The sequence below is a fragment of the Acinetobacter sp. Z1 genome (genome assembly GCF_024296945.1).
Classification (GTDB): domain Bacteria; phylum Pseudomonadota; class Gammaproteobacteria; order Pseudomonadales; family Moraxellaceae; genus Acinetobacter; species Acinetobacter beijerinckii.
This window is the reverse complement of the sequence record NZ_CP101115.1, coordinates 2825429-2940771: the sequence shown is the minus strand read 5'-3', so window position 1 is coordinate 2940771 and position 115343 is coordinate 2825429. Positions and strand designations below refer to the sequence as shown.

At 39.2% G+C, this 115343-nt stretch carries 107 protein-coding genes, 6 tRNA genes, 3 rRNA genes and 1 pseudogene (2 of these 117 running past the window's edge); 85 read left to right on the top strand and 32 right to left on the bottom strand.

The window, feature by feature from the left end:
- Together NGC85_RS13880 and NGC85_RS13875 are read right to left on the bottom strand one after the other, a co-directional pair.
- Window positions 1-247, bottom strand: the 5' end (the start) of a protein-coding gene (locus tag NGC85_RS13880; RefSeq protein WP_254731948.1) for an MFS transporter. 947 nt of this gene lie to the left of the window's left edge; only the first 247 of its 1194 coding nucleotides appear in the window; its start codon is at window positions 245-247; the stop codon falls past the left edge of the window.
- A gap of 19 nt (window positions 248-266) precedes the next feature.
- Window positions 267-686, bottom strand: coding sequence for a RidA family protein (locus NGC85_RS13875; protein ID WP_254731946.1), 420 nt, complete (start codon window positions 684-686; stop codon window positions 267-269).
- Between the two features lie 70 nt (window positions 687-756).
- Here NGC85_RS13875 and soxR point away from each other — a divergent pair, with 70 nt between their 5' ends.
- The 5 genes from soxR (at window position 757) to NGC85_RS13850 (ending at window position 5548) form a co-directional block, all read left to right on the top strand.
- Window positions 757-1242, top strand: coding sequence for a redox-sensitive transcriptional activator SoxR (soxR, locus tag NGC85_RS13870; RefSeq protein ID WP_169109144.1), 486 nt, complete (start codon window positions 757-759; stop codon window positions 1240-1242).
- A gap of 699 nt (window positions 1243-1941) precedes the next feature.
- Window positions 1942-3069, top strand: a complete 1128-nt coding sequence (locus tag NGC85_RS13865) for a Re/Si-specific NAD(P)(+) transhydrogenase subunit alpha (protein ID WP_005059428.1) — start codon at window positions 1942-1944, stop codon at window positions 3067-3069.
- An 11-nt stretch (window positions 3070-3080) separates the two neighbouring features.
- Window positions 3081-3404, top strand: a complete 324-nt coding sequence (locus NGC85_RS13860) for a proton-translocating transhydrogenase family protein (protein WP_005051598.1) — start codon at window positions 3081-3083, stop codon at window positions 3402-3404.
- 3 nt (window positions 3405-3407) lie between these two features.
- Complete coding sequence (locus tag NGC85_RS13855) at window positions 3408-4862, top strand: NAD(P)(+) transhydrogenase (Re/Si-specific) subunit beta (protein WP_254731944.1); 1455 nt, start codon at window positions 3408-3410, stop codon at window positions 4860-4862.
- A 122-nt stretch (window positions 4863-4984) separates the two neighbouring features.
- On the top strand, window positions 4985-5548 hold the full coding sequence (locus NGC85_RS13850) for a hypothetical protein (RefSeq protein ID WP_254731942.1): 564 nt from the start codon (window positions 4985-4987) through the stop codon (window positions 5546-5548).
- Window positions 5549-5665: 117 nt separating this feature from the next.
- Here the strand turns inward: NGC85_RS13850 and NGC85_RS13845 are convergent, their stop codons facing one another.
- Window positions 5666-6490 carry an SDR family NAD(P)-dependent oxidoreductase gene (locus NGC85_RS13845; RefSeq protein ID WP_254731940.1) on the bottom strand — a complete coding sequence of 275 codons (825 nt, stop codon included), beginning with the start codon at window positions 6488-6490 and terminating at the stop codon, window positions 5666-5668.
- Window positions 6491-6783: 293 nt separating this feature from the next.
- Here NGC85_RS13845 and NGC85_RS13840 point away from each other — a divergent pair, with 293 nt between their 5' ends.
- Together NGC85_RS13840 and NGC85_RS13835 are read left to right on the top strand one after the other, a co-directional pair.
- Window positions 6784-8106, top strand: coding sequence for an ammonium transporter (locus NGC85_RS13840; protein WP_254731938.1), 1323 nt, complete (start codon window positions 6784-6786; stop codon window positions 8104-8106).
- A 13-nt stretch (window positions 8107-8119) separates the two neighbouring features.
- The gene (locus NGC85_RS13835; RefSeq protein ID WP_254731936.1) at window positions 8120-8734 is read left to right on the top strand and encodes a hypothetical protein; all 615 of its coding nucleotides are present in this window, start codon (window positions 8120-8122) and stop codon (window positions 8732-8734) included.
- Window positions 8735-8774: 40 nt separating this feature from the next.
- Here NGC85_RS13835 and rsfS read toward each other — a convergent pair whose 3' ends face one another.
- The 5 genes from rsfS to NGC85_RS13810 all read right to left on the bottom strand — a co-directional run bounded on the left by rsfS (window position 8775) and on the right by NGC85_RS13810 (window position 14900).
- Complete coding sequence (gene rsfS, locus NGC85_RS13830; RefSeq protein WP_004664160.1) at window positions 8775-9173, bottom strand: ribosome silencing factor; 399 nt, start codon at window positions 9171-9173, stop codon at window positions 8775-8777.
- Between the two features lie 81 nt (window positions 9174-9254).
- Window positions 9255-10049 carry a hydroxypyruvate isomerase family protein gene (locus tag NGC85_RS13825; RefSeq protein ID WP_254731934.1) on the bottom strand — a complete coding sequence of 265 codons (795 nt, stop codon included), beginning with the start codon at window positions 10047-10049 and terminating at the stop codon, window positions 9255-9257.
- A gap of 30 nt (window positions 10050-10079) precedes the next feature.
- Window positions 10080-10946 carry an NAD(P)-dependent oxidoreductase gene (locus tag NGC85_RS13820; protein WP_254731932.1) on the bottom strand — a complete coding sequence of 289 codons (867 nt, stop codon included), beginning with the start codon at window positions 10944-10946 and terminating at the stop codon, window positions 10080-10082.
- 278 nt (window positions 10947-11224) lie between these two features.
- Window positions 11225-12013, bottom strand: a complete 789-nt coding sequence (locus tag NGC85_RS13815) for a crotonase/enoyl-CoA hydratase family protein (RefSeq protein ID WP_005059413.1) — start codon at window positions 12011-12013, stop codon at window positions 11225-11227.
- A 76-nt stretch (window positions 12014-12089) separates the two neighbouring features.
- Window positions 12090-14900, bottom strand: a complete 2811-nt coding sequence (locus tag NGC85_RS13810) for an ATP-binding protein (RefSeq protein ID WP_254731930.1) — start codon at window positions 14898-14900, stop codon at window positions 12090-12092.
- Window positions 14901-15048: 148 nt separating this feature from the next.
- Here NGC85_RS13810 and cysM point away from each other — a divergent pair, with 148 nt between their 5' ends.
- The 4 genes from cysM to NGC85_RS13790 all read left to right on the top strand — a co-directional run bounded on the left by cysM (window position 15049) and on the right by NGC85_RS13790 (window position 20660).
- Window positions 15049-15972 carry a cysteine synthase CysM gene (gene cysM, locus NGC85_RS13805; protein ID WP_169109155.1) on the top strand — a complete coding sequence of 308 codons (924 nt, stop codon included), beginning with the start codon at window positions 15049-15051 and terminating at the stop codon, window positions 15970-15972.
- 88 nt (window positions 15973-16060) lie between these two features.
- Complete coding sequence (locus NGC85_RS13800) at window positions 16061-16882, top strand: 3'-5' exonuclease (protein WP_254731928.1); 822 nt, start codon at window positions 16061-16063, stop codon at window positions 16880-16882.
- A 9-nt stretch (window positions 16883-16891) separates the two neighbouring features.
- Window positions 16892-18280 (top strand): 23S rRNA (uracil(1939)-C(5))-methyltransferase RlmD, encoded by a 1389-nt coding sequence (gene rlmD / locus NGC85_RS13795; protein ID WP_254731926.1) that lies wholly within the window; start codon window positions 16892-16894, stop codon window positions 18278-18280.
- Between the two features lie 73 nt (window positions 18281-18353).
- Window positions 18354-20660: a bifunctional (p)ppGpp synthetase/guanosine-3',5'-bis(diphosphate) 3'-pyrophosphohydrolase gene (locus NGC85_RS13790; RefSeq protein WP_254731913.1), complete on the top strand. Its 2307-nt coding sequence runs from the start codon at window positions 18354-18356 to the stop codon at window positions 20658-20660.
- A 37-nt stretch (window positions 20661-20697) separates the two neighbouring features.
- On the opposite strand, the gene NGC85_RS13785 is transcribed toward NGC85_RS13790, so the two are convergent.
- Window positions 20698-21471, bottom strand: a complete 774-nt coding sequence (locus tag NGC85_RS13785; protein ID WP_254731911.1) for an SDR family oxidoreductase — start codon at window positions 21469-21471, stop codon at window positions 20698-20700.
- 97 nt (window positions 21472-21568) lie between these two features.
- Here NGC85_RS13785 and mazG point away from each other — a divergent pair, with 97 nt between their 5' ends.
- The 9 genes from mazG (at window position 21569) to yjgA (ending at window position 28234) form a co-directional block, all read left to right on the top strand.
- Window positions 21569-22375, top strand: coding sequence for a nucleoside triphosphate pyrophosphohydrolase (gene mazG / locus NGC85_RS13780; protein ID WP_254731908.1), 807 nt, complete (start codon window positions 21569-21571; stop codon window positions 22373-22375).
- Window positions 22344-22772: a ComEA family DNA-binding protein gene (locus tag NGC85_RS13775; protein WP_254731906.1), complete on the top strand. Its 429-nt coding sequence runs from the start codon at window positions 22344-22346 to the stop codon at window positions 22770-22772. The genes mazG and NGC85_RS13775 overlap by 32 nt, the downstream gene beginning before the upstream one ends.
- 139 nt (window positions 22773-22911) lie before the next feature.
- Window positions 22912-24366, top strand: a complete 1455-nt coding sequence (gene pcnB / locus NGC85_RS13770; protein WP_254731904.1) for a polynucleotide adenylyltransferase PcnB — start codon at window positions 22912-22914, stop codon at window positions 24364-24366.
- The gene (gene folK, locus NGC85_RS13765) at window positions 24363-24851 is read left to right on the top strand and encodes a 2-amino-4-hydroxy-6-hydroxymethyldihydropteridine diphosphokinase (protein WP_254731902.1); all 489 of its coding nucleotides are present in this window, start codon (window positions 24363-24365) and stop codon (window positions 24849-24851) included. The genes pcnB and folK overlap by 4 nt, the downstream gene beginning before the upstream one ends.
- Before the next feature lie 39 nt (window positions 24852-24890).
- Window positions 24891-25700 carry a 3-methyl-2-oxobutanoate hydroxymethyltransferase gene (gene panB, locus NGC85_RS13760; RefSeq protein ID WP_254731900.1) on the top strand — a complete coding sequence of 270 codons (810 nt, stop codon included), beginning with the start codon at window positions 24891-24893 and terminating at the stop codon, window positions 25698-25700.
- A 3-nt stretch (window positions 25701-25703) separates the two neighbouring features.
- Complete coding sequence (gene panC, locus NGC85_RS13755) at window positions 25704-26549, top strand: pantoate--beta-alanine ligase (protein ID WP_254731898.1); 846 nt, start codon at window positions 25704-25706, stop codon at window positions 26547-26549.
- Window positions 26550-26577: 28 nt separating this feature from the next.
- Window positions 26578-27429 carry an RNase adapter RapZ gene (gene rapZ / locus NGC85_RS13750; protein ID WP_005051645.1) on the top strand — a complete coding sequence of 284 codons (852 nt, stop codon included), beginning with the start codon at window positions 26578-26580 and terminating at the stop codon, window positions 27427-27429.
- Window positions 27426-27695: an HPr family phosphocarrier protein gene (locus NGC85_RS13745; protein WP_004774692.1), complete on the top strand. Its 270-nt coding sequence runs from the start codon at window positions 27426-27428 to the stop codon at window positions 27693-27695. Before rapZ ends, NGC85_RS13745 begins: the two co-directional genes overlap by 4 nt.
- Before the next feature lie 2 nt (window positions 27696-27697).
- A complete protein-coding gene (gene yjgA / locus NGC85_RS13740; protein WP_254731896.1) occupies window positions 27698-28234 on the top strand; it encodes a ribosome biogenesis factor YjgA in 537 nt (178 codons plus the stop codon).
- A 47-nt stretch (window positions 28235-28281) separates the two neighbouring features.
- On the opposite strand, the gene NGC85_RS13735 is transcribed toward yjgA, so the two are convergent.
- Window positions 28282-29925, bottom strand: coding sequence for an acyl-CoA synthetase (locus NGC85_RS13735; protein WP_254731894.1), 1644 nt, complete (start codon window positions 29923-29925; stop codon window positions 28282-28284).
- 265 nt (window positions 29926-30190) lie between these two features.
- Here NGC85_RS13735 and thrS point away from each other — a divergent pair, with 265 nt between their 5' ends.
- The 7 genes and pseudogenes from thrS (at window position 30191) to NGC85_RS13700 (ending at window position 35795) form a co-directional block, all read left to right on the top strand.
- Window positions 30191-32113, top strand: coding sequence for a threonine--tRNA ligase (gene thrS, locus NGC85_RS13730; protein WP_169109167.1), 1923 nt, complete (start codon window positions 30191-30193; stop codon window positions 32111-32113).
- 5 nt (window positions 32114-32118) lie between these two features.
- The gene (gene infC, locus NGC85_RS13725; RefSeq protein WP_081400523.1) at window positions 32119-32670 is read left to right on the top strand and encodes a translation initiation factor IF-3; all 552 of its coding nucleotides are present in this window, start codon (window positions 32119-32121) and stop codon (window positions 32668-32670) included.
- A 153-nt stretch (window positions 32671-32823) separates the two neighbouring features.
- Window positions 32824-33153, top strand: a pseudogene (locus NGC85_RS13720) (hypothetical protein).
- 114 nt (window positions 33154-33267) lie between these two features.
- On the top strand, window positions 33268-33888 hold the full coding sequence (locus NGC85_RS13715; protein ID WP_254731892.1) for a glutathione S-transferase N-terminal domain-containing protein: 621 nt from the start codon (window positions 33268-33270) through the stop codon (window positions 33886-33888).
- The gene (locus NGC85_RS13710; RefSeq protein ID WP_254731890.1) at window positions 33885-34334 is read left to right on the top strand and encodes a hypothetical protein; all 450 of its coding nucleotides are present in this window, start codon (window positions 33885-33887) and stop codon (window positions 34332-34334) included. Before NGC85_RS13715 ends, NGC85_RS13710 begins: the two co-directional genes overlap by 4 nt.
- Before the next feature lie 119 nt (window positions 34335-34453).
- Window positions 34454-35305, top strand: a complete 852-nt coding sequence (locus NGC85_RS13705) for an arylamine N-acetyltransferase (RefSeq protein ID WP_254731888.1) — start codon at window positions 34454-34456, stop codon at window positions 35303-35305.
- 64 nt (window positions 35306-35369) lie between these two features.
- Window positions 35370-35795, top strand: coding sequence for a YqaA family protein (locus NGC85_RS13700; RefSeq protein ID WP_254731886.1), 426 nt, complete (start codon window positions 35370-35372; stop codon window positions 35793-35795).
- 37 nt (window positions 35796-35832) lie between these two features.
- On the opposite strand, the gene NGC85_RS13695 is transcribed toward NGC85_RS13700, so the two are convergent.
- A complete protein-coding gene (locus NGC85_RS13695) occupies window positions 35833-37083 on the bottom strand; it encodes an MFS transporter (protein WP_254805611.1) in 1251 nt (416 codons plus the stop codon).
- A 240-nt stretch (window positions 37084-37323) separates the two neighbouring features.
- Between NGC85_RS13695 and rpmI the strand changes: the two genes are divergently transcribed.
- From rpmI to NGC85_RS13670, 5 genes are all read left to right on the top strand, one after another.
- The gene (rpmI, locus tag NGC85_RS13690) at window positions 37324-37518 is read left to right on the top strand and encodes a 50S ribosomal protein L35 (RefSeq protein WP_004804484.1); all 195 of its coding nucleotides are present in this window, start codon (window positions 37324-37326) and stop codon (window positions 37516-37518) included.
- Window positions 37519-37529: 11 nt separating this feature from the next.
- Window positions 37530-37889, top strand: a complete 360-nt coding sequence (gene rplT, locus NGC85_RS13685; RefSeq protein ID WP_004664213.1) for a 50S ribosomal protein L20 — start codon at window positions 37530-37532, stop codon at window positions 37887-37889.
- A gap of 92 nt (window positions 37890-37981) precedes the next feature.
- Window positions 37982-38545: an NADAR family protein gene (locus NGC85_RS13680; protein WP_254805610.1), complete on the top strand. Its 564-nt coding sequence runs from the start codon at window positions 37982-37984 to the stop codon at window positions 38543-38545.
- A gap of 16 nt (window positions 38546-38561) precedes the next feature.
- Entirely contained in the window at window positions 38562-38939 is a 378-nt protein-coding gene (locus tag NGC85_RS13675) for a hypothetical protein (RefSeq protein WP_254731884.1), read from the top strand.
- A gap of 107 nt (window positions 38940-39046) precedes the next feature.
- Entirely contained in the window at window positions 39047-39244 is a 198-nt protein-coding gene (locus NGC85_RS13670; protein ID WP_254731882.1) for a hypothetical protein, read from the top strand.
- A gap of 52 nt (window positions 39245-39296) precedes the next feature.
- Here the strand turns inward: NGC85_RS13670 and NGC85_RS13665 are convergent, their stop codons facing one another.
- Window positions 39297-40298: a hypothetical protein gene (locus tag NGC85_RS13665; protein ID WP_254731880.1), complete on the bottom strand. Its 1002-nt coding sequence runs from the start codon at window positions 40296-40298 to the stop codon at window positions 39297-39299.
- A gap of 232 nt (window positions 40299-40530) precedes the next feature.
- On the opposite strand from NGC85_RS13665, the gene pheS reads away from it, so the two are divergent.
- From pheS to NGC85_RS13650, 3 genes are read left to right on the top strand one after another with little or no spacing between them, the layout of a single operon-like run.
- Window positions 40531-41511 carry a phenylalanine--tRNA ligase subunit alpha gene (pheS, locus tag NGC85_RS13660; protein WP_254731878.1) on the top strand — a complete coding sequence of 327 codons (981 nt, stop codon included), beginning with the start codon at window positions 40531-40533 and terminating at the stop codon, window positions 41509-41511.
- 32 nt (window positions 41512-41543) lie between these two features.
- A complete protein-coding gene (pheT, locus tag NGC85_RS13655; RefSeq protein WP_254731876.1) occupies window positions 41544-43925 on the top strand; it encodes a phenylalanine--tRNA ligase subunit beta in 2382 nt (793 codons plus the stop codon).
- Complete coding sequence (locus tag NGC85_RS13650; RefSeq protein ID WP_004664224.1) at window positions 43922-44218, top strand: integration host factor subunit alpha; 297 nt, start codon at window positions 43922-43924, stop codon at window positions 44216-44218. The genes pheT and NGC85_RS13650 overlap by 4 nt, the downstream gene beginning before the upstream one ends.
- Before the next feature lie 97 nt (window positions 44219-44315).
- Here the strand turns inward: NGC85_RS13650 and NGC85_RS13645 are convergent, their stop codons facing one another.
- From NGC85_RS13645 to trxA, 3 genes are all read right to left on the bottom strand, one after another.
- Entirely contained in the window at window positions 44316-44558 is a 243-nt protein-coding gene (locus tag NGC85_RS13645; protein ID WP_254731874.1) for a hypothetical protein, read from the bottom strand.
- Window positions 44559-44945: 387 nt separating this feature from the next.
- Entirely contained in the window at window positions 44946-46214 is a 1269-nt protein-coding gene (gene rho, locus NGC85_RS13640) for a transcription termination factor Rho (RefSeq protein WP_005051687.1), read from the bottom strand.
- A gap of 328 nt (window positions 46215-46542) precedes the next feature.
- Complete coding sequence (gene trxA, locus NGC85_RS13635) at window positions 46543-46869, bottom strand: thioredoxin (RefSeq protein WP_005051689.1); 327 nt, start codon at window positions 46867-46869, stop codon at window positions 46543-46545.
- Window positions 46870-47142: 273 nt separating this feature from the next.
- Here trxA and ppx point away from each other — a divergent pair, with 273 nt between their 5' ends.
- Genes ppx through NGC85_RS13610 form a run of 5 tightly spaced genes read left to right on the top strand, consistent with a single transcriptional unit; the run spans window position 47143 to window position 52273 of the window.
- Window positions 47143-48663, top strand: coding sequence for an exopolyphosphatase (gene ppx, locus NGC85_RS13630; protein ID WP_254731872.1), 1521 nt, complete (start codon window positions 47143-47145; stop codon window positions 48661-48663).
- Window positions 48664-48691: 28 nt separating this feature from the next.
- Window positions 48692-49516, top strand: a complete 825-nt coding sequence (locus tag NGC85_RS13625) for an acetyl-CoA carboxylase carboxyltransferase subunit alpha (protein WP_169109178.1) — start codon at window positions 48692-48694, stop codon at window positions 49514-49516.
- Entirely contained in the window at window positions 49453-50844 is a 1392-nt protein-coding gene (gene tilS, locus NGC85_RS13620) for a tRNA lysidine(34) synthetase TilS (RefSeq protein WP_302885507.1), read from the top strand. The genes NGC85_RS13625 and tilS overlap by 64 nt, the downstream gene beginning before the upstream one ends.
- A 3-nt stretch (window positions 50845-50847) precedes the next feature.
- Entirely contained in the window at window positions 50848-51687 is an 840-nt protein-coding gene (gene proC / locus NGC85_RS13615) for a pyrroline-5-carboxylate reductase (protein ID WP_254731870.1), read from the top strand.
- Window positions 51688-51703: 16 nt separating this feature from the next.
- Entirely contained in the window at window positions 51704-52273 is a 570-nt protein-coding gene (locus NGC85_RS13610; RefSeq protein WP_005051707.1) for a YggT family protein, read from the top strand.
- Between the two features lie 42 nt (window positions 52274-52315).
- Here the strand turns inward: NGC85_RS13610 and NGC85_RS13605 are convergent, their stop codons facing one another.
- Both NGC85_RS13605 and polA read right to left on the bottom strand, forming a co-directional pair.
- On the bottom strand, window positions 52316-53446 hold the full coding sequence (locus NGC85_RS13605; protein ID WP_254731868.1) for an acyltransferase: 1131 nt from the start codon (window positions 53444-53446) through the stop codon (window positions 52316-52318).
- Between the two features lie 127 nt (window positions 53447-53573).
- Entirely contained in the window at window positions 53574-56339 is a 2766-nt protein-coding gene (polA, locus tag NGC85_RS13600) for a DNA polymerase I (protein WP_254731866.1), read from the bottom strand.
- 186 nt (window positions 56340-56525) lie between these two features.
- Here polA and NGC85_RS13595 point away from each other — a divergent pair, with 186 nt between their 5' ends.
- Window positions 56526-59393, top strand: a complete 2868-nt coding sequence (locus NGC85_RS13595) for a DUF2339 domain-containing protein (RefSeq protein ID WP_254731864.1) — start codon at window positions 56526-56528, stop codon at window positions 59391-59393.
- On the opposite strand, the gene NGC85_RS13590 is transcribed toward NGC85_RS13595, so the two are convergent.
- Together NGC85_RS13590 and NGC85_RS13585 are read right to left on the bottom strand one after the other, a co-directional pair.
- Window positions 59394-60311, bottom strand: coding sequence for a mechanosensitive ion channel family protein (locus NGC85_RS13590; RefSeq protein ID WP_254731862.1), 918 nt, complete (start codon window positions 60309-60311; stop codon window positions 59394-59396).
- Window positions 60312-60320: 9 nt separating this feature from the next.
- A complete protein-coding gene (locus NGC85_RS13585) occupies window positions 60321-61142 on the bottom strand; it encodes a hypothetical protein (RefSeq protein WP_005059347.1) in 822 nt (273 codons plus the stop codon).
- Window positions 61143-61236: 94 nt separating this feature from the next.
- On the opposite strand from NGC85_RS13585, the gene gspE reads away from it, so the two are divergent.
- The gene (gspE, locus tag NGC85_RS13580; RefSeq protein ID WP_169109183.1) at window positions 61237-62727 is read left to right on the top strand and encodes a type II secretion system ATPase GspE; all 1491 of its coding nucleotides are present in this window, start codon (window positions 61237-61239) and stop codon (window positions 62725-62727) included.
- Between the two features lie 62 nt (window positions 62728-62789).
- Here gspE and NGC85_RS13575 read toward each other — a convergent pair whose 3' ends face one another.
- From NGC85_RS13575 to NGC85_RS13545, 7 genes are all read right to left on the bottom strand, one after another.
- A complete protein-coding gene (locus tag NGC85_RS13575; RefSeq protein WP_005051723.1) occupies window positions 62790-63221 on the bottom strand; it encodes an organic hydroperoxide resistance protein in 432 nt (143 codons plus the stop codon).
- Window positions 63222-63309: 88 nt separating this feature from the next.
- On the bottom strand, window positions 63310-63747 hold the full coding sequence (locus tag NGC85_RS13570) for a MarR family winged helix-turn-helix transcriptional regulator (protein ID WP_254731860.1): 438 nt from the start codon (window positions 63745-63747) through the stop codon (window positions 63310-63312).
- Window positions 63748-63880: 133 nt separating this feature from the next.
- Entirely contained in the window at window positions 63881-64243 is a 363-nt protein-coding gene (locus NGC85_RS13565) for a DUF4951 domain-containing protein (protein WP_254731858.1), read from the bottom strand.
- Window positions 64244-64446: 203 nt separating this feature from the next.
- Window positions 64447-65271: a carbon-nitrogen hydrolase family protein gene (locus tag NGC85_RS13560; RefSeq protein WP_254731856.1), complete on the bottom strand. Its 825-nt coding sequence runs from the start codon at window positions 65269-65271 to the stop codon at window positions 64447-64449.
- A gap of 28 nt (window positions 65272-65299) precedes the next feature.
- A complete protein-coding gene (gene gigB / locus NGC85_RS13555) occupies window positions 65300-65821 on the bottom strand; it encodes an anti-anti-sigma factor GigB (protein ID WP_254731854.1) in 522 nt (173 codons plus the stop codon).
- A gap of 102 nt (window positions 65822-65923) precedes the next feature.
- The gene (gene gigA / locus NGC85_RS13550) at window positions 65924-66892 is read right to left on the bottom strand and encodes an RsbU family protein phosphatase GigA (RefSeq protein WP_005051734.1); all 969 of its coding nucleotides are present in this window, start codon (window positions 66890-66892) and stop codon (window positions 65924-65926) included.
- Window positions 66893-67022: 130 nt separating this feature from the next.
- A complete protein-coding gene (locus NGC85_RS13545; RefSeq protein ID WP_254731852.1) occupies window positions 67023-67898 on the bottom strand; it encodes a VacJ family lipoprotein in 876 nt (291 codons plus the stop codon).
- 574 nt (window positions 67899-68472) lie between these two features.
- Between NGC85_RS13545 and NGC85_RS13540 the strand changes: the two genes are divergently transcribed.
- The 13 genes from NGC85_RS13540 (at window position 68473) to hisC (ending at window position 81585) form a co-directional block, all read left to right on the top strand.
- Window positions 68473-70010: ribosomal RNA gene (locus tag NGC85_RS13540) — 16S ribosomal RNA — on the top strand.
- Between the two features lie 59 nt (window positions 70011-70069).
- Window positions 70070-70146 (top strand) — tRNA-Ile (locus NGC85_RS13535).
- 70 nt (window positions 70147-70216) lie between these two features.
- Window positions 70217-70292, top strand: a tRNA-Ala gene (locus NGC85_RS13530).
- 414 nt (window positions 70293-70706) lie between these two features.
- A 23S ribosomal RNA gene (locus NGC85_RS13525) occupies window positions 70707-73600 on the top strand.
- A 173-nt stretch (window positions 73601-73773) separates the two neighbouring features.
- A 5S ribosomal RNA gene (rrf, locus tag NGC85_RS13520) occupies window positions 73774-73888 on the top strand.
- The 16S, 23S and 5S rRNA genes sit together here with 2 tRNA genes alongside, the layout of an rRNA operon.
- A gap of 129 nt (window positions 73889-74017) precedes the next feature.
- Window positions 74018-74353 carry a hypothetical protein gene (locus tag NGC85_RS13515; protein WP_254731850.1) on the top strand — a complete coding sequence of 112 codons (336 nt, stop codon included), beginning with the start codon at window positions 74018-74020 and terminating at the stop codon, window positions 74351-74353.
- Window positions 74354-74598: 245 nt separating this feature from the next.
- Entirely contained in the window at window positions 74599-76047 is a 1449-nt protein-coding gene (locus NGC85_RS13510; RefSeq protein WP_005056858.1) for an RNA polymerase factor sigma-54, read from the top strand.
- 168 nt (window positions 76048-76215) lie between these two features.
- Window positions 76216-76557 carry a ribosome-associated translation inhibitor RaiA gene (gene raiA / locus NGC85_RS13505; RefSeq protein ID WP_005057789.1) on the top strand — a complete coding sequence of 114 codons (342 nt, stop codon included), beginning with the start codon at window positions 76216-76218 and terminating at the stop codon, window positions 76555-76557.
- A gap of 138 nt (window positions 76558-76695) precedes the next feature.
- Window positions 76696-76947, top strand: coding sequence for a BolA family iron metabolism protein IbaG (gene ibaG, locus NGC85_RS13500; RefSeq protein ID WP_005056857.1), 252 nt, complete (start codon window positions 76696-76698; stop codon window positions 76945-76947).
- A gap of 6 nt (window positions 76948-76953) precedes the next feature.
- A complete protein-coding gene (gene murA, locus NGC85_RS13495; protein ID WP_254731848.1) occupies window positions 76954-78213 on the top strand; it encodes a UDP-N-acetylglucosamine 1-carboxyvinyltransferase in 1260 nt (419 codons plus the stop codon).
- Window positions 78210-78899, top strand: coding sequence for an ATP phosphoribosyltransferase (gene hisG, locus NGC85_RS13490; protein WP_254731846.1), 690 nt, complete (start codon window positions 78210-78212; stop codon window positions 78897-78899). Before murA ends, hisG begins: the two co-directional genes overlap by 4 nt.
- A gap of 246 nt (window positions 78900-79145) precedes the next feature.
- Entirely contained in the window at window positions 79146-80435 is a 1290-nt protein-coding gene (gene hisD / locus NGC85_RS13485; protein ID WP_254731844.1) for a histidinol dehydrogenase, read from the top strand.
- Between the two features lie 64 nt (window positions 80436-80499).
- Window positions 80500-81585 (top strand): histidinol-phosphate transaminase, encoded by a 1086-nt coding sequence (gene hisC / locus NGC85_RS13480; RefSeq protein WP_254731842.1) that lies wholly within the window; start codon window positions 80500-80502, stop codon window positions 81583-81585.
- Window positions 81586-81602: 17 nt separating this feature from the next.
- Here hisC and NGC85_RS13475 read toward each other — a convergent pair whose 3' ends face one another.
- Window positions 81603-82955, bottom strand: a complete 1353-nt coding sequence (locus NGC85_RS13475; RefSeq protein WP_254731840.1) for an anthranilate synthase component I family protein — start codon at window positions 82953-82955, stop codon at window positions 81603-81605.
- A gap of 509 nt (window positions 82956-83464) precedes the next feature.
- On the opposite strand from NGC85_RS13475, the gene NGC85_RS13470 reads away from it, so the two are divergent.
- The 6 genes from NGC85_RS13470 (at window position 83465) to NGC85_RS13445 (ending at window position 91618) form a co-directional block, all read left to right on the top strand.
- On the top strand, window positions 83465-84514 hold the full coding sequence (locus NGC85_RS13470; RefSeq protein WP_254731838.1) for a DUF6160 family protein: 1050 nt from the start codon (window positions 83465-83467) through the stop codon (window positions 84512-84514).
- A gap of 260 nt (window positions 84515-84774) precedes the next feature.
- Window positions 84775-85608, top strand: a complete 834-nt coding sequence (locus NGC85_RS13465; protein ID WP_254731836.1) for a C39 family peptidase — start codon at window positions 84775-84777, stop codon at window positions 85606-85608.
- 42 nt (window positions 85609-85650) lie between these two features.
- Window positions 85651-86742, top strand: coding sequence for a hypothetical protein (locus tag NGC85_RS13460; protein WP_254731834.1), 1092 nt, complete (start codon window positions 85651-85653; stop codon window positions 86740-86742).
- 12 nt (window positions 86743-86754) lie between these two features.
- Complete coding sequence (locus tag NGC85_RS13455; RefSeq protein ID WP_254731832.1) at window positions 86755-88419, top strand: OmpP1/FadL family transporter; 1665 nt, start codon at window positions 86755-86757, stop codon at window positions 88417-88419.
- Entirely contained in the window at window positions 88419-89594 is a 1176-nt protein-coding gene (gene filE / locus NGC85_RS13450; RefSeq protein WP_254731830.1) for a putative pilus assembly protein FilE, read from the top strand. Before NGC85_RS13455 ends, filE begins: the two co-directional genes overlap by 1 nt.
- A 23-nt stretch (window positions 89595-89617) precedes the next feature.
- Window positions 89618-91618: a hypothetical protein gene (locus NGC85_RS13445; RefSeq protein ID WP_254731828.1), complete on the top strand. Its 2001-nt coding sequence runs from the start codon at window positions 89618-89620 to the stop codon at window positions 91616-91618.
- A gap of 143 nt (window positions 91619-91761) precedes the next feature.
- On the opposite strand, the gene NGC85_RS13440 is transcribed toward NGC85_RS13445, so the two are convergent.
- On the bottom strand, window positions 91762-92310 hold the full coding sequence (locus NGC85_RS13440; protein WP_254731826.1) for an NUDIX hydrolase: 549 nt from the start codon (window positions 92308-92310) through the stop codon (window positions 91762-91764).
- A gap of 120 nt (window positions 92311-92430) precedes the next feature.
- Here NGC85_RS13440 and NGC85_RS13435 point away from each other — a divergent pair, with 120 nt between their 5' ends.
- The 7 genes from NGC85_RS13435 to fghA all read left to right on the top strand — a co-directional run bounded on the left by NGC85_RS13435 (window position 92431) and on the right by fghA (window position 98533).
- Window positions 92431-93045: a CoA pyrophosphatase gene (locus NGC85_RS13435; protein ID WP_167539050.1), complete on the top strand. Its 615-nt coding sequence runs from the start codon at window positions 92431-92433 to the stop codon at window positions 93043-93045.
- Between the two features lie 31 nt (window positions 93046-93076).
- On the top strand, window positions 93077-93607 hold the full coding sequence (locus tag NGC85_RS13430; protein WP_254805608.1) for a gamma carbonic anhydrase family protein: 531 nt from the start codon (window positions 93077-93079) through the stop codon (window positions 93605-93607).
- Window positions 93608-93747: 140 nt separating this feature from the next.
- Window positions 93748-94431, top strand: a complete 684-nt coding sequence (tsaB, locus tag NGC85_RS13425) for a tRNA (adenosine(37)-N6)-threonylcarbamoyltransferase complex dimerization subunit type 1 TsaB (protein WP_254731824.1) — start codon at window positions 93748-93750, stop codon at window positions 94429-94431.
- Window positions 94432-94439: 8 nt separating this feature from the next.
- Entirely contained in the window at window positions 94440-95261 is an 822-nt protein-coding gene (locus NGC85_RS13420; RefSeq protein WP_254731822.1) for an undecaprenyl-diphosphate phosphatase, read from the top strand.
- Window positions 95261-96070, top strand: coding sequence for a class I SAM-dependent methyltransferase (locus tag NGC85_RS13415; RefSeq protein ID WP_254731820.1), 810 nt, complete (start codon window positions 95261-95263; stop codon window positions 96068-96070). The genes NGC85_RS13420 and NGC85_RS13415 overlap by 1 nt, the downstream gene beginning before the upstream one ends.
- A gap of 203 nt (window positions 96071-96273) precedes the next feature.
- Window positions 96274-97719 carry a C13 family peptidase gene (locus NGC85_RS13410; RefSeq protein WP_005057759.1) on the top strand — a complete coding sequence of 482 codons (1446 nt, stop codon included), beginning with the start codon at window positions 96274-96276 and terminating at the stop codon, window positions 97717-97719.
- Window positions 97688-98533, top strand: a complete 846-nt coding sequence (gene fghA / locus NGC85_RS13405; RefSeq protein WP_254731818.1) for an S-formylglutathione hydrolase — start codon at window positions 97688-97690, stop codon at window positions 98531-98533. Before NGC85_RS13410 ends, fghA begins: the two co-directional genes overlap by 32 nt.
- 26 nt (window positions 98534-98559) lie before the next feature.
- On the opposite strand, the gene NGC85_RS13400 is transcribed toward fghA, so the two are convergent.
- On the bottom strand, window positions 98560-98835 hold the full coding sequence (locus NGC85_RS13400; protein ID WP_254731816.1) for a DUF2218 domain-containing protein: 276 nt from the start codon (window positions 98833-98835) through the stop codon (window positions 98560-98562).
- A gap of 182 nt (window positions 98836-99017) precedes the next feature.
- On the opposite strand from NGC85_RS13400, the gene rpe reads away from it, so the two are divergent.
- The 17 genes from rpe (at window position 99018) to NGC85_RS13315 (ending at window position 112119) form a co-directional block, all read left to right on the top strand.
- On the top strand, window positions 99018-99704 hold the full coding sequence (rpe, locus tag NGC85_RS13395) for a ribulose-phosphate 3-epimerase (RefSeq protein ID WP_254731814.1): 687 nt from the start codon (window positions 99018-99020) through the stop codon (window positions 99702-99704).
- Window positions 99705-100073: 369 nt separating this feature from the next.
- Window positions 100074-100493, top strand: a complete 420-nt coding sequence (locus NGC85_RS13390) for a hypothetical protein (RefSeq protein ID WP_005291945.1) — start codon at window positions 100074-100076, stop codon at window positions 100491-100493.
- Between the two features lie 76 nt (window positions 100494-100569).
- A complete protein-coding gene (locus NGC85_RS13385; protein ID WP_254731812.1) occupies window positions 100570-102468 on the top strand; it encodes a copper resistance system multicopper oxidase in 1899 nt (632 codons plus the stop codon).
- Window positions 102455-103357: a copper resistance protein B gene (locus tag NGC85_RS13380; protein WP_254731810.1), complete on the top strand. Its 903-nt coding sequence runs from the start codon at window positions 102455-102457 to the stop codon at window positions 103355-103357. The genes NGC85_RS13385 and NGC85_RS13380 overlap by 14 nt, the downstream gene beginning before the upstream one ends.
- Before the next feature lie 82 nt (window positions 103358-103439).
- Window positions 103440-103940, top strand: coding sequence for a cobalt transporter (locus tag NGC85_RS13375; protein WP_254731808.1), 501 nt, complete (start codon window positions 103440-103442; stop codon window positions 103938-103940).
- Window positions 103941-104486: a hypothetical protein gene (locus tag NGC85_RS13370; RefSeq protein ID WP_254731806.1), complete on the top strand. Its 546-nt coding sequence runs from the start codon at window positions 103941-103943 to the stop codon at window positions 104484-104486.
- 152 nt (window positions 104487-104638) lie between these two features.
- The gene (locus NGC85_RS13365) at window positions 104639-104956 is read left to right on the top strand and encodes a multidrug efflux SMR transporter (RefSeq protein ID WP_005057742.1); all 318 of its coding nucleotides are present in this window, start codon (window positions 104639-104641) and stop codon (window positions 104954-104956) included.
- A gap of 17 nt (window positions 104957-104973) precedes the next feature.
- The gene (locus NGC85_RS13360; RefSeq protein WP_254731804.1) at window positions 104974-105462 is read left to right on the top strand and encodes a methylated-DNA--[protein]-cysteine S-methyltransferase; all 489 of its coding nucleotides are present in this window, start codon (window positions 104974-104976) and stop codon (window positions 105460-105462) included.
- A 346-nt stretch (window positions 105463-105808) separates the two neighbouring features.
- The gene (gene argJ, locus NGC85_RS13355; RefSeq protein ID WP_254731802.1) at window positions 105809-107029 is read left to right on the top strand and encodes a bifunctional glutamate N-acetyltransferase/amino-acid acetyltransferase ArgJ; all 1221 of its coding nucleotides are present in this window, start codon (window positions 105809-105811) and stop codon (window positions 107027-107029) included.
- 143 nt (window positions 107030-107172) lie between these two features.
- A complete protein-coding gene (gene nadA / locus NGC85_RS13350) occupies window positions 107173-108237 on the top strand; it encodes a quinolinate synthase NadA (protein WP_254731800.1) in 1065 nt (354 codons plus the stop codon).
- A gap of 131 nt (window positions 108238-108368) precedes the next feature.
- Window positions 108369-108445 (top strand) — tRNA-Pro (locus tag NGC85_RS13345).
- Window positions 108446-108515: 70 nt separating this feature from the next.
- Window positions 108516-108592 (top strand) — tRNA-Arg (locus NGC85_RS13340).
- Between the two features lie 38 nt (window positions 108593-108630).
- A tRNA-His gene (locus tag NGC85_RS13335) sits at window positions 108631-108706 on the top strand.
- A gap of 17 nt (window positions 108707-108723) precedes the next feature.
- Window positions 108724-108800 (top strand) — tRNA-Pro (locus tag NGC85_RS13330).
- Between the two features lie 315 nt (window positions 108801-109115).
- Window positions 109116-109583 carry a DMT family transporter gene (locus NGC85_RS13325; protein WP_254731798.1) on the top strand — a complete coding sequence of 156 codons (468 nt, stop codon included), beginning with the start codon at window positions 109116-109118 and terminating at the stop codon, window positions 109581-109583.
- Between the two features lie 113 nt (window positions 109584-109696).
- Window positions 109697-110329: a nuclease-related domain-containing protein gene (locus NGC85_RS13320; RefSeq protein WP_254731796.1), complete on the top strand. Its 633-nt coding sequence runs from the start codon at window positions 109697-109699 to the stop codon at window positions 110327-110329.
- Window positions 110330-110514: 185 nt separating this feature from the next.
- Window positions 110515-112119 carry a GMC family oxidoreductase gene (locus NGC85_RS13315; RefSeq protein WP_254731794.1) on the top strand — a complete coding sequence of 535 codons (1605 nt, stop codon included), beginning with the start codon at window positions 110515-110517 and terminating at the stop codon, window positions 112117-112119.
- A gap of 22 nt (window positions 112120-112141) precedes the next feature.
- Here NGC85_RS13315 and NGC85_RS13310 read toward each other — a convergent pair whose 3' ends face one another.
- The 3 genes from NGC85_RS13310 to prs all read right to left on the bottom strand — a co-directional run.
- Entirely contained in the window at window positions 112142-112909 is a 768-nt protein-coding gene (locus tag NGC85_RS13310) for an NUDIX domain-containing protein (protein ID WP_005057727.1), read from the bottom strand.
- 367 nt (window positions 112910-113276) lie between these two features.
- Window positions 113277-114764, bottom strand: a complete 1488-nt coding sequence (locus tag NGC85_RS13305) for a nicotinate phosphoribosyltransferase (RefSeq protein ID WP_254731792.1) — start codon at window positions 114762-114764, stop codon at window positions 113277-113279.
- Window positions 114765-114789: 25 nt separating this feature from the next.
- Window positions 114790-115343, bottom strand: the 3' portion of a protein-coding gene (prs, locus tag NGC85_RS13300) for a ribose-phosphate diphosphokinase (protein ID WP_254731790.1). It continues 325 nt past the right edge of the window; the window shows 554 of its 879 coding nt (coding positions 326-879); its start codon lies off the right edge, out of view; its stop codon occupies window positions 114790-114792.

Genomic DNA, 115343 nt, shown 5'->3' with positions numbered 1-115343 from the left:
ATAATGGAATAAATTTAGTTTTGTTAACCACATCTCCCATTGGAACAATAAACAGTAAACCAAGTGCATAAGACACTTGTGCAAAAGTGACGGTCAGTGCTGCTTGGCTTTGGCTGACTGAAAAGTATTGCTGGATAGAATGAATCAGCGGTTGACTATAATAGTTTGCACCTGCACACAAACCGCATGCTGCCGCCATAAACCAGAGTAAAGCTTTATTTTGACTAATATCTTGGGAGGTAGACATAATTTTCTCTTGGACAGATTTATGCGGTATAAGCAGTTGCTTCAATCTCAACTTGCATATCTTTCAGTGCTAGGCACGGTACTGGAATAAGTGTGCATACTGGCAAAGGAGATTTTTTCCATATATTAAGGATAGCATCTGTCAATATCTGAAGTTTTTCTGCATTGTGATCGACAATTAATACTCGTAGAACCGCAATATCATTGAACTGTGCTTGGGCTGAGTTAAGTGCTATTTCAATATTATAAAATACTTGTTGTAGCTGTTGGTCGAAATTTGGTGAAAGTTCACCTTTTTTATTTTCACCACCTTGCCCAGCAATATGAATAATTCGCATATTGGGTTGTATCACTACCACATGACTATAACCGTTTGGCGTTGGGTCATATAACGCTTCAGGGTTGATACATCTGAAGGCAGCGGTATCTATTGTAATCATTGCATAACCATCTGTTCGAATTGAGATATGTTAGTATCAAAGCTCAAGTTAACTAGAGGTCAAGCATATTTTGAAACAAGAGCAAGCACATTCTTGGTTGAGTATCGGTGAACTCGCAAAACGCAGTGGCGTAAGTGTGCCGACCATTCGTTTTTATGAAGAAAAAGAGTTGATTTGGGGAACTCGAACGGAGGGTAACCAACGTCGTTATCAGAGAGCAATGTTAAGACGTATTGCGATTATTAAAGCTGCCCAACAAGTAGGAATTAGTTTGCAGCAAATTAAACAAACCTTTATGACTTTACCTAAACAACAAGTAGCGACAAAAAAAGATTGGCAAGTCATGTCACAACAATGGCAAGGACAACTTGATCAGCAAATTATGATGTTACTCCAGTTACGCCAGCAATTAGATCAATGTATTGGTTGTGGTTGTTTGTCTCTGGAACAATGTCCACTCCGAAATCCAGATGATTGCCTTGCAGAAAAGGCAATGGGCGCGCATTTTCAGGAAATTTTATTTTTATTAAATCAGAAAAATATTACGATAGATTAAATAAACGATATTTTGCACTAATTTTGTGCGGTTTTCGTGGTTTGGTTAGACAAAGTTATACAAATATCACTTGAAAAAATGCCAATTCAAATTTTTACATTTATTTTTAATAGTACTCATCTATGATAATACAAAGCGACCTACAAATATTCATAAGTCAATTTATATGCTTATTCACACAAAATTAGGGCTGTATCCGAAACGCAAGAGTCGCACTAAAAACGCTATAAAAGTTTAAATAAGCCAATACTTCTGATGAATTGCATGCTTATGATGCAAATTCAAATCAATAATTAATAGCATGACTGTCAATACAGCATTAGATGTAGGGACAGGCTATTTGCTATTCAATGATGATGAGACTAAACCTAATTTTTATTTATTAAATGTTAGGACTGTTGTCAAAAAATGTTCGATAAAGATAGCAGTAGATCGGTCAATGTTTCTGAATAATCAGACTTTCCGATATTGCTTGTAAAGATGAAGTAATTTTCTTTATAAGCAGACAAACATACTGATTATACAAGTTGTAAACATTAATCTGAATCATCAGTTCAAAATATAGGTATTTATTAAATAAATATTGGGTGGAATTTTAAAAAAGTTCCATTAGAATCCAAAATTCAACAAAGAATACTCCTGGGGGAAACATTGCGACTCGCGATGTTTACTTAAGAAAAACTAGCTTGAGGAACGCTCATGCAGATCGGAATCCCAACCGAAACTGTTGCAGGTGAAAGTCGTGTAGCGGCAACACCAGAAACAGTTAAGAAGTTGATTAACGCAGGTCATAGCATTGTCATTCAACGTGGCGCTGGTGTTAAAGCAGCCTATATTGACAGTGCATATGAACAAGTTGGCGCAACTATTACGGACGATGCTTATACAGGCAGCCAGATTGTTTTGAAGGTACGTGCTCCTAGCGGTGACGAAATTCAAAAACTTGCGGCGAATACGGCTGTTATTGCAATGTTTGACCCTTACCGCAATCCAGAATTAGACCAATTTGCTGCTCAGCAAGTGTCTGCTTTTGCTTTAGAGTTACTTCCACGTACACTTTCACGTGCACAAAACATGGATGTACTTTCTTCTCAAGCAAACTTGGCGGGTTATAAATCTGTATTGTTAGCTGCGGCTGAATATCAACGTATGTTCCCAATGTTAATGACTGCTGCGGGTACCGTAAAACCTGCGCGTGTTGTGATCATGGGTGTTGGTGTTGCTGGTCTTCAAGCAATTGCGACTGCAAAACGTTTAGGTGCGGTTGTTGAAGCAACTGACTTACGTCCAACTGCTAAAGAACAAGTTGAGTCTTTAGGCGGTAAATGGTTAGACGTACCAATGTCAGATGAAGAAAAACAACGTGCTGCTGAAGCTGCGAAAAGTGGTTATGGTTGGCAGCCAGGTGAGCAATACATCAAAGATCAAGCTGCGATTGTAGATAAAGCGGTATCAAATGCTGACATCGTAATCACCACTGCATTGATCCCAGGTCGTAATGCTCCGCGTTTAATTAAAGCTGAAACCGTTGCCAAAATGAAACCGGGTTCTGTCATTTTAGATATGGCAGTTGAAACGGGCGGTAACGTTGAAGGTTCTAAAGAAGGCGAAACTGTTGTTACTGAAAATGGCGTGAAAATTTTGGGTATTCCAAATATTCCAGGCACAGTTGCAACAGAAGCATCTGCATTGTATGCACGTAACGTTTTCAACTTCCTTGAAACATTATTCGACAAAGACAAAAACTTTGCGATTAATCCAGAAGAAGAAATCCAAAAAGCGTTACTCGTGACTCATGGCGGTCAAGTACTGCTCAAGCGCGGTTAAGGAGAGTTCTCATGGTTGAAACGATTACAATTTTCGTCCTTGCTATCTTCGTGGGTTATTACGTGGTTTGGGGTGTAACACCTGCTTTACATACACCACTTATGGCAGTAACCAATGCGTTGTCTTCAATTATTGTTGTTGGAGCAATGATCCAAACTGTGGGTATGCCAGTGATTGGGTTAGACGCAAATGTTGCATTTCAAAGCGTAAACGTTGTCAGTGTCCTTGGTGCGATTGCGGTGTTCTTGGCAAGTATCAATATCTTTGGTGGCTTTGCTGTAACTGCGCGTATGCTTGAAATGTTCAAGCCAAAGCAAAAGAAAAAAGAGGGCTAATCGATGGAATTTATTCGAGACTATGCGGAATGGTTCTACCTGATCGGTGCCGTCCTTTTTATCTTAACCTTACGTGGTTTATCAGGTCCTAAGACTGCGATTGCAGGTAACCGTTACGGCATGATCGCTATGGCGATTGCTGTAGCAACAACCTTCTTTGTTGCAGAACATCCTGTGGTTTGGATGATCGTTGGTGCGATGGTGCTTGGTGGTGTAGTTGGTATCGCTCGTGCGCGAACTGTACCGATGACACAAATGCCTGAAACAGTTGCATTAATGCACTCATTGGTTGGTTTGGCTGCGGTATTAATTGCGATTGCTGCAATTTTGCATAACAACCAATTGACAGCATTGTTTGCTGAAAATGAAGCTGCGTTAACAGCTGCTGGTGTACAGCATGCCCATATGAGCAAAGTTCATTTATTTGAATTGTTTGTAGGTTGCTTCGTTGGTGCGATTACATTTACAGCATCAGTATTTGCTTACGGCAAGTTAGCTGCGAAGAAATGGGCAAAAACCATTTCTGGTGCATGGGTCAAACCTGTTCAAGCGCTTATCTTTGCTGCAATGCTTGCGGCAGGCATTATGTTCTTCTTAACGAATAACATGACTGCTTTCTGGGCAATGACAGCACTTGCACTTGCATTTGGTTGGGTTTGGATTGCGCCAGTGGGCGGTGGTGATATGCCAGTTGTGGTATCACTTCTTAACTCATTCTCAGGCTGGGCGGCAGCAGGTATTGGTTTCACACTTGAAAACAATATGTTGATCGTTGCTGGTTCGCTTGTAGGTTCTTCTGGTGCAATTCTTTCTTACATCATGTGTAAGGCGATGAACCGTTCAATCATCAACGTATTGTTTGGTGGTGCGATGGGTGGTACAGCAGTTACATCAGCAGATAAAGGTGAGCAAGTTCAACGTAATCACCGTTCTGGTTCAGCAGATGACGCAGGCTTCCTGATGTCAAATGCCGATAGCGTTGTGATTGTGCCGGGTTATGGTATGGCACAAGGTCGTGCACAGAATGCGGTGAAAGAATTGTGTGAAATCTTGAAAGAACAGGGTGTAAAAGTTCGCTTCGCGATTCACCCAGTTGCAGGTCGTATGCCTGGTCACATGAACGTATTATTAGCAGAAGCAGATGTTGCTTATGAAGACATCTTGGAAATGGATGAGATTAACTCAGACTTCCCTGCAACAGACGTAGTACTTGTGATTGGTGCGAATGACGTAGTAAACCCTGCGGCGAAAGACGATCCGACATCACCAATTTATGGTATGCCTATTCTTGAAGCGCATAAAGCACGTACCATCATGGTGATCAAGCGTTCTATGGCAACAGGTTATGCTGGCTTAGACAACGATTTGTTCTATAATGAAAAAACCATGATGATCTTCGGTGATGCGAAGAAAGTTGTTGAAGATATGACGAAAGCAATCAATGGTGGTGGTCACTAATCAGACCTCGCTCAAGATTGTAAAAGCCACCCTCGGGTGGCTTTTTTATTACTTGAAAAAATGACTATATCTTATAAGCTAATACATACTGATAATAATGCTCTAATTCATATCTTTACATCATGATTGAAGTCACAGTTCAAGAAGCACATGAAGACTATCCAATAAAAAAGATTATATTTAATGATTTAGATATTGGGATGGAGCGATCTATTTGGGTATCTTCCAAAATTACCTGCTTAGATAAAGATAATAATTTTATCTATGAAGAAATCACTATAATTAATCGTTTAAACAGAGTTGGTACAATTGAAATCTATGCAGGAGAAAATTATAAATTAGTTGCCTATCAAGAACTTCCAAATGATAGAACAAAGAATATTTCTAGAGTAGATAATTATATTTTGATGGATGATAAATTTATATTGATGGGGGTTGATGTAATTGAATTTAATGAAGATTTGTTAGGATCTAGAACTAATCACTTCGATAAAAATGGAAATTTATATTATTATAAAATAAGTAATTATGAACTACACCATTCTCAAGAATATGATAAGGACGGTAAGGAGCTAGGTTTTTGGAATTTGTATTTTATGGAACATGAAGATGTTTATAAAACCACAAGTAGTGTAACTCGTGAGTTAGAAGAGACTGTAATTGAAAAAAATAGAATTATTGATTAAGGTTTGTAGAGAAACTATTGACGATCAAGAATCTGACCTCATTTGAATTGTAAAAAGCTGCCTAATGATCTGATTTCAAAAAGTTGGACAGTCGGTTAGGCGGCTTTTTTATTTGACTTATTTTAGATACTTTTCTACCAGATCCATAGACTGAGTATAAAGATCGCGTGCAAACTGTTGGTTTTTAGCATGTGCTGATTTCCAGTCTGGCATATGTGCACTAACATATTCGCCATTGCGGTTTGCCCAATGATCTCCAATCGCCATTTCAGTGATGAGTTTTGCGGGAACTGAAGTAGGTACTAAACCTATTTTCATAACTTCATAAATAGGTTTTGGCAGTTCTCGATAAATATCAGAAGCAACACCGCCAGGGTGTAATGCGTTATTGGTAATAGTGGTGCCTGCGAATCTTTCAGCAAGGGCATTGCTGAATAAAAGATTCGCTAACTTAGACTGCCCATAATAAAACAGCGGATTGTAAAAACCTTCTGCACGGAACTTATTAGGTTTGATTGAACCAGCCCAGTGTGCAATTGAAGCAAGATGTACAATACGAGCTTGAGCTGATTTTTCTAAGACTGGGAGTAGTTTTTGAGTCAAAAGAAAGTGACCGAGATAATTCACCCCAAATTGTTGTTCAAAGCCATCAGCGGTGAGTTGCTTGGTTTTGGCAAAAAGACCAGCATTGTTAATTAATACATCCAAATTGCCATAGCGATCAGCAATTTCATTGGCAGCTTTATTTGTATTTTCTAGACTGTTTAGATCTAAGGAAATAAGATCAACTTGTCCTTGGTCAAATGCACGTAATTTATCTTGGGCAGCTTGTGCTTTTTGTGGATTACGACAGGCAAGAATGACATGTTGCCCTTGTTTAATCAATCGCTCGGCAGTTGCGAAACCGATTCCTGTATTCGCACCTGTAATCAAAACTTTCATCTATATACTCCTTTGCTACTTTTTATTTCTGAGTTCTCAAAGCAATCCTATAGTGCTTTAAATTTGACAATTTGTCATGTCAAATTTTACAAATGAAAGACTCAACTTTTGATTATGAAAATACGGACTTATAGAAAGTGAATAGATGATTGAAGAATATGTATATTGCATATGAGCTAAAGCAGCTTAATTCTATTGAGAACAAATATAAATCACAGAAAGTATAAAATAATTATATAAACGTTTTGGCATTGTCTTTGCATCGAATTACTTGGTCTTACTTGGGGAATTCAATGAAAAGTATAATTTTTATTTTGCCATTCTTATTATTTCTCTCATCTCAAACTTCGGCGCAAACAGCACCCAATATTCAAGAAATTCGTATTTCGCTTGATAGTATTTGGGTGGTTGTTGGAGGTATTTTGGTTTTTTTTATGCAGGCTGGATTTGCACTTATTGAGAGTGGCTCGGTTCGCAGTAAAAATACCGTTAATGTGTTAATGAAAAACTATATGGATACCTGTATTGGGGGATTGATATTTTGGTTATTTGGTTTCGGTCTCATGTTTGGGTTGAATCAAACAGGCTGGATAGGTCTGAGTCATTTTATGCCAAATCAAATGGATGATTGGCATTGGAATTTGTTGTTCTTTCAGATGATGTTTGCTGCCACTGCGACTACAATTGCAAGTGGTGCGATGGCTGAACGTATCCATTTTGTTGCTTACGTGGTGAGCGCAATTTTTGTAAGTGGTGTGATCTACCCAGTGTTTGGCAGTTGGGCGTGGGGCAGTTTATTTGGTGGTGATGGTTGGCTAAAAGCCTTGGGGTTTATTGATTTTGCTGGTTCAACGGTGGTGCACTCAATCGGTGGTTGGGTTGCACTTGCTGGTATTATTGTATTGGGACCGCGTTTAGGTAGATTTGGTCGTAAAGGACAAAGCCATTTTTTAGCAGGGCATAGTTTACCATTGGTTGCATTAGGTGGATTTATTCTCTGGTTTGCATGGTTTGGTTTTAATGCAGCATCGACTGTTTCTGCAAGTGTAAGTATTGGTCGGATTGCATTAAACACTCATTTGGCTGCATGTGCTGCGGCTGCAACCTACATGGTTCTAGCGTTAGTACAATCAAAAGCAGTATTGATGCGCAGTACCATTAATGCATCATTAGGCGGGTTGGTCGCTATTACGGCTGGTTGTGCCACCATGTCACCCATTTATGCAGTTTTAACTGGTGCTGTGGCTGGTTTTTTAATGAGTTTTGTTCCTTATTTAATTGAAAAAATGCAGTTAGATGATGTTGTAGATGCTGTTGCAGTACATGGTGTATGTGGCGCATGGGGAACACTGGCGGCGGGGATATTCTTTGAAAGCAATATATTCAATTTAGACATTATTTCAATCCAAGCGCTAGGAGTGGGGGCTGCATTCCTTTGGGGATTTGGTGTTGCTTTAATTATGTTTAAGGTTTTGGATAAGATTTTAGGTGGTTTAAGAGTTTCGCAACAACACGAGCAACGTGGTTTGGACTATACCGAACACGCAGAATTGTCTTATCCAGAGTTTCAAAGAGATTTAACTTTTGAAACAGACAATATTACGCATCGTCATTAACAGAGGAGTTGCTATGGCTGAGTTAACGATCGAGCAAAAGCGTTTGGCTGTGGAGAAGGGACTCGCACAATTTTTACCTGAAACTGTTTTACAGCGTGTTTTAAAATATTGGGAGACTGAATATGGTCATCAGCCTTCTTTTGTTTTAAATCGATTCTTAAATGAAATTTGTACCAATGATGAACTTCGTCAACAACGCAAGGAAATGTTGCGCCAAGTTTTGCACGAAATATCGGTAGTAGAAAAGCAACAACGATTAAAGGTTAAGAAAGAAGACGCTGCTGTTATTGAATCAAATTTAAATGAGCTTGGTTTATTTGAAGTGTTTTATGATTTTATTATGGAGGTTTTAAAAGCAGTCAGTCGAGATGATTATCTTGAATTTGTTGAGGAAATCCAAACCAAGATGAAAAAACATCGGCAATTAGCACAGTTTTTTTATGTTGCAGGCTCGGAGCGAAAATGTTTAATGCAAATGCCGCAAGAGATGTACAGTGTAATGATCACGATGTTATATGCGATTTATTGCGACTTTTATGGACCTGTAAAAGCTGATCAATTGTATGCTCTAACTAAAAATCAGATAAAGTTGAAAAATCCAGACATTGATTTTAAACAATTATTGTAGAAATGAAAAAGCGACCAATTGGGTCGCTTTTTTTAGAACTTTAAGCTACTGATTCAGGCGCGCGCCATAAGCTTTCAAGATCATAAAATTTACGAGCTGTAGGTAACATCACATGAACAACGACGAAACCTAAATCAATTAAGATCCATTCAGCATCGCGTTCACCTTCGACACCGATTGGACGAAAACCTGCTTTACGTGCTTCATCAGCAACGTTATCAGCAAGTGCTTTAACGTGACGTGTTGAAGTACCACTTGCAATCACAATTGCATCGGCAACATTACTGATAGAACTTACATCAAGTTCAAGAATATCTTTGGCTTTTACATCAGTGAGGGCTTCATGTACAACTTTTAAACAAGCATGTACATCTTTGTTAGCTGTTTTGATTTTTAGGTCGTGAGAATTAGAAGCGCTGGGCGATGGTTCTAAATTCATAGAGGGTATATTTTCCTGACAATTGCTCATCGTTAAATATACCGTTTTTCTCTAGGAAATTCAAATTTTAGCCGTAACAGTTTATGTATTCACATCATTTGAAAAGTATTTCTTTTTCCATGCAAATGATTGATCTGATTGATATTGTGGTCTGTATTCCGCACCAATAAAACCTTGATAGTCACTTTGAAGTAACCAGTCAAAAATCTGTTTATACGCGATGCTACCTGTATCTGGTTCATGACGATTTGGACAATCAGCAAATTGAATATGTCCAATTTGATGCAAATTTTCTTGTAAGCCTGCCAAAACGTCTTCACCCATCATCGCCATATGATAGCAATCGTATTGCATTTTCAGTGCTGGATGATTAATTGCTTCCAACATTTCTTGTGCTTGTGCAATATTTTGGACAAGAAAACGCGGCATATCTGTGCCATTAATCATTTCAAAAACAGGTTCAATGCCTTGCTCAGATAATAGATGACAAGCTAGCTTTAGATTGCTAGATAGGGTATTTAGGCAGGGTAAAAGGTCTGCATCTAAAGGTTGTTTACCTGCCAGAATGTTTACTCGAGGGACATTCAATGCAGTGGCATAGCGAATAGCTAGCTCAAGTGCATGATGAAATTCAACTTCTTTACCAGGAATACCTGCTAAACCATTCCCGCCTTGCATCAAGTCCCCAGCAGGAACATTAATCAGACATAAGGATAAATTGTATTGTTCCAATTGATTTTGAATATCAATAATTTCTAATTCATAAGGGAATTGAATTTCAACATGCTGAAAGCCATGTGCATGTGCTAAGGCAAAACGCTCAATTAAAGGCACTTCAGTAAAAATCATGGATAAATTGACGGCAAGATTACTCATGTTCAAACTCCCTGACATAATAAGTTTAAATTATTGTTCTATATATTGAATGATAGTTGCTAAATCATTCTCGGCAAAGCCATTTTCTTGGTGAGCTTGTAACTGTGTGAGTGCTTTTTGTGCAACAGGTATCTTTAAATTAAAATTTTGTGCTAGATGTAAAGCATTGTTAAGATCTTTTGATAAGGTTTTCACTTTCCATTGTACTGGTTCAAATGTGTGGGTGGCCATACGAGGCGCTAAAATTTGGAATGGTTTCGAATCAGCGAACCCTCCAGCCAGAGCTGGCGCGAGTAGTGTTGTATCGACGCCTGCATGCTGAGCGAGTGCGACTGCTTCAGCAATCAACGCGCTATTTGCTGCCACAATCAGTTGATTACAAATCTTAGTGGCTTGCCCTGTTCCAGTATCACCCATGCGAGTCACTCGCTGAGAGAGTACCTGATAAATAGGCGCTAATATTTGAATTGTTTGCGCATTACCGCCTGCAAAAATGACCAACGTACCTTGTTCCGCACCCATCGTTCCACCTGATACGGGTGAGTCAATCCAAGTGACATGTTGCTGTTGAGCTGATTGAGCCAGTTCTTGAGTGGCTGATACGGATAGACTGGAAAAATCAACGATGATTTGTTCAGCCACCAAATGGGGCTTGATTTGACTATATACACTTTGAACAGCTTTATCATCCGCTAAACAAGTCAAAATAATCGGATAATTTCCAATATTTTCAAAAGTTAATGCCTGAGCACCTTGCTGAATAAGCGGTTCACATGCTTGTGGGCTGCGATTCCATACAGCTACCTTATAGCCTGCATCAAGCAAGCGGGTAGTCATACGAGTACCCATTAAACCCATACCTAAAAAAGCAATTGGTGTTTGATGATCGATGTGCATAGAGAAACTCAATAACCTCAGTATTTTGATTTAAACTTTTCGTTGAAAATAGGACGTTTGGAAATGTGATTGGTCGTCTATGTAATATAAGTGTTTAAAGTTTACATAGCTTAATTCAGTGATGAAGAATCTTAATATCTTTGGTAGACCTCAACCTGACTTTTAATTGATGAAAAGTAACAAAATCCTTTGTTGAACGGAGGCAGGATTCATATTGCCTCTGTGCAACAAGTGATCTTGATATCATCCACCCACCATAACTAATAAGGTGATGGATATTATTTATATTGTCTTGGTAAAAACTCAATTTCAGGATTTTTATCTTTTTTACGTGCAAGTGCACTGTTCTTACCTAATAGTAATTTGAGTTGCCAAAGTTTCTCTAGGCGAAGCGATTTTTCAGGTTGATGTTCCATCGCATCTAAGACACGTTTCGCAGCCATAATCGCATCAGGAGAACGTTGTAAAATTTCTTGTGCAATCGTATTCGCTTTTGCTAATGGATCGTTATCTAAGTGTGTGACTAAACCAATTTTTTTGGCATATTCAGCATCGAAAATACGCGCGGTAAGCGTCAGCTCTTTTGCTAAATCAACACCAATCAAACCTTTTAATGAGCGTGTTAAACCCATATCAGGAACCAATCCCCAACGACTTTCCATGATGGACATTTGAGTGCTTGGTGTTGCAATACGGATATCAGCAGCCAGCGCGAGTTGCATACCTGCACCAAAACAGTAACCTTCAATGGCTGCAATTACAGGAATAGGTAAGTTCTGCCAAATAAGAAAAGCCTTTTGAAATAGACTTTGTCCTGGCTTGATCAGTTCCCAAGCTGCAAAAGCTGTATTTTTAGGATTGTTGAGGTCTGATAGGTCGATACCTGCACTAAATACCTGAGCTTCGCCTGTTAAAATGACACAACGAATTGAACGATCTTTTTCGATTTTCTTTGCGGTTGCAACCAATTCTTTTAATAATGCAAAACTCATTGCATTACGTTTGTCTGGTCGATTTAAAGAAACTGTTGCAATGCCATTGTTCTTTTCAATACGTAAAAGTGCCATTCGCCATACTCTTATTGTGTTTGATGGTGGCAGCATAGCATGAGTCTTTCATGCGAAACATGACACCACAGTCACATTAACTGTCGTGAGAGTGTAAGACCAAATTGGCAGCTTGTCTCACTTGTTCAATTGCCGTATTTAACTCGTTAAAACGATGATTGGTTTCTCGAATAAAGCTATCGTCGGCTTTACGGCGTTCTTTACGTAACGTAGAAACAAATTGCTCAAATTCACCAGAAACGTGCTGTAGATTGGGCGTGCCGACATAGCGAGTTGCACCATAAAGACGGTGTAATACATGTTCCAACTGTGGGAAATCTTCCATCTCTATCAGTTGCTGCATTTCAGTCAACTCTGTATCAAAACTATCGACTAACATGCCAAGTAGGTCTTGTGCTAAGTCTTCTTTGTTGGCTGCCAGTTGCACACTTTGTTGCCAATTTAAAATTTGTGGATCAATCGATTCAGTCGGTCGTTTTTGTTCAACATTGACAGGCTGAGAGCTAAAATTATTTTTGGTCCAATGCGTAAGGATTTGAATAATCTGTTCCATCTGTATCGGTTTGGTCACATAGTCATTCATACCGACTTTGAGCAATTTTTGTTTTTCATCTGCAAGGGCATGTGCTGTTAGTGCAATGATCGGCAGTTGCATACCCGTGTCTAATGTTGATTCTAATGAGCGAATCGCACGTGTAGTATCAATACCGGACATAACAGGCATTTGAATGTCCATAAAGACTAAATCAAATGGTGGTGATTTCTGTTCAATCCGTTCTTGAATAATATCAATCGCTTTTTGTCCACTGAGTGCTTTAGTTGTGGTTACGTTTAACTCACCCAATAATGCTTCAAGCACAATTAAGTTGGGTAGATGATCATCAACTGCCAAGACATGTAAGCCTTGACCGTTAAAATCTTCTTCTTCCTGTTCAAAAATAGGTTGATTACCCAATAATTGAATCAGTTCACGACGACTCAGTGGTTGGTACAGAGGACGAGCACGATATTCATTGAGCATGTTTGGTTCAAGGCTCATTTGATAACCGTAAACGGCTAAATGTCCTTGATAACGTTGTCTGATTTCTTTGAGTAATGCTTCGGTATCACCACTATGATCAACAATAAGCCATGTGTTTTCTTGCTGATTCAGATGATTTAATCGACTGAATAAATCTAAAATTGATTGCGTCTCAATATGTGAGACACGATAATTTTCTAAGTATGAACGTAGCACACTCGCAGTTGCAGGATGCGCTAGATATGACACCACTTGTAAGTGATCAAAATGAGGATGTTCAACAAATTCATTTTGTTCTTCAACTTTAAACGATGCTGTAAACCAAAAGGTCGAGCCTTTTTCTGTTGGTGCACGTTCTTGATTGTCTTCGAAGCCAATCTGACCGTGCATCAAATGCACCAGTTGCTTCGAAATCGCTAAGCCTAAACCCGTTCCACCAAATTGACGTGTAACCGAAGCATCTCCTTGTGAGAAAGACTCAAACAGTTTTTTACGATCCGTACCACTAAGTCCGATACCACTGTCTTGCACACTAAAATGTAGTAAGCATTGTCCAATTTCATCATCTTCCATGCGAACGCGAACAATAATTTCACCATCAGGTGTGAATTTGATGGCATTAGAAATAAGATTAGTCAGAATCTGCTTAAAGCGTAATGCATCGCCGACGACATGCTGTGGAATATTTTCAGCATAGTAAAATGCCATGTTGATATGTTTTTGTGCCGCCAACGGCGAAAGCATATCCATCACATCAAAGATGGCTTCTTCAAGATCAAAAGGGGCTGTTTCGAGTTCTAATTTTCCTGCATCAATTTTGGAAAAATCTAATACATCGTTAATCAATGCCAACAGATGAGCAGAAGATTTTCGGATGGTTTGCAGATATAAATTTTGTTCATTACTCAAGTTTTGTTGACGTAACAATAAGTGAATAAAACCATCAATACTATTTAGTGGTGTTCTAAGTTCATGACTGATATTTGCTAAAAAGACCGACTTGGATTGGTTTGATGAAATCGCTTGGTCACGTGCCTGACGATAAGTAATGTTTTGAACTTCAAGAGTATCTAATGTACGGCGGAGATCTTCTTCGGTTTGTTCGGTATGTTCTTTTAATTCTAGAAAGCTAAAGTGTAAGCGTTTGACCACATTGGCAATATCACGCTGTAAAAGGCGTAATTCGCCAGTACTATTGACGACAATATGCTGGTCTAAGGTGTCTGCATTTAAACGTTGCATTTGCATCCGAATTTCATAAAGCGGAGCAAGCCAGCGACGCGAGAAAACATTTAAGCAAAAAAGCAAAATTAGTAATGTAATCAATCCTGTTGCAACGAGAGATAATAGAATCTTATAACGCGCAAGTTCCAAAGGTTGATTATCAAGTTCAATCATCAACCAAACTGGGTTTGAATTATTTTTATCTAGTTTTCCACCGTAGATACTATTGTGATTATGTGCGATTGGACCAAAAAAATTGCTGTCGCTAGGAAAAGTCGGCCAAAAACGATTATTTTGGTAACCGACACTTAAATAAGTCTGACCTTGACTATCAATTAATACGGCGCGTTGTAAATTTTTTTCATCAAACATTTTTTGCATGATGTTTTGTGCGCGATCATATTGATCTGGATGTTGTTGTACCAATTGAAGTAAATCAGTTGCAGTTTCATGATAACGCGCCAATATTGCTGAAGCATCTGAACGCTGTTGTTGCTTAGCTGCATTAGTGGTTTCGGATAAAACCCAAATAATTCCTACACCTGTCAAAATTGCAATTGGGACTAAAATAAGTGCAATCAGTTGACCGTAAGCATGATTGAGCCGTAAACGCTTAGTTAAGGTTTTATTAAAATTTGACATAGTGCGGTCAGATTTATCATTCTGCGAAACATCTTAGCACGCTTTAAGATAAGCGAGGCATGTACTAGTTAATAAAAAGCACAGTGAAAAGGTGCAGTATTTCTTATTTTTTCATACAATAGTCGCCACCTTAATGCCGGTGTCGATCATGACGAACACGCAAACTGATTTTTTAGCAGATGAATTTTTACTGGATGCTTATGTCGGTAAAAGCCCTTTAGTACGTTTGCAACGTTTAGCAAGTCATACTCAAGCGACTGTATTGGCGAAATTAGAAGGGAATAATCCAGCTGGCTCAGTTAAAGATCGCCCAGCGTATAACATGATTGTTCAAGCAGAAAAGCGCGGACAAATTCAACCCGGTGATACCTTAATCGAAGCTACTAGTGGCAATACTGGTATTGCTTTGGCAATGGTTGCAGCCATGCGCGGTTATAAAATGAAGCTCATCATGCCCAATAATATGAGCCAAGAGCGTAAAGATGCAATGTTGGCTTATGGCGCAGAGTTAATCGAAGTGACTCAGCAACAAGGTATGGAAGGTGCGCGTGATCTTGCGTTAAAGATGCAAGAACAAGGCAATGGTTTTGTACTGAATCAGTTTGGAAACCCAGATAATGTGGAAGCTCATTATCTCACCACCGGTCCTGAAATCTGGAAACAAACGGGTGGAAAAATTACCCATTTTGTCAGTTCGATGGGAACCACAGGCACGATCATGGGTGTGTCTAAATATTTAAAAGAACAAAATCCTGATATTCAAATTGTCGGTCTGCAACCTTCTGATGGTTCGAGCATTGCGGGAATTCGTCGATGGCCAGAAGCCTATTTACCAACGATTTTTGATCGCAGTCGTGTGGATCGAATCATTGATATTCCACAAATTGAAGCTGAAAAAACCATGCGTAAATTGGCACGTACCGAAGGTATCAGTGCAGGCACCTCTTCAGGTGGTGCTGTTTGGGCATCGATCAAAATTGCTGAAGAAACCCCTGATGCAGTCATTGTATGTATCATTTGTGATCGTGGTGATCGTTATTTATCAACGGGATTATTCTCAGTTCAAGATTAAAATCTACCCCTAACCCCCTCTTTTTAAAAGATGGGGAACGCCTTACTTTATCAAAGGGAGGTGGGGAGGGATTTGAAGAGATTTTAAGATGAATTTACGTTTTCCGATTTTAGTTTTTGATATTGAAACACTGACCGATTTAAAGGCAGGGGCTCATCTATATCATTTAGATTTACCTGAGACAGATGTAGAGCAGGCGCTGACTAAAATTCGCCGTCAAGAGTCGGGAATGGATTTTCAGCGTCTACCTTTACATGAAATCGTGTGTATTTCAGGTTTGTGGATTGATGAAAAGGGTTTTCGACTATTTTCTTTTAGTCAGGAGCAAAATTCTGAAGCAGAAATGTTGACTAAGTTTTTATCAATTTTTGATAAAAAACAGCCAACGTTAATTAGCTGGAATGGCTCGCAATTTGATTTGCCCGTTGTTTTATTTCGAGCGATGTATCATGGATTATCTGCACCAAGCTTGTTTGATCAAGGTGAAATAGATAATCAAAAACGCTTCAATAATTATCAAAATCGTTATCATCACCGTCATGTGGATTTGATGGATGTGATGGCTATGTTTAATGGTCGAAACTTCCAAAAACTTGATGATATTGCGTGCCTATTGGGCTTTCCTGGTAAGCGTGGTGAGTCAGGATATCAAGTGCCTGAATATGTCCGCACTAAGCAGTGGTTAAAATTAACCAGTTATTGCGAAGGGGATGTTCTAAATACATGGTTGGTTTATATTCGTTGGTTATTGTTAAAAGGTCAGTTGAATCAACAAGATCATCAGCAACTGATTGAAGCAACAATTAATTACTTACAAACGCAAACGCAACAAACAGAATTTTTACAGGTATGGCAGCAAACATCGCAATATACTGTATTCACCGCAAATACGTTTGCGCCAAAAAATTAGGTTCATCTTTTGAAACATAGAACAAAGCAGCATCGTCCAGCCCAATACCCAACATATACCTTTCAGATTGAATCTTTTTCACATGAAGGGCGTGGGATTGCGCATTATGGTACACATCCTGATCATCCGAAAGAAAAGCATGGCAAGAAAGTATTTGTTCGTTATGCGATGGTGGGTGAAACTGTTCAAGCGAAGATTACCAACCAAACGACTCGCTTAGAAGAAGCGGAAATGGTCAAGCTGGAAAGTGATGGTTCTCAGGAACGTATTGATCCGATTTGTGCGCACTTTGGCGTATGTGGTGGATGTAGCTTGCAACATATTCATCCCGATCAACAAATTTTGCTGAAACAGAATGTTTTGAAATCGCATTTGGAACATTTTGCTGGACTGGAACCTGAACAATGGTTAGCACCAATTCGTTCGGACAGAACCGATTATCGCCGTCGTGCTCGAATCGGGGTGCGATATATTGCGAAACAAAATCGTTTAGTGATGGGATTTCGTGAGCACCACAGTAATCACTTAATTCCTATTGAGCAATGTAGTGTTCTTGATCAAACCTTGTCCGAATCATTGCCTGAATTGAGAAAATTACTCGAAAGTCTAACAGGCAAAGCTGATATTGGTCATATAGAATTAGCAAAGGGCGATACTGAGGTTGCATTACTAATTCGTCACTTAGATGAATTAAATGTGTCGGATGTCAACCAATTGCGTCAATATACGTTACAGAAAGGATGGCAGCTATATTTTCAACCAAAAGGTATAGAGAGTGTCCACCGTGTTGATGATGCTGAAGCATCTATGCGCTTGCATTACAGTTTGACTGAGTTTCAGGTTAAATTTGCATTTTCGCCTGTCGATTTCACTCAAGTTAACAGTGATGTAAATAGAAAAATGATTGATTTGGCATGTGAATTGCTTCAATTACAGAAAGGTGAACGAGTATTAGACCTGTTCTGTGGATTGGGGAATTTCTCATTGCCTTTAGCACATTGTGTTGGAGAGCTAGGTCAGGTCATCGGTGTTGAAGCAAGTGATGAAATGGTGAAACGAGCAACTGAGAACGCGAAAGCCAATCAATTAACTCAAGCAACTTTCTTTTCACAAGATTTAACAAAAGACTTTTCGCATCATTCTTGGGCAAAACAAGGATTTGATGCATTATTAATTGATCCTCCACGATCTGGTGCTTTTGAGGTTATGCAATATGTACCGAATTTTGGAGCGAAAAGAATCGTTTATGTTTCATGTAATCCTTCAACACTGGCAAGGGATGCGGGTGTACTGGCACAATACGGCTATCAACTTAAAAAAGCCGCAGTGATGGATATGTTTACTCACACTGAACATGTTGAATCAATTGCGTTGTTTGAGAAAACACAACAGTTTTGAAAAGTTGAATCGCTTTAAAAAACGAAAGAGATAAACGATTAGAAAATGAGTTACATATCCAGAGGAGAATGGTATGGTCACAGTACGTGAGCAGTTACCTGAGCAACTTCATGAGTTGTCTGAGGAAACGACTGTAGAACATGCCGCTGAAGCGCAAAGAGGTTTAATCTCTTGGTTAGATCGAGTGCGCGATATCTTGGATGGGGCGGAGCTAAAACAACTACAACAAGTTGCAGAGCTTACCTTAGCAAAAGAGTTAGAAACCACGGTTAATCATCGTAACAATACCTTTAGTACGGGTATTGGTATGGCAGATATTTTGGCGCATTTACATGTAGATGAAGACACGTTGTCAGCGGCAGTGCTTTATCGTAGTGTGCGTGAGGGTCTGGTTACATTAGAGGATATTCAGCAGTTATTTGGTGAGCAAGTTCTAAACCTTGTAAAAGGTACGCTTGCAATGGGTAAGCTTTCTGAACTGATTGAGAAAAATAAACGTTTAGAAGACCATTTTAATAATAATCAGCGTGAACACTTAAACGGTATTTATAAAATGCTGATTTCAGTCACTGAAGATGTACGCGTTGTACTGATCAAGTTGGCTGAGCGAACTTATGCGTTACGAGAACTTGCAACAGCAAGTAAAGAGCGTCAAGAACGCGTTGCTCGTGAAATTCTAACCATTTATTCACCTTTAGCGCATCGTCTTGGGATCGCTCAACTTAAATGGGAATTAGAAGATCTTGCTTTTCGTTATCTTGCGCCTGAGCGTTATAAAGAAATTGCCTCTTTACTTAATGAAAAGCGTTTAGAGCGTGAACAGTACATTCAATTCGTGATTGATAAGCTCAAAACTGAGTTGGGTGCGCATGATATTCAGTCTGAAATCTCTGGGCGAGTGAAGCACATTTATTCGATTTATCGAAAAATGAAAAGCAAAAACCTCAGTTTCGACCAGCTTTATGATATCCGTGCAGTCCGCGTACTCGTACAAAATGTACCTGATTGCTATCATGCATTAGGGATTGTGCACCAGTTATGGCGACATATTCCAAACCAGTTCGATGACTATGTGACCAATCCAAAGGCGAATGGCTATCGCTCATTACATACTGCTGTGATTGCTGAAAATAAGTCTTTGGAAGTGCAAATTCGTACCTTTGAAATGCATAACGAAGCTGAATTGGGTGTGTGTTCGCACTTCAACTATAAAGAAGGTGCGAAAAATACCGATCATTCGTTTAATCATCGATTACATTCTTTACGTGCTGTACTGGAACATTATCAAGAGCGTACTGAAACCACACCGCATGGTGAAGATGATGAGTCGAATGGCATAGATCAAATTCAAGATTTTGAGAATTTTGAGAAGATTTATGTATTTAGTCGTGATGGTGATATCAAAGAGTTACCGCGTGGTTCGACCGTTCTAGATTTTGCTTATCATGTGCATACCGAAGTCGGTAATAAGTGCTATGCAGCACGTGTCAATCAACGTTATGTGCCATTAACCTACACCTTAAAAACAGGTGAGCAGGTTGAGATTTTAACCAAGAAAGATCGTGAGCCAAATCGTGATTGGTTGGTGAACTCTCTAGGTTATATTAAGACTGGACGTGCACGTGACAAGCTGCGTCATTGGTTTAGACAACAAGATCGTAGTAAGAATGTTGATGTTGGGCGAGAGTTGCTTAACAAAGAACTTGCACGCTTAGCAATTCATCCAAAAAGTATTGATTTAAAAGATTATTCATCACATTTTAATTTGAAATCTGGTGATGATATTTTAGTGGCTTTGGTCAGTGGTGATATCAGTCTTCATGCTTTGATGAATCAAGTGAATCGTCAAATGCACTTGGATCAAGATGAACCTGAGCTTGTTTTAAAGCCTGCATTAAATCCAAGAGCAAGTCATACTTTATCCGCACATGGTATTTTGATTGATGGTTTGGACAATGTGGAACTGCATATTGCTCAATGCTGTCAACCTGTACACGGCGAATCGATTGGTGGATATATCACTTTAAATCGTGGTGTGAGTATTCATAAAGTTGCTTGCCCTGATTATCTGCGTATGACCACACATGAACCCGAGCGTGCTGTTGAAGCAGATTGGGAAATGCAGCCTACACGTGGCCAGAGTGTACAAATCGTGGTTGAAGCTTATGATCGCCGCGGCTTACTGAAAGATCTAACCCAAGTCATTTTTTCAGATCAAATCAATATTCGTCAAGTGAATACGATTTCTGAGGCAGATGGTATTGCCAATATGAAATTATTGATTGAGGTGAAAGGTCTAGCACAGTTGTCTCGTTTGTTGGCTCGCTTAGAGCAGCAGCCAGGGATTATCAGCGCACGACGATTGGTTCAAGGAAGTTAAAACAAAAAAGCTGCATTTATATGCAGCTTTTTTATGCTTATCGTTTGGCTAAAAAGATATTGGTTAAGCGATTTAAAAATTGAGGACTAATGCTCGATAACTGATACATCAACTTGGTTTTGATGCCAACGGGTGTATGGGTTGGAATCAATGCATGATCTTTTTGTTGCGCCAAATGCAATACTTGTTTTGCCACATCAGCAGGTGTTAAATCCACACCAATATTTTGGATACTTGCAGCATCCATATTTTTGACCATACTTGTTTGTACAAATAATGGCATAACATCTAACACACGAATATTATATTTTTGCCACTCTACATCTAAAGCCTCTGTTAGACCGCGAACTGCAAACTTACTTGCGGAGTAAGATGCCAGATCGGCTTGACCATAAATCGCAGATGCAGAGGAAAGATTAATCACACGTGCAAAACTAGCATTTTGTAAATGAGCTAAAGCAGAATGACAGCCATTCAAAATTCCTTTGACGTTAATGTCGATGGTACGGTGATGTGATTGGATTGGTGTATTTTCAAATGCACCTGAATATAAAATTCCAGCATTATTGATGAGTATATTCAGTTCGCCCGCCCAGTTTTTGAAATCCTGTAAAGCAATTTGCCATTGGCGATAATTACTTACATCTAAATAGCCTGCTTTAGCATCATTTCCAAGCTCTTTTGCTAAATTTTGAGCTTGCTCTTCATTAATATCGTAGATACCAACTTTATAGCCTTTTTGATGAAATAAACGTGCAATTTCAGCACCAATCCCTTGCGCAGCACCACTAATAAAAACACTATACTGCATGACACTTCCTTACTTTATATTGATACTTCTTGAGTGCGTGTATATTACGCATAAGCCGCTTTAGGCTGCAATACTTTGGCTGAATTTGGAGAAAACCATGGAAAAGTTATTAGAAATCATGCAGGAATTAAGACAAAAATGTCCATGGGATCAACAACAAACGCCAAGTAGTCTGACGCCATATGCGATTGAAGAGGCATATGAGGTGGAAGCTGCCATTCGAGAGGGTAATATTGATGAAATCCGCGATGAGTTGGGTGATTTATTATTACAAGTGGTTTTCCAAGCACAAATGTATAGCGAACAAGATGCATTTAATTTTCAGGATGTTGTGAACGCAATTACAGAAAAATTGATTCGTCGTCATCCACATGTATTTCAGGCAGAAAAATTTGAGAATTTAAACCCTGAACAAGTGAGTGAGTTGTGGAAAGAAATTAAACGACAAGAAAAACAAGGGAAAGCACAATCACGATTAGATACTGTTAAACATGCGCCCGCTCTAATACAAGCACAAAAGATTCAAAAAAAAGCCGCGCAACTTGGTTTTGACTTTGAAACGGTAGACGATGCTTATGCGAAATTAGATGAAGAGTTGGATGAGTTAAAACAAGCGCTTAATGATCAAAAAAGCGATGAAATACAAGAAGAATTTGGAGATTGTCTATTTTCTTTAATCAATGTAGGACGTAAACTTGGGCTGTCGAGTGAGACTGCATTATTGGCAACGATTCATAAGTTTAGAAGTCGATTTGCATATATTGAACAACAAGCACAAAGACAAAATAAAGACTTGCAAGAAATGAGTTTGGCAGAAATGGATGAACTTTGGGAACAAGCAAAACGACAATTAAAACTTCAGGGGAAATCTAATGACTTTGCCGCAATTGCGCAGCAAACTTAACGTTTACTTACTTATTCTTATGTGTATAGGATGTTTTTCAGATCTTCACGCGCAGCAATTTGATCAATCCTATGAAAAATGGAAAGCTCAGCAGCAACAGCGTGATCAGCAATTGGCGAAACAACCGAATAATAACTATTACTTATCTCGACCAACTGTAGCTGCTGATCCAAAACAGGTGTCATCTTCTGTAAATATTCAATCAGATAAAATCAGTTTGAATAAAGCAAATTTACAGCAATTACAGACATTAAATGGGGTCGGTGAGAAAAAGGCGCAGGCAATTGTTGAATATCGTCAAAAAAATGGTGGATTTAAGACGGTGGATGAACTGATGAATGTGAAAGGAATAGGTCCTAAACTACTTGAAAAGAATAAAGCTAAGCTTATGCTTTAACGGAAATATGAAAATGAAATCAGATACGGGGCGTTTTGATCTATTGATTATTCAACAGAATAAATTGCCCTTTGTGTGTGTTAGAGCTATGATTAGCGACAAATTGTTATTTACGTCCTGACGTAGGAGACAGTGTCTTTTGCAAACTTTGCGTGCGTCAAAATGTGGTTTATCCACAACTCAACTCCCTTCCTCAATATTAGATGTGCTTGATAGCCTAACGAAAGCAGGTTATGAAGCGTATATTGTAGGCGGTGGTGTTCGCGACATGATGCTAGGTCTTAATCCTAAGGATTTTGACGCAGTTACTAATGCTACACCAGCTCAGGTGAAAGAAGTCTTTGGTCGACGTTGCCGTATTATTGGTCGACGTTTCGAATTGGCTCATGTGTATTCTGGTCGAGAACTGATTGAAGTTGCGACTTTTCGTGCACCTCCTAAAAAAGCGGTGACCAGTGCCTCTGGTATGATTCTTCGGGATAATAACTGGGGAACAATAGAGCAGGATTTTGCTCGCCGAGATTTTTCTATTAATACTTTATATTATCAGCCCCGCCAAGGGACTGTGCTTGATTTCTGCCATGCAGTTGATGATATTAAGACTCGTACTTTAAGGTTTTTAGGTGAACCTGCGCAGCGTTTTGAAGAAGATCCTGTGCGGATGCTTCGTGCATTACGGTTTGCTGCAAAATTAAATTTTCAAATTGATCAATCAATTATTGATGTTTTTGATGATGAAATGACGCAACTTTTGCGTGATGTTTCCCCACATCGTTTATATGATGAATCACAGAAACTCTTCACCATGGGACACTTAACTCGTGTGTTACCGATGTTGATCGAGTTTGGCGTTTGGAAACAGTTGTTTGCTGAAATTCCGCCAAATTTAACTGCGTTTATTGAGCGTGCAGCTAAAAATACGGATCAACGTATTCAAATTGGTAAGACCATTAATCCTGCATTTTTCTATGCAGTATTGTTATGGAAGCCTTTTTTAGAGCGCTGTGATTTTTATCTAAATAAAGGTGTAGTGCCAGCAGAAGCACGTGCTCAAGCTGGTTTGGATGTATTGAAACGTCAAGCAACCCGCACGATTATTCCACGTTTTGCTGAAACCTTTATTCGTGAAGTTTGGGAAATGCAAACTCGGTTGTTGAATCCAAAACCACAACAAATCGAAGCATTGGCTGGACATGCACGGTTCCGTGCAGGTTTTGACTTTTTGCTGTTGCGTGAGAAATCTGGCGATAATAGTACGGATGGTATGGGCGTTTGGTGGGAAGCCTACCAAGAGATGTCTGCTGACCAAAAAGAAGCGACTATTCGTCAATACAATCGTCAACGTAGCAAAACGCGTCGTAAAGCGAGTGAAATTGATCAGACTAAAGCGAGTGAAATTGAGCCTTTGGTCAATGTACCAGAGCCAAGAAATCGTCGTGCTAAAAAAGAGCGTGTCAGAGCAGATGATTCTGCGAGTCGATTTGTTGAAAAGGCATCAAATCAATCGGGTCAAATCAATTCTGATCATCCAATTTTAAAGCGCAAACGTGTGCAACGTGATTTACAGCAAGTCGTTTTTGGGCCGACTCAATGACGATTCGTACTTATATTGGTTTAGGTAGTAACTTAGGTGATTCGCAACAGATTCTCCGTGAAGCTGTTGCGAAATTATCAATGTTGGGTGAGGTGCAGGTTTCTCGGCTTTATCAAAGTCCACCGATGGGGCCTCAAGACCAACCAAACTATTTAAATTCAGTTATTCAACTAGATACAATACTTGAACCTTTGGCTTTGTTAGATCAATTGCAGCAAATTGAGCAAGAAGCAGGAAGAGTGCGCTTGAGACGTTGGGGGGAAAGAACCCTTGATCTCGATTTATTAATTTATGGACAACAACAGATTGAAAATGAGCGTTTGACCGTGCCACATGTCGGTATTTTGGAACGCGATTTTGTTGTTATTCCCTTATTAGATTTAGATGCTCATTTAAAATTAAATGGTCATTCTTTAAAAGATTTAGAACTGGTACAGCAAGCAGACTTGACTGTAATAGCAGATCAATCTTGGGCACTTGCTTAAGATTGTTTCGTTCTGGAAACGCCTGTAGAGGACATCATCATGATTAGTCTAAGTGACTTAAGAAAATTTAAAGCCGAAGGACGCAAGTTCTCATGTCTTACTTGTTACGATGCAAGTATGGCTAAAGCTATGGAATTGGCTGAAATTGATACGATTTTAATCGGTGATTCTCTAGGAATGGCAATCCAAGGTAGAGATTCTACTTTGCCTGTGACTGTGGAAGATATGGCTTATCACACGGCAGCTGTACGCCGTGGCAACGCACATGCGCTGATTATGAGTGACTTACCATTTATGAGTTATGCCACACTTGAAGATGGTTTGCAAAATGCTAAAACAGTCATGCAAGTTGGCGCTCAAATGGTCAAGATTGAAGGCGGAGCTTGGCTCAGCGAATTGGTCACTGTATTAACCCGAAATGGTATACCTGTATGTGTACATTTGGGTCTAACACCTCAGTCAGTGCATGTTTTTGGTGGTTATAAATTACAAGCAAGAACACGTGAAGCAGCAGATCAATTAATTGCAGATTGCCAAGCTGTTGTTGATGCGGGAGCGTCGGTGTTATTACTTGAATGTGTGCCTGCACAGTTGGGTAAAGAGATTGCAGAATTATTTCCAAATACACCTGTTATTGGTATCGGTGCGGGTAATGAAACTGATGGTCAGGTTTTGGTCGTGCAGGATATGCTTGGATTAACATTTGGGCGTGTGGCACGTTTTGTACGGAACTTTATGAAAGAGCAAGCGGGCGAAATGGCAATTGTGGATGCTTTCAAGTCTTATCATGCTGCTGTACAAGACCAGTCTTTTCCAGCCAAAGAACATACTTTCCAAGTTGAGCTTTAATTCATGAAAACTGAAACAACGATACAAGGCTTAACTGCATCACTTTCACCTGCGCGTAGCTCTAAAAAATTGATTGGCTTTGTACCTACTATGGGTAATTTGCATGAAGGTCATTTGACTTTGGTGCGTGAAGCAAAAAAATTGTGTGATGTGGTGGTGGTGAGTATTTTCGTCAATCCAATTCAATTTGGAGCGGGTGAAGACTTTGATAGTTATCCACGGACATTGGAACAAGATAGCCGGTTATTGGCGGATGTGGGCTGCGATATTATTTTTGCCCCTACTGTTGAGCAAATGTATGGATCACAACTGCGTTTAACCAATATTAGTGTCGGTCAAATTACTGATGACTTGTGTGGAAAATCTCGTCCAGGTCATTTTGATGGTGTTGCTGTTGTGGTAACTAAACTATTCAATATCGTCCAACCTGATTTTGCTTTCTTTGGTCAAAAGGACTATCAGCAATTGGCGGTGATTCGCCAGTTAGTTCAAGACTTGAATATGCCATTGGAAGTGATTGGTGTACCGATTGTTCGTGCTGAAGATGGTTTGGCACTCAGTTCTCGCAACGGTTATTTAACCGCAGAGCAGCGTGCAACCGCACCCATAATTTATCAATTACTCAAACAAGCTGAACAACAATTGCATCAAGGAGAGCTACTTGCACAAGTGTTAGCAAATATCTCTGCGCAATTGACACAAGCAGGTTTGGTTGTGGATTATGTTGAAGCTCGTCAAACTAACTTGCAGCCAATAGAGCAGTTCGATCGAAATGTCGTGATTTTTGTTGCAGCAAAATTAGGCGCCACTCGTTTAATCGATAATTTGCAAGTCGAATTTAAAACTTAGAACTTGAAAATAAAAAGGGCAACACGCCATGAAGCGTATTCTTATCGTTACAGGACAATCAGGCTCAGGTAAATCCTCTGCATTACAAGTGTTAGAAGATTTGGGCTACTATTGTATAGATAACTTACCTTTAGCCTTGTTGCCCGAAATTGTGGCTAAACTTGATCATGAAAATAATCTTGAGCAATTGGCTTTAGGGGTTGATATCCGAAGTACTCGTGCAGATATGCAGGAGTTTGATCATGTTTTTGAACAATTAAAAAGACATGGTTCAGTTGATGTGATTTATTTAACTACGCAAGATCAAGATTTAATTGCTCGATTTAGCGCATCACGTCGACCTCACCCTCTGGCGAGTCGTTTTAATAGTCTGTTGCAGTGTATTCAAGAAGAAAAGCAATTGCTTATTCCGATACAATTTCGCTCTACAGTACATATTGATACCACAGACAAAAGTGTCCATGATTTAAAGCATATTCTACTGTCTAAACTGGGGCAGTCTGATAATTTGATTGTGATTTTACAATCATTTGGCTACAAGCATGGTATTCCATTGGATGCAGATTATGTGTTCGATGTAAGGCATTTGCCAAATCCACATTGGGATCTAGAATTGCGCCGTTTATCAGGTTTAGATGAACCTGTACGACGTTTTTTAGAAGGCAGCCAACAAACCAATGAAATGTTTGCTGATATTTATGCCTTTTTAGATAAATGGTTGCCTGCATTTGCAGAAGGACATCGTCATTATATGACCATCTCTATTGGTTGTACGGGCGGACAACATCGTTCAGTTTATATTGTGGATAGACTCAAACAAGCTCTTGAGGCAAAATGGGCCGTCCAAATCTTACATAGAGAAATGAAGCACTGGTCATGATAGACACAACAATTGATGTAATTAATAAACTCGGCTTACATGCACGTGCATCTGGTAAACTTATTGAAGTCACCACGAAGTTCCGCTCTTCTATTCAAATTGGTAAGGGCGATAAGTTAGTTGATGCAAAAAATATTATGTCATTGCTGATGTTGGGTGCTGGTAAGGGCACGACATTAAGATTAGTGATTGATGGTGCTGATGAAGAAAAGGCATTGGAAGAAATTCAAACGCTGTTCGCAGCAAAATTTTATGAGGCAGAGTAATAGTGGCACGTGGTACCCAGCGTTATACCGATGAAGATTTTGAGTCATTAGATGGACGTGCGAGTAGAACTGAGCAAAAAAAAGCGGTTCAGCGTATGGCTGCTTTGGGTGAGCAATTGGCTCAACTGAATAAAAAGCAGATTCAGAAGCTTCCAGTCGATGAGCGTCTCATTGATGCCCTATTGGAAATCCAAAATATTAGCTCTCATGAAGCTCGTCGCCGTCAATTTTTACGTATCGGTAAACTCTTGCGTAATGAAGATGAAACAACGATTTTATCTTACCTTACACCGCAACAAGGCGCTAAAAAGCAAATGCAATTGATGCGTTGGGTTGATCGTATGATTGATCAAGGTGACCCGATTATTAATGAGTTCAGCAAAGTTTATAATGCTTCTGAACGCCATACTTTACGTCAACATGTATTGCGTATTCATCGTGACATGAAACAGCAAGTCAGTGAAGAGGAGCTTGCAGCCTCTAAACTGAAATTTGTGAATTATGTACAACAAGTGGCTTTGCTATCAGAGCAAGGTTAGTTTAAAAAAGAAGTTTCATTTGAAACTTCTTTTTTATTTAGCAGGATTCAATCTTTAAAATTTCCTACTGCGCGCTCTTTTGCCCATTCTCTTAATATAAATTTCTGTAATTTCCCTGTTGAGGTTTTTGGGATCTCAGTAATGACGATTTCTTTAGGTACTTTAAAGCGAGCCAGCTCTTTTTGGCAATGTGCAATAATCTCTTCTGCTGATGCAGATGCACCTTGCTTTAACTCAATAAAAGCACAGGGTACTTCCTGCCAACGCTCATCGGGTTTGGCGACAACGGCAGCAGTTAGAATAGCAGGATGCCGATACAACACATCCTCTACTTCTAAGGAAGAAATGTTTTCTCCACCTGAAATAATAATATCTTTCGAGCGATCCGTAATCTTGGCATAACCATCAGGATGGCAAACTGCTAAATCTCCAGTGTGAAACCAACCGCCTTTAAAGGCTTCTTCAGTGGCTTGTGGATTTTTAAGATAACCTTTCATCACAATATTGCCACGGAACATGATTTCGCCCATGGTTTCACCATCATTCGGCACAGGTTGCATGGTTTCAGGATCAAGTACTCGCATACTGTCTTGTAATGGATAAGGCACGCCTTGACGTGAATGTAATTGAGCTTGTTCTTGGATGGATAAATCACTCCAACCTGCTTGAGACGCACAAAGTGCAGAAGGACCGTAAGTTTCCGTTAAACCATAGACATGATTAACATTAATGCCGATATTGCGCATGCCTTCAATAATTGCGACGGGTGGTGCTGCACCCGCAACCATGACTTCTACATGATGATCAAATGCCGTTTTTTGCTCTTGAGGTGTATTGATCAACATCGATAATACAATCGGTGCACCACAGAAATAATCAACTTTGTAAGCTGAGATATATTTGAAAATTAATATCGGATCAACACGACGTAAACAGATATTCGTACCGCCACTTGCAGCAATTGACCAAGCAAAACACCAACCATTGCAATGAAACAAGGGGAGTGTCCAAAGATACACAGCACGAGGTTTCATTCCACAAGCCAAGATATTGCTGGCTGCATTCAGATAAGCACCCCGATGGTGATAAACCACGCCCTTCGGATTGCCAGTAGTTCCCGAAGTATAACTCAGACTAATGGCATCCCATTCATATTGTGGGAGCAACCATTCAAATTCAGGATCACCTTTAGCGACTAAAGACTCATATTCATATTGTCCAAGTGCAACTTGCTCAGCATCATATTCCTCATCAAATACATCAATGACGATAATATCTTGAGTGATCAGTTTCAAAGCTTCTTCAGCAAGTGGTCGAAACTCTGGATCAACTAATAAGACTTTTGAATCAGCATGAACCAACATAAAAGCAATTGTTTTTGCATCGAGACGAGTATTTAGGGTATTTAACACTGCACCTGCCATTGGGACTGCAAAATGTGCTTCAATCATTGCAGGGACATTCGGTAAAAGTACCGAAACGGTATCATTTTTTTGAATCCCTAAATTTGTCAGTTGATGGGCAAGTTGACGACAACGTTGATAAGTTTGTTGCCATGTAATTTGACGTTGCCCATGAATGATTGCAGCTTGGTTTGGGTAAATATAAGCAGCCCGTTCTAAATAGCGCAAAGGAGATAAGGCAACAAAATTTGCGGCTGTTCTCGGTAACTCATCATATGCACTAACCATGTGTTTGCTCCATTTCTGTTATTTTCATTTATATCTATATCAACATAGTGCGGGATTGAGTCTAAATCATTTAGGCTTTAGTCTGAGATTAAACTTTATTGATCTTGGCTTTTTCTGATTCAGAGGTTTCATAGTCACCTAAACCTGTGTAAAATCTTGGATACTTTTTTATCCGCCGTTTTTTATTTTTTGAGGTTCGCCTCAATACATAATCTCGCGGTGATATGCTCCATTGTGCGGGGCATCACTCCTTAAGGATTTTATTATGCCAATCATTACTTTACCAAATGGTGATCAGAAACAATTTGATCATCCGATTTCCGTGATGGAACTTGCTCAGAGCATTGGTCCAGGTCTTGCAAAAAACACCGTTGCAGGTCGTATCAATGATCGTTTGGTGGATGCTTGTGATTTAATCACAGAAGATGCGACAGTTCAGATTATTACCCCGAAAGATGAAGAAGGCTTAGAAATCATTCGCCACTCATGTGCGCATTTGGTAGGACATGCAGTTAAGCAATTGTTCCCAGAAGCTAAAATGGTGATCGGTCCTGTGATCGAAGAAGGTTTCTACTACGACATCTGGATGCCACGTCCATTTACTTTAGATGACATGGCAGCGATTGAAGAGCGTATGAAAAAGCTCATCGATCAAGATTATGATGTCATCAAAAAAATGACACCTCGTGAAGATGTAATTGCAGAATTCACAGCACGTGGCGAAGAATACAAGTTACGCTTGATCGCAGACATGCCTAATGAAACACAAATGGGCTTGTACTACCATCAAGATTATTTAGATATGTGCCGTGGTCCGCACGTACCAAATACCAAATTCTTAAAATCATTCAAACTCACTAAAATCTCTGGTGCATACTGGCGTGGTGATGCAAAGAATGAACAGCTACAACGTATCTATGGTACAGCTTGGGCTGATAAAAAACAGTTGGCGGCTTACGTCAAACGTATTGAAGAAGCTGAAAAACGTGACCATCGTAAAATTGGTAAAGCGTTAGACTTATTCCATATGCAAGAAGAAGCGCCAGGTATGGTGTTCTGGCATCCGAATGGCTGGACCATTTACCAAGTGCTTGAACAATATATGCGTAAAGTTCAGCAAGATAATGGTTACCAAGAGATCAAGACACCTCAAATCGTAGACTTTACGCTTTGGGAAAAGTCTGGACATGCGGCAAACTACGCTGACAATATGTTTACAACACATTCTGAAAGTCGTAACTATGCAGTGAAGCCGATGAACTGCCCTTGTCATGTACAAGTGTTTAATCAAGGCTTAAAATCTTATCGTGATTTACCAATTCGTTTGGCTGAGTTTGGTTCTTGTCATCGTAATGAGCCATCGGGTTCTTTACACGGTATTATGCGTGTACGTGGCTTTACTCAAGATGATGCACATATTTTCTGTACCAAAGAACAAATTGGTAAAGAAGTTGCCGACTTTATTAAGCTGACTTTGGATGTTTATAAAGACTTCGGCTTTGAAGAAGTGCAAATGAAACTTTCAACACGTCCCGAAAAACGTGTTGGTGATGATGCGCTTTGGGATTTAGCAGAAAAATCTCTTGCTGACGCTTTAGATGATGCTGGCTTGGCTTGGGACTTGCAACCTGGTGAAGGTGCATTCTATGGTCCGAAGATTGAATTTTCATTGAAAGATTGCTTAGGTCGAGTATGGCAATGCGGTACAATTCAATGTGATTTCAATTTACCAATTCGTTTAGATGCTTCATATGTCACTGAAGACAATGAACGTGATCAACCAGTCATGTTACATCGTGCAATTCTTGGAAGTTTTGAGCGTTTTATTGGTATACTAATTGAACACTATGCTGGTTTCATGCCACCTTGGCTTACACCAATTCAAGCTTGTGTGATGAATATTACTGATTCACAAGCACAAGCAAGTGAACAAGTGGTTGCAAAACTCAAAGAAAATGGTCTTCGTGCTATTTCTGACTTGAGAAATGAAAAAATCGGATTTAAGATTCGTGAGCGTACTTTAGAGCGTATTCCATACCTTTTAGTTCTCGGTGATCGAGAGGTTGAAGAAGGTACAGTGAATGTGCGTACTCGCTCAGGAAAAAATTTAGGTACTATGTCAGTGGATGCATTCATTGATCTAGTGAAATCTGCCGTTGCCGAACGCGGCCGGTACATTGTGGAGTAATAAAGATTAAACAGCCTGACCGTAACCAACAACAAGGTGCTAAAAGTAACCGTCCTGCGATTAACGATGAGATCCGTGCAAAAGAAGTACGCCTTGTTGCAGCAGATGGAGAGCAAAAAGGTGTTGTTTCATTAACTGAAGCATTACGTGCTGCTGAAGAAGCTAATCTTGACCTTGTTGAGATTGTTGCTAATGCAGAACCGCCTGTTTGTAAAATCATGGACTATAACAAGCACTTATTTGATCTGAAGCAAAAGCAAAAAGATGCGAAGAAAAAACAGCATCAAGTGCAAGTGAAAGAAATCAAACTACGTCCAGCAACGGATGTAGGTGATTATCAGATCAAATTGCGTGCAATTTTGCGCTTCCTTGAAGAAGGCAATAAGGTGAAAATCACTTTACGCTTCCGTGGTCGTGAAATGGCGCATCAACAACTTGGTTTAGTTCAATTGCAAAAAATTGAAGCTGACGTTGCTGAGTTTGGCGTGATTGAACAAGCACCTAAGATGGAAGGTCGTCAAATGGGCATGTTGATTGGTCCGAAAAAGAAAAAGTAATTTTTTTCTTAAAAAAAGCACCGCTATATGCGGTGCTTTTTTATGTGTGAAATTTATCTAGTTAAACAAATACGATTCCTCACATTCAATATGTTTAAAAACGTTATTATGAAATGAGTGAAAATTACATAAAATTGAGAATAGGAAAGATCAATGTCTAAAATTATGGGTACCAATGAACTATCTAATATTAATCAGAAAGTTGTACAAGAGGGTGAAGTTTTACCGCAAGTCACATTGAAAGATGGTAGCCGTGTACAAACTGGAACTGTGGCGACCATGTTGCACAATATTAATTTATACAATGCTGGTGTTTGAGGTTCAGTTGAGAATGAATTGAGTGTGGCGGTTCCGACCTTATTTAAAGTGGGATTATTTGATTTGTTTAGCGTTGAGGAATGGATAAGTGGAAATAATGCCGGCCGAAAATTTGTTGGGGAAAAGGCAAAAGAATTTTTAGAAAAACAAGACAGACATCTTTAAGATACTCTTTGAATAGACTTTTATTGTTTCTTTTCGTGCTAGGCTGCTGATCAATAAGTATGAACTGTGCTATAACGCAACAACAGTCAGAATAAAGATGATAGGGCAACATAAATGATTGACTTATATTATTGGGGCACACCCAATGGGCATAAAATAACGATTGCATTAGAAGAAATGGGGCTTGAATACCAAATATTTCCGATTAATATTTTAGAAAATGATCAGTTTCAACCTGACTTTCTTAATATCTCTCCAAACAATAAAATTCCAGCTATTGTCGATCAAAATGGACCGCGTGGAGAACCGATCTCAGTATTTGAGTCAGGTGCAATCTTACAATATTTAGGTCGTAAGACTGGTCTATTCTATCCAACTGATGAACAAGAACGTGTTGAAGTTGAGCAATGGTTGATGTGGCAAATGGGTGGATTTGGTCCAATGCTTGGGCAAAATCACCATTTCAATAAGTTTGCCTCTGAACGGATTCCTTATGCGATTGATCGTTATGTGAATGAAACCAAGCGTTTGTATAGTGTCTTAAACAAACAGTTGATTGGTCAAAAGTTTGTAGCAGGTGAATACTCGATTGCGGATATGGCGATCTTACCTTGGGCATTGCGTTACGAATGGCAGGGCATTCAGCTTGAAGACTACCCGTATGTTCAAGATTATATTGAACGCTTAACGGCTCGTCCTGCGATACAAAAAGCTTTATCGATCAAAGTTGGATGAGTCTGAATCAAAAGGCTGGATGGAATTGCTATTTCAAACATTGGGTGATTGCAATGGGATTCCTCTTCATCACAGCAATTTTATGCAGCCTAATGCAGTATTTTCTTGGAATTGATATTTTCTGGTTTATTGTTTTCACCTTTATCGGAAGTCTCAGTTTAATTTTTTCATCTTTATTTGCTTGGTTACAGCTTGAAACTGGGAACTCATATTTCAGTACAGGGGTGTTTGTTGGATTTTTAAGTGTATATCTATTGTTATATATTTATCTTGACCTTACTGTGTCTATTGACTGGGCAGCAGTCTCTGCGGGTGAAATGCAAATGACGTGGTACCAAAAAATGGTCAAGTCTGATCTTACATTTTGCATCACATTTCTTTTTCCATTCATTTTTTCAGTCGCGCATTTTTCTGTCCGATCCAGAATAGCTAAACGCAAAAACTAATCCTTGGCAAAGTCTTGCTTTCAATCGTGTAAGCTTGATTCTTTTATAATTGTGTAATTTTTCATCTGGTCTGCGTATGTTCAAGCTACGATGATTTAAGTTCATCAAAGATAAGCATCATGCAAGCAAAAATATCAGCCCTTTATTTAAAAAAGCTTGGTTTTGAAGGAGATTTTTCTCCAACCTTGATTAATCTAAAACGCCTATTAAGTCTTCATGTGCAAGCTATTCCATTTGGCAATTTATCCTCTTTCTTAGGAAAAGAGGTTTCATTAGCGTCAGACCAAATTATTCAAAAATTATTGATTGAAAATCGTGAGGGTTATTGTTTAGAACACAGCAGCCTAACCAAAATCGCCTTAACAGAACTGGGCTATGAGACATATAACGTACTCGGTCGAGTGTATTATCAAAGCTCACCTGTGAGTACGCCTGTTCGGACGCATTTGGTCACACTGGTACGTATTGATCAGCAATTGTTTTTGTATGATCCTGGCTTTGGTGGTATGACCCCAACCATGGTTTTATCTCTTGATCAAATTGGTGAAACACAGCAGACACCACTCGAACCTTTTAGATTCGTTGAGCTTGCACAAAGTGGTTTGGATGCGACAGTGCTGACGGAAATGACATATATGCTGCAAGTCTGTATTCATAATCAATGGATCAATGTCTATGCGATTAACCCTCAACAGCAGATTACAGATGCAGATGCCTTGATTGCGAATTGGTATATTTCGACCTCGCCTGAATCCATATTTACTCAGTATTTAATGTTATCTACTGTCAATGCCGAAATGCGAATTACCTTAAAAGATCGTGTTTTACGAACGCATGGCAAAGGAAACTCTGATAAGAAAGAGTTATCTACTTTTGATGAGTTTGAGGATGTGATTAAAACAGTCTTTCGGATTGATATTTCGCAGGAGATGCTTGAAGAGACTTGGGCAAAATTAACCTTGAATCCATAGCCTTCACGTTATATGGTCTGCTCTTGATAATGTGTGGCTCAGAGTTTAAGAGAACCTTGTTTTGATGTCTTATTTGTTATTGTTTCTCTCCGCCTTCGGCGCTGCCACCTTATTGCCGTTACAGTCAGAAGCTGTATTAATGACGTTCTTGGTACAAGGGCTTTCCAATCCCTTTTATCTGATTTTGGTTGCGACCATTGGAAATGTCTTGGGTTCCTGTGTGAATTGGTGGCTTGGACTAAAGATTGAACATTTTAAAGATAAAAAGTGGTTTCCTGTTTCAGAACAACGATTGTTACAAGCACAGCAGATTTATCATAAATATGGCTTTTATTCCTTACTACTCAGTTGGACTCCTGTGATTGGTGATCCAATTACCTTGATTGCTGGACTGATGAAGGAAAACTTTTGGCGATTTTTATTGATTGTTACCATCGCCAAAGGCGGCCGTTATTTAACGTTATATGCTTTATATCTCGGGCTCTTTTAATGAAAAAGGGAAAGGCGGATTCTTTTCCGTTTTTTGTTTAGTGATCAGAACCTTTGGTAATATCGACTTTGAATAATTCATTGGTTTTAAACCAGCAATAACTTACTACGGCAAGTGTCATACAACCACCAAGAATAGTCGCAGTGATTGTGCCGAGGTATTTGGCAGCTAGACCAGATTCAAAAGCACCCAGTTCATTGCTTGAAGAAACGAACATTCCGTTCACTGCTGCGACACGACCGCGCATATTTTCAGGCGGGAAAATTTGCAAGATGGTTTGACGAACCACGACAGAAACACTGTCACAAGCACCGGTCATGGCTAAGGCAAATAATGAGAGCCACATATGATTTGAGAAGGCGAACAGAATGGTAAAAATACCAAAACCTGCTACCGCTAATAACATATTTCGCCATGCATGTTGCATTGGCGGAAATTTGGTCAGTGCAATCATGGTGATGAGAGCGCCAATAGATGGTGCAGCACGTAAATAACCAAGACCTTCAGGGCCGACTTTTAATATTTCTTCGGCAAAAATTGGCAATAAGGCAATCACACCACCAAACAAAACAGAAACAAGATCAAGCGAAATCGCCCATAATACAATTTTAGTTTTCCAGATAAACTTGAAACCATCAGTCAAACTTTGCAGGACATTCTCTGTTTCCATTTTTGGAAAAGTCCGTTTCTGTAAGCAATTAATTAAAATAAAGCAGATGACCAATAATGCAGTCACTGTAAAAAGGCTCTTTTCACGTCCCATAAAGGCCAGCATAAAACCGCCGAGCATAGGACCGATGATCACACCACTTTGCCAGCCAATGGTGGTCCATGTTGCACCATTGGCATACAGTTCACGCGGAATTAGAAAAGGTTTGAGTGAGGTCGCAGAAGGGTTATAGAAGCCACGAATAGTGCCTAAAGCAAAAATGACGGCATAGATTCCCCAAGAAAGAGTGCTGATTCCAATTTTTTCTAAACCATGTAAGTGGAACAGCGCCCAAAGCACTAAAGGTAAAGGAATCGAAAAGAATAAGCAGATTTTCATGATGGTCTGTTTATTTAGTTTATCTGCAAAATAGCCGCCCCATAATGATAATGTAATGAAAGGAATTGCTTCTGCTAAACCAATGAAACCTAAAGTGAGTGGGTCACGAGTGATTTGATACAGTGAATAAGCAACGATAATTTCCTGAATCAAAATTGCCAATGTTAAACAAAATTGATTAATGGTCACGATAGAGAAATCTCGATATCGCAATGCAGCAAAAGCATCATTTTGTGCGATCATATTCTTTTGAATTTAAGAGCTTGTACTTATTATAGATGTTAATTTTGTGGATTTTTCTCGTTATTTGAGAATTGATGATAGAAAATATCATTTATATAAAATAAGCAATTTGCTGTCAAAAAATGAGCATTTTACTTTGATTTTAGGTTGCTATGCTTTAGAATAGCGGCTCCCTTACCTGCAGGTCGTTATTGCAATGGTGCAAACGTTCCGAACAGGTGTTCAAAAGAGGTTGTTATGCCTAAGATGAAAACTCGCCGTGGTGCAGCTAAACGCTTCAAAGCGACTGCAAACGGTTTTAAGCGCAAACAAGCATTCAAGCGCCACATTTTGACCAAAAAATCTGCTAAGCGTATCCGTCAATTGCGCGGTTGTGTAATGGTTCACGTAAGTGACGTTGCATCAGTTCGTGCTATGTGCCCATACATCTAAGGAGATTATAAATGGCTCGTGTAAAACGTGGTGTAGTGGCTCATCGTCGTCACAAAAAAATTCTTGCTCGCGCTAAAGGTTACTATGGTGCTCGTTCACGCGTTTACCGCGTAGCGTTCCAAGCGGTAATCAAAGCTGGTCAATACGCGTACCGTGACCGCCGTCAAAAGAAACGTCAATTCCGTGCTTTATGGATTGCGCGTATCAATGCTGGTGCTCGTTTAAACGGTTTGTCTTACAGCCGTATGATTGATGGCTTGAAAAAAGCTCAAGTGATCATCGACCGTCGCGTATTAGCTGACATCGCTATGCATGATGCAGTTGCATTTGCTGCTTTAGCTGAAAAAGCTAAAGGCGCATTAGCTGCATAAGCTTAGAGATTCAAAGAAGGCCGCTTTTTAGCGGTCTTTTTTATTTCTAGTGAATTGGATTTTCAATAATAGATAATAATCAGAGATAGATGATGCAAGATGAACAATTTTTAAATGATTTAATTCAACAAGTCCAACAAGGTCGCTCATTTAAATATTTATATTTTTGGGGGCATACTCCAAAGCAAACCAATCATGTGGACAAGAGCTGTTTTAGCCAGTGGTTTCCATCACCATTTAAACAGAATGGCGTTGAATATCTCACGGCAGAACACTATATGATGGCGCAAAAAGCTAAACTCTTTAACGATGATGAGATATTTAATCAGATTTTGAAAGTCAAACATCCAAATGAAGTAAAAAGCTTAGGTCGTAAAGTACAGAACTACGATGAGCAGATATGGCAAGAGAACCGTTTTGGAATAGTGGTACAAGCAAACTTGGCAAAATTCTTGCAGAACTCTGAATTGAGAGATTTTTTACTTGCTACACATGACCGTATTTTGGTTGAAGCATCGCCTGTCGATAAGATTTGGGGGATTGGCATGGCACAAGATCACCAGCATATCCAAGTGCCGAGCCAATGGCAGGGATTAAACTTACTTGGTTTTGCACTTATGCAGGTTCGATCAAAACTTTCGGCACAATGCGGTTAAAATCTTAGGTGATGATATGCGCAGACAATATCATTTTAGGCTAATTGGCGAAGATATTTATATTTGGGATGTCCATCGCTTGGTTAAGCTGACAAATAAGTTCGTCGCCAAGAGAGTACAACTGGTTAATATTCAAGAACTCAATGAAGCCTATTGGTTTCCGGATCAATCTCCGACCACACAACAAATCATTGAACACTTTCAATTAGTGCAAGAGGCTGATCTGAGTTATCCGATTATCTTGTGTGCGCAAGGGCGTGTGATGGATGGTATGCACCGTGTCGCTAAAGCAAGTTTACTTAACCAAACTGAGATTCTAGCAGTACGTTTTGAGCTAACACCTGAACCTGATTTTATCAATGTAGATGAAGATGATTTGGATTACGATGAGTAAATCAAAGCTATGATTTATTTTAAGATTACATAAACCCAAACATGTTTGATTAGACTTTTCCCCTTGAATCTTTTTAGATTAAACAAAACAGCATTAGGATAAAAAATATGTTAGTGAGTGTAGAAGGGCTACAACAAGGTGCATTTGAAACAGAAATGAGTGTGTTGCCTAGAAAGGGAGAAACCATTCGAATTTTTTATGGATTGGATGCTGAAGTTGAAGGAGAAATTGAAAATGTCCATCATATTGTTAATCAGCATGATGGTGGACATAAAGTTATTATAAAAATTAGACCAACTTATTGATCAATAAAATTAAAACCTAGATGAGTCATCTAGGTTTTTATATTTTGTATCGTTATAGACCAAAATAATATGCAACGAGACAGATAATCACAGTGAGTATAATGAGTTTAATTACACCTGATGTACCAACTTTATGATGTTGAGTTTTATCTAGTTGATGTGGGATTTCCATGGTTCGGTCAATGATTTCAGGTTCTTCTGCTGTCAGTTGGGCCGTTTGATAATGATTTGCTGTTTTCACAATTAATTTTGCAAACAAATCATCGGTTTTCTGTGAGAAATTACGGAGATTAATTTGTTCTTCGGGACTCATTAATTCGCCCATGGGTGCATAAGGATGTTGTCTTTTTTGTTCTAAATAATCAGTCAAAGCTTGAGTACGATGTAATAAGCTGTGTGCGCAATCTGCGGGATAATCTGTTGGAATAATCGCAAGATTTTGGCTAGAAAGAGATTCAGAATTTGTTTCATAGCCATAAAATGGGAAGTCCTGTTGTTCAGGTTCTGAAAAATGTTCTGCATATTTGCTGCTAAATAATTCTTTTTCTAGAAAAATGGAAATTTGATTCCAATTTACTTTTTGTAAATCTGCTTCAATTTTCTTAGAGAATTTATCATTCAACTCATAACGCCAAAACACTTCTTGATGGAGTGTTGTTTGTTGGGAAGAGGGTGCTTTAAAGTCTTGATCGCTATTATCCCATTCAGCCAGTTCATCCCCACAAATCCAAGCGGTTTTTTTATTGCCTTGATGACTTACGATAAAATGAGCGAATGGAAGTAGCTCAACATTGGCATTCGGGTTTTGCTCATCGTTCAACACGCTGGATAAATGCAAGCTGAGTTTTTTAACGCCTTGTTTTTTTAAACCTTCAAGCCAGATCTGGAAATGTTGTGCTAATAGATGCTGTGAAATTAAGTCTCTAAAAATTAGTCTATTTTTATTAAAGATTGGATGTTGAATCCAGCGACTAAAATTAAGTTCTCCTGTGAGAAACTCATTGCCATATGTCACAAGTGTAAGTTGTTGTTTCCAGATTTGATTAAGCGCCATCGTTGTAATTTCTCATTGACGATATCGGTATCTTATACATTTTATTCAGTTATTGAGCATCTTTTTACGAAAATTTAAATGATTGATAGGAGAATCAGTTTTTTATATTTTCAAAATTTCGAATAAAAAAGGACTCTATTTAAACAGTCGTTTATCTTCATAAACTAGGTAAAAAGCTGATAAACTATAGCGTTTTATTATATTTCTATATTTTGTTGCTTTGAGAGTTACTATGTCACTGGAAGCCCTGACCACTGAAGCGCTTGCTGCCATTGCAGCGGCTCAAGACCTTGCTGCACTCGATCAAGTTCGTGTGCAATTTACAGGGAAGAAAAGCCAGCTCGCAGAACAGTCGAAAGCACTTGGAAAAATGGATCCTGAAGAGCGCAAAATACAAGGTGCTGCGATTCATGCGGTTCGTGAAGCAATCAATACTGCTTTGACCGAGCGTCAACAGACATTACAACAAGCTGAGCTTGCAAAACAATTGGCAAGTGAAACCATTGATATTACGCTACCAGGTCGTGGTCAGCGCATGGGAAGTATCCATCCCGTGACTCAAGTACAAGACCGTATTTGCCAGTTTTTTACAAAGGCTGGATTCCAAATAGCACATGGTCCTGAAGTTGAAGATGATTATCACAACTTTGAAGCTTTAAATATTCCTGGGCATCACCCAGCACGTGCGATGCACGACACGTTCTACTTTGATGCAACGCATTTGCTGCGTACCCATACTTCAGGTGTGCAAATTCGCACCATGGAAACTAGTCAGCCACCAATTCGTATTGTATGTCCAGGCCGTGTTTATCGTTGTGACTCAGATCAAACGCATTCACCGATGTTCCATCAAATCGAGGGTTTATACGTAGCAGAAAATACTAGTTTTGCTGAGTTAAAAGGTTTGTTGATTAACTTACTCAATGAATTCTTTGAAAAAGATTTGAAAGTACGCTTCCGTCCTTCTTATTTCCCATTTACTGAGCCAAGTGCTGAAGTAGATATTATGGATGAGAGTGGTCGTTGGTTAGAAGTTTTAGGTTGTGGCATGGTGCATCCAAATGTACTGCGTGCTGCAGGGATTGATCCTGATAAATACAAAGGCTTTGCTTTTGGTTTAGGGGTAGAGCGTTTTGCGATGCTGCGTTATGGCATCAATGATTTACGTATGTTCTATCAAAACGACGTGCGTTTCTTACGCCAGTTTGCCTAAAAGTTTTTCAGGATTAAATAAGGTTTATATACATGAAAATTAGTGAAAATTGGTTACGCACATGGGTGAACCCAGCGATTGATAGTGAAACACTCTCTGATCAATTGACTATGTTGGGCTTGGAAGTTGACGAATTAGCACCTGTAGCAAAACCGTTTACGGGTGTGGTTGTTGGTGAAGTCCTCACGGTTGAGCAGCATCCAGATGCAGATCGTTTACGTGTAACCACGATTAATATTGGCTCAGGCGAACCGTTGCAAATCGTATGTGGTGCGCCAAATGTTCGCGTGGGCATGAAAGCCCCTGTTGCAACGATTGGTGCTGTATTGCCAGGCGATTTTAAAATTAAAAAAGGCAAACTGCGTGGTGTTGAATCTCAAGGTATGCTCTGTGGCGCATCTGAAATTGATTTAGAAGACAAAATTGACGGGTTGCTAGAATTGCCTGCTGACGCACCAGTAGGTGTGAATATTCGTGAATATTTAAAACTTGATGACAATGTCATTGATATCAGTATCACACCAAACCGCGGTGACTGTTTTAGTATTCGTGGAATTGCACGTGAAATTGCAGTCATTAACCAGCTTGGAATAAATGAGCCGAAGATTCAGCCTATTGCAGCAAATATTGCTGATGACAAAGCGGTCAACATCAGCACAGAAGGTACGCCACGTTATTTAGGTCGTATCGTTAAAAATGTGAATGTAAAAGCGACAACTCCTGAGTGGATGGAACAGGCATTGGCGCGTTCGGGCATTCGTACCCATAGTATTCTGGTGGATATTACCAACTATGTGTTACTTGAACTCGGCCAACCGATGCATGCTTTTGATTTGGCAAAAATCGAAGGTTCGATTCAAGTCCGCCAAGCGCAGCCACAAGAAAAATTGACGCTGTTGAATGATCAAGAAGTTGAATTGCAAGATGACATCATGGTCATTGCTGATGATCAAAAAGTTTTAGCGATTGCAGGTATCATGGGTGGCTTGGACTCATCGGTTACGAATGATACTCAAGATATTTTCCTTGAAAGTGCTTTCTTTGCGCCTTTAGCAATTGCTGGTCGTGCACGTCGTTTTGGTTTACATACTGATTCATCTCAACGTTATGAGCGTGGTGTCGACTTCGAGTTGCCAATGATTGCAATGCACCGTGCTTCTGAGCTGATTCAAGCTTTTGCTGGCGGTGATTTTGGTCCAATTACGGTTGCTGAGCAAGAGGCTTTATTGCCGAAGCGTGAAGCGATTGAACTGAAGAAAACACAAGTTGATCAATTGCTGGGTTATGAAGTTGCTGGTGATTTTATTGCTGATGCGTTAGCGCGTTTAGGTTGTGAGGTTGAAACTAAAGCACAGGGCGAGTGGCATGTTGTTCCACCATCTCATCGTTATGATATGGTCATTTATCAAGATTTAATTGAAGAAGTTGCCCGTATTCATGGCTATGACAACATTCAAATTAGTTTGCCAAAAATTGATGTCAAATTAGAAAAATATCAAGACCGCTTTGAGATTGCACAGTTACGTCAAACCATTGCAACATTAGGTTATCAAGAAGCGATTAGCTTTAGCTTTGCCGATGCAAAACTTGAAAAGCAATTGAATCCAAATGTACATCCATTGATGTTGGCTAATCCGATTTCAAGTGATTTGGCGGCAATGCGTAGTACATTGTTGTCGAGTTTGATTCCTTGTGTTCAGTACAACTTAAACCGTCAGCAGCAACGTGTTCGCTTCTTTGAACTCGGTTTACGCTTCGATTATCAAAATGCGCAAACTATTCATGATCTAAAACAGATTCCAACTTTGGCCTTGATTGCAGTAGGCGCTCGTGTACCTGAATCTTGGCATGCAAAGCCACAAGCGATGGATTTCTTTGATTTCAAAGGTGAGATTGAGGAAATTTTAGCTGCTGGGCGTGTAGGTGTTGAGTTTATCCGAACTGAACGTGCGTGGTTGCATCCAGGGCAATCTGCGGAAATTTTAGTGAATGGTGAATCGATTGGTTATTTCGGACGTTTACATCCTTCTTTAGAAAATGCACTCGATTTGGGCATAACTTGGGTGGCTGAGCTAGATCAGCAGGCTGTTTTGCAATCTTATGTATCTAATTTTACAGAATTATCACGTTTTCCATCGGTTAGACGTGATATTGCGCTTTTAATCTCTGATAAGATTGAGGTAAGAGATATTCAGCGGTTAATTGAGCAAACTGGTGGTGAGTTACTCGACTCGGCATGGTTGTTCGATGTGTATACAGGGCAAGGGGTCGAAGCAGGCAAACGCTCTTTAGCTTTTGCAGTACTCTGGCAACATCCAGCTCGTACGCTTGAAGATGCTGAAATTAAATCTGGTATGGATAACATTATTCAAGTGTTGGAAGACACTTACCAAGCGACATTGAGGGCCTCATGACAGCATTAACAAAAGCAGAGATGGCGGACCATTTAAGTGAGCTTACTAGCTTAAATCGCCGTGAAGCAAAACAGATGGTCGAGCTTTTTTTTGATGAAATTAGCCAAGCATTAATAGCGGGCGAACAAGTCAAACTTTCTGGGTTCGGTAACTTTGAATTACGTGATAAACGTGAACGTCCTGGGCGTAACCCTAAGACCGGTGAGGAGATCCCGATCTCTGCTCGTCGAGTGGTGACATTCAGAGCAGGGCAGAAGTTTAGACAGCGCGTTGGAAATGAGCAGATCGATTGATCTGCTTTTTTTTTATGTTTACATAATATTTTCATTATAAATTTTAAGCATTAAAAAAGAGGACTATAAGTCCTCTTTTCTATAATCTAAAATTAGATTATTGTGCAGCAGAAGCTTCAGAAGCAGCAACATCAGAAGCAGCAGCAGCAACATCAGAAGCAGCAGCAGCAACATCAGAAGCAGCAGCTTCAACAGCTTCAGTAGCTTCAGAAGCAGCAGCTACAGCTTCAGAAGCAGCAGCGTTAGCATCAGCAGCAGGAGCTTCTTCTTTCTTAGAGCAACCAACGAAAGCTAAAGTAGTAGCAATAGCAGCAGCAACAGCGAATTTCTTGAATAACATGGCATCACTCTCATAAAATTGTGAGATTAAAAAAAACCGGAAGTTAGTCTGTTTGTGCTTTTAATATTCCTAAACGCTTAGGTAACAACGCAGGGAGCAGCCTAACTGGTCTAACGCTATCGTATCAAAGCAAATTGTGAATTACTATAGTCCTGTCCAACAAAACGACAAAAATTGACAAAAATTGGCTATTTTTTGATAGAAAATAACTATGAAAATGAATTTTTGAATCGGATTCCTAGAAGATTTTGGTGCTTTTATAAAATTAAATTTATATAAAACATGGTCTTATTGTTTTATGGTGATTTTAAATTATTATGTAAATATTCTGTAAGTATGTCAACGAAAAAAGAAAAGCCACCATAAGGTGGCTTATTTATATAGAAATTATGTTGTCGCTTTACGCTTCATCTGATCAAAGAAATCATCATTTGTTTTGGTTTCTTTCATACGGTCTAATAAGAATTCCATTGCGGCAAGCTCATCCATTGGATGTAATAGTTTACGTAAAATCCAAACTTTACGTAGGTTATCTTCATCCATCAGACGCTCTTCACGACGAGTACCAGATTTCTTAATATTCATTGCTGGGAATACACGTTTCTCAGCAATACGACGATCAAGTGTGATCTCTTGGTTACCTGTACCTTTAAACTCTTCGTAAATTACATCATCCATCTTACTGCCAGTTTCAATCAATGCAGTAGAGATAATCGTGAGAGAGCCACCTTCTTCAATATTACGCGCAGCACCAAAGAAACGTTTTGGACGCTCTAAAGCATGTGCATCCACACCACCAGTGAGTACTTTACCTGATGACGGAATGACAGTGTTATAAGCACGTGCAAGGCGAGTAATCGAGTCAAGAAGAATGACAACATCTTTCTTGTGTTCAACTAAACGTTTTGCTTTTTCAATTACCATTTCAGCAACTTGAACGTGGCGGGCAGGTGCTTCATCGAAAGTTGATGCAATCACTTCACCACGAACAGTACGCTCCATTTCAGTAACTTCTTCAGGACGTTCGTCAATAAGAAGAACAATCAAGAATACTTCAGGATTGTTGCGGACGATAGATTGCGCAATGTTCTGTAATAACATTGTTTTACCCGCTTTTGGCGGTGCAACAATAATCGAACGTTGACCTTTACCAATAGGTGCAACCAAATCGACAACACGAGAGGTTAAATCTTCGGTTGTGCCGTTACCTAGCTCCATTACCAACTGTTCGGTTGGAAATAAAGGTGTCAAGTTTTCAAATAAAATTTTATTACGTGAGTTTTCAGGCGTATCGTAATTAATTTGATTAACTTTTAATAAGGCAAAATAACGCTCGCCTTCTTTAGGTGGACGAATCGTACCTGTAATGGTATCACCAGTACGTAAGTTAAAACGACGAATTTGGGATGGGCTAACATAGATGTCATCTGGTCCTGCTAAATATGAACCAGCAGCAGAGCGTAGGAAGCCAAAACCATCTGAAAGAATTTCGAGAACACCATCACCAAAAATTTCTTCACCATTCATCGCATGGCGTTTTAAAATGGCAAAAATAATATCTTGTTTACGGTTACGTGCCATGCCTTCAAGGCCCATAAACTCCGCAATTTTAATGAGTTCGCCAATGGGTTTTTTCTTGAGTTCAGTTAAGTTCATAATTGGTCAGACAGAATGGAATAAGTGGAGGACTACGTTAGGGAAATGATAAAAAAATCGACCGCATACATACATGCTGATGTAATTGTATTCGTACAATCACGATTCAGTAGTCTGGTTCATTGTTTCAGAGAGAAATGTAAAACAATTGTTATTGCCGAGCGGCGATCTTATGTTTTGTGTCTTGTAAGAAGCGCAATGAAGTAGATTCCATTCAAAGCTTCTTGACTAAGAAATATAGTTGAAATCTTCTGAATTGTCAATTTTTAACAAGAAATACGCTATTTATTTCATAACGTATTTCTATTTTGACAGTCAAATTATCATATTAGATATTTTGGTCAATAAATGCTGCAAGTTTTGAACGAGGTGCTGCGCCAACTTGTTGCGCAACAACTTCGCCATCTTTAAACATTAATAAAGCTGGAATATTACGAATGTTGTATTTAACAGCAGTTTCTTCACATGCAGTTACGTCAACTTTAACGATTTTTACCTTTCCTGCATATTCATTTGAAAGATCTTCAAGTACAGGTGCAATGGCTTTACAAGGCGCACACCAGCCAGCCCAAAAGTCTACAAGTACAGGAGTTCCAGCATCTAAAACATCTGCTTGGAAGTTTTCATCAGTTGTATTAACAATAGTCGCAGACATGAGGTTGCTCCAAATTTAAGAAATAAAGTGCGAATATGATCATCTTCATGATGAATATTACAGTGCTACTCTACTCAATGTAAGGGTTTGTTCTGATTATTCAAGTTTGAAAGTGAAAAGTCTAATGGATGCTCACGATGTTGATCATCGACTTATACAATCATTTATTGAATAAAAGCGAAAATACGCCACTTTTATTGCGTAAAATGACTTTAAAATTGTAAGCATGTGAATTACTCTAATGCGTGAATTGAGCATGGGTTTATGTGAAGAATGTCTGATTTTCTGATTGATGAAGAATTACTTGCTGCGATTGATATGGGATCGAATAGTTTCCATCTTGCAATTGCTCGTGTCGATCACGGCGAAGTGAAGAAAGTTGCTTCTATGTCAGAAAAAGTGCAGTTAGCAGCTGGGCTTGATGAAAATAAGAATTTAACCGAAGCAGCACAGCAACGTGGACTGGCTTGTTTAGCCCGATTCGTTGGGCGGTTAAGCTCAGTACAACCCAATCGTTTAAGAATAGTTGCGACAAATGCTTTAAGACAAGCAAAAAATGGTCATGAATTTATTCAAAAGGCCGCAGAAATATTACCCAAACCCATTGAAATTATTGCTGGTCGTGAAGAAGCTCGTCTGATTTATTTAGGTGTTTCTCATACCATGGCTAATGGTGGTCGACGCCTCGTTGTGGATATTGGCGGGGGGTCAACTGAGTTTATTATCGGTGAAGAATTTGAACCGCTGCATACCGAATCCTTACAAATGGGTTGTGTTGCATACAGTAAAGCTTATTTTTCTGATGGTGAAATCACAACCAAGGCATTTGATAAGGCGGTTGTGGCTGCTCGTAAAGAGATGTCTTCTATCGCGAATACCTATAGAGCAGAAGGGTGGGACACGGTTGTTGGTTCGAGCGGAACGATTAAAGCCTGCCGTCAGATCGCGGTTAATCTAGGTTTAAGTGATGAGCAAGAAAATCTGACCCGTGATGGTTTATATAAGTTAAAAGATCGTTTACTCAAGTTTAAACATATTTCAGAAATTGATTTTGAAGGTCTACGTGAAGATCGCCGAGCAGTTTTGCCAGCAGGTCTAGCAATTTTATATGCTATTTTTGAAGTTTTAGATATTGATAAGTTGGCATATTCTGACGGTGCTTTACGCGAAGGCGTCATGTATGACTTACTGGGTCGATTCAAGCATGAAGATATTCGTGACCGCAGTGTGCAAGCACTAATGGGGCGTTATAATGCTGACCCTAAGCAAGCAGAACGTGTGGTAAACACAGCACAACATTTGTTTGATGCCGTGGCAGATGCCTTGAATTTAACGACTGAAGACAGTGACTTACTGCGTCGTTCAGCATATTTGCATGAAATTGGATTAGCAATAAGCCATGGTGGTTATCATCGTCATGGTGCATATTTGTTACAACATTCAGATATTCCTGGTTTCTCGCAAATCGATCAAAATCATCTTTCGCACTTAGTTTCACATCATCGTCGGAAGTTACGTGTAGATGCAAAAAATGACGTATTAAAGGTAGGTGGGAGTCATTTACTTTACCTTTGTTTGTTATTACGTCTTGCTGTTTTGCTGAACCATAGTCGTAGCGATCAGATGCTTCCTGCCATTGAACTGAGTGTTGTAAATGATCAACAATGGCAACTCAGCGTTTCTGGCGATGCTAAACAATGGCCTTTATTGGTAGCTGACTTGCATGATGAACAATTGCAATTTAAGCACTGGGACATTGAGTTAAATATTCAGTCAGACCAATTTGTTGATTAACCATATTATTATGGATCATTCTTGACTTATGAAAAATAAAGCGACTCAGTCCAAGGCTTGGGCTACGGTTCAAATTGCGCGACACCCTGAACGTCCGCAATTTCTAGATTATGTGAGTGAAATTTTTACTGAATTTGATGCACTACATGGTGATCGATTATTTGGTGATGACGGTGCGATGATTGGTGGTCTTGCTCGATTTGATGGACAACCTGTAATGGTTGTTGGTCAACATCGTGGTCGTAGCACACGTGAAAAACTTCAGCATAACTTCGGGATGTGTAATCCAGAAGGATATCGTAAATCACAACGTTTACTTGATATGGCTGAGCGTTTTAATTTACCAGTCTTTACTTTTGTCGATACCATGGGTGCTTATCCTGGTGTTGGTGCTGAAGAACGTGGACAAGCGGAAGCCATCGCAACCAGTTTAGCTCAGCTTTCCAGTTTAAAAGTTCCTGTTATTGCGACAATTCTTGGCGAAGGTGGTTCTGGTGGTGCACTGGGTATTGGTGTAGCCGATCGTGTAATCATGCTATCACATAGTATTTATTCAGTGATTTCACCTGAAGGTTGTGCTTCTATTTTGTGGAAGACTGCGGATAAAGCGGCACAAGCAAGTGAAGCTCTTTCTTTAACTGCGGACAAACTTCAAACATTAGGTATTGTTGAATATGTTGTGGATGAGGGCGAAGGCGCACATTTACAGCCTGAAAAAGTCATGCATGATTTGAAAGATGTGTTAAAACAAGCCTTAAATGAATTGCAACCGATGGATGCTCAAGAGCGATGCGATGCACGTTATCAACGTTTAATGAAGTTTGGCAGCAGCAATTTAGGCATCGCGTCTTAGCACAAACACAGCACTTTCCTGAACAAACTCGATTTTTAATTGGGTGTAGCGGCGGCATGGATTCCATGCTGTTGCTGTATCTAATGTCTGAAATTTTCCCACATCGTACTCGTGCAATTTATATTGATCATCAGCTTCAAAAAGTAAGCGATGCGTGGGGAACACTTGTCCAAAAACATGCTGAAGATCTGAATATTCCTTTTATTCTGCAAAAAGTTTCTGTTGATACGGGTAATTTAGAACAACAAGCACGTAATGCTCGTTATCAAGCATTTCAACAACATTTGAATGTGAATGACATTCTCGTTCTTGCACATCATCAACAAGATCAAGCTGAAACATTATTACTTCGACTATTTTCTGGTGCGGGCATTCATGGTCTTGCAGCAATGCGACCAATGGATATTCGTCAAGATCTCACAATCTGGCGTCCTTTCTTAGATTTAAGTCGTCAACAAATTCAACAATGGTCACAGCAAATTGGATTTGAATATGTTACTGATCCAACCAATTCAGATACTCATTATGATCGGGCATGGTGTCGGGAAATGTTGTGGGGCGTTTTAGAACAGCGCTTTCCTAAAATGCAATTGGCGATAGCACGAAGCAGTTATTTAATGCAAGATGCAGCAGAGATTTTGGATGATGTATTAAAGTCTGATTATCAGAAATGCGTAAGCTCCAATCGACTCGACTTAATCGAACTGTCTGAGCTTTCAAATGCGCGGCAACGTCAGTTATTATCAGTTTGGATCAAAGGTGAAGATCAATATCGGCCAAGTTACGATATGGTGCAACGTATAAAAAATGAAGTAATTTTGGCAAAACCAGATGCCCAAGCGACGTTACATATTCACCAACATTACTATGTTCGATACCAGAAAAAACTATATCGTTTAACGCATAATGAATTGTATGCGGAAAAGATATCACCGCTTTCAAATTCGCAACTAGAATGCCATGTGTTGGGGCAAACGATTCAAGTCGCTGCTGGAAAATTTAAACTTGAATCACAAAAAGTAGGTCTTTCAACGCAATTATTAGGAAAGCAGTTGAGCTTAATAAAGAGAGAGGGTGGTGAAAAAATTCATCTTTATGGTCGTGTTGGACATTGGCCTTTAAAAAAAGCCATTCAAGACGCACAGATTTTGCCTTGGTTACGTCATACAATTCAAATATTAGTCGTGGATAATGTTATGCTTGGGGTTTTTAGCCCTAAGGGTTTTTGGTTGGCGCAATCTGAGTATCTGGAGCAGGATGGTTGGCAACCAAGTTTAATTTCTGACTGCAATGACGTTTTTCAGCAGTCTTTTTATGATGATGAGTAGGACATGGCGACAACATTGAATCAAAATATTTGTTTTATTGGTGGTGGTAATATGGCGCAAGCCTTGATTGGCGGACTACTTTCTCGTGGTTTGCCAACAACACGTATTACGGTTTCTGATCCTGTAGAACAAATTCGTCACATCTTAGAAGAAAAAGGAATTGAGACGACAACAGATAATGTTGATGCAATTAAAAATGCAGATGTAGTGGTCTTAGCTGTAAAACCTCAAGTGTTAGCAACCGTATTACAACCATTAAATGGTTTATTGTCGGATAAACTCGTGATTTCAATCATTGCGGGTGCTGAAATTCAAACTATTTCAGATCTGATTGGTGGCAGCCAACGTATTGTACGTGTGATGCCAAATACACCAGCATTAGTACAAACGGGTGCACATGGTATTTATGCTTCTGAAGCAGTAGATGCTAAGGACCGTGAATTGACCAGTCAAATTCTTGCTGCTACAGGTTTGACGATTTGGGTGGATAATGAAGCTCAGATTGATGCAGTAACAGCCGTATCTGGTTCTGGTCCTGCTTACTTTTTCTATTTGATGGAAAGTATGATTCGTGCAGGTAAAAATCTAGGTTTAGATGAAAAAGTTGCCACAGCATTGACGCTTCAAACAGCGTTAGGTGCAGCGCAAATGGCAATTACCAGTTCAAATTCTCCGTCAGAATTACGTAAAAACGTGACATCTCCAAATGGCACAACACAAGCAGCTTTAGAAGTGTTTGATCGTGCACAAGTTTCACAAAATATTCAGGCAGCGCTTGCAGCAGCTCAGAAGCGTAGCCAAGAGCTCGCACAAGAGTTGAGTGACAAGACTAAATCGGTTTAAGTAGGATAAGACAATTATGGGTGCAAGTTCTGCGCTAATTTTTGGTGTTTTGATCAATGTTGCGATTTTATTGGTCTTTTTCCGTTTTCTAATGCAATTGGCGGCAGTGAGCCCATACAATCCAGTTGTGCTTTCTACGGTGAAAGCCACTAAGATTGTTGATGTTCTGAGTCGAACTTTGCCAACAGTAGCTAGTGGTCGTGTTAATTTAGCCGCGATTGCCTTATTGATCGTACTGTATTTACTCAAAATTTTTGGGTTAATGTATTTATCGGGGCAAATGCCGCATAGCGCCATCTATCTTGTGGTTACAACATTTGTGACAATGATTCAGGACTTGATTCGTTTTTGTCGATATTTAATATTTGCTACGATTATTTTAAGTTGGGTGGTGATGTTTACACAAACACGTTCACCTTATATTGAGGTTATTCAAGAGCTTGCTGAACCATTATTGGCCCCTTTCCGTCGTTTATTGCCAAATATGGGAATGATCGATCTTTCTCCAATTTTAGCATTCTTAACATTATACATTGCTGAAATCTTAATGAACGAAGCAGCTAAGGCACTGTTAATGGGTCTTTAGAATCATTCAGTGAAATAAAAAAATGGGCTTTCGCCCATTTTTTTATTTCTTAATCCATTTTTGCCGTATGGCACTGTTCAGTGGATTAGAAAAAAATCTGGCAATCAAAGCACCCAGTCCAATCGCAAGAATAAGATAGACCAACAATAATAAAAGTTTAATGTTGCCCTCGGTTAAGGCAGGCGTATAAAACAGCTTGAAGAAACCTAAAATAATCAGATGGAATAAGTAAATTTCATAACTATTTCTGCCGATGTTATGGAGTAGTCTGAAGCGTTGTATTTGATCAGTTTTCTTTTCATTTGCTACATTCGCGAAAATAACGATTGCCGTCGACAGTGCAAAAAAGCTAATTCCCCAAATCGCATTTTCTTTGATAGATGCTGAAAAATAAATGATCAGCATGAGAACAATTGCAATGGATTTGAGCCATAACCATGTTTGTGGTTTAAATTGGAGTTTCGGTGCAATCAGTGCTGCAATACAGCCGAAGGCAATTCCATCAAAGCTTGAAAAATAATGATATAAATACGCACCATTTTCTGCGCCGTAATGCAAATATCTGAAATAGGGCGCAAATAGAATCAGCGCACAACAAACAATGATAAAAAATGATTTTTTCCTAAATAATAATGCTATGAGTGGAAAAAGTAGATAAAACACTTCTTCTACAGATAAAGACCATAATACGCCAAGTACATAATTAACCCAGCCATTTTCAATAATCAGGATATTCATCCAAAATGTCAGTGCTGCTAAGTTTACCGTTGATTGAGACACGACGATGTCATTTGGTGCTTGAGTCATAAAAGGTTTAAGTTCAAATGCACCTAAGACATTAACCAGACAGATCAATAAAATCATCGTCGGCATAATCCGAGCAAATCTTGAAATATAAAAATCTCGACTATTGATTTGATTCAACGTTCCGTAACGCTTGAGGGTGTGCGAAGTGATTAAGTAACCTGAAATTACAAAAAACATGGTGACACCATAGTTACCATTTCGAGCTAAAAGGGTAGTGATGTTTTCACCAAAAATTTGGAAATTAATTGAGGTATCAAATAGCTTGTATGGAATGTTGAAGTGATGCAGTAGAACCAAAATAATTGAAATGAAACGTAAGCTGTCGATGGAATAGTGGCGGTTGAATTGAGGTTGATTAAAGGACATATTGCATTCCTTTCTCCTATGCGAATTAATTTTTATAAGCTATTCTTTATTTTCAGTGTTCTTGTAGCGCAGGAGCATTTAGCCCCTGTCTGCAAGAAACATTCTTGGTTAATATGATTATTATGGCTTAATGAGCAGCATCCCAGTTTTGCCCCTGACCAACTTCAACTACAAATGGCACTGAGATTTCTAAAACAGATTGCATCACTTCAGCAATTTGTTTTGAAAGTTCATTTGCGATTGCAGCATCAGCTTCAAATACCAATTCATCGTGTACTTGAAGTAATAATTTTGCTTGGTCTTTAGGTAAAACTTTATCGACTGCAATCATCGCCAGTTTAATGATATCTGCTGCGCTGCCTTGTAAAGGTGCATTGATTGCAGCACGTTCAGCTGCCTGTTTGATCATTTTATTGCTTGCTAAAATATCCGGCGTATATAAACGTCGACCGAGTATGGTTTCTACAAAACCTTGCTCACGTGCAATTTGGCGTGTGCGTTCCATATAGTCGAGGACACCTGGATAACGTTGGAAATAACGAGCAATATAGCTACGTGATTCTTCACGACTGAAACCAAGTTGACGAGTCAAACCGAATTCTGACATACCATAGAGTAGTCCGAAATTCACGGCTTTCGCTTGACGACGTTGATCATTGGTCACATCTTCAATCGCAATTCCTAATACTTCCGAGGCGGTACGACGATGTACATCTTGACCTTGTTGGAATGCATGCACTAAGGCATCATCTTGAGAGAAATGCGCCATCAAACGTAATTCAATTTGTGAATAATCGGCTGCGAGAAGTACCCGACCTTCGGGAGCAATAAAAGCTCTACGAATTTGACGACCAATTGGAGTACGAATCGGAATATTTTGTAAATTAGGGTCGGTAGAAGATAAACGACCTGTTGCTGTTAATGCTTGGTGATAACTGGTATGAACACGATGTGTTGAATCATGTGACTGCTCAACCAAACGATCAGTATAGGTATTTTTTAGTTTTGCTAAGCCACGATGTTCTAAAATCACTTCTGCTAAAGGATGTTCAATTTTCTCTAAAATACTTTCACTGGTGCTGTATTGACCTGTTGCAGTTTTTTTACCGCCTTTAAGCGCTAGACGATCGAATAGAACCTCACCGACTTGCTTTGGAGAAGCGATATTGAATGCTTCACCAGCCAGTTCAGTGGCTTGGTTTTCCAAGGTTTGCATCGTTTCAGAAAATTCAACACTTAGTTGATCAAGAAAAGCATGGTCAAGTTTAATACCATCTTCTTCCATACCTGTAAGCACACGAGCCACAGGCATTTCGATGTTATGCAGAATATGAACTAACTCAGGTGAGCTTTTCAGTTTTGCTGCTAAGACTTCATATAAACGATAAGTTACATGCGCATCTTCGGCTGCATAATGTGCTGCAACTTCAAGTTCAATTTGATTAAAGCTTTTTTGCTTTGCACCTTTCCCCGCAATTTGCTCAAAAGTTGTGGTCAAATGACTGAGATAAACTCGAGCTACATCATCCATACCATGTCTTGTTGCCGCAGCGTTAAACACATACGAGGCAAGCATAGTGTCGAAATACCAACCTTGAATGCTAATACCATGATTGGCAAAGATATGGGCATCATATTTTAGGTGATGCCCAATTTTCTTCACTTGTTCATTTTCAAGAATTGGTTTGATTTGCGCTAAGATTTGCTCACGATTGAGCTGTTGAGGTGCACCTTCGTAATCATGAGCGACAGGTACGTAGTAAGCGTCTTTAGCATCGAAGGCAACGGAAAAGCCAACTAACTCTGCAATACGATAATCTAAGTTGGTTGTTTCCGTATCAATTGCGAAGTGATCAGCTTGCTGCATGCGTTGCAACAATTGATCCCAATCGGCTTGTTCTAATACAGTATGATATGTCGCTTCACCTAACTGATCATCTTGACTCGATAGATTGGCATGATCTTCGGTGGTGACTTGTTCAGTCTTTTGCTCAGCTTTAACAATACTTTGAGATGTTTGTTGATAAGCCGATGTATTCGGGTTGTTGGGATGATCTAAAGATTGTAATTGATTACGAAATTCTAGTTCAGTATAAAGATCACGGAGATGATCAATATTTGGATTCGATAGTTTAAGGTCATGCCAATCTAAGGCTAAATCTAAATCGCAGACAATACTCGCAAGTTGGTGATCAATTTTTATATTCTCTAAATTATCTTTAATATTTTGGCTAATTTTGCCTTTAAGCTGATCTGCATTAGCGATGATATTATTTAATGAACCATATTCATTAAGAAGTTTAGCCGCAGTTTTCGCTCCAACACCTGGAACACCCATGATGCCGTCAGATGCATCACCCATCAGAGTAAGATAATCAATGATTTGATGTGGATGTACGCCAAATTTTTCAAAAACACCGGCTTCATCCAAAACACGTTCTTTAAAACTATCTTCAAGCTTGACGTTTTCATTTACTAATTGTGCCATGTCTTTATCGCCTGTAGAGATAAGAACATGATGACCTTCAGCAAGTGCCCGTTTGGTTAATGTACCAATAATATCATCTGCTTCAGCACCGGGGAGGCTATATAAAGGAATGCCTTGTGCTCTGATAAGTGCATGTAAATAAGGAATTTGTTGTGACAACTCTTCAGGCATACTTGGACGATCGCCTTTATAAATTGGCGATAATTTATGTCGAAAGGTTGGCTCGGGCGTGTCGAAAATCACCGCCATATGGGTCGGTTGAGTACGACGCATCAATTTCTGAATTGCTGAAATTGCACCACGAATTGCGTTAGTGTGTAGACCAGTAGATGTGGTTAATGGTGGTAAGGCGTGAAAAGCACGGAATAAAAAGTAAGACCCATCAACCAAGACGAAAGGTGGCATTGCACACATCCTAATTATAAATTAGCTGCCATTTTACGTGAAAAAGCATGGTCTGTCCCTGTTGCAATAAAAAGTGATGACGATCTATGTCGTTTTAAATTGCAGAATTTTGTATGTAAAAATAGCTGCTTATCGCGTGATCAAGTAAGATAGTTTAAATAATCTTGTCATAATTGATCTAAGTCTATGTATAAAAAAGACAAACAGGGAATTGTTATTGTCCTCATTGCTTTGACCATGTTGCTTGCGACTTCAGTTGCTTTTAATTGGCATGCAACCGTGATTGCAGCTGTGATAGGACTAACTGTTGTTATTGTACACACACTCTCTGAAATTCATCAGCGTTTGAGGCTGCTTGAACAAGCTGCGCCAAGTTATTTTGCTCAATCTACAGGGATTGGAACACAGAAACTTTTAATTTACAGTTCAGCGTTGATTGCACTTTTTGCCTATGCAAATACTTGGATGTGGTTGGCTGGTGGTGCATTACTGGTGTTGATGTTGTGTTTGATTCAAACCATGAGCGTATTTCAAACTCGGCTATTACATTTAGAACAATACGCAGTTTTAAGACCTGAAAATATTTCTACCCAACCAGTGACAGATCCTCTAACTATTCAAACGCATACAGATTTAGCTGAGCGAGTAGAAATGCCTTCTTCTCGCATTAATCAGCATCCTGCATGGATGCAAGCGAATCCTCAGCAGCCAATTCAAAATCAACAAACTGAAAATAATTCTGAATATCAAGTTCATCAACCCGTTAAACAACCCGCTTGGTGGCAGCCTGCAATCGATTGGATGATACATGGTAATCCAATTTTACGTGTTGCTGTCGCTGTTTTGATGGTTGGTGTGATTTTACTATTACGTTTTGCAAGCGAACATTGGCAGTTGAGTTTAGGTGTTAAGCTCAGTTTTATCGCAAGTGCAGGTATCGTGACCACTGTTGCTGGTTATTTGCTGCAAAAGAAAAATCGATTATTTGCAGTAGCATTACAAGGTGTAGGCTTAGCGATTGTATTCTTAACTCTGATTTTCTCACATCATTTTGAAGTCATTGCAAGTTTAACCACAGCCAGTATTCTATTTGTGATTTTATTATTGGCGACTGTTTATCTGAGCTTGAAACAACAAGCTTTGTATTTAGCTATTTTAGCTTTAACAATGGCTTATCTCGCTCCTTTAGTGATTCCTCATACACATCCTGATGTGATTTTCTTATTTGGCTATTATTTTGTGATTAATTTAGCTGTAGTGGCGGTTAATTTTATTCAGCCTTGGAAAATTCTTCACCAAATTGCTTTTTTTGCCACTATGTTTATTGGTGGCGCAACGATTGCAATCTATGCAGAAACTCAGCAATTCAATACTTTAGATTTGATTCTGTGGCTACATATCGCTTTATTTATTTGGCTCAGTATCCGCTATAGCCAATTAATGCTTAGGGCTCAAAATCAGGATGCTCGTGTTGATTCTGAAATCAGGAGCGAATCTAAACGCTTAGAGCCGATCTTAGATGTTGGGCTTATTTTTAGCGTACCTGTGTTAGGTTTTTCTCTACATGCTTACCTCATGCATAATTCGACTCTAGCATTGACACTTGGTGCAGTTGGATTGGCAATTGTTTATATCTCATTAAATATATGGATTAAACGACAACATCGACAACTTTCTATTTTAGCGAAAAGCTTTTTTATCCTTGCCATGGTATTTACAGCATTGATTTTTCCATTGGCGAAAGGCGCACATTGGACATCAGTGGGGTGGGTGATTCAAGGAACGGCATTGATTGTGTGGGGCGTGACTGAGCGTTATCGTTTGAGTCGCTATATTGGTGTAGCTTTAGTTTTACTTAGTTCTATCGCGCTGCTTTTTCAAGTTTGGTCAAATGATCATTTCCCGATATTGAGCACGGTTATTTTTGCGTTAGCACAATTTATTTCAGCTTTCTATTTATTGCACTATCAAGAAGTGGAAAAATATTTCAGTGCACGAATGCTCAGTGGAATTTTCCTTGTTTTAGGTATGTTTGCGGGGGCGATTGCTGGTGTTGAGTACATGCAATGGCAGCAGCATGGATTAAGTCCATACATAGCAATAGCGGTAGTATTACTTGGATTGTTTAGTTTAGCCGTTCATTTTAAATCACGATTGCAGTGGGCGAGCTTACAACTCATTTTAATATCAGGTTTGCTGTTTTTAGTTTATGCAGAAAGTTTTGCGATTGAAATTTATACTCAGCACCAGTGGCAAAGTATCTTACAACAAAGTTGTTTTATGGTTGCTGCATTAGGGTTGGTATTTATTTTAACCAATATCGGGGATTACAAAAAACATCTGAGTCTATGGTCAACTATATTGTGGTTAAGCTCAGCCAGCATAGGCTTGGCAATTTTTCCAATCTTACCATTGGTCGGTTTGGCAATATTACCGATTGGTTATCATATTGCTTTTATGCGAAAAGATTCTGAAATCTTATTACAAACACCTGTGATCAGTTTAAATCTGATTTGGCTAATAATGATCAGCTTAGATTACTATTCTGCTGAGCATTATTATCTTATGCCAATTTTAAACTATACTGATGCCACTTCTTTGTTCATGTTGATAGCAATGTCTTGGACGATTTATCAACATCAAATGATGATTCAAGCAGAGTTTAGAACAGGCTTAAAGATTGTCACTATTTTAACTGGTTTGTTGGTGCTGAGTAGTATTGTTGTACGTGCTATGCATCATTATTTTGATACGCCGTTGTGGAGCGTAGAAATTTGGTCTAATGGTGATGTGCAACTCAGTTTAACGCTGCTGTGGGTGGTTTTAGCCTTTGTTTTGATGACCTTTTCAAGTCGCCGTCACATTCGACAAGTCTGGTTTGTGGGTGCTGCATTATTGGGGATCGTTGTCGCTAAGCTTTTGTTATTAGATTTATCGCAAAGTGGTACATTAACTCGTGTCATTTCATTTATTGGATCAGGTGCAATCATGCTTGTGATCGCCTATCTTGCACCATTACCACCATCGATTGATCAACATTCCGAAGAATCGTAATTATTTTTCTTTGGCTTCTTTTTTGAGCTCTTTTTGATGGGCATATTGATCGACCTCATCATCTTCTAAAGGGATGGGGCGATCAATTAAGCCCATTTTCGGTACAGGAATTTCAATTTCATTTTCTAAGAAACCATTTCGAACACGTTCTTGCATTTCATCACGTACTTTTAACGCATTTTCTTGACGACACCATACAGCAAATAGAAGTTCAATCGACGATTCTCTAAAGGCGGTGACTGTGACAGTTGGTTTTGGATCATCCATGACCAATGGATACTTTGATGCGACGTCTAAAAGCACTTGTCTTACTTTGATAATATCTTCATGGAAATTAATCGCTAACGTGATTGGAATACGCCGTATCGGAAACTTTGATAAGTTCATCACGGGCGTTCGAATCAGTTGTTCGTTTGGCAAACGGATATAGACATTATCGAGTGTTAATAGTTTAACAGAGAGTAAATCAATCGAAATCACTTCACCTTCAATGGTTTGCCCACGAATTAAGGTGATCTGAATGGTATCGCCAACTTCAAATGAACCTTCGCCAATTAAAAATAATCCACTAATCAGGTTTGTTGCAGAGGTTTGCGATGCGAAACCGAGCGCGACCGTTAAAATCCCTGCTGCACCTAAGAACACGCTGAGTTTAAATCCTGCTTCTCTTAAACTCGTCATAATGAAGAGTAAGAAAATAAAGTAGAAAATTCCTCTACGCCACAGTAATCGTTGATGAGCATTAAAACGACTACCAATGGTGCGAATAAACGCATTTGAAACAATTCGAGCAATTACAAAGCCAATAAAAGCTAAAATAATGGCGACGAGAATTTCACTCAGTCGTTCAAAATTAATATTGGTATATAAGCTGGTGATGCTGGATGCGACATCTTTTGGGATATTGGTATCGGACATGGCATCCTCTTAAAAAAACGAATCAAACATATTAAATAAGTTACTGCCTGGAGCGCGAGGCGGGTGTACATAAGTCACTTCACCTGCTTGGGTCGGGGTTTTATTTTCAATCCGAATACGCGCAGGATGTTCAGAACCTTCGTAATAGACCTTGATTTGTGACGTCCATAAACGTCCTGTACTTTCACTATAAAATAATGGCAGTGCAGGAACAGGGACGTTCATACGATCAAAACGTAATTGATGTTGACTGGTATTATGGAACTCAATAGGTGTAACCGCACGGAATGCACGAGGTTTGAGTAGGTTTAAATCCGTTCGACCATCCACAGAGGTTGCATAGCAAATTTCGCCCTGCTGCGGATTTTTACCAAACCACGTATCTTTGGGTTGAATGACAGGTATGTCGAATAATGGCTCTGAAAGCCCATTGACTAAGCCAGCAATCCATAACGGGGTGCTGATATACAAGGTTCCACGTTGCCCAGCAGGAATGTAAATAGGATCAACAGGTTTAATTACCACAGAGCGATCAGACAAGCGTGGCATCAAATGAAAACTACTATTGGTTTTGTGAAACATATAGCGTTCAATTTTTGCTGGATGTGGCATAGCAAATTCGGTATCAGTTAAGATTTTCCATTGTTGTTCGTAGTCATGCTGAGATTGAGGGCGATGGTATTCTAAGCGCCACTCTTTTATTCCACGCGTAAGACGGAATAACAATGAACCGAATTGCCAAGCTTTGGCTTGCTGAAGTTCAAATTGTTGCTCACCCCACCATTTTAAAGTATTGGAATGGGGAGCTTGATATTGATTATTTTGAGTCAAGTTGCAAAATTCCTTTGTGAGTATGCTAAACAGACTTCACGCTGTAATCTCCTTAGAGTACACTCAACCATCTCTTTCATCATTATAAATTGTGATGCAAATACTTAAACAAATACAAATTCCTTATAGTTTTGCTAAACGACATGGCGTTTTATTACGTTATGAAGGCGATCAAGTTTTTATCGTGCGTAAAAAGGACACTGCACGTATAGCATTGCAGGAAGCTCGTCGAGTTTTGGGGAAATCAGCGCATGATCAACTTTGTACTGATCAAGAATTCCATGCTTTATTAAGTTCTAGCTATGCAGGCGATACCGGTGAATCGCAACAGGTCGCAGCGGGATTGGAGGATCATCCAGACCTACTCAGTTTGGCTGATCAAGTTCCTGAAGCAGAAGATTTAATGGACCAAGAAGATGATGCACCAATCGTCAGATTGATCAATGCGTTATTGTCAGAAGCAATTCGTGTCAGTGCATCAGATATTCATATTGAAGCTTTTGAGAAAAAACTTTCAGTACGCTTACGTGTAGATGGTCAACTTCGAGAAATTGTTCAGCCACGCCGTGAGCTAGCACCATTATTGGTATCACGTATTAAAGTCATGGCTAAACTGGATATTGCAGAAAAACGAGTTCCGCAAGATGGTCGTATTTCATTGCGATTAGCTGGACGTGAAGTCGATGTCCGTGTTTCGACCTTACCGTCATCACATGGTGAGCGTGTAGTGATGCGTTTGCTCGATAAGCAAGCTGGACGTCTGAACATGGTTCATTTGGGTTTGATGCAAAATGATTATGATCGTTTGACACAATTGGTGCATCGTCCGCATGGTATTATTTTGGTGACTGGACCAACAGGTTCGGGTAAAACCACAACGTTATATGCCGCACTTTCTGATTTAAACGACAATACGCGTAATATTTTGACAGCTGAAGATCCGATTGAATATCAATTAGAAGGGATTGGGCAGACGCAGGTTAACACCAAAGTTGATATGACCTTTGCCCGTGCCTTAAAGGCGATGTTACGTCAAGATCCTGATGTGGTTATGGTCGGGGAGATCCGTGATCTTGAAACTGCTGAAATTGCAGTTCAAGCGTCACTCACAGGTCACTTGGTACTTTCTACCTTGCATACCAATACTGCAATTGGTGCTGTGACGCGATTAAAAGACATGGGGATTGAGCCATTCTTATTAGCGAGCTCATTGATTGGTGTTATTGCACAACGTCTTGTTCGCACACTTTGTCCGCACTGCGTGACATGGCGTAAAGCGGATGCATTTGAGAGACAAGTGTTTCAACATCTAAAAGTAGATGAGCATATGGAATTACCAGAGCCACATGGTTGTGAACGTTGTTCACATGTTGGCTTTAGTGGACGAACTGCAATTTATGAAATTGTGCCTGTTGATGAATCCATGCGCCGACTAATACACGGTAATGCCGCTGAATATGAGCTAGAAAATTATGCTCGCCGTCATGCTGCATCGATTCGTGATGATGGTTTATTGAAAGTTTTGGCTGGCAAGACAACCTTGGAAGAGGTTCTACGTGTGACCAATGAAGCGGCAGAAGAGTAAGTTTTAGAATAGTTACTAAAAAAGCAGCAAGGTTAACCTTACTGCTTTTTTTATAAATTTAATTACGCAGTAACGATATTAAAATTCACATCGATATTATTGCGTGTTGCATTTGAATAAGGACAAACGATATGTGCTGCTGCTACTAATTGTTCTGCTTCAGCTTGTTCTAAACCAATTAAATATACATTTAACGTCACTTCAATTCCGAAACCGTTTGGGATCGGACCAATTCCAACTTCACCTTCAACATATGCATCTTTTGAAATTTTTAATTTATCGCGATTTGCTACAAATTTCATTGCACCAAGGAAACATGCAGAATAACCAGCTGCGAAAAGTTGTTCAGGGTTAGTCACTGCTCCACCGGCACCGCCCATTTCTTTTGGCACACCTAATTGAACATCTAAGACACCATCTGATGATGTAGCTCGACCATCACGACCACCTGTTGCTTTGGCTTTTGCTCGATATACGACTTGTTCTAGAGACATGATTATTATTCCTGAATTAATGTTGAGTTCAATTAAATCGTACACGATATAAAATCAAAAACAAGTAATCAAATTGTAAATAGGGCAATCACTTGGTTAGATTGTGACGTAGTTCTGCAAGTTGGTTTTTCAACTCAAATAAAGTCTTTGGACTACATGAAGCAGCTTGGGTAATCTGATGTGGAATATCAATAGCTTGTAATTGTAAATCTATACCTTGCTCAGTGAGTGAAATGATCACCATTCTTTCATCTTTTTTTGAGCGTTTACGATGAATCAGTTGTGCAGACTCTAGTTTTTTTAAGATAGGTGTTAATGTCGAAGACTCTAAAAATAATCGATCACCAATTTCAGAAACAGTAACTTGATCTTTTTCCCATAAAACCAACATTACAAGATATTGAGGGTAGGTAAGTTTAAGCGGCGCAAGCAACTGTCTATAGACTTGGTTGATTGCTAAATTAGTCGAATAAACTAGAAAACATAACTGATTATCTAATAATAGTTGTTGGTGTTCTTCACCCATGCAGCTCTCAATAAATAGTTAACTTTACCCAGTATATATTGGTCTTAAAGCATTGATTAAGCAATTTTAGAATCAATCAATAATTGAAAGGGTATTCAAAAGCCTATATTGCCAACTTTATTTGATTTTGGAATTACCAAAGATCTGCAATTTTCTTTAATAGTTTCGCTCTATTTCGTGCTGTAGGATTATTTGGATTAGCTATTGTTTGCTGTTCAAAATATTGTTGCCAAAGTTGGATCATCTCTAAAGTTGTTCCTTTCTGCTTTATGATGATGATGTCTTCGCGCTTGATATTTTCTAATCGTTGTCTCGCTCCTTCAGCACCAGTACCCCAACCAATTATCCATTGTCCAAAACTGTTTATAGATAAATTTTGCGGGGTGGGTAATGTGTTTTGTACTTGAGTGGATGGATCAATTAAGACATCATCTGTCATTGCATGTATGTGTGCTGTTGTCCCTAAGAAAAAGAAGAAAGGAATAAATTTATACATAGATAGAGCTTGAGGCAATTTAAGGCCAGATGTTACACGGTTCATGGTGAGAAAATGTTGAAACTTGTTCTACGATGATTATTAATTCTTATTAAATCATCATTCTAGCGATCATGCATGCATAAAATATGATTATGTTAGTCAGTTATTTTTATAATTATAAATTTTCAATGGAAGAAATCAGTGCTTCCAATAGGAATATATCAATAGCTGATTAATTTTCGATGTTGCATTAATGGCATGGATAGGCGAGTTGATTCCTGTTCTTTGATATCGAACGAGTTGGTAATTAATGCCTGACCTTCAGTATCGACCATTTGTAAAAGTTGACCGCGACTGTCGGTAATGCCTGAATGTCCCCAAGTTTGGCGTTTTTCACCATGCCATCCCTGTTGAGCAGCACCTAAAACATAGCATTGACTATCCATCGCACGTGCTTGTAATAGTAATTGCCAATGCAGTTTGCCAGTGGTGTAGGTAAATGCTGCTGGGGCAGAGAGTATATGTGCACCTTGCTGACGTAAGGTTAAAGCAAGTTCAGGAAAGCGTAGGTCATAACAGACCATGAGACCGATATTACCAAATGGTGTTTTCGCGACAACCACTTGATCGCCTGGTTCAAAGAATTGAGATTCTTGATATCCACCAACAGCATCACCGACTTGAACATCAAATAAGTGAATTTTATCGTAACGTGCTTCAGTGCCTTCAGGACTAATGCATAAGCTGACCGTTCGCACACGACCATCAGTAATGATTGAACCATCAGGACGAAAAGGACAAGGTAATGTACCAGCGATAATCCAAATTTGATATCGATGTGCGAGTTGTTCTAAACGTTGTTGGATTGCTTCAAACTGAGCAGCAGTTTCTCGTTGTTTACCTGCGGCAAAGCACACGAAATTTTCAGGGAAGACAATCAGGTTAGCTGCTTGTGCCTTGCTCTGTTGTAATAATCTTTCTATAACAATGAAGTTATCTTCAATGTCATTCTGAGAATTCATTTGAGCAACAGAGAGTAAGGTCATAGAGCAGCCAATGTAGTTAGCTTAACAATCAAGCATTTTGTTTTTGTACGTCAGTATTCAAGCAATCTTGCTCTTTTTGCAATTGCTTAACGAGTGGTTCAAACATATTTTGGTTGTTGTCATTTAAACGCATCAACGTTTTATGTGCATCAAGTACGGTATTTAACATAGCGCTATGAGTAACATGTTCCTCAGTAAGCTCTAATGTGCATACATTTGGATCGCCACAATAATTTAAGATAACAAAAACCTGTCTTAGCCCCATACTATTGGCTAAGGTTGTAATATCTGGATTTGTCGATAGCATAACTGCTTGTATGTGATGAGCTTGCTTGAGCTTTAACCCCAATTTTGCCAGTATGCCTAATACAGTACTGTCAATAAATGTGGTTTCAGTCAAATCAACGATTGCACCAACAACATTTTGCTGTTGTTCAATCCTGTTAAGTAGTTTGTCTAAACTTATACAAGAGTGAGCACGCACTTCGCCAATAAGTTTGAAAATATGCGTTCCGTTCAAACTTGCATATTCAACATGACCTGTTGACATATAAATGCCATTTTCAGAGAAAGGATATAAAATTATCCCATAGTGATATTCTAGACACAAGTGGTTGGATGGTGTGATCTAATTAAAATATTGATATTTAAATTAATTCATTCGACATAAGCTCAGAATTGCAATGTCATCAGCTACATGTTCTGGTGCTTGAAAGGAATCATTTTGTAGATGTTCGACCAATTGATTGAACTGATCATTTAAACCACCATCAAATGGTTCAAGTGCACCGTCTGAACATAAAATAAATCGTGCATGACGACTTAACACACAACAGTGCTCTTCAACCTCGAGTTCTTCAGTTAAGCCGAGTGGAAAGCTACTGGTGGTTAAAATTTGTGGCGGTTTGTTTGGTTCAAAAATGATGGGTGGTGGATAATGTCCTGCGCTAGACCAGCATACTTCATTTGTTGTTAGATTTAATATACCTGCCACCATAGTGATATGTTTTTCAATATTTTCTTGCATCAGCATGGCATTTAGCTTTTGAATTAATTGGCTTGGTCTTTTGGAGCGACCATGAAAAGCAGCCATCCACGATGTGAGTAAGCTACTAGTAACACCATGACCAGAAACATCGGCTAAATAAAATAAAACTTCATGATCATTCAATCTCCAATAATCATACCAATCACCAGACAAATAAGCGGATGGCTGAAACAGAGACTCAAATTGATAATTTGGAAGTTCGATTGGATTTGGTAATAAACGCTTTTGTAATTCAGCTGCGGATGGTAAATCACGACTATCTTGATTACGTTTATATTGCGCGTCAATTTTAAATAAAGAGTGTACTGGATTCTTAGGGAGATTATCCCACATCCAACCAGCCAACGCACCTAGCTCCCAAGCTTGAGCTAGTGCAGCTCCTTCATGTTCAAAAGCAAGAACAATTGTTGGGAGTTTCCATTGATATTTTAAAAAATCTTGTACATCAGCAATTGCAATAATGGTTTGATCATACAATTCTAAATCATCCACTTGAATGATTTGCAGGCTTGGTAACTCACTTAATGCTTGATCTAGATAAGTTACTGAGCGTGTGGGTTGGATGAAATACATAAATAAATTGCCGATCCTTTAAGTGATCATTTTTTAAGTCATCATAGATGAAATATGATGAAAAACATAGTATTGCTAAAGCTTTTAAAACCCAAGCAATACTTAGATTTGTAATAAAATGATTATAAAGTTATTGCTCATCTGGAGATGATTCATCGGTATCATCAACATCGCCGATAAAGGAAATATCGTTTGAATCGCCTTTCTTTTCAGCAATTTGGAAAGCTTTTCTTTGTAGGTAGAAATCGCGAATCATTGCATATTTATCGCCTTTTAAACTTTCTTCTATATCTAAAATTTGTGAGCGAGCATCAATCGCTTGTAAAACATTAGTCGACCAAAGTATGCCTTCTTGATCATCTAATAAATATTTTTGAGGGCGACCAAAACTGTCTGCAGCTAAACCAAAACCATCACGGAAAGTGCTCGGTCCAAAAAAAGGAAGCATCACATATGGGCCAGAGGCAACACCATAATATCCTAATGTCACCCCAAAGCTTTCCTCTTCTGTTGGCAGTCCTAAACGACGCGCAGGATCAGCAAAACCTAGAGTTGTTAAAGTATTAACCGTAAATCGTCCTAATGTTTTGGCTGCTCGGCTAGGACGACCTTGAATTAATTGATTTACCGCATTCCAAGGTTCACCTAAATTTTTACGAAACTGGCGATATGGATTACGAACAGGTTCAGGAACTTTGGCAACATATTGAATTGCAACAGGCTTTAATACATTACGATCTAAAGCATCGTTAAAAGCGAAGATTTGACGGTTAAGGGGTTGTAGTGGATCTTTCACTTGATCGGGTTGTGCCGCATTCGCATTCACTTTTAAATCGTTTTTTGTAATATGTTTTAAATCTTTTATTGCCTGTAGTGTTGAAGTATTTTGTTCAAAGGTTTGGTTTGTAATAGCATTGCTTGCTGGATTTGCAGTGTCTGCTGCAAATACGAATGAGCACGCTCCAGCAGATAACAACCCAAGCAAGATAAAATTTGAATAATGCATAAAAGTCCTTAGTCGCTGAAAATGCGAAATGCAGTCATTAAGTGATTGTTTGAATCGAACTCATCATAATATATAGCAAGAGCAAAAATTAATTGTTCTGTCCTAATTAAAGCAAATTTGTTCAAAAAATATAAGTAAAAAGATGTTTTTGTTCAAAAGCTGACCACTTGAGATAATAAATAAAAAGAAATTAAGAAAAGGGGTTGTGTTGGTTTGGAAATGCTGTAGAATGCACATCCATCGGCGGTGATGCAGATAAAAACTTGTTGAGAAACAAGGATTTGGCTAGATTGGTTAGATTCTTGAGTTGGTTGATAAGTTTGATAAATATCTAAATTACCTGTTGACTTTGAAGAAATTCAGAGTAATATAGCCGACCTAGCTTGATGATGACGAATCATCGAGAAGATCATTAAGAGAATAGAAGAACAACTTGTGTGGATTTTTACTGGTTAATCGATCGAAAATATTTCATTGATTGAATGGTAGAAATTACTCGAAGTTTATTTGAGAAATTAAAGTCAGAAAATTGATGAGCCAGATTTGGTGCTTAGAATAAAGCACAAATGATATTAAACTGAAGAGTTTGATCATGGCTCAGATTGAACGCTGGCGGCAGGCTTAACACATGCAAGTCGAGCGGGGAAATGTAGCTTGCTACATTACCTAGCGGCGGACGGGTGAGTAATGCTTAGGAATCTGCCTATTAGTGGGGGACAACATTCCGAAAGGAATGCTAATACCGCATACGTCCTACGGGAGAAAGCAGGGGACCTTCGGGCCTTGCGCTAATAGATGAGCCTAAGTCGGATTAGCTAGTTGGTGGGGTAAAGGCCTACCAAGGCGACGATCTGTAGCGGGTCTGAGAGGATGATCCGCCACACTGGGACTGAGACACGGCCCAGACTCCTACGGGAGGCAGCAGTGGGGAATATTGGACAATGGGGGGAACCCTGATCCAGCCATGCCGCGTGTGTGAAGAAGGCCTTTTGGTTGTAAAGCACTTTAAGCGAGGAGGAGGCTACTAGTATTAATACTACTGGATAGTGGACGTTACTCGCAGAATAAGCACCGGCTAACTCTGTGCCAGCAGCCGCGGTAATACAGAGGGTGCGAGCGTTAATCGGATTTACTGGGCGTAAAGCGTGCGTAGGCGGCTGATTAAGTCGGATGTGAAATCCCTGAGCTTAACTTAGGAATTGCATTCGATACTGGTCAGCTAGAGTATGGGAGAGGATGGTAGAATTCCAGGTGTAGCGGTGAAATGCGTAGAGATCTGGAGGAATACCGATGGCGAAGGCAGCCATCTGGCCTAATACTGACGCTGAGGTACGAAAGCATGGGGAGCAAACAGGATTAGATACCCTGGTAGTCCATGCCGTAAACGATGTCTACTAGCCGTTGGGGCCTTTGAGGCTTTAGTGGCGCAGCTAACGCGATAAGTAGACCGCCTGGGGAGTACGGTCGCAAGACTAAAACTCAAATGAATTGACGGGGGCCCGCACAAGCGGTGGAGCATGTGGTTTAATTCGATGCAACGCGAAGAACCTTACCTGGTCTTGACATAGTAAGAACTTTCCAGAGATGGATTGGTGCCTTCGGGAACTTACATACAGGTGCTGCATGGCTGTCGTCAGCTCGTGTCGTGAGATGTTGGGTTAAGTCCCGCAACGAGCGCAACCCTTTTCCTTATTTGCCAGCGGGTTAAGCCGGGAACTTTAAGGATACTGCCAGTGACAAACTGGAGGAAGGCGGGGACGACGTCAAGTCATCATGGCCCTTACGACCAGGGCTACACACGTGCTACAATGGTCGGTACAAAGGGTTGCTACCTAGCGATAGGATGCTAATCTCAAAAAGCCGATCGTAGTCCGGATTGGAGTCTGCAACTCGACTCCATGAAGTCGGAATCGCTAGTAATCGCGGATCAGAATGCCGCGGTGAATACGTTCCCGGGCCTTGTACACACCGCCCGTCACACCATGGGAGTTTGTTGCACCAGAAGTAGGTAGTCTAACCGCAAGGAGGACGCTTACCACGGTGTGGCCGATGACTGGGGTGAAGTCGTAACAAGGTAGCCGTAGGGGAACCTGCGGCTGGATCACCTCCTTAACGAAAGATTGATGGCCGGTAAGAATCCACAACAAGTTGTTCTTCGAAGATGTATCTGAGGGTCTGTAGCTCAGTTGGTTAGAGCACACGCTTGATAAGCGTGGGGTCACAAGTTCAAGTCTTGTCAGACCCACCACTACTGACGAAGTGATGAATAATCACAAGCTGCTAGATTGAAAGATATGTCGTTCATTATGATTTAAGCTGGGGACTTAGCTTAGTTGGTAGAGCGCCTGCTTTGCACGCAGGAGGTCAGGAGTTCGACTCTCCTAGTCTCCACCATGAATTAAAAAGAGTTTGTAAGAACGAAATTAATTCAAAGCTAAAGTAAATTATAGAAATTAATAAATACCTAAATAAGTCAAAAGAGATTTTGATTTGAGTTTATTAACTTCTGTGATTTATCACAGTTTACTACGCACCGACGAGGTGGTAGTTAATCATTAACAGATTAGAAAATTGAGTCTGAAATAAATTGTTCAAACTCGATTAATTCAACACTAACAGTAATACGTAAGTATTTCAGTTGGATGAAGAGTTAATCTGAGAACTAGCAAAAACACTGAATCAAGCGTTTTGGTAATGAATTTAGATTGAAGCTGTATGGTGATTAAGTTCACAGACAACGAATAGTAGCAATTAAGTTTGCAACGCTAACACTCACTTGTATGTGTTAACGACTGTTTGGGGTTGTATAGTCAAGTAATTAAGTGCATGTGGTGGATGCCTTGGCAGTCAGAGGCGATGAAAGACGTGATAGCCTGCGAAAAGCTCCGGGGAGGCGGCAAATATCCTTTGATCCGGAGATTTCTGAATGGGGGAACCCACCCGCTATAAGGCGGGTATCATAAACTGAATACATAGGTTTATGAAGCGAACGAGGGGAAGTGAAACATCTCAGTACCCTTAGGAAAAGAAATCAATTGAGATTCCCTTAGTAGCGGCGAGCGAACGGGGAGCAGCCCATTAAGTTGTGTGTGTTCTAGTGGAACGCTCTGGGAAGTGCGAACGTAGAGGGTGATATTCCCGTACACGAAAGGGCACACACAATGATGACGAGTAGGGCGAGGCACGTGAAACCTTGTCTGAATATGGGGGGACCATCCTCCAAGGCTAAATACTCCTGACTGACCGATAGTGAACCAGTACCGTGAGGGAAAGGCGAAAAGAACCCCTGTGAGGGGAGTGAAATAGATCCTGAAACCGCATGCATACAAGCAGTGGGAGCCGACTTGTTCGGTGACTGCGTACCTTTTGTATAATGGGTCAGCGACTTACATTCAGTAGCAAGGTTAACCGAATAGGGGAGCCGTAGAGAAATCGAGTCTTAATAGGGCGTTTAGTTGCTGGGTGTAGACCCGAAACCAGGCGATCTATCCATGAGCAGGTTGAAGGTTGGGTAACACTAACTGGAGGACCGAACCCACTGTCGTTGAAAAGCCAGGGGATGACTTGTGGATAGGGGTGAAAGGCTAATCAAGCCTGGTGATAGCTGGTTCTCCCCGAAAGCTATTTAGGTAGCGCCTCGGACGAATACCATTGGGGGTAGAGCACTGTTTCGGCTAGGGGGTCATCCCGACTTACCAAACCGATGCAAACTCCGAATACCAATGAGTACTATCCGGGAGACAGACTGCGGGTGCTAACGTCCGTAGTCAAGAGGAAAACAATCCAGACCGCCAGCTAAGGCCCCAAAATCATAGTTAAGTGGGAAACGATGTGGGAAGGCATAGACAGCTAGGAGGTTGGCTTAGAAGCAGCCACCCTTTAAAGAAAGCGTAATAGCTCACTAGTCGAGTCGGCCTGCGCGGAAGATGTAACGGGGCTAAAACTATGTGCCGAAGCTGCGGATTTACGCATTAGCGTAAGTGGTAGGGGAGCGTTCTGTAAGCCGATGAAGGTGTATTGAGAAGTATGCTGGAGGTATCAGAAGTGCGAATGCTGACGTGAGTAACGACAAAACGGGTGAAAAACCCGTTCGCTGAAAGACCAAGGGTTCCAGTCCAACGTTAATCGGGGCTGGGTGAGTCGACCCCTAAGGCGAGGCCGAGAGGCGTAGTCGATGGGAAATTGGTTAATATTCCAATACTTCTGTGTAATGCGATGAGAGGACGGAGAAGGTTAAGTCAGCCTGGCGTTGGTTGTCCAGGTGGAAGGCTGTAGGCATGCATCTTAGGCAAATCCGGGGTGCTCTATGCTGAGAGCTGATAGCAAGCTGTACTTGTACAGTGAAGTGGCTGATACCATGCTTCCAGGAAAAGTCTCTAAGCTTCAGTTACACAGGAATCGTACCCGAAACCGACACAGGTGGTCAGGTCGAGTAGACCAAAGCGCTTGAGAGAACTCTGCTGAAGGAACTAGGCAAAATGGTACCGTAACTTCGGGAGAAGGTACGCTGCTGACGGTGATGGGACTTGCTCCCTGAGCTATTGGCAGCCACAGAAACCAGGCCGCTGCAACTGTTTATTAAAAACATAGCACTCTGCAAACACGAAAGTGGACGTATAGGGTGTGATGCCTGCCCGGTGCTGGAAGGTTAATTGATGGGGTTAGCGTAAGCGAAGCTCTTGATCGAAGCCCCAGTAAACGGCGGCCGTAACTATAACGGTCCTAAGGTAGCGAAATTCCTTGTCGGGTAAGTTCCGACCTGCACGAATGGCATAATGATGGCGGCGCTGTCTCCAGCAGAGGCTCAGTGAAATCGAAATCGCTGTGAAGATGCAGTGTACCCGCGGCTAGACGGAAAGACCCCGTGAACCTTTACTGCAGCTTGACATTGAACTTTGACCTTACTTGTGTAGGATAGGTGGGAGGCTTTGAAGTTGGAACGCTAGTTCCAATGGAGCCGTCCTTGAAATACCACCCTGGTAATGTTGAGGTTCTAACTCTGCCCCGTAATCCGGGGCGAGGACCATGTCTGGTGGGTAGTTTGACTGGGGCGGTCTCCTCCTAAAGAGTAACGGAGGAGTACGAAGGTGCGCTCAGCGTGGTCGGAAATCACGCGTAGAGTATAAAGGCAAAAGCGCGCTTAACTGCGAGACCCACAAGTCGAGCAGGTACGAAAGTAGGTCTTAGTGATCCGGTGGTTCTGTATGGAAGGGCCATCGCTCAACGGATAAAAGGTACTCTGGGGATAACAGGCTGATACCGCCCAAGAGTTCATATCGACGGCGGTGTTTGGCACCTCGATGTCGGCTCATCTCATCCTGGGGCTGAAGCAGGTCCCAAGGGTATGGCTGTTCGCCATTTAAAGAGGTACGCGAGCTGGGTTTAGAACGTCGTGAGACAGTTCGGTCCCTATCTACCGTGGGCGCTGGAAATTTGAGAGGATCTGCTCCTAGTACGAGAGGACCAGAGTGGACGAACCTCTGGTGTACCGGTTGTCACGCCAGTGGCATCGCCGGGTAGCTATGTTCGGAAGGGATAACCGCTGAAAGCATCTAAGCGGGAAGCCTACCTCAAGATAAGATTTCCCTAGGACTTTATGTCCTCTAAAGAGCCGTTCGAGACTAGGACGTTGATAGGTTGGGTGTGGAAGCACGGTGACGTGTGAAGCTGACCAATACTAATTGCTCGTGAGGCTTGACTATACAACACCCAAACAGTTGTTGTATTCAAGATAAATTCAATACTTAACTTGATTTAGTGTACAAACTAGTTACAATACAGACCAATTATCTAATCCGTTAATAACTCTTTGGACCGTAAGTAAGGCATACGATGATTACATCGTGAATAAGACCCGAAAACACCACAACAGTTTGCTGGCGACAATAGCAAGAGTGAACCACCTGATCCCTTCCCGAACTCAGAAGTGAAACCTCTTCGCGCTGATGGTAGTGTGGCACTTGCCATGTGAGAGTAAGTCATCGCCAGCTTTTAAATACTAACACCCCCTCCGCTAATGCAGAGGGGGTGTTTTTTTTGGAAAATTAAGTCAATATTAAAAGAGTCGTGCTATTTTTATCCTAATTAGATGCTAAATAAGAAAAGCTATTAGGAGTGAGATGATTCTCTATGAACTTTTATCTGCAATTGGAATTGTCTATTTAGGTTTTTTAGTTTGGAAGTGGTTAGAAAAACTTAAGGAAAAATATCAAGCACTTCGAGTTATTCGTGAATGGATATTAGATAATCCTGGAGCAAAACTTTATGTAGCATTTATAACAGCAGACCAAAAGGTCTGTTCTGCTTGTGGGCGATATACAATGTCCTCCAGTTCAACGAGTACAGCTTGGTCTGGCTTTTTAGCCGGCGATCTAAATGATCTTGTGCGAAGAACCAAGGGGCAGAAAGTATTGGATGAAATGATTGAATGCCTAAAACAACAAAATATAAAGTAGTTGATATTTTCATCATAAAAGATGCTATCTGCTTTAATAAAAGTTTTATTTAAACTGAATAATCATTTTCAGCTAGCTCTGGGCGCGAAGCAGACTATTTACTACCACAAATATTTATTCTTTTGCTAGTTTTTTGAACAGATAAGTCAGTTGAAAAGTTTTTTCCTTGTATGCGTAAACATTGCTTTATGTTATAAATATTTATATGGGCATGTTTTTTGCTTGTTTTATAAAAGGAAGATCGTATGAAGTTATCTGTTGGATTGAAAGTTGCGAACAATCTATCGTTAACTCCTCAATTGCAACAGGCGATTCGTTTATTACAATTATCGAGTTTGGAGTTAGAACAAGAAATACAAATTCAATTAGATAGTAATCCATTGCTAGAAAAAATAGAAGATATCAATACGACTGAAAGTTTATCCACTTTAGAGGTTAAAGAATCAAGTGATTTGACGACGGAGTTAAATGCAGATCATTTACCAAATGATTTGCCTGTTGATACAGAGTGGGATGATATTTATACGCATCAATCAACTGCTTTGGCATCTCCTGAATTTGAAGAAAGAGAAGATAATCGTCAAATTCAATTGAGTTTAAAAGAACATATTTTAGAACAAGTTAATCTTCTGCACTTTTCCAACTTAGATAAGCTAATCGCATATTGCATTGTTGATTCTTTAGATGACAGAGGTTTTTTAGAAACCACATTAGAAGATATTTTATCAGCAGTCGTTGGTTTGCTGCATCAAATGGAAAGCGAAGAAGAAGTTGAAGAGGATGAAGTTGCTGTTGTTCTCAAACATATTCAGCGATTAGATCCTGTTGGGGTGGGTTCAAGAGGTTTAGCTGAATGTTTGAAAATTCAACTGGAAGCGTTAAATGATAAAACGCTTTATTTAAATGAAGCTAAAATTTTACTGAAAAATTATGAGTTATTAATTTCTAATGATTTAAATAAACTATTAAAGCAAACTGGATTGTCAAAAGATCAACTACAAAGTGCTGTTGATTTATTAAAAACACTGAAGCCTTATCCTGGATTGGAATTCGATCAACAAGAATCAGAATATCAGGTTCCAGATGTTGTCGTATTAAAGAAAGACCATCATTGGCAAGTTCAGCTTAATCCTGATGTTATGCCTAAACTAAGAATTAATTCATTTTACTCAAACATGATTCGTCGTGCAGATCAAAGTGATGATAATGTCTATTTGCGTAATCAGATGTTAGAGGCAAAAAACTTTATAAAAAGTATAGATGAACGACATAAGACTTTATTAAAAGTTTCAACATGTATTGTCCAACATCAACGTGCTTTTTTGGAACATGGGCCTGAGGCAATGAAACCTTTGGTTTTACGTGATGTTGCAGAGGAGGTTGAATTGCATGAGTCTACCGTATCGCGTGTCACGACCAATAAATATATGCTGACTCCACGTGGACTTTTTGAGTTGAAATACTTTTTTTCTAGTCATGTTGGAACGACATCAGGTGGAGAAGCATCATCTACGGCTATTCGTGCAATGATTAGAAAACTGGTTTCGAGTGAGAATCCTCGTAAACCATTGTCGGATAATGCGATAGCTGAAATGTTGAAAAATGATGGGATTGAAGTAGCACGAAGAACGGTCGCAAAATATCGTGAATCGTTACATATTCCTTCATCTTCTGAAAGAAAAGTCTTGATCTAAATTTGAAGGTGTGACTATTCTAAGCGTTCATTATTACGGAATAATGAATTTTTTTAATGATCACTAGAGGAATTACGGTAATGATTTAATGGATATTCAACATGTACATGCATTAAATCTATTTAAGTAATTCTCTTGAATCCAGAGAAAAAGGTGAGGGATAGAATTATGCAAATAACAATTCGTGGACACCATTTAACCATTACGCCAGCCATAGAAGAGAATATAAAAGAAAAGTTTAGTCAGATGACGAAACATTTAGATCAAGTAAATAGTATGCAGATTAAGCTGGCTAAAGATCATCAAATTGATAAACGTTCACACAAAGGCAGTGCAAACCATATTGCTGAAGCAATTATTCGTTTGCCTGGCGTGGAATTGTTTGCACAGGCAACAGCCGATGATATGTACACTTCAATTAGAAAATTAACTGATAAATTAAAAAGACAACTTGCTAAACACAGGAAAATACAGTGCTCATATCAACATGAGCTTGCACTTTTGAATTAATTTATCCTGTGTATAAGAGGCTTGTTATCGAGCCTCTTTTTTTTATTGATAAAAAAAGAAACTGCTTACTGAATTATCTGAAAAAGTTATAGTAAAATGTTTCGTTTTACACCGATGGTTGTATAAGAGGTCTTGTTAATGAATATTGAGCAGCTCACGCAAATTTTAAAAGAAGCTTTCCCTGAAGCAGAAGTAGCAGTGAGCGGTCAGGCTGGAAAATTTGACCTTCGAATTGTTGATGATCAGTTTGAGGGTAAAAGAACCGTCACTCGCCAACAAGCAGTTTATGCACCTTTAAATTCTTATATCGCGAGTGGTGCAGTACATGCTGTTACGATTCGTGCAATGACAAAAGACGAATGGCGCAAAGCAAGCCTTTTCGGAGCCTAAATATTAATGGATAAATTTTTAATCACGGGCGGTGTTAAGCTCGAGGGTGAAGTACGTATTTCTGGCGCTAAAAATGCTGCTTTGCCTTTACTCGCAGCAATGATTCTTGCTGATTCCCCAACTACGCTAACCAATGTACCCAACCTAAAAGATGTTAACACCTTAGTGAAATTGATTGCGGGTTTAGGCATCACCATGAGTTATGAGGGTGATATTGTTCGAGCTGATGCATCGACCTTAGACAATCAATTCGCACCTTATGAACTTGTAAAAACCATGCGTGCATCTATTTTGGTGTTAGGTCCATTATTAGCACGTTATGGTAATGCCAAAGTTTCACTTCCTGGTGGTTGTGCAATTGGTTCACGTCCTGTCGATCAGCATTTGAAAGCTTTAGAAGCTTTAGGTGCACAAATAGAAGTTGAAAATGGATATGTCCATGCTTCAGTAGATGGTCGCTTAAAAGGTGGTGAAGTCATTTTTGATATGGTCACTGTCGGTGGTACAGAGAATATCTTGATGGCTGCTGCACTAGCAGATGGCGTGACCACGATTCGAAATGCGGCTCGTGAACCTGAAATTACTGATCTTGCGCAAATGTTAATTAAAATGGGTGCGAAGATCGAAGGTTTAGACACGGATACTTTAGTGGTGACTGGTGTTGAAAGTTTGCACGGCTGCGAATATGCTGTTGTTGCGGATCGTATTGAAACAGGTTCGTATTTAGCAGCAGCTGCAATTACTGGCGGTCGAGTTAAAACCACACATACTGATCCTACATTGTTAGAAGCGGTCTTAGATAAATTTGAAGAAATGGGTGCAGAAGTCACTCGTGGTGATGACTGGATTGAGCTAGATATGCAGGGTAAACGCCCGAAAGCAGTCAGTTTTAGAACATTACCGCACCCAGATTTTCCAACTGATATGCAAGCTCAACTGATGGCAGTCAATGTGATAGGTCGTGGTTTTGCAACGATTTCAGAAACAATTTTTGAAAATCGTTTTATGCATGTACCAGAACTTTCACGTATGGGTGCGAATATTCAAGTTGAAGGTCATGATGCTGTTGTTACTGGAGTTGAAACACTTCAAGCAGCGCCTGTTATGGCAACTGATTTACGCGCTTCATTTTCACTTGTACTTGCTGCTTTGGTTGCTGAAGGTGAAACACTGATTGATCGTATCTACCATATTGATCGTGGTTACGAACATGTGGAAGAAAAATTGCAAAGTTTAGGTGCTCAGATTAAGCGAGTAAAAGAATGAATGACTTAAGAAACGATGATCCAAATTTTGATGTAATGGGAAATTTTGATCATGGTTTAACTTTAGCACTCAGTAAAGGTCGTATTTTAAAAGAGACATTACCCTTACTAGAAAATGCGGGTATTAATTTACTTGAGGATCCTGATAAATCTCGTAAATTGATTTTTCCAACAACCCATAAAAAAGTTCGTATCTTAATTCTACGTGCTTCTGATGTGCCGACTTATGTTGAAAATGGCGCAGCAGATTTCGGTGTTGCAGGTAAAGATGTTTTGATGGAGCATGGCGCTCAGCATGTTTATGAGCTTCTTGACTTAAAAATTGCGAATTGTAAGCTGATGACAGCAGGTAAAGTTGGCATGGAACGTCCAAAAGGGCGTTTAAAAATTGCCACGAAGTATGTCAATTTAACACGTCAGTATTATGCAAGCCTTGGTGAGCAGGTTGATGTAATCAAGCTATACGGATCAATGGAACTCGCACCCTTAGTTGGATTGGGTGATTACATTGTTGATGTGGTGGATACCGGTAATACTTTACGTGCTAATGGATTGGAGCCGTTAGAGGAAATTTGCAAAGTTTCTTCGCGGCTGATTGTCAATAAGGCGAGCTTTAAACGTAAGCAAGCAGTACTTAATCCAATTTTGGTGCAGCTAGAAGAAGCTATTAACGCTAAGCAACAATAAGCTGTGAGATCGAAATAAAAAAGGTTAACTTCGGTTAACCTTTTTTATTTCAGCGTTCTAAGTAGAATAAAACTTAGTCATTCTAAAGTTATCTATAATTCAATAAATGTAAATATGAATAGGTCGAATCTCTACTTATTGAAAAGTCCATTCTTTTTCATCGACTTTTTAGGCAGAGATGTTGTCCACAAGTACGATGAAAAAGAGTAAACTTAGTCTTCTATTTTTTGCCTTGTGGGTAAATTGATGCGACGTTTATCGACTCAGGATCAAAATTTTAAACAGACTTTTGCTGAATTGTTAGCATTTGAAACTGTAAATGATCCTCAACTCATACAAACTGTAGATCAAATTATTGTTGATGTTCGTCAGCATGGTGATGATCATGTGCTCAAATTAACGCAGCAGTTCGATCGACATCCAGCGCATCAATTTTCAGATTTAGAATTGACTCAGGCTCAATTGAAAACAGCATTTGATGGTTTAAATGTTGAAATCCGCGAAGCTTTGGAGCTCGCTGCAAAACGCATTCGTTCTTTTCATCAAGCACAGAAACAAGAAGGTTGGACTTATATAGATGAGTTAGGTAATACACTCGGTCAAAAAGTCACACCGCTAGATCGCGTTGGGATTTATGTGCCTGGTGGATTAGCTTCGTATCCTTCTTCAGTATTAATGAATGCATTACCTGCTCATGTGGCGGGCGTTCCAGAAATTATTATGGTCGTTCCTGCACCAAATGGTGAATTGAATCCATTGGTATTGGCAGCGGCTTATTTAGCTGGGGTAAGTCGAGTTTTTACCATTGGTGGCGCACAAGCTGTTGCTGCATTGGCATATGGAACTCAAACGATTCCTGCGGTTGATAAAATTACAGGTCCAGGAAATCGTTTCGTTGCTGCTGCAAAACGTGCAGTGTTTGGTCAAGTCGGTATTGATATGATCGCAGGGCCTTCGGAAATTCTAGTTTATGCCGAAGGTGCGAATAATGCTGAATGGTTGGCGATGGATGTATTGTCTCAAGCAGAACATGATACTGTTGCACAAGCCATTTTTATTACGCCAGATGAAGCACTCCTAAACGCAGTAGATGCAGCAATTGAAAAACATTTAAGTGCGCTGCCGAAAGCAGAAATTGCTCGAACTTCGATTCAAAATCGCGGTGCTTTAGTATTAGTGAAAGACCGTGCGGAAGCAGTGGAACTCATCAATCAAGTCGCGCCAGAGCATCTAGAGTTATGTCTTGATGAGGCTGAATTGATGAGCCAAGAAATTCGACATGCAGGTGCCATTTTTATGGGGCGTTATACACCCGAAGCGATTGGTGATTATTGTGCAGGCCCAAATCATGTTCTACCAACTTCTGGGACAGCACGCTTTTCATCGCCTTTAGGTGTTTATGATTTTCAGAAGCGCTCAAGTTTGATTATGTGCTCGCAAGAGGGTGTTAAAACTTTGGCGAGAACAGCAGATATTCTTGCAGTTGAAGAAAATCTTGATGCTCATGCACGTTCAGCACGTTACCGTTATCAATAACCGATTCGAGAAATAGATAGGGGCTGATAAGCCCCTTTTTTAAAGATATATTGAGAGTAGAACAATGACATTAACAAGCGATAAAATGCGTTTTTGGAGTCCCGAAGTTCGTGAACTAGAGCCTTATGTGCCAGGCGAGCAACCTAAAATTCAGAACTTACTTAAACTCAATACCAATGAGAATCCTTATCCACCATCACCAAAAGTTGTAGCAGCAGTCCAAGCAGTTTTATCGAACAATGCAGACGCTTTACGTCTTTATCCAGACCCAGATGCAACGGTGCTAAAGCAAGCGATTGCTCACCAACAAAATGTCAATATTGACCAAGTTTTTGTTGGTAATGGTTCAGATGAAGTCTTAGCACATATTTTTAAAGCATTTTTTATTCAGAAGGAACCTGTTCTATATGCAGATATAACCTATAGTTTCTATCCTGTTTATAGTCAGTTTTTTTCAACTCAAACAAAGCAAATTCCATTGAATGAAAAATTCGAAATTGATGTGTCTGATTATACTCAGGAAAATGGTGGCATCATCATCACTAATCCAAATGCACCAACTAGTATTGCTTTAGGTTTAGATCAAATTGAACAGGTGCTTAAAGCAAATCCTGATCGAGTGGTTTTAATTGATGAAGCCTATGTCGATTTTGGTGCTGAGTCTGCAGTTTCACTCGTTAACCAGTATGAGAATTTAGTCGTTTGCCAAACCACGTCTAAATCACGATCGTTGGCAGGTTTACGCGTTGGTTTTGCAATTGCTCAAAGCCATTTGATTGCTGCACTTGAAGCGGTAAAAAATAGTTTTAATTCTTATCCGATTGATCGTTTTGCAATTGCTGCTGCTGTAGCGTCATTTGAAGATCAGGAATATTTTGAAACGCAATGTCAAAAAGTAATTGAGAGCCGTGAGCACTTGGTAAGTGATCTTACTGCTTTAGGTTTCGAGGTTTTACCATCAAAAGCGAATTTTATCTTTGCGACGCATCCGCAACATGATGCCGCACTGTTAGCTCAGCAACTTCGTGATCAAGGCATTATTGTTCGTTACTTTAATAAACCACGAATCAACCAATATTTACGCATCACTATTGGTACTGATGAACAAAATCAGCGTTTGGTAGATACACTTAAAACGCATGTTTTATAAATTTATATTGAAAATAATCAGTGTTTGTTTATCTGCCATGTATTGAATAAATCAAGCATGGCAGAAATTTTATCAAAACATTCTTGATATTCAGCTTCTGCATCAGAAGCAATTGTAATCCCGCCACCTGCCCAGATCGATAATTCATCTTGATATTTTTGGATGCTACGAATCAAGATATTCCAACAACCTGTTCCATCAAAATTGAAGTAACCTAAGCTACCGCAATAAGCACCACGTGGTGCACCTTCTAATTCTTCAATAATTTGCATTGCACGAATTTTGGGTGCCCCTGTAATTGAACCACCTGGGAGGGCAGACAATAACATTTGCATTGGATTGACTTGTTCTTTTAACGTCGCTGTAATTTCACTGACCATATGATGAACTTGATTAAAGCTTTCTATTTCAAATAATTTTGTGGTGTTTACCGCCCCTGTTTCTGCATAAACACTTAAATCATTACGAAGTAAATCGACAATCATGACATTCTCAGCTTGATCTTTCTGAGAGTTTCTAAGCTTGGCTTTCGAGATTTGATCTTGTTCAGCATCATCAAAACGAGGCATTGTTCCCTTAATTGGGCGCGTTTTAATTTTCCGATCATTTTGAAATTCAATGAATAATTCAGGTGAACAACTGAGTAATTCAAAATCATTAATTTTTAGATAGCCAGCATAAGGTGCATGAGTTAGCTCCCATAAGTCTTGCGCACGACTTAATACTGAACCTTGAGAGCGAGCTGAGAATTCTTGTGTCAGGTTAATTTGGTAACAATCACCTGCTTTAATATATTCTTGTACTTGATTAAAACTATTTAAATATTCTTGCTTAGACCATCTAGGTGAAAATTCCTCAATTAACAACAATCGATCTTGTTCGGCTTTTAAGGGCTGATCAATTAAATTTGATATGTATTGGTAAATACTGTCTGCTTCAAGATCATCACTATAAAAATACCAAGCATTCTTTTCAAACTTTAAAAAAGTAGAATATTCACCCAAGAAAAAACTGGGTTGCTGATGTGAATGCACTTTTATAAATTGATTGGCGCTAAAGTCATAGCTAAAAAAACCAATATAGCCGCCATGAAAGGATAGTGTGGATTTTTTATCATCTGTTGTTAAATTAAATTTTGCGAAATCTAAAATTGATGTTGAATGATTGATTTGTTGATATTGATTTAATCGACTTTGAGTAAATTGTATTGAGCTTGAATTTTGTAAAATTAAAAACTTCTTTGGTAAAAACCCAATAATAGGCACGCTATTATCTTGTAAAAAAACTAAACCAGTTAGGTCTTTGAGCTGGGAAAGTAGGTCAAATGCTGAAGTAAATTGGCGATCAAGTTTTTGCTGAAAATACGACATAAAATGAAAAATACATTCATCAACATTTGGGGAATAAATTGTACTACAACCAAAAATTAGTATCGATTTTTATCGTATTTGATCATCTTAAATGGGGCTTTTCAAATCATGGATAGATTATTATTTATGAAATAAAGTTATAAAGGTCGCTTGAGGAGCAGGAAATGAATACTTGTTTACATTTGGAAACGTATTAGAGAATGATAAATGGTGAGAATCTATGTCGAAGATTCATGATAAGAAAAATCTAAAATAAAAAAATCTCGAACTATCTTAATGTTGTGAAATCAAGGCTCAAATAAATCTCAAATTAGGTGAACGCCGTTTGTCGGGATATCTACAAAAAAAGCTTAACAGGAGTTGAACATAAAATAACAAACCTGTAATTTAGTACTTGCTAAGCGAACTACTCAAGGATTGGAAGTTCAAGTTGTCATTAAGAAAAAAACGACCGTGGACAGTTTAGAGTAGTGAAAGTCAAAAAATAAATGCTCTTGGGAGAGTGCTCAATGAAAATGTTTACTAAACTTGCTTTAGTTTCTTCAATGGCGATTAGCGCAAATGCAATGGCTATGCAGTCAATGGATGATGCTGCACTAAGCGCTGCAACAGGTCAAGACGGTATCAACTTAGGTATCGGTATTTCAAAAATTGAAATCGAAAAAGTTTTAATTCACGATAATAATGGTCTTGCTGCTGCTGGTACTGCTGGTACTGCTGGCTTTGGTGGTACTGCTACTGCTGGTGCGATTGTTATTAAAGGTAATGGAACTGGTAAAACTGCTACAAATGGTATTGTAATTGAAGCCCCTGTAAATGCTGCTGGTGATGCTTATGATACTTCTCGTAAACTGACTTCAGGCTTACTTGCTGAGCTTGCTATTGATACTGATGCTGGTACGACTGCTGCTGGTGGAGCATTCCTTAACGTTGCCGCTGCAGTTTCTGGTTTAGATATTTATATTGGTGAAATTGGTGTTTCTGCTTCAAATGCATTAAGTCCAACAGCAGTTCGCCGTGGTGCTAATGATTCAGGTGCAACCCCAAATTATAATAAGATTTTATCTGGTTTAACTTTAAAAACAGGTAAAATGGACGCAAATATTCAGTTAGGTGCTGCTCCTCAAGGCGCAATGATTGTTTTAAGTACAACTATGCAAGGTGGTTTAGAAATCAATAACCTAGGCATTGTTGATAGTTCAACTAAAACTGGTACAGGAAATGGTACTGCTGGTAACCGTGCAGCAGGTGAAATTTTCTTAGATAGTATTAAAGTTGCTGATGCGTCAGGTTCTAATTTAACTGTTGCTGCTAAAGTAAGTGTTGTTGGTAAAGAAGCTACAAATAATGGTTACTTACGAATCATTACTGGTTCGGGCACTACAACGCCTGCAACTGATATGTATATTAAAGGTGTTCGTTTAGGAAGTTCAACTGCTGCATCAATTGGTGATGTTGAAGTTCAAGGACTTCAAACTTACTACAATAATGGCGGTGGTTTCAGCTCAACTGGAGCAAACGATGTTAAAGGTTCTATGATTACAATTTCTGGTCATTAATTACTTAAAATAAAAAAAGCGCAATTAATTGCGCTTTTTTTATTTTTAATAATATTTATTAACTTAGATGTAACTAAATCACCATCTAACTTGCATGAAATTACCAAATTACATTTAAAGCTACATTTCGTCAAAAAAAACTAAAAAAATGCTGTTTTTTTGTATAAAAAAAGGTATCTTCAACAAACAGGGATGTAGTGTCTTCGACACTAATAATAAAATGAATAAGGCAAGTAGTGCCACTGTTAAGAAAGAGACTTATGTTAGAGATTGCTCTAGGCTCAGCATTGATGTATTACTTTACAACGCAAGCCTTCGAAATAGAAAAAAAACCAGAAGGTGCTGTGTACTTCACAGAAACTTTAGACTCCAGAAATTCCTCTTTTACTCGTAATCATCGTGAAGCGGTAGTTATTAAACCGGCAATTGAAGATCAGTTTAGGGGTATCGTTCGTCAAGCTTATGATTATAGTTGTGGTTCTGCAGCTTTAACGACCTTGTTAAATGGTTATGGTGGTTTAAAGCTTACTGAGCAGCAAACGATGACTGGATTACTCCAATATGGTGAGTATCAAAGAATTATCGAGCGGCGTAGTTTTTCACTATTGGATATGAAGCGTTTTGTGACGGCCTTGGGGATGAATAGCGGCGGATATAGGGGGGAGTTTTCTGATCTTACCTCTTTAAATCAGCCTGCTATTGTTCCAATTACCTATGCTGGATTTAAGCATTTTGTAGTCTATAAAGCATATAAAGATGGAAGGGTTTATGTGGCTGATCCCTCGTTGGGAAACATAAGCTTTGATGAGTCTAGGTTTAAAGAAATTTGGGATAATAACACTCTATTTATTGTAGATGTACCAGAGCCGTATCGAAAAAACTTATTGGCATTACAGGATGTAGATATGAGGCATGTGGAGGATGCAACAATTAATAAATATGCGCTTGCTGAAATACAATTTCCTTCACAAAGATTCGAACGTTTGGCAGATAAAGCTTCTACCATGCGCAAAGTTCTGGATGCTGATCCTAATTCAAGTAATTACAATAAGCCTATTACGACTTATATGCGTATGTACTATAAGCGGAAATAACTTAAATTCATTAAATTAAATGCATAAGTAGGACGTGTCATAATGAAAAATACATGGATGAATATGGGAGTGTTAGCTTTAAGTTTAAGTGCTATCACATCAAATATTTACGCAGAAGAAGTAGCTCAGAGTGATCAAACACAAGTAGGCAATGCAGTTGAATCTGAAGAAAATCAGGTGGCTGTTGATAGTGGTGCAGATCAAGCTGCAACTGCTTTGCAAGCAAAAGAAGGCGATGCTACAAAAGAGACTAATTTACAAGAAGTATTTACTTCAAATGAACGTCAATATTCATTAATCAAAAAGGGTATATTTTCCTCATATTATGACATTGATTATACTTACTATCGAGATAGTCGTTTAGATTTAGCTACTGGTGATAGTACAAGTGCATTAGCTAGATTACGTATTGAGGAAGATGCAAACCATACTTTGACAAATACTTTTACTGTTCAGTATGGTTTTTTAGACAATTTAACTTTAACAGCATCATTGCCTTTAGTTGCAAAAAAAGATTTATTACAAGATAAAACCGCAGCTGGATTGGGAGATATAAACTTTGGGGCCAGATGGGAGCCTTTTCCATTAAAACAAGGGCGTCTTCCATTAGTTCTATTTGGTAGTTTATCTACTAAAACAGGTGATAGCCCATATGAAATTGGTATTGATGAGTTATCAACTGGAAAAGGATATTATTCAGTTGGTGTTGGTGCGAGTACACGTAAATATATTGACCCTGTGGTTTTATTTACTTCTGTATCTGCAAACTATGGCTTGAAAGAGTCTGGTTTAAATCAACTTAGAGGAAGCCGTGTTCTTGAAAGCTTTGATCCTGGTTTAAGTGGTGGTTTTTCTTTTGGTTTTGCTTACTCCTTTAACTATGATGTTTCATTAACAATGTCATACCAACAAAGTTTTAATACTGGAGCTCAATTTTATTTTAAAAATGATGAAAGTTATAAATCAGCTGATCAAAGTAGTGCAATGCTTTCATTTGCATTAGGCGTACGAGTCTCACCAGAAACGATTGTAAATGGAACTGTGGGGATTGGTTTGACAGAAGATGCGCCTGATGTTTCATTAGGCTTATCTTTCCCGCTTGATATTATAGGTTTCGGCAAGAAGCTACGTTAAGGAGATGTAAAGGTGAAATATCCTAAATTATGTCCTTTAACGATGGCAATTGTAGTCGCTGGACTTTCCAATATTACACATGCACAACTTGGTCAAGATTTGTCTGTAGATTTGCGTTCTTTATCTTTAGGAAATGCTGTTACAGCTGATCCACCAGGTATCAGTGCGGTTCATTTTAATCCTGCTGCATTAGCTAAAATTGAAGGTCTACAAACTGATGTACAAGGTATTTTAGCTAATTTCGCAATTAAAAGAGATTACTCTGCACCTGCAGGTTATAACGTTTTTGGTTATTCTGATGATCCGCTTGTCTGTAATGATGGGCCTGAAGTGAATGCCAATATTTGTACTGATTTTAAAGGTACGGTAAGTGGAGATGTTGAATATGCAAGCATCTATGTTCCAATTCTAAAGAAGATCGTCGACCTTGGACCTAATTCTCCATTAGTTGCACCTACGGCAGGAATTGCTTACAAGCCACCAGGTTCCAAAGTAACATATGCAACAGCAGTTTATGCACCTTTAGTTGCTGGATTTGGAGCTGAAGATGGTAATCCAAGCAATTATATGGGACAGCAAGTTGCATTAGAACGTATAACTTATTTATCACCTTCATTCGGTTACCAAGTAAATGATCATCTTTCGATAGGTGCTTCATTTGGTATGTCATATCAAGCAATCGCTCTAAAAACTGATTTAAGATTTCCGAACGAAATGATCGGTGTTTTACGGATGATTGATGAGGTTGTTTGTGCGCCATTTAAAGGAAATGGCGATATTATTACTAACCTACTGCTATTTGGTGTGTGTAATGTTGAAGAAGGCATGAACCCGTTCAATAAAATGGGTGCGATGGATGTTTCTCTAGAGCAATCTCTTAGCCCAAGTTATAACCTAGGTATTTTATGGGAGCCTACTGATGATTTTAGCTTTGGTATGGTTTATCAAAGTGAAGCTAAAATGAGATTGCGTGGTAAATACTTAATTAATAATGCAACAGCACCTCAACAATTAGTCGCAGGTCTTAATTCATCTGCAACAGGGCAAATTCTTGCCGCAATTTTAGGTTTACCAGGTTTTGTTCCGAATGTTGAGTCTGGTCTAATGGCTATGGATTTTAAATATCCGCAACATTTTAAAGCAGGAATAAAATATAAAATTTTTCCAGATTTACAAATGAATTTTGATGTTGGTTGGACTGATTTTGCGGCTTGGGATAAATTTAAATTTGAATTTGACCGCCAAATTTCATTATTAAAAGTTGCCAAACTACTTTCTAATGATGTAACAGATCGTTCTCTTGCTTTACCTTTAAAGTTTCAATCATCATGGCGATGGGGTGTTGGCTTTGAATACTCAGCGACAGATCGTTTAAAACTACGCATGGGATATGAGCCACGTACTAGTTCTATTCCTGATGATAAGCGGAATACGATGGTACCAATTAATAATGCCCAATTGTTTGGTCTAGGTATTGGATATCGTTTTGATCAAGACACTGATTTAGATTTATCTTTGGGATTTTTACGTAGCCGTGATGATATCCCTGCGAATACCAGTAGTCTTGCAAATAAAACGGGTGTAGATAACATCCTACTTAACCCTTATGCTGGTTTAGATATTAAAACCAATACTAAAGTAACATTACTTGGTATTAATTACAGAACTAGATGGTAATGGAAAAGAAAATTAATCAACGATCAAAACTTGCTTTGCTAACCTTATGTCTTACATATGCAAGTGGATCGCATGTATACGCTGATAGTTTTTATACAATCATTGGGCCAGATGGTCGTCCAATGATTGTGCCTAGAAGAATTGAAAATAAACCTTTAGCTTCTGATAATCGTGTTGCCGAAACGGTTAAACGAGAAATACCAGCCAAGCAGCAATCACAAGAGAAGCAACAGATAAATAAACCATTAGTGGTTGATTCAACTCAATCTAAAAAACAAACGCAACCAAGAGTTGAAAATGGAGTGGAGGTAAATAACAAGGCTCACCAAGTTGAATCAGTAAACAAAATAGAACCAAAAGCTAGTCCAAAGATAGAACAGCAAAAGTCAGTAAAAGTAAATGTAGAGCAGCCAAAAATTATTTCCTTTACACCTCCCGATTTAATTGTTCAAAATTTAGATAAAACGGAGGTTCTGCCGACAGGAAATGAAACTAAACCATTCACTAATATTGACGGAACTGAATACGTAAATAATGAGTTTTTGGAAAATCAAGAATTTAATTTAGAAGGAAAAAAAAGATTTTATTCTTTGCCAGATGGCAGTGGTCGTATGGAAACGATTGAACGGAAAAAAGGAGTCAGTCGCTCAGTTCTTGACAAAATAATCGGTAAACAACCAGCTAGCTCAACTACAATTGCACTAGCTGAAAACTATGTCAGATTATCTGCTGAAGATTTAGCAGTGGCATTTGAAAATGATCGCTGTTTCTTACAGAATTATTCAAAATCTATTAAAACACTAACGTCACAAAAAGAAATTGGACTTTGGCCTCGTAAACCACTGAAAGAAAAATTTGAATATGAAGTGGTTAAACTTGATTCCAAAGTTGACTATATTCAAGTTGACTCTTATGCATCTAGCAATCAGAAACCTAGTTATTATTGGCCATTAATTGTATTTCTTGATGATAAAGGATGCATGCAAGAGGGTGTAAGTGGTTTTAAAAATGGGTTACTCCCCGCAACATTATTTCAGCATTCAGCAATATACGGTGTCATTAAAATACCTTCAAATATCAAATATCTAATGATGACACCTTTAGCTTCGGCTGTAGATGTCAGTGAACAAGAACTTTCCAATCAAGGACAGATAAAGATTTCTGTTTTACAGTAATTAGAGTTTAGGGAAAATTAATTATGTATAAGAAACTATTATTACCATTCACTTTTTCGGCATTAACACTTTTTTTAAATGGTTGTGGAGGCGAGAGTGCAAAAATTAATGAAGATCCAACAAAAGGGGTAGGTGGAGTTACATCTAATACAAGTTGTAAAGTTACAAATGATGACTGTCTGCAGTTCGTATTAGATTATCCAATTGCTGGATTAAATTTTGATTGTAGCAGTGATAAAGTTAATCATTTCGTAACGAAGTTAGAAAGTAACGTTATGACTGGTGCATGCAAAGTGGGTGATACTGTTAGTTTCTATATACAAGGCAAAGATGCTAGAAAGATCACTTTAGGTAATGTAAAGCTTGATGATATTTATAAAGTAAAAGAGCTAAGATTCCCATTACCAAGAATACGTTTAATTGATATAGCGAGTTCTTTAACTGGACAAATGCCGACAACCATTGATCAAAATAATGAGACTATACGTGTTGCTTTGGCTCTAGTAAAAATTTTTCATGCAATAGGTTTAGAGCAAGGAGATAGTATCAAAGGCGATATTCAACCTACAGAAATAACTGATGAAAAGAAAGATTTATTGAATAAATTAAGTAAAGACGTTGGCTTAAGTGAATTAAGTAGTGGGGCATATATTGAAATTTTGAAGCCTTGGGTTGACGTAACAAGTATTTCGGATGAAGAAGCATTAGTAATGTTTTCAAAATTGTTGAATCTAGCAAATGCAGGTGTTTGGCAAGCAGGACCGCCAATTTTACTGACGGGAAGTGGGCTTCCTGCAACAAATAGTACTGATGGATTTTTTGGATGTAATCAGGAAGATTATAGTAAATGTATTGATCCTAAAGTAGGTAGTAATTTAATTCATTCAATGGGAAGTTTCTTATTGATTACTGATAGACAGGGATATACTATTGGTTCTGGTGAACAATGGCGCGGTCCTGCAACTATAGTAAATGGAACACTTTCCCCCCCTGTGACTCTTATAAGTAAAGTGAAGCCAGCGAAAATACAAGTTAATGCTCAAAATAATTGGTTAAATCCACTTACTCGTGGGATTAATTCAAGTGAAACTTTACAGATGATCCTTAGTAATAACTCAATAGAAAATTTAAAGATTACATCTGGGAAATTACTTAATGGTCATACAATCCCAGGAACTGATGGGATATATAGAAAACTGTTAAATTTAAAAGAAACAGATCCTGTTGATAAAAGTACTTTAGGAAAATGGAAGCAATCTATTGACAGCCTTTCATATAACGGTTCTGTTGAGATATACAAAGCAAACCCACCAAGTAATCTTTTAAAAAATGTTTTTAAAACCAAAGAAAATGTTAAGTCAAATGATCAGTATATTTTCCCACTTTATGCAACGCTGACTTTTAGTTTTTCTGATCAAAGTATTACTGATAAAATTAAACTTGGCATAGTTGTTGATGAACATGGTGATATCCGAACAGATATAAAACCCAATGCAACAAATTCTGATATGTCTGGAACTTGTGCTACGGTCAAATCAATAAATAGTGATGGTACAATTACTGATAGTAATGACCAAATTCAATATCGAATAGGCACTACAGGTACTACAAATTTTGAGGAAACAGATAAATCTATTTCGGTTCGTATGATTTTATCAAATCCTAAGTTTGGTTTACTCAATGGTGCGGTTTTTGGATTGAATATTGATAAAATTGGTGGCGCGAAAATTAATTTGCAAAACTTATTAATGAATACAGTCTCTCCTAATATTACATTAACTGACTTTGAGGATGCCAATAATACTGTCTATTGGTTAAATACATATTCTTATTATCAAGCTGTATATGTAAATATATATGACAAGCTAAGTAGTGATATTGATAGAAATAAATATGTAAAGCCTACCGATGAGGAGCGTGTATTAGCTAAGCGTTGGAGTGGTCCTGTTACAATATCTTTAGCGAGCCAAGAGCTATCTAATCAAAATAATACTGAGTGTAAACCAGTAAAAGTAAAGCCATAATCACAAAAACTCTTTTTTCTAAAAAAACATCTAGAAAATTAGATGTTTTTTTAGATTAATTGTAGTGATTAGAATGTTTTTTTATTTTGTGAAGATAAATTATTTATAAAAAAATTAGCTCATAATTTAGAATAATGATTTATTTAACCTGTTTGATCTAAACGAGTACCTAACGTTTCTAGATGAGAAGGAAAAAGTCCTTGTTTACGATCTTCAAAATAATGTCGCAGGGTATGTTCAACACTCGGAAAAGCAAGTTCAGCCCATGGAATTTCATGTTCTTCAAATAAACGGCATTCTAGGCTTTCTTCACCAGCACCGAATAAACCTTGTTTTAATTGGGCTTTAAAGAGGACATAGATTTGTCCAATGCGTGGAATATTATACATGCAGTAAAGTTGTTCAATTTCTACTTCAGCTTCAGCTTCTTCTCTTGTTTCGCGTGCGGCCCCTTGCTCCATTGTTTCGAACAATTCCATATAGCCAGCAGGGAGCGTCCATAATCCATAACGGGGTTCAATGGCACGACGACAGAGTAAAACTTTGTCATCCCAAATTGCTAATGCCCCACAAATCACTTTTGGATTTTCATAGTGGATGTTGCCACAGTTTGTGCAGACCAGTCTTGTTTTATGATCACCTACTGGGATTTTTGCTTCAGTTTGATGTCCACACGCAACGCAAAAGCTCATAATTATCATCAGCGATAGAGATAACTCAGCATAACCGAATTTTTATCACTTCGCATCATGATCTATGATTGTCATTGAAATTTCAGTTATGATGATTTGTAAGGATCGTAAGAATAAGAGATGAGTCATATGGAAGAGCCATCGTTAATACAACTTTTAGAACAACGGTTGCGTTTTTCCAAACGAATCCAACAAGCAGATGCAGCTGTGTTAATTGCGATTACGCAAGAAGCACAGCCTAAAGTATTGCTCACGCGGCGTTCTATGCAATTGTCTCAACATGCAGGTGAAGTATCATTTCCTGGCGGTAAGCGTGACCCAAGTGATACGAGTAATATTGTGGTTGCTCTACGAGAAGCACAAGAAGAAACTGCATTAAATCCATTTGATGTCAAGCTTTTGGGTGATTTGCCTTTGCAACGTGCTCGCAGTGGTTTATCGGTCAAACCTATTGTAGGTTTGATTCCTGCTGAAGTGGATTTAATTGCCCAACCCACAGAAATTGATCGTATTTTCTTTGCCCCGTTACAACAGTTAATTGATGCGCCGCCTTTACCGTATGAAGTTCGCCTTGCGAGACAGTCAATTTATTTTCCAAGTATGCAAGTTGAGAGTGAAATAGTTTGGGGGCTGACTGCACGCATGTTGGTGTCGTTATTTCAATATGGACTGGGATATCAAAAGAATTGGCCTTTCCTAGTAAATCCTCCTCATTTTGGTTTATCTAAATTTTAATCATATTTTATCAAGGTGAATTTTTAACATGATGTATAAGTATCAAGGATTGAGTCCAAAAGCATTATATGAACCGTGGGATGGTTGGATTGCTCCAACAGCGACGGTGATTGGTCAAGCAGAATTAGGTCGCCAAGTCAGTATCTGGTTTGGTGCGGTTGTCCGAGCCGATAATTCTAAAATTCGTATTGGAAGTTTTTCAAATATCCAAGAAAATGCTGTTTTACATACAGATGCAGGAATCGAACTCAATATCGGGGAATATGTGACAGTTGGTCATCAGGCAATGTTACATGGCTGCACCATTGGAGATAACTCTTTAATTGGTATAAATGCTGTCGTATTAAATAATGCCGTAATTGGTAAAAACTGCATCATTGGTGCAAATGCCTTGATTCCTGAAGGTAAAGTTATTCCTGATAATTCTGTGGTTATGGGTTCACCAGGAAAAGTAATTAAAACTTTAGATGAACAGGGTGCTGCGAGATTGCGTTTAAGTGCCTTACATTATGCGGAACACTATAAAAACTTCTTAGAGTTGGAAGAATTTACATTCAAGTAAATTGAATTAATATCAATTCATTATTTGCCAAGAATCAACTTGGCTTTTTTGTATCTATCAAAAGCCAATAACTCGCATAGCGCGTTTGGGTGGAGTATGATACTCACCGTTTTTTATCTCTTTTAGACTAAGGTTTTTGCATGAAGTTGCTTGCATTGGAAACTGCAAATGAGCAGTGTTCTGTTTCATTGATTGATGAGGTTCAGGAACTATTTTTCCAATTGGATGCGCGACCAAAAGCACAAACACAAACAATTTTGCCGTTAATTGAACAAGCATTATTGAAAACAGGAATACAACTTTCTGATTTAACAGCAATCGCCTTTAGCCGTGGACCAGGTTCATTTAGTGGTGTTCGTATCAATGCTGCTGTTGCACAGGCATTGGCATGGTCTCAAGATTTACCCGTTATTCCTATATCTAGTTTACAAGCTCTAGCACAAGCAGCATATCGTTTGACGGGTCTAACTCAGGTCAGTGCTGTGCTCGATGCGCGTATGAAAGAGGTCTATATTGCTAATTTTAGCTTAGATGATCATGGAATTATGCAGGCTGTAGATGCTGAAAAATTATTAAATTATGAAGATGCCGCAGATTATTCTCAATTTGAAATAATTGGTTCTGGTTCAGAATTGATTAATCCTGATCTCGTAAAATCAAGTGACGATTCTATGTCAAAAATTATTGCGACTGCACAGGATATCTCAATCATTGCTCGTGTATCTGCCATGCAACAAAAATGGGTAGATGCTGAACAGGCATTACCTGTGTATTTGCGTGATGATGCATGGAAGAAAATTCCAGATCAAGGTAAAGAAAACTAGGGTGAATTATGGATCTTTTATTGCTATTAAAAGCAGCAATGATGGGGTTGGTCGAGGGCATTACTGAATTTCTACCCATTTCGAGTACAGGACATTTAATTCTAACTGGTCAATTACTTGATTTTTGGAGTATTGAAAAAAGAGATATGTTTGCTGTGGCGGTACAAATAGGTGCAATTGCTGCTGTCATTTATGAATATTGGGGGAAGTTGTGGGGTGCCTTGATCGGTGCACTTACAGGACAAGAACAAGGTCGTCGCCTCAGCCTAAATTTAATTATTGCTTCAATTCCAATCGTAATTATTGGCTTGACCTTTGGTGATGTAGTAAAAGCTTATCTTTTTAATGCAATTACAGTCGCGATTGCTTTAATTATTGGTGGTTTTATTATTTTGTGGGCCGAACGTCGTCAGCATCAAGTGGTTAGTCATGAAGTTGAAGATTTAACCTTTAAACAAGCTACATTAATTGGTCTTATCCAATGTTTTGCGCTTATACCAGGAACTTCACGCTCAGGTTCAACCATTATTGGTTCACTGTTTTTAGGTATTTCACGTAAAGCTGCTGCCGAGTTTTCATTTTTCCTAGGTATTCCAGTGCTGATGGGTGCAGGTTTATTAGATATGTATAAAATGCGTCATGAATTGCATAGCAATGACATGGTGGTTTTAGGTGTTGGAATTGTTGTCGCTTTTATTTCTGCATTGATTGTGATTCGAGCACTGATCCGATATGTCTCTAAACATGACTTCACCGCATTTGCATATTATCGTATCGGTTTCGGTCTTTTTATCTTGGCGACTTGGTGGACAGGTTGGGTGCATTGGTAATGCAGATGAAATGTTGGTATCCAGCAGAATGTGAACAGCAATTTCAGCGATTGCAAACACGTTTGGCTGAACTGAGTGTACAGCTTACAGGGCAATTGGTTGAAAAGATCAATGCCCGTTTTCTGCGTTTAAATCCTGAGATGGCATTGGTTTTGGATGAAGATGGATTGAGCCTTTCAGCGAATGGCATGAAAATGCAACCCGATTGGCATGCTGAAATTCCTCGTTTAAAACGGGCCAGCTTAAAATCGGAAATGCTTGCCAGAGCCTGTCAACTTGGTGAAAAACCAAGCTTGATTGATGCAACAGCAGGACTTGGTCATGACAGTTTACTTATGGCTTATCTCGGAGCAAATGTTCGTTTGATTGAACGACATCCGATTCTATTCGTGTTATTGGAATACACTAAAGCACAAGCTGAACAAGATGCATTTTTACAAGCACATATGTCACGCATTCAACTGATTCATGCCGATTCAAATCGCTATTTAAATGAGTTGGCACAACAAAGTGAATATGTAGATGTTGTGTATTTAGATCCTATGTTTCCGCAGCGTGATCAGAATCATCAAGCCCAGAAAAAACAAGCACAAGTGAAAAAGCAAATGCAGTTATTGCACATGTTACTACCTGAAGATGGAGAAATGGATTTAGGTGATCAGCTGTTGCATTTAGCTCAAAAAATTGCGAAGAGAGTGATAGTTAAACGACCGAGACATGCTGTTTATCTAGCAGAGCAAACACCGGATCATCAATGGTTGGGAGATGCATGTCGTTTTGATGCATATTTTCCAAAAGGTCAAATATAAATAAGAGCAATTTGATTGTTTGGCTTGCGTCAATGCTACGTAAAGATTTGTGATATAGTGCAAAAGCATGATTGCTAAAAAATTCTTGTCGAGCTTAAACTACAGTCACGCATAGCGTCTTTTTAGAAAAGTACGGTTTATTCAATATTTAGAATAGCATGTTTTCAGTTTAGGCTAGAAAAGAGAACCTCCCGAAGAATTTTATGATTGACCTTAAGCCCTCTATTAATATCTGGCATGATTTTAAAAGTAACCAAATTGCTGGAATGTGGTTGTTTCTTGGGTCACGTCGTTCATTACAAGTCGTTCATCCATCGATTACTCAACTTATTATTTGGGGAGTTTTGGGTGGATGTACCAACTCTTTATATAGTTGGTTAGTAGCAGGTCAAATTGGTGATTTTAACCCTCAAGGGCTGATTGGCTATGCACTTTGGCCTTTTATTGCATTGATTGTGGGTATTTTCCTCTCTCAACGCATGAATCAACCTCGCTTGATGTTAGTACCTGCATTATTGTGGCTTGTTCTTGATACCAATATTCTGCTTTTACAATGCATAATTCAGTATTTGGGTTCAAACGGCTATCTAAATTTTATCCCAGATAGTATCTATAATGGTTTCTTGCCTCCATTGTTTGTCGGTTTATTCGTATGGCAAAGTCTCGCCGTCATTTGGGTCTTTTCTCGTGCATTAAACTGGCCGTGGTGGGAACGTGGTTTAGTTTTTATTGCCACTATTGCGACGATGGTCGTTTGGCAGCTTTCAGTTAAAGATCAACCCATTTGGAAAGTAGAACAAACACCACCAAGTTTCGCCGAAGATGCGTTTTATGCTCAATCTGATTTACTAAATCAGGCGCTTGATCAGATTCAATATGGTGATATCACTAAAAGTCATTGGTATTTTATGGGCGTGGCTGGCGATAGCTATGTGGATGTATTTAAATCAGAAATTGAGCGAATAAGAGAGCAGTTTGATACACGATTCGGAACGGTTGGTCGTTCTATCATGTTAATCAATAATCCAGCGACGCGTTTAGAAGTGCCGATCGCTTCTAAAACCAGTATGGAATTGGCTCTACGCCGTATTGGTCAGCAAATGAATCGTGATAGCGATGTGTTATTTTTATATATGACTTCACATGGTGAACGTAATCATTTTGAAATTGAAAATGCGCCTTTAAATTTGGGGCAAGTTGATCCGAAGTGGTTACGTGAAACCTTAGATAAGTCAGGGATTCGCTGGCGAGTCATTGTGATTTCAGCTTGCTATTCGGGTAGTTTTATACCCGCATTACAATCACCTGATACTTTAATTATTACTGCTTCAGCAGCAGATAAAACCTCTTTTGGTTGTAATAATGAAGCTGATTATACTTATTTCGGACGTGCATTTTTCGATTTGGCAATGCGTGAACAATATTCGATGAAAACAGCATTTGAACAAGCTAAGCAAACTGTTACGAAGTGGGAAGTTGCACAAGGTGTTGAACCGTCTGAACCTCAATGGGCAATCGGGCGTAATATGGAATTGATGTTGCCACAATTAGAACCATATTTATTTCCTACACAGAATTTGACAACAACAGACATTACAAAATCACAGGATGATCAACATGCAGCTCATGCAAAAAAATCGTTGTTTTGAGGGTGAACAACGAATTTATCAACTTGAATCTCAACATCTTAAAGGTTTAACTAAAGTAGGCGTATATTTACCACCTGCAGCTTTGGACGGTAAGCCGTGTTCAGCATTATTTTATCTCGCTGGTTTAACGTGTACAGAAGATACCTTCGCGATCAAAGCACATGCTCAACGAATGGCGGCGCGATTAAGTCTGATTTTGATTATGCCTGATACTTCACCCCGCGGTGAAAATGTGGCAAAAGGGGATCATTGGGATATTGGTCAGGGTGCAGGTTTTTATATCAATGCGACGCAACAGCCTTGGGCTGAACATTACCAAATGGAATCTTATTTGGTTGATGAACTGTATGCGCGTGTATTACAAGAGTTTCCAATCATCGAAAGTCAAATTGGTATCTTTGGACATTCGATGGGTGGTCATGGTGCTTTGACTTTGGCATTTAAATATCCTGAACAATTTAAATCAGTTTCTGCTTTTGCTCCGATTTGTGCACCAAGTATTTGTCCTTGGGGAGAAAAGGCATTTAGCCAATATCTAGGTGCTGATCAACAACAATGGTTAGGGCATGATGCTACTGCATTGGTTCAACAAAAAGGTCGAATTTTTGATGAAATTCTGATTGATCAAGGTTTGGATGATCAGTTTTATGATCAATTAAATCCTGAACAGTTTAAGCAAGCTTGCTTAGATGTCGGTCAACATCTGACTTTGCGTTTACATAAAGGCTATGATCACGGTTATTACTTTATTCAAAGTTTTATTGATGATCATTTACAGTTCCATGCCATACAATTAGAAAAAGTTGCAGGTTAAAAAAAGAAGCTCATATGAGCTTCTTTTTAATGATGCTGCCATTCAACAATAAACTCTTGTTGTGCCATACGATTTAAATGGTCAATCACCACCTGTTCTAATCGCTGAACATCATCTTGCTGATTTTCAATCAGTACATCTAAGTGCTGTTCATTTGGCGTAAGAGTCACCGTTGCTGTCGGCATGAAAATTTTTGAATGTAGCTCAGTCTCTGATACTTCAAATTTATGCTTCCAATGATTCACTAAACGTTTACTAATACGTTTGGCTTCAATTGTTTCAATTTGAGTTGTGCTATTCATATGTTTAGGTCATCTTTTTATGTCATAAGAAAACATAACAAACATGAAAGCACAAAAAAATAGTATCTCTGCAACGGCATGTTGCATGTTTGCAATGCTCGAATAATATGTTTGTAACAGCCCTAAGCAGACTGAATTTGCTATAATTGATCAATCATTTCTTCCAAGTTGCCAGGTCATCCATGTCCAAGCCTTATTTAATTGCTCCTTCAATTTTATCTGCTGATTTTGCACGTTTAGGTGAAGATGTAGAAAAAGTTCTAGCTGCGGGTGCAGACGTTGTACATTTTGATGTGATGGATAACCACTATGTGCCGAATCTGACTTTTGGTGCGGGTATCTGCAAGGCATTAAAAAACTATGGTATTAAAGCACCGATTGATGTGCATCTTATGGTTTCACCTGTAGACCGTATGATTGGTGATTTCTTGGATGCGGGTGCAGACATTATTACGTTCCACCCTGAAGCAACAGATCATATTGATCGTTCTTTGCAGTTGATTCAGTCTGGTGGTGCGAAAGCAGGTTTAGTATTCAATCCTGCAACGCCGTTACATCATCTTGATTATGTTTTAGATAAAGTGGATCAAATTTTGTTGATGAGTGTAAACCCAGGTTTTGGTGGTCAGAAATTTATTCCGATGACTTTGGAAAAACTTCGTCAAGCACGCAAAATTATTGATGCGAGTGGCCATGACATCCGTTTAGAAGTTGATGGTGGAGTAGGTCCAGCCAATATTCGTGAAATTGCGGAAGCTGGTGCCGATATGTTTGTTGCAGGTTCAGCAATTTTTGGTCAACCTGACTATAAAAATGTGATTGACCAAATGCGTGCAGAGTTGGCAAAAGTTGGTGCGACAGAAGTTTAGTGTTTTCATCCTATTTTTCACATAAGTCTGTGGATAACTTTGTTTATAACTGGGTGGATAACCGTGTTGATAAGCAGGTGGATAAGATGTTGTTAAAATAAACAAAATGATTTCAGTTGTTTATATTCACAACAAATTGGTGAAAAAAGGACAAATTTCTGTCCTTTTTTTGTGCATTAACTTATTCATTTTGCTTTATTTTTGCCCATGATTGTTGAAGTGTTGATTCGCTTGATAAAACAACAGTTTCGAGCGATGTTAAGATGAAATTATCGAAATTCAAATGCAAAGATGATTGTGCATAAGCATAAAAGAAATTATGCTTAGCACACTCAATTCATTTTTGATTATTGAAATAAGGAACATTTAGTGCAACTCCGCAAGCAATACAAACATCTGTGGTTTGTATTCCTGATGATATTTTTCATCGGGGGAAGCAGTGTGGCCGTTGCAGCAGTTCAAACCCTTCAATCTGATCAAACCACTTCTACAACAATTCAAGCGATGTCTTGTCATGACCAGCAAATGATGGATCAACATCATCAAATGCCACATGCCCATTCGGGTAATTTTGTGAAATGTCATGAAGGAATGATGCAAGATAATGTACATTGTCAGGACTGCAATAGTTCTTCGCATTGCCAAACAGTCAATTTTGCCTTAGACCAACAGACACCAAGTTTATCTTCTTCGCCATTTCTAGAGCTCAGTACGCATATTAATACGGACTATCAGGCTCGACATCTTGCTGGTTATTGGCAAGAGATTCTGCGCCCTCCTAGAACCTGATCTGTCTTTACAAGCCGTTTTTCTACATCTCAGAGAAACGCGCAATTTGAAAAGTTAACAGATTAGGAAAAATATCATGTCCTCAAAAATATATGCTGGTGTCATTGCTAGCTTAAGCCTATTGTTTGCACCCTATAGTTTGGCAGCAATTAAAGAATATCACCTGAATATTAACCAAGGCGCGGTGAATGTGACAGGAAAGCCAGTTAAACGCATCACGGTCAACGGCAAATTTATTGCCCCACTGTTAGAGTTTGAAGAAGGCGATGAAGCAGTCATTCATGTGCATAACCAGTTGAAAGAACAAGACACTTCACTGCATTGGCATGGATTGTTGTTACCTGGTTTGATGGATGGTGTGCCAGGTTTTAATGGTTTTAAAGGCATTAAACCGAACGGTAGTTTTGAGTATCGTTTCAAGGTTCGTCAAAACGGAACTTATTGGTATCATGCGCATAGCAAAGGACAAGAGCAAGATGGCTTGTACGGCGCTTTGGTGATTTATCCGAAAGGAAAACAACCTATCGCTGCACATGAAAAAACACAGCGTGATTATGTGGTGATGTTGTCAGACTTCCATGAAACGGAAAGTGACAAGATTATGGCAAATCTGAAGAAGTCGGCTGAGTATTATCAAAATCAAAGAGAAACAGTCAGCGATGTCTGGAAACAGTTAAAGCAGCAAGGTTTAAAAGCCACATGGCAAGATCGCTCAATGTGGAATCAGATGCGGATGCTGAAAACTGATTTATCGGATGTCACTGGCTATACCTTTCTCGTCAATGGAAAAACACCTCAGCAAAATTGGACAGGTGCGTTCAATGCAGAAGAAAAAGTTCGGTTACGTTTTATCAATGCTTCGGCAATGTCTTTTTTTGATGTACGTATTCCAAACTTAAAAATGACCGTGGTCAGTGCAGATGGTCAGCCGGTCAAACCCATTCCAGTCGATGAGTTTAGAATTGGTGCGGCAGAAACTTATGATGTGATTGTTGAACCAACTCAAGCGCATTATCAAATTCAAGCAGAGTCAATTGATCGCTCAGGTTTTGCAATCGCATCATTACAAAATGAGATGAATCCAGCACAAAACAGCGTGATGATGCCGCAATCGCGTCCACGTGCTTTATTGACCATGGAAGATATGGGCATGGATCATGGTTCGCATGGTCAAATGGATATGAGCAAAATGAATCATGGCTCAGATCAGCAAATGAAGATGACAGATATGGAACATAGTCAGCATCAGATGCCACAGGACAAAGCTCAGATTGCACTGATGCAACAAACTGCGATGGATCATAGCGCACATGGAAAAATGGACATGTCGAAAATGGATCATAATGCACATGCTCAGATGGATATGTCTGCTCCAGCAACGTCAGATCATAGCGAACATCAGATGGTCGCATCTTCTGAAAAAATAGCTTCAGATACTCTGCTGGGATGGGCGAATGCAGCCACACCCGCAGGTCATAAAGCTTTAAGTTATAAAGATTTGAAATCATTACAACCACAGCCTAAAAGCTATAGCCGTCCTGTAGAGCGTGAATTAGTGATTCGTTTGGGTGGAACCATGGAACGTTATATTTGGACGATTGATGGTAAAAAATTCAGTGATAAAGATTTCGAACCATTGAAAGTTCAGTACGGTGAACGAATTCGCTTGAAGTTTGTGAATGAAAGTATGATGGCGCATCCAATGCATTTACACGGTATGTTTATGCAGTTGGAAAATGGTCAGGCTCCACAGGATATGCCAAATAAACATACCGTCATTGTGCCACCTGGCAAGACAGTTACAGCTCTATTGACTGCGGATGAGCTTGGCGAATGGGCAATCCATTGTCATTTGATGTATCACATGAGTGCGGGCATGATGAGTAAGTTGATTGTTGCCAATGTGGATGACAGCAAAGCTCCAAAACAAGCACCAGTTCAATCATCTCAAGGAGCGAGCCATGCACATCACTAAGCGATCTTCGAAGATGAAACGTTATACGCAATTATTGGCGATGGGTAGTGTGGTTACTTCTTTGAGTGCATTTGCTTATGCGCATGAAGGGCACGATCAGATGATGCAAATAGATAGGCTGGCACAGCAGAACACGACGATAAATGCATCAATGCCGATGGATCATTTGCAACATCAAAGTTCAATGCTTTCCTCACAGACGCAAAATAAAGATGAACATGCTGACCATTACAAAGAGCATGGTGGACAGATATATCAGGCGACTCAGCTAGATACACAATGGTTGTTGGACGAAGATGGACAAGGCACACTCCAATCCAAATTGAAAACTTGGATTGGAACCGATGAGAACAAGTTATTTATCATCGCGGATTATGCCAAGGCCGAATCGGAAAAATCTGAGCAGAGTCTTGCTGCACTTTATAGCCGTAATATTACTGACTTCTGGGATGTACAAGCAGGGGTAAATTACCGTTATAACCCTGAGCGTGAGTTGGATAAGGAACAATTCGAAGGAGTGGTCGGTTTACATGGTATGGCACCTTATTTCTTTGAAACAGATGCACATGTCTATTTCGGAAAAGATCAACAATGGCGTTTTGTTCTGGAAACCGAAAGAGACTTATTACTCACACAAAAGTTGATCATGCAGCCTTATCTGGAAATGGAGTGGGTCATTCGAGATGAATCCAAGTATGCTGCAAAAACCGGTCTAACTGATGCTGAAGTAGGCATCAAAGCCCGCTATGAAATCGTCAAGAATCGAGTCATGCCTTTTATCGATGTCGGTTATGGCTACAGCAAAGGGCTTAAAGAAACCAATTGGCAAACGGGCAGTGACTCTAAAACAGGGTGGGTTTATGGCGCAGGACTGAGTTTAAAGTTCTGATACTTTGTCTAAAATTTCACTTTACTGAGATACTGTTGGTTTATACTAACAGTATCTTTTTTGAGTCATTCATGGTGCATAAATGGCTTTTGAACAACAAAACAATGCCTATATTGATAAAACAAATCAATTTGAAACATCTAAACAGAAAAGTCAAAGTTCACCACAATTAGAACTGCTGTCAAATGATGGGACGATGAATGTCAGTTATTATTATATTCCGCATATGAGCAGTATTGTTGAAGCCCAGCGTGTGCGTAAAGCATTGCTTCCTTTTATTGATAACTTAATCGAGCATTGTATTGATTTAGATGCAAGACATCTGACTTTATATCATCACAGTTCAATTGATGATGTAACCTTAGCATTACAACGTTTAAGTTTGGGTGCCGAACTACAACAAACAATGTCACATTATGAACCTTTAGAAATGATGGTATTTGAAAAACAGAGTTCTAATCATATTGATCAAACACAATCTAAAAATAATCATTCATTACTTATAGTTCAAAAAATATTTACAACGATGCTAGAAAAGTTAAGGCGATGGATTAACGCCTTAAGAAATAAAAAGGATAGATAAATGCCAAGATGGATGTATGGCTTATTGGGGTTGGCTGTTTTATGGTTAATTTGGACTAAAGCGATTAAACCAACACCGAATGTCAGCCAAATCACAACTCAACAGGGCGTAGAGGTGGTGGCATTGCAAAGTTATGAAGGCTCTTTTCGTGTATTAGGTCGAGAGGATTATAACTTGGGGCGTGAAGCTGAGTTTTCGCCTATGGATATTGCAGTTGGTTGGGGAGAAATGGCGAATCCAAAAGTATATAAACAGATTGATATTTCTCAGAGTAATCGTTGGTATTATTGGCGTGTTGATCAGGAACCACCAATTTCTTTAAGAGATATTTCAAGACATAGCGCAAATATGCATTTAGTACCAGCAGATGCTTATGTCGCATCTCAGATGAAAAAAATAAAAAAAGATGATTTAGTCTATTTAAAAGGCTCATTAATTGAAATTCAAACCAAAGATGGATGGCGTTGGAAAAGCTCTTTATCGAGGGAGGATACTGGAAACGGTGCTTGTGAATTAATGAAAGTTGATAGCATTGTTTGGCAATAAAAATTTAATTTTCATGGTCTTAAACTTTTTTTAGATATACAACAATTCACATAATTGCAAAATGTACAGTAAACTGTTGAGTGAAGAAGGACGACCTTCTGTAAATAATCACGTTGGGACGACCCGACTATTGATAAAGTAGACTGTTAAAAATGGCTTGGGCAATTTTAATTGTGGCGGGTATTTTTGAAATTATTTGGGCATATTCTATGAAAATGTCTGAAGGTTTTACAAAGTTAACGCCAAGCATCGTGACTATTGTTTTCATGATTTTAAGTGTTGTTTTATTGTCGATTTCAATGCGTTCACTTCCTTTAGGCACAGCATATACGGTGTGGACAGGGATTGGAGCGATTGGCTCTTTCGTGGTTGGGATTTTAGTCTTAAATGAGCCGATGACAGCCATGCGAATGATTGCAGCCGTATTGATTGTTTCTGGTTTAGTTTTAATGAAGCTTTCGTCAAATTAAGCATTTAGGAGAGCGTGATGCAACTGGTATATATGTATATGGATTCCCCAGTGGGTGCATTAAAACTGGTTGCTCATGATCAGGCACTTGTCGCCGTGATGTGGGACAATGAAGACCATAAACGAGTACGACTCTCTGAATTAGTCGAAGATCGGCAGCATCCCATGCTGCATCAAGTCAAACAACAATTAGAACAATATTTTGCAGGACAACGCCAGCAGTTTGATTTACCACTTGATTTTCAAGGCACTGATTTTCAGCAGCAGGTTTGGCAGGCTTTATTGACGATTCCTTACGGGGAAACACGTAGTTATAAAGGGATTGCACTCCAGATTGGTAATGCAAAAGCTGTTCGTGCAGTGGGTGCTGCGAATGGAAAGAATCCGATTTCGATTATTGCGCCGTGTCATCGAGTGATTGGATCTGGTGGGGCGTTGGTGGGTTTTGCAGGTGGTCTGGATAAGAAGCAGATTTTATTGAGTTTGGAGCAAAGTAAATCTACTTAGTTCATGGATAAAAACTCGATTTTTCTGATTATTTAGCATAAGCTTTTAAGGCAAGGTTTGGTATATAAACCTTAGTAGATTTTTGATACGCGGAAACGTCACCCGCAACCTGCCCGATTTAAAGAAGATGCAAATATTGTATTGATGATTGAAATTATATAGATGCAAGAAATGAACAGGTTTTGCGGGGGACAAATGGTTTTGCCTACTTTTCCCGAAAGAAAAGTAGGTCGAGCCGAAGGCTTACCCAGAAATGGGGTAAAGTTAAATAAGACTCCGATGAGATAAATCTCTTAATTAAATATCAAACTAATATCTTTAAAGCTTAATTAATGGAAGTTTAAAAATGGCTGTTGGTGACGTAACAATGCCACTTATGCATGTGGTGCGGGGTGTAAAAATTGGCTCAACTGAGGCGTATGTACGTTATCCAAATCGACGAGATCTAGTCATTTTTGAATTTGCAGAAGGCTCGAATGTGGCAGGGGTATTTACCCAAAGTGCCTTTGCTGCTGCGCCTGTTCTACTGAGTAAAAAACACTTAGCTGAGAACACACCACGTTATTTGATTATCAACACAGGTAATGCCAATGCTGCGACGGGCACTGTGGGCTATAAAAATGCAGAAAGTACCTGTGCCAAATTAGCAGAATTAACGGGTGTTCAAGCGAATCAGATTCTACCATTTTCAACAGGTGTAATCGGTGAGCAACTTCCGATTGAACGTTTAGTGCAGGGTATTCAACCTGCATTAAATGATTTAAATGCAGATCGTTGGGCTGAGGCTGCTTCTGGCATTATGACCACAGATACCACACCGAAAGGCGCATCTGAACAGTTTGAACTTGATGGTGTGACTTATACCATGACAGGCATCAGTAAAGGTGCGGGTATGATTCGTCCAAATATGGCAACTATGCTTAGCTTCGTTGCTACTGATGCACCGATTTCAAAAGCCGCAGTTCAGCAACTGTTACAAACGACAGTTGAACACTCATTTAATCGCATCACAATTGATGGTGATACCTCAACCAATGACTCTTGTATTTTTGTAGCGACAGGTTTAGCGGGTGGCGCTGAAATTGATTCAAAAGAGGATGCACGTTACCAGCAAGTGCTTGATGTACTTGCGCGTATTATGAATCGTTTGGCGCAATTGATTGTGCGTGATGGTGAAGGTGCAACTAAATTCATTACTGTTCAGGTTGAAGGCGGAGCTAATACCCAAGAATGTTGTGATGTTGCTTATAGTGTTGCTGAGTCACCACTCATTAAAACAGCTTTATTCGCTTCTGATCCAAACTGGGGGCGTATTGTGATGGCGATTGGTAAGGCAGGTGTTGCAAACTTAGACAGCAGCAAGGTGCAAGTTTGGTTAGGTGACGTACAAATCTGCTTAGATGGTGGCGCGAATCCTGATTATACTGAAGAAGCAGGCGCTGCGGTGATGGCTGAGAAAGAAATCACGATTCGTATTGACCTTGGTCGTGGTACAGCGAAAGATACGGTTTATACCTGTGACTTTTCTTACGACTACGTCAAAATTAATGCCGATTATCGCTCGTAAATATGCGTTATAATAGAGCCTCCACAGTGGGGCTTTTTTTATAAGCTGATTTGTGGACAGTGTGATTTACTCCACATCATCGCCAAGATACCCACGTTATAAGTTTGCAGTGATGCAAGCACGCAGGATAGAGAAGACGCTTTATGAATGATGCGAATTTAATTGCGAACGAAGCCAAAAATATTGTGCAGGCGCATTTAGATCGTTTGGGTGAGCCAAAGGACAATAGCCTCAGCCCAGAAGTGAAACAAGAAAAGTTTGCTCAAATTGCAGCAGAGCTTAAAAAAAGAAATGCTGTGCTGGTAGCGCACTATTATTGTGATCCTGAAGTGCAAGAGCTTGCAGAACTAACAGGTGGTTGTGTTTCTGATTCATTAGAAATGGCTCGTTTTGGGCGTGACCATCCTGCAACGACGCTTGTTGTTGCGGGTGTTAAGTTTATGGGTGAGACTTCTAAAATTCTTTCTCCTGAAAAAACAGTGTTAATGCCAACATTAGAAGCAACCTGTTCACTTGACTTGGGTTGTCCTGTAGATGAGTTCAGTGCTTTTTGCGACCAGCATCCTGACCATACTGTGGTGGTATATGCCAATACATCAGCAGCAGTAAAAGCGCGTGCCAATTGGGTGGTGACATCAAGCTGCGCGGTTGAGATCATTGAACATCTCGATAGTTTAGGTGAAAAAATTATTTGGGCGCCTGATCAGCATTTAGGTCGCTATATTCAAAAGAAAACAGGCGCTGAAATGTTGTTGTGGGATGGCGCATGTATCGTACATGAAGAATTCCGTGCCCGTGGTATCGCACAAATGAAAGCGCTTTATCCTGATGCTGCGGTACTGGTACATCCTGAGTCACCTGAATCGGTGGTGGATATTGCTGATGCAGTCGGTAGTACCTCGCAACTGATTAAAGCAGCACAGACCTTGCCGCATAAACAAATGATCGTAGCTACTGATCGCGGTATTTTCTATAAGATGCAGCAAGCAGCACCAGATAAAGAATTATTCGAAGCGCCAACGGCGGGTGAGGGCGCAACATGTCGTTCGTGTGCTCATTGTCCTTGGATGGCAATGAATGAGTTGGATGGTATTTTGCACGTGTTACAACATGGCGATCAAGAAATACACGTTGATCCAGTGTTAGCTCAACGTGCAAAATTACCTTTAGATCGAATGTTGAACTTTAGTGCTTCACTAAAGCGCTAAAGTGCTTGTTAAATATACATTTGATAAGGAAAAACCATTTTTTTTAAAACTAGGTGTTGACGTGATGCAACGTCAAGCCTAGAATGCACACCGTACCGCACGATGTGCGATACAATAAAAGCTGAGAAAATCGGAGCATAGCACAGCCTGGTAGTGCACCTGGTTTGGGACCAGGGGGTCGTAGGTTCGAATCCTACTGCTCCGACCATTTAAAATAATGTTGTAAAACATTGCTTTAAAATCGGCGAAGTATCGCTTGATAGTATTATCATCGTTATGCGCCTGTAGCTCAGTTGGATAGAGCATCCGCCTTCTAAGCGGATGGTCACAGGTTCGAATCCTGTCAGGCGCGCCATTTAATTGGTAGCTTGGTATATAGAATCAAACGTTATGGTGGATGTAGCTCAGTTGGTAGAGCCCCGGATTGTGATTCCGGTTGTCGCGGGTTCGAATCCCGTCATTCACCCCACTCTTTTATAGAGTAATCGGAGCATAGCACAGCCTGGTAGTGCACCTGGTTTGGGACCAGGGGGTCGTAGGTTCGAATCCTACTGCTCCGACCATCATCTTTAAGATGATATAAAATGCCGCTAATTAGCGGTTTTTTTACGTCTGTATTTTTATATCTTATTTAATTAAATAACTAGAACTTATTTACTCTTCTGAAATTATTTCTATCTTCGAGCTTTCATTATTTAATCAAAAGCATTTGAGTCACAATTGAACTATAGAATGTTTGATGCAGTATTTGTTTTTATAAGATAGTTTGGAGTAAGAGTTACTCAATCATTATGTTGAAACTTTCCACAAGCATGATCATAAGTTTCTAAATCAAATTAGTTCATAAAAATTAGAAACCTAAAAATGAGAGTCAATGAATGCAAAATATTCATTATGTTTTGATTAGTATACTGGGTGGGCTAGTTGTTCCACTACAATTAGCAGTGATTAATGCCTTTCGTCATAGCAGTGGTGCAAGCCAAATACAATCTACCTTTTTTCTTTATATAGGCGGTGCGATTGCTTCGCTTGTTATTGCATTGTGGATGGATGGAACGGTGAAACCACCACTTTATCAAAATACATCTTGGTGGATGTGGTTATCAGGTTTCTTGGGTTCACTTTATATTCTGTGTATGTTTGTGGCAGCTCCACATATCGGTGCAACCAATACACTATTATGGATATTTTTAGGGCAAATGATTTTTGCTACCTTAATTGATCATAGTGGTTTATTGGGGATGCAAATAAAGAAAATAGATGCTTTCAAATTATTTGGATTACTTTTTATTTTTATTGGTGGGTTGATTATGCTATTTGGAGAATATAGAAGTATGATCAAATAAAATATTACGGATTAGTTCTTAACTCAGTTTTTATAATAATATTTTGATAAATATATTGTATATTTGATGCTGTTGATTTTAATTTCTAAAAAATAAAATATTCATGGGGAAGTATGTTCTTTTACATTATTTTAATTCTTCTTATGCTTGTTGTAGTTACATATCTCAAATCACCGAATTTCAAGGGTAAAGTTGGTGAGTTTATGGTTTCTGAGCATGTTGCTAAGTATTTAAATGCTGAATATATATTAATCAATAATTGTACCCTGCCTGATCAGAAAGACGGGACGACTCAAATTGATCATATTTTAATAAGTCCTTATGGTGTTTTCATCGTTGAAACTAAAAACTACACTGGATGGATTTTTGGAAATGTTCGCCAGAAGCAGTGGACACAAAAAATTTATAAGAAAAGTTATAAATTTCAGAATCCGTTACACCAAAACTATAAGCATATTAAAGTATTGGAAATGGTTTTAAGTGATGTTGTTGATCCGCAGTATTTGCATTCTATTGTTGTATTTACAGCTCGAAGCGAATTTAAAACAGATATGCCTGAGAATGTCTTTCGTGGTAAAGCATGGATTGAATACGTAAAGCGTTTTGATCAACAGGTGATTAGTCCCATGAAGTTAAAAAGAATTAAATATCGAATCGAAAAAGAAGTATTAGAGCCTTCTTGGAAGACAAATCTTTTACACGTTGAGCATTTAAAGCAAAAAATAGAAAAGAAATCCACTGTATAAGTGACTGTAGAAATTGATGATTTAACTCAATCGTATTGCCAGATTTGGCTATTGTACTTTGCCACATATCCAGTTACTTTTTATGAGGAATAATCAAGTCTGTTAGACAAGTAAACGAATATTTAGATGTGCATTTGAGCATAATCTTTTCGCATTTTGAAAGAATGAAAATAACAGGGATAGCAATGACACAAACAGCATTTGACTTTGTAGTAATAGGTGGTGGTTCGGCGGGTAGTGTGCTTGCAGGTAGACTCTCGGAGAATCCAAATATTTCAGTATGTTTATTGGAAGCGGGTGGGGACGGCAATAGCTGGTTGGTGAATACACCAGCGGCTGCTGTGATTAGCATTCCAACGAAACTGAATAACTGGGCGATAGAAACCATACCACAAAAAGGTTTAAATGGACGTAAAGGATATCAACCTCGTGGCAAATGCTTAGGTGGTAGTTCAGCGATCAATGCAATGGTGTATATTCGCGGGCATCGGGATGATTATGATCATTGGGCAGCTTTAGGAAATACTGGTTGGTCCTATGATGAAGTATTGCCATATTTTAAAAAATCAGAACATAACGAAAGAATTAAAAATGAGTATCATGGACAGCATGGACCTTTAAACGTTGGTGAGCTACGTTCAGATAATCCATACCAAAAAACCTTTATTGAAGCAGCTAAACAAGTGGGCTATCCACTGAATGATGACTTTAATGGCGCAGAGCAAGAAGGTGTAGGTGTCTATCAAGTTACCCAGAAAAATGGTGAACGTTGGAGTGCTGCACGTGGATATTTATTGCCTTATATCGGTAAGCGTCCAAATTTACATGTGATCACACAAGCGATGGTATCGCGGATTGTAATGGAAAATGGTCGTGCCGTTGGGGTTGAATATAAACATAAAGGGCAAACTACCATTGTTAGTGCAAATAAAGAAGTTTTAGTCTCTGCAGGGTCTTTCCAATCACCACAAGTGTTGATGCTTTCGGGGATTGGTCCTCGTCAAGAATTAGAAAAACACGGTATTCCTGTGGTTAAAGATTTAGCTGGGGTTGGTGAGAATCTACATGACCATCCTGATTTTATTTTTGCTTATAAGACTAAACAAATAGATGGAACTTTCGGTGTTTCTGTTGGTGGTAGTTTAGATTTAATCAAACAAATTGGGCGTTATCGTAAGGAGCGTCGAGGCTTAGTTACGACCAATTATGCAGAGTGTGGTGGTTTCTTAAAGAGCCGTCCTGAGTTAGATAAACCGAATTTACAACTGCATTTTGTGATTGCTGTAGTAGATAACCATGCTCGAACCATGCATACAGGACATGGTATTTCTTGTCATGTCTGTTTGCTCAATCCTCGTGCGCGTGGTTCGGTCAAACTCAGTGGTAAAAACGTGGATGATCCGCTATTAATTGATTTTAAATTCCTTGAGGATGAGCAAGACCTTCAAGATATGGTTGATGGATTTAAAGTCACGCAAAAGTTAATGCAAGCACCAGCTTTGAGTGAAAAAATTAAAGAAGATATGTTTACTGCCAATGTGCAATCTGATGATGAGATTCGTGAGATTTTACGCCAACGTGTAGACACGGTGTATCATCCAGTTGGTAGTTGCAAAATGGGTGTAGATGAGATGGCTGTGGTTGATCCTGAGCTGAAAGTATATGGTATTCAAGGCTTGCGTGTGATTGATGCGTCGATTATGCCAACAGTGGTAAATGGTAATACCAACGCACCTGCGATCATGATTGCTGAAAAAGCAGTGGATATGATCCGAGAAACTTGGAAGTGATATTTTGAGCTAAGGTTTTGCCTTAGCTCACTTCTTTATTGTCTGAGTTACGTGGTGTTTCCAACATACGCGGAAAGGTGAAATTAAAATCATCTAGTGCATAACGAAATAATTGAGCAGGGCGTTTACCGACAATTTTTTGTTGCCCTGTTTCCTCAACTGCTCCCGCTTCCTGCATGCGCCGTCTAAATGATTTTTTTTCTAAGGTTTGGCCTAAAATAATTTCATAGATTGTTTGTAATTCGGTCAGGGTAAATAATTCAGGCATGAGACTAGCTGGGAGTGCGGTATAGCGGGTTTTACTGCACAAGCGATCAAATGCTAATTTTAGTAATCTCTGATGGTCAAAAGCTAATTCTAGTTGCAAGGCTTCTTCTATAGAAATCCATTTACTCATTTCAGTTGTTGAAGTCTTTTGAATTTTAAATTTACTAAAATCAATCAGTGCAAAATACAGTGATGTAATCGACCAACCGCGCGGATCACGATGCTGATTGCCGATGGTTTCAACTTGTTCTAGATAAGGGGAGTGAATCCCTGTTTTTTCAAGCAGTTTACGGTGAGCTGTTGCCATTAAATCTGGATCAGTTTTTAAATCAATAAAACCACCTGGAAGCGCCCATTTTTCTTTTTCGGGAAAGTTAGAGCGTTGAATCATTAAAACCTGTAATTGACCTTTTGCCACAGAAAAAATTGCCATATCAACCGTAAACAGTGGGGTGTCATAGTCTGTTTTTTGATAGTGGGCAAGGTATTCCTGTTCGGACTTATGGATAGTTTCCTTACTCATAGAAATATTAAGAAATCGGAATAAAGTAACATCATAGCGAAGTCTTATTGGGTTCTCATCATATTTTAGGATAAGCCACTACGTCTTGCACTTCACTAAAGCTTTAATCACTTTAGTTTGTTCAGGCTCGACCTGAGAAGTGTTTAAAGCTTCGCAAGTGTTTTGGCAAAAGTAGGCAAAACGAGGTACGGCAAAGATTGATAATCTTTGCCGTACCGTAAGGCGAAAGCTTTGCTTAAGTGCTTAACTATTCATTTCATTTATCTTGCACTAAGCCAAAGCTTTAGTCGCTTTGGCTTGTTCAGGTTGCGGATGACTTTTCCGAGTATCTAATCACTGGATGTGTTTTAATCATAGAGAATTTTGCTTAGACCAATCTCTCCCGAATTTGATCAAGTGAGCATTCTCTTAACAATTGACCATTTTCAAATACTGTCTGTAGTGCGCCCATCTTCTCCTGTTCAAAGTTTTGTTGATCAAATAACTCAAAACCATTTTCAGTTTGTTCAACCCGTAATAAGCCTTTGGCTGACTTTTTAACCCCTGAATCCGTTACAGGGTCTTTAAACAGTTCACGACCGACTCCGTTAACCTGACCCCAAGTGGCTTTGACTGCAAAACCAAAGGTATCACGAGTCAAATAGTTATAGGTATAGCTGCCAATACCAAAGACTAGATTATTCGAGGCAAAGCCTTTGGCCTCCAAACATTTTAAGATATTTTGGGCACGTTCTAGGGTAATCGAATCACCGTAGATCAAACCAACACGTTCATTCAATACTTTATAGCCTTGAGCTGTTTCTGTACCGCCAAAAATTTCCCATAAACATTGCACTGCACCCTTATAAGCTGGACTATCTAGCTCTGCATCAGGATCACCACAGATAATTTTCACAGGATCACCAGAGTCAGGGCGAAACACCACTTTGGCGAGTCCGAGGGCATTCGGTTGGCGTTTTAAAATCTCCGCTTTTAATTCCATACTAAACTCAGTAATCACACGCCAGAAATCCCAAGTATCTGAAACGATACTGATCACGCCACTTGGATAGAGTTCACAGATCAGACGTCTAAAGGTCTCGATTTCACTTTCTTCACTACCCATACACATCACACTGTGTTCTGTTGCAGGCACTGAAACGCCCACGACACCTGCTGCATTGTAGTACTCTTCGGCATAGTCAATCGAAGCGACTGAATCTGTCCCAATAAAGCTAGTTAAGTGTCCGACGCCTGATTGGGCAGCATCATAGATGCCACTCATTCCACGACTACTAAAATCATGACCCTGAACAGGAACAAAGTCTAAAGGTGCACCTGTTTTTTCGGCATATTGAGTTAACAAGCGTTTGTATTCATAAGCAATTGTTGCAGTGGTGCAACTTTTCCATAATTCGGCACTGAGCACAGTTTCAATATAGTTGGTTAACCAAAAGAAATTCGGATCAGTATTAATAATGGTCAATACAGGCACTTTGATATTGACTCGACTACCTTCTTCAAGTGCCTTAATCTTTAATGGTAGATAGCCAAGATCGTGCAATGCTTCGATGTGCTCGACTGGAACAGCACCTTCACCTAGAGAATTGTCCATGCGACGTTTATAGGCTGCGACTACTTTGGCTTTAGGTTGATTAAAGAAGCCTTCGTTCCAAGTTTCAATTAAAAAATGTTTGATAAAGCCTTGTAGGCCGAAGAACACAATCTTGTCATCAAAATCAGGCAGCATTTTGGCTAAACGTGATGAACGCTGGGTAAAGTTGGCATAGACGTATTCAGTTCCCACTGGATACTGACGACGGTGGTCGGCTTTGTAGAAATCAATTGCATTGAGTGGGTTTATTTTAATACTCATTTTTATTGGCCTCGTGCTTAAGAGCTTAATTTTGAAAATTGATAATGTTGAGTTTGCTTGCTTCTGCTTGTGGCAGGCTATTACTTGTAAACACCTGATCGACCAAGCCATCAAATACCGTCAGCCCCTTACTAAAAATGCCATGTGTGACATACAAAATAATGTTTTGGCAGTTTAGGCTGCGTAGTTGTTTGGCAATATCAATAAAGGTTGCACCACCGTCACAAATATCATCGGTGATTACGGCTGTTTTTCCTGTCAAATCAGGGCTATCCAACGCCGTTGTTCTAATTTTTCCAGTGCTTGGATCACGTTGTTTTTCACAGTGAATGATGTTTATCGCCAGTTGGCGTTGCGAATTGATGCCGTTGGCAATCGTTTGGGTACGTTGTATTGCGCCTGCATCAGGACAGATCAACACGGTGTTGTTAGCAGTTAAAATCTGCATGAGCGCTGCGCTTTGTTGAATGATTTCGATTGGCTCAATATTAATGATTTCTTGGAAGCTGGTATTTTTGCGTAATAGCTTAAGGGTCACTGGGCTATGACAATCCCACACCACAATTTTCTGACGTTGTC

Coding starts and splice junctions, on each gene's coding strand:
- NGC85_RS13715 (WP_254731892.1), top strand. CDS start 33,268: ATGATTGACTTATATTATTGGGGCACACCCAATGGGCATAAAATAACG.
- hisD (WP_254731844.1), top strand. CDS start 79,146: ATGCGACGTTTATCGACTCAGGATCAAAATTTTAAACAGACTTTTGCT.
- NGC85_RS13670 (WP_254731882.1), top strand. CDS start 39,047: ATGTTAGTGAGTGTAGAAGGGCTACAACAAGGTGCATTTGAAACAGAA.
- NGC85_RS13420 (WP_254731822.1), top strand. CDS start 94,440: ATGGATCTTTTATTGCTATTAAAAGCAGCAATGATGGGGTTGGTCGAG.
- argJ (WP_254731802.1), top strand. CDS start 105,809: ATGGCTGTTGGTGACGTAACAATGCCACTTATGCATGTGGTGCGGGGT.
- thrS (WP_169109167.1), top strand. CDS start 30,191: ATGCCAATCATTACTTTACCAAATGGTGATCAGAAACAATTTGATCAT.
- NGC85_RS13515 (WP_254731850.1), top strand. CDS start 74,018: ATGATTCTCTATGAACTTTTATCTGCAATTGGAATTGTCTATTTAGGT.
- NGC85_RS13475 (WP_254731840.1), bottom strand. CDS start 82,955: ATGTCGTATTTTCAGCAAAAACTTGATCGCCAATTTACTTCAGCATTT.
- NGC85_RS13845 (WP_254731940.1), bottom strand. CDS start 6,490: ATGAAAGTTTTGATTACAGGTGCGAATACAGGAATCGGTTTCGCAACT.
- NGC85_RS13810 (WP_254731930.1), bottom strand. CDS start 14,900: ATGTCAAATTTTAATAAAACCTTAACTAAGCGTTTACGGCTCAATCAT.
- rpmI (WP_004804484.1), top strand. CDS start 37,324: ATGCCTAAGATGAAAACTCGCCGTGGTGCAGCTAAACGCTTCAAAGCG.
- NGC85_RS13645 (WP_254731874.1), bottom strand. CDS start 44,558: ATGTTATTCAAGAAATTCGCTGTTGCTGCTGCTATTGCTACTACTTTA.
- gigB (WP_254731854.1), bottom strand. CDS start 65,821: ATGTCAACAGGTCATGTTGAATATGCAAGTTTGAACGGAACGCATATT.
- panC (WP_254731898.1), top strand. CDS start 25,704: ATGAAAACTGAAACAACGATACAAGGCTTAACTGCATCACTTTCACCT.
- trxA (WP_005051689.1), bottom strand. CDS start 46,869: ATGTCTGCGACTATTGTTAATACAACTGATGAAAACTTCCAAGCAGAT.
- NGC85_RS13385 (WP_254731812.1), top strand. CDS start 100,570: ATGTCCTCAAAAATATATGCTGGTGTCATTGCTAGCTTAAGCCTATTG.
- NGC85_RS13435 (WP_167539050.1), top strand. CDS start 92,431: ATGAGTCATATGGAAGAGCCATCGTTAATACAACTTTTAGAACAACGG.
- rpe (WP_254731814.1), top strand. CDS start 99,018: ATGTCCAAGCCTTATTTAATTGCTCCTTCAATTTTATCTGCTGATTTT.
- NGC85_RS13735 (WP_254731894.1), bottom strand. CDS start 29,925: ATGGTTAGTGCATATGATGAGTTACCGAGAACAGCCGCAAATTTTGTT.
- tilS (WP_302885507.1), top strand. CDS start 49,453: ATGCGATGCACGTTATCAACGTTTAATGAAGTTTGGCAGCAGCAATTT.
- fghA (WP_254731818.1), top strand. CDS start 97,688: ATGCAGCTCATGCAAAAAAATCGTTGTTTTGAGGGTGAACAACGAATT.
- NGC85_RS13820 (WP_254731932.1), bottom strand. CDS start 10,946: ATGCACATCGATCATCAAACACCAATTGCTTTTTTAGGTATGGGTTTA.
- NGC85_RS13310 (WP_005057727.1), bottom strand. CDS start 112,909: ATGAGTAAGGAAACTATCCATAAGTCCGAACAGGAATACCTTGCCCAC.
- NGC85_RS13445 (WP_254731828.1), top strand. CDS start 89,618: ATGTATAAGAAACTATTATTACCATTCACTTTTTCGGCATTAACACTT.
- NGC85_RS13430 (WP_254805608.1), top strand. CDS start 93,077: ATGTATAAGTATCAAGGATTGAGTCCAAAAGCATTATATGAACCGTGG.
- NGC85_RS13875 (WP_254731946.1), bottom strand. CDS start 686: ATGATTACAATAGATACCGCTGCCTTCAGATGTATCAACCCTGAAGCG.
- NGC85_RS13605 (WP_254731868.1), bottom strand. CDS start 53,446: ATGTCCTTTAATCAACCTCAATTCAACCGCCACTATTCCATCGACAGC.
- hisG (WP_254731846.1), top strand. CDS start 78,210: ATGAATGACTTAAGAAACGATGATCCAAATTTTGATGTAATGGGAAAT.
- NGC85_RS13320 (WP_254731796.1), top strand. CDS start 109,697: ATGTTCTTTTACATTATTTTAATTCTTCTTATGCTTGTTGTAGTTACA.
- NGC85_RS13710 (WP_254731890.1), top strand. CDS start 33,885: ATGAGTCTGAATCAAAAGGCTGGATGGAATTGCTATTTCAAACATTGG.
- NGC85_RS13370 (WP_254731806.1), top strand. CDS start 103,941: ATGCCAAGATGGATGTATGGCTTATTGGGGTTGGCTGTTTTATGGTTA.
- panB (WP_254731900.1), top strand. CDS start 24,891: ATGATTAGTCTAAGTGACTTAAGAAAATTTAAAGCCGAAGGACGCAAG.
- filE (WP_254731830.1), top strand. CDS start 88,419: ATGGAAAAGAAAATTAATCAACGATCAAAACTTGCTTTGCTAACCTTA.
- cysM (WP_169109155.1), top strand. CDS start 15,049: ATGACGAACACGCAAACTGATTTTTTAGCAGATGAATTTTTACTGGAT.
- murA (WP_254731848.1), top strand. CDS start 76,954: ATGGATAAATTTTTAATCACGGGCGGTGTTAAGCTCGAGGGTGAAGTA.
- NGC85_RS13415 (WP_254731820.1), top strand. CDS start 95,261: ATGCAGATGAAATGTTGGTATCCAGCAGAATGTGAACAGCAATTTCAG.
- NGC85_RS13825 (WP_254731934.1), bottom strand. CDS start 10,049: ATGAGTAATCTTGCCGTCAATTTATCCATGATTTTTACTGAAGTGCCT.
- mazG (WP_254731908.1), top strand. CDS start 21,569: ATGGAAAAGTTATTAGAAATCATGCAGGAATTAAGACAAAAATGTCCA.
- NGC85_RS13785 (WP_254731911.1), bottom strand. CDS start 21,471: ATGCAGTATAGTGTTTTTATTAGTGGTGCTGCGCAAGGGATTGGTGCT.
- NGC85_RS13610 (WP_005051707.1), top strand. CDS start 51,704: ATGGGTGCAAGTTCTGCGCTAATTTTTGGTGTTTTGATCAATGTTGCG.
- NGC85_RS13705 (WP_254731888.1), top strand. CDS start 34,454: ATGCAAGCAAAAATATCAGCCCTTTATTTAAAAAAGCTTGGTTTTGAA.
- NGC85_RS13400 (WP_254731816.1), bottom strand. CDS start 98,835: ATGAATAGCACAACTCAAATTGAAACAATTGAAGCCAAACGTATTAGT.
- NGC85_RS13675 (WP_254731884.1), top strand. CDS start 38,562: ATGCGCAGACAATATCATTTTAGGCTAATTGGCGAAGATATTTATATT.
- NGC85_RS13850 (WP_254731942.1), top strand. CDS start 4,985: ATGATTGAAGTCACAGTTCAAGAAGCACATGAAGACTATCCAATAAAA.
- NGC85_RS13665 (WP_254731880.1), bottom strand. CDS start 40,298: ATGGCGCTTAATCAAATCTGGAAACAACAACTTACACTTGTGACATAT.
- rsfS (WP_004664160.1), bottom strand. CDS start 9,173: ATGAATTTAGAACCATCGCCCAGCGCTTCTAATTCTCACGACCTAAAA.
- NGC85_RS13700 (WP_254731886.1), top strand. CDS start 35,370: ATGTCTTATTTGTTATTGTTTCTCTCCGCCTTCGGCGCTGCCACCTTA.
- ppx (WP_254731872.1), top strand. CDS start 47,143: ATGTCTGATTTTCTGATTGATGAAGAATTACTTGCTGCGATTGATATG.
- NGC85_RS13575 (WP_005051723.1), bottom strand. CDS start 63,221: ATGTCTCTAGAACAAGTCGTATATCGAGCAAAAGCCAAAGCAACAGGT.
- NGC85_RS13775 (WP_254731906.1), top strand. CDS start 22,344: ATGACTTTGCCGCAATTGCGCAGCAAACTTAACGTTTACTTACTTATT.
- gspE (WP_169109183.1), top strand. CDS start 61,237: ATGCAAATACTTAAACAAATACAAATTCCTTATAGTTTTGCTAAACGA.
- NGC85_RS13590 (WP_254731862.1), bottom strand. CDS start 60,311: ATGTCCGATACCAATATCCCAAAAGATGTCGCATCCAGCATCACCAGC.
- rplT (WP_004664213.1), top strand. CDS start 37,530: ATGGCTCGTGTAAAACGTGGTGTAGTGGCTCATCGTCGTCACAAAAAA.
- NGC85_RS13375 (WP_254731808.1), top strand. CDS start 103,440: ATGGCTTTTGAACAACAAAACAATGCCTATATTGATAAAACAAATCAA.
- NGC85_RS13860 (WP_005051598.1), top strand. CDS start 3,081: ATGGTTGAAACGATTACAATTTTCGTCCTTGCTATCTTCGTGGGTTAT.
- NGC85_RS13440 (WP_254731826.1), bottom strand. CDS start 92,310: ATGAGCTTTTGCGTTGCGTGTGGACATCAAACTGAAGCAAAAATCCCA.
- rho (WP_005051687.1), bottom strand. CDS start 46,214: ATGAACTTAACTGAACTCAAGAAAAAACCCATTGGCGAACTCATTAAA.
- NGC85_RS13380 (WP_254731810.1), top strand. CDS start 102,455: ATGCACATCACTAAGCGATCTTCGAAGATGAAACGTTATACGCAATTA.
- pheS (WP_254731878.1), top strand. CDS start 40,531: ATGTCACTGGAAGCCCTGACCACTGAAGCGCTTGCTGCCATTGCAGCG.
- NGC85_RS13460 (WP_254731834.1), top strand. CDS start 85,651: ATGAAAAATACATGGATGAATATGGGAGTGTTAGCTTTAAGTTTAAGT.
- NGC85_RS13745 (WP_004774692.1), top strand. CDS start 27,426: ATGATAGACACAACAATTGATGTAATTAATAAACTCGGCTTACATGCA.
- NGC85_RS13465 (WP_254731836.1), top strand. CDS start 84,775: ATGTTAGAGATTGCTCTAGGCTCAGCATTGATGTATTACTTTACAACG.
- NGC85_RS13305 (WP_254731792.1), bottom strand. CDS start 114,764: ATGAGTATTAAAATAAACCCACTCAATGCAATTGATTTCTACAAAGCC.
- NGC85_RS13650 (WP_004664224.1), top strand. CDS start 43,922: ATGACAGCATTAACAAAAGCAGAGATGGCGGACCATTTAAGTGAGCTT.
- NGC85_RS13565 (WP_254731858.1), bottom strand. CDS start 64,243: ATGTATAAATTTATTCCTTTCTTCTTTTTCTTAGGGACAACAGCACAC.
- NGC85_RS13595 (WP_254731864.1), top strand. CDS start 56,526: ATGTATAAAAAAGACAAACAGGGAATTGTTATTGTCCTCATTGCTTTG.
- NGC85_RS13510 (WP_005056858.1), top strand. CDS start 74,599: ATGAAGTTATCTGTTGGATTGAAAGTTGCGAACAATCTATCGTTAACT.
- gigA (WP_005051734.1), bottom strand. CDS start 66,892: ATGTATTTCATCCAACCCACACGCTCAGTAACTTATCTAGATCAAGCA.
- NGC85_RS13365 (WP_005057742.1), top strand. CDS start 104,639: ATGGCTTGGGCAATTTTAATTGTGGCGGGTATTTTTGAAATTATTTGG.
- NGC85_RS13865 (WP_005059428.1), top strand. CDS start 1,942: ATGCAGATCGGAATCCCAACCGAAACTGTTGCAGGTGAAAGTCGTGTA.
- pheT (WP_254731876.1), top strand. CDS start 41,544: ATGAAAATTAGTGAAAATTGGTTACGCACATGGGTGAACCCAGCGATT.
- NGC85_RS13410 (WP_005057759.1), top strand. CDS start 96,274: ATGATTGACCTTAAGCCCTCTATTAATATCTGGCATGATTTTAAAAGT.
- NGC85_RS13840 (WP_254731938.1), top strand. CDS start 6,784: ATGAAAAGTATAATTTTTATTTTGCCATTCTTATTATTTCTCTCATCT.
- NGC85_RS13360 (WP_254731804.1), top strand. CDS start 104,974: ATGCAACTGGTATATATGTATATGGATTCCCCAGTGGGTGCATTAAAA.
- NGC85_RS13790 (WP_254731913.1), top strand. CDS start 18,354: ATGGTCACAGTACGTGAGCAGTTACCTGAGCAACTTCATGAGTTGTCT.
- NGC85_RS13560 (WP_254731856.1), bottom strand. CDS start 65,271: ATGACCTTACTCTCTGTTGCTCAAATGAATTCTCAGAATGACATTGAA.
- NGC85_RS13835 (WP_254731936.1), top strand. CDS start 8,120: ATGGCTGAGTTAACGATCGAGCAAAAGCGTTTGGCTGTGGAGAAGGGA.
- folK (WP_254731902.1), top strand. CDS start 24,363: ATGACGATTCGTACTTATATTGGTTTAGGTAGTAACTTAGGTGATTCG.
- NGC85_RS13800 (WP_254731928.1), top strand. CDS start 16,061: ATGAATTTACGTTTTCCGATTTTAGTTTTTGATATTGAAACACTGACC.
- rapZ (WP_005051645.1), top strand. CDS start 26,578: ATGAAGCGTATTCTTATCGTTACAGGACAATCAGGCTCAGGTAAATCC.
- NGC85_RS13815 (WP_005059413.1), bottom strand. CDS start 12,013: ATGGCACTTTTACGTATTGAAAAGAACAATGGCATTGCAACAGTTTCT.
- polA (WP_254731866.1), bottom strand. CDS start 56,339: ATGCCACCTTTCGTCTTGGTTGATGGGTCTTACTTTTTATTCCGTGCT.
- proC (WP_254731870.1), top strand. CDS start 50,848: ATGGCGACAACATTGAATCAAAATATTTGTTTTATTGGTGGTGGTAAT.
- raiA (WP_005057789.1), top strand. CDS start 76,216: ATGCAAATAACAATTCGTGGACACCATTTAACCATTACGCCAGCCATA.
- ibaG (WP_005056857.1), top strand. CDS start 76,696: ATGAATATTGAGCAGCTCACGCAAATTTTAAAAGAAGCTTTCCCTGAA.
- NGC85_RS13545 (WP_254731852.1), bottom strand. CDS start 67,898: ATGCATTATTCAAATTTTATCTTGCTTGGGTTGTTATCTGCTGGAGCG.
- NGC85_RS13470 (WP_254731838.1), top strand. CDS start 83,465: ATGAAAATGTTTACTAAACTTGCTTTAGTTTCTTCAATGGCGATTAGC.
- NGC85_RS13325 (WP_254731798.1), top strand. CDS start 109,116: ATGCAAAATATTCATTATGTTTTGATTAGTATACTGGGTGGGCTAGTT.
- tsaB (WP_254731824.1), top strand. CDS start 93,748: ATGAAGTTGCTTGCATTGGAAACTGCAAATGAGCAGTGTTCTGTTTCA.
- NGC85_RS13315 (WP_254731794.1), top strand. CDS start 110,515: ATGACACAAACAGCATTTGACTTTGTAGTAATAGGTGGTGGTTCGGCG.
- nadA (WP_254731800.1), top strand. CDS start 107,173: ATGAATGATGCGAATTTAATTGCGAACGAAGCCAAAAATATTGTGCAG.
- NGC85_RS13570 (WP_254731860.1), bottom strand. CDS start 63,747: ATGGGTGAAGAACACCAACAACTATTATTAGATAATCAGTTATGTTTT.
- NGC85_RS13680 (WP_254805610.1), top strand. CDS start 37,982: ATGCAAGATGAACAATTTTTAAATGATTTAATTCAACAAGTCCAACAA.
- hisC (WP_254731842.1), top strand. CDS start 80,500: ATGACATTAACAAGCGATAAAATGCGTTTTTGGAGTCCCGAAGTTCGT.
- NGC85_RS13625 (WP_169109178.1), top strand. CDS start 48,692: ATGAAAAATAAAGCGACTCAGTCCAAGGCTTGGGCTACGGTTCAAATT.
- NGC85_RS13855 (WP_254731944.1), top strand. CDS start 3,408: ATGGAATTTATTCGAGACTATGCGGAATGGTTCTACCTGATCGGTGCC.